The following is an 88,946-nucleotide window of genomic DNA, read 5'->3' as shown; positions in this document are numbered from 1 at the left end:
CCATGCTGGGCAAGCCAACTCAGATGTCACCTATTCGTGCAGCAGACCCTTCGGCGGCAGATTGCAGACCGTATCCGGCGGCTCGGCTACTCCACTGAGCGATTCGATGCGGCCGACCGCGCGATTGTTGGCGCGAACGAGCGGCGTCGTAGTGGCTACGAAGTCGATCGTTACGGCAAGAAGTATTCCTGGGTAGCGTTCTTCGAGATGTATGGGCTTCGCGAAGGATCAGGAAATTTGCCTGACCGTCGCAGCGGCCACCCACGCCCGTCTGACGCCCACATCGATCCGAGCTTTCCTCGTGACACTCCTACATGGAAACCGGAGTACCCCAATACCTTCGATGCTTCGCCAGTGGATTTCGAAGCTTGGCTATCTGCCGGGAAAGTTCCAGAGTACATGGGTCTCCTGCGCCTCACAGAGGTCGACGGCCACGCCGGCGATTGGGTTCTGCTCGACGCAAGCCTGCACGAGGGCGCGGATGATGGACGTGAGCTTCGAGGGTGGGTTACTTCCGTCTTTGCTCCGAGGGAATCGTTGGACACGATACGGAAAGAAGTTGCGGCCGGTCGGGACCTCCGAAGTGACGGATTCCCCAATCCGGGCGCAGACTACTACACCTTCCATGGTGAAGTTCCGTGGTCGACGGCATTTGGGAGTGACGTCAGGACTAAAGATGGTCGTCCAAAACCTTTGAATGACAAAGCGTTTGCCTATTTTGACAATGGCTGGAGAGTAGGCATCTCGGTCGAAAGCGCTTGTCGACAATGGGTATGGGAACCTCACCACAGCCAGATGAACCAAGTAGGCAGTGTCATGTTTCCCGCTCCGCCGATCGCGACAGAGTTACGGCTAAGGGTTGTGGGAGGGTCGTCGGACATGGTTGATGAGTACGGCGATTTGGCCACGATTTATCGCACAGCGCCCGGCCCTGGCTACGGTTGCTCGTTCCTCTATATGCGTGCCGACCTTGTTGATGCCTACGCCGCCCGGAGGAACCTTTATCTCGTCCAGGCCATGGGTGGTGAGCGACTTCTGAATCACCGCATCATGGACCGTGACTTGAGAGCGTCGTTCAGGGACATATTTGCAACGGATGCCTACCGATTCAGCGGAATCGCTGGCTTGGAGTCAGTGCCGACGCGCTAGGAGCCTATTCACATCCCTTGGCCGTAGATCTGCACGGCGTGACGTGTCAAGGGCTGCCTAACGACTTCGCGGTGTGGCGAAAGGCTTCGGTCCACCGTGTTATGCAGGTGCTGAACCGGTAACAGCCGTCGTGCACGGTCAGGTAGTGGCATGTGACCACTGCGCGATCAAGCGTCTGACTACGGATCAGAAGGTTAGGGGTTCGTATCCCATCCGGTGCAAAAGAACTGCAGGACAACAGCTTACTGCTCCTGGCCTGTAGCTGTGGTTGTCTGGATTCCGAGGGCGCCCCTGATGGTCCGCATGACCGCCAGCTCGAGTTCTTCGCGGGCCGCCGGCCGCTCGATTGTGATGTGCGTGACGAGCACGCCGAGGACGAGATGAAGTATGGCCTGCGCGTCTCGATCCGGATCCGGCGATAACACGTAACCGCATCGGCAGCCATGGGCAATGGCTTCTCGCAGGGGCATGACGAGTTCGTCGGACGGCGCGAGCTGGATCGATGCAAGATCTGGGCGTCCGCTAGCGCAGAACCAGTCGATCAGGGCCGTTGTGTACGACTGAATGCGCTCCAGTGGACTCTGCCCAGACATCCGCAGCTACCGGCCTGGCAGCAGCACGGCTTTGACCACATCCCCGCGTTGGGTCGCCGCGATGGCGTCGTTGATCTCGTCGAGGCCGAACGTGGTGATCAAGCGGTCGACGGGTAGCGCACCGCTGCGGTACAGGTCGATGAGCGTCGGGATGAAGCGGCGCGGCACCGCCTGGCCTTCGACGACCCCGCAGAGCGTCTGGCCCTTGCCGACGAGCTTCGCGAGGTCGACCTGGATCGGCGTGCTGAGGCCCTGCAGGCCGACGACGGCGCACACACCGGGCGACGCCAGGCTGGCGATGGCGGCGCGCGCGGATTCGGGCTTGCCTATGCAGTCGACGGCGTAGTCGACGCCAGGCCGGGTGGCGCTTGTGGCGTAGGCGGGGTCGACGGCGTCGGTGGCGCCCAAGGCCACTGCAAGCTCACGTCGCTGCGGTTTGGGGTCCACGGCGATGATCCGTTCGCAGCCCGCGACTTTGGCGGCCATGATGGCCGACAGCCCCACGGAGCCCGCGGCGAACACCGCGATCGACGAACCGGGCTCGGGGCGCAGCGCGTTCAGTACCGTGCCCGCGCCGGTCTGGACGCCGCAGCCCAGGGGTGCGAGTACGTCGAACGGCACGTCCTTCGGCACCCGTACCACGGTGTGAGCGACAGCGAGAGCGTATGTGGCGAAAGAGGATTGGCCACAGAAGCGGGCATGCACCGGCGTGGTCCCGATCCGCATGCCGCCGCTCCCGTCGAGCCGGGCGCCGGTGAGATTGAGCATGTTGGACCGTGAGCAGTACGCCATCCGGTCGCGCTTGCAGTTGGTGCACTCCCCACACCACGCGTAGCTGAGCACGACGTGATCGCCGGGCTGGAGATCCGTCACCTCCGCTCCGACGGCTTCGATGACGCCGGCACCTTCATGGCCCAGGACCATCGGAAGTTGTTGGGGCTGAGCCATTCCCGCGATCACGAGGTCGCTGTGGCAGATGCCGACGGCCTCGATGCGCACGAGAACCTCGTTGGCGCGCGGACTTTCGAGCTCGACCTGGGTGACCTCGAATGGTTGGCCCGGTGCCCGCAGGACAGCGGCGGCGGCCGTGCGCGGCGGTTCGCATGAGACGAACTCGGGATCGCGCGGTCGCCCCGAGGTGTCCATCCGGGTCAGATAGAAGTAGCCGGCGCGGCTCTGCCCCGGCGCTTCCATCGCGCCGATGAGGATGGTGTCGGAGATCTTCCGGAAGTGATCCGCCATGGGCAGGTCGTGGTAGGTCATCGTGGCGGTCGCGCTGCCGCGGTAGTCCTTCAGCCGAAGGCTCGCGCCGCCGAAGATCGGGTTCACGAAGCGGCGACCCGCATCGTCGAAGCAGACGATCGGCGCGACGTCGTCGGCGGCACCGAAGGACTTGCCGGCCCATTTGATGGCCTCCAGCTGCGCTTCGGCGGGGTGGCCCAGACCGAACACGCCGCCCGCCCATTCGCCGAGCACATCGTCGACCCCGACGGCGGACGCGTCGTCGTACAGCGCGTCGAGCTGGTCGAGCGTCGGGGCGACGCCGCGGTCGATCAGATCCTGGAATCGGTCGGTGAGGTTCATCGGCGGCCTTTCTGTGGGGCTGTGGGTTGTGGCCGGGGATCGGGCCGAAGTAGGAACAATAGTGTTCCTGGAACAGGACTGTGTCAAGATTGGGATATGACGACCGTGACGCGCCCTTTCCGCGGTGTGAACGCCGATCAGCGCGTACTCGAACGCCGCAGGCGCCTGATCGCGGCGGGCCTGGACGAGGTCGCGGAGGTCGGCGTCGCCGGATTGCGGATGAACACCGTCTGCCGCCGGGCGCGGCTCAGTCAGCGCTACTTCTACGAACATTTCGCGAACCGTGACGAGCTGCTCGCCGCCCTGTTCGACGACGTGATGCGTGATGTCTTCACGCAGACGGTGGCGGCCGTCGACGCCTGCGGGCCCGACATCGCCGAGCGGGCCGAAGCCGCGCTGGCTGTGTTCTACGACATCATCATCAGCGACGCGCCAAGGGCGCGCTTGTACGCCGAATCGGCCGGCGTCGCAGCCGTCGCCGAGCGCAAGAGGGTCGCGACCGACCAGTACGTCGCTTTCGTGACCGAACAGGTCGCCGCCGTCGTCGGCCCGATGGACGAACGCACGACCGGCCGCCTGGCCATGGCGACCCGGGTGCTCGTCGGCGGGCAGGTGGACGCCGCGGTCGCCCTCGCCGCCGGGGACGTCGTCATTTCCCGCGCGGACTACATCGCGCTGTGCGCGCGGATGCTCAGCGACGCGATCGTGGCTGCGTCGGCGTGACTCCGTAGGTCTCCAGGTACGCCGTACTCATCCGCCGCAGCTCGTCGATGACGGCCTCGTCGCCCGTCGGCGACTGCCGGAAGGCGACGTCCAGGAGCCGGTTGCCGGCTTCGAACGTCAGCAGCACGACCAGGACTGGCGTCTCCGGATGCAGCAGCTCGCGGTCGATGAGGTGCCGCCAGAACTGTTCGGCCCAGGTTTCGTCGGCGGTGCGGGCGGACTCGCCGACGAGTGTCGTGCGTTCGACGAACCACAGCGCGATCAGGCTGCGGTGCTCACGGAAGTAATCGACCATGGTGTCGATCAGGACGTTGATGGCGCCGCGTAGCGTGCGGGCACGGCTGCGCTCGAGCGCGGCCGTCAGGATGTCGTCGATCTCGGCGATATGCCGTTGCACGAGTTCGGCTTCGAGCTGATGACGGTCGGCGAAGTAGTGGTAGACCGACGCTGTCGGGATGCCGGCCAGTTCGCCGACGGCCTTGAGCGTGGCGGCCGCGTAGCCCTGCTCGCTCAGCAGCGTTTCGGCCGCGTCGAGGAGCGCCTGAGTCCGTTCGACGCCGCGGCGTTGGACGGCCGCCGGGCGGGACCGTCCGGCGCTTGAAGGCGGAATAGCGGGCATTGCTCGAGAGCTTAGCCACTTTCATTGACGCGCCTCCGAGTGCTACCTAAACTCGAATCCGAATCGAAATCGGTTTTGACTTCGGAAGTGAGGAACCCATGACCAACGAATACGACGTCGCGGTGATCGGCGGCGGTTTCGCCGGTGTCATCGCGGCACGCGATCTGAGTGTCAAAGGGCACTCGGTGGTGCTGATCGAGGCGCGCGACCGCGTCGGTGGTCGCACCTGGACCGGCTCCGGGCTGGGGCGCCAACTCGAATACGGCGGCACGTACGTGCACTGGACGCAGCCCAACATGTGGCAGGAACTGCAGCGCCACGGTATTCCCTTGCAGATTCCCACGATGCCCACCACCGTGTACTGGATCGCGCAGGGCGCAACGCATTCCGCGTCACCCGAGGAGTACGGCGCGGCTCTCGAGCCGCTGATGAATCAGTTCTTCGCCGATGCCCGCGCGGTGTTCCCGCAGCCGTTCGCGTCCGGCCTCGTCGATACCAGCGCCGTCGAGAAGGAAACCATCGCCGACCGGCTCAACGCACTGAATCTGCCGCCGTACGAGCATGACCTGCTCGATGGTGCGATGGCGGGTCTGGTGACCGCCTACGAGGATCACGGTGTCGCCCAGTTCCTTTCGTGCGTGGCAACCTACTTCGGCAGTTGGGCGGCGTTCTTCGAGACCGCCGGCACCTGGCCTATCGAGGGCGGCACCAAGCGGCTGCTCGACGCCATCATGGCCGAGTCGAAGGCGGAGGTACGGCTCTGTACTCCGGTCGCCGCAGTCGAGGACGACGGCGCAGGCGTCACCGTGACCACTCGGGATGGCGAGCAGATTCGGGCGCGCGCCGTCGTGGTCGCTCTGCCGCTGAACACGTTGGGGGACATCGCCATCAGCCCCGAGGTCCCGGCTGCGTCACGCCGGATGATCGAGGAGAAGAACCCCATCGTGGGTTCAAAGATCTGGGTGCGGGCCAAGGGTGAACTCGAGCCGTTCCAGGCCGTCGCGCCGCTCGGCCAGAACCCCATCAATGCCGCGCGCGTGGAGTACCACGCCGACGGAGACACCTTCATCATGTGTCTGTGCTCCACCGGTGCGGCCATCGATGCCACCGACCCGGCTGCGGTGCAACAGGCGCTGCGGGACTTCATCCCTGACATCGAGGTCGTCGAAACCGCCTGCCACGACTGGGTTACCGACGAATTCTCCAAGGGCGGGTTCATGCTGCACCGTCCCGGACATTTCACGGGCGGTGCCGCGCAGCTGCGCGAGGCGAATGGGCGAATCCACTTCGCCGGCAGTGACATCGCCGGGGTTGAGGCCGGCGCCATCGAAGGGGCCATGGACACCGGTGCGCATGCGGCGCGCGCCATCGACACCGGACTCGCCGACGGCACATACTGACGACAAGAGAACGGCCCGCGGGTGCGAACCCGCGGGCCGTTCTTTGTGGAAAAGCTATGCGACAAGTGCCTTTTCGACAGGCGTGCGCGCGGTGTGGCGGTCCAGAGCGCGGTAGCCGTAGTAGTACACGGTCATCTGAGCCGCCCAGGTGGTCAGCGCCAGGATGTAGAAGATGGTGTGGTGCTGGTCGTCGCCGGGGATGCGGTAGAAGTCGTAGATTCCGGCGATGGTGGCCGCCGCAATCGTCACGGCCGCAACGGCTATCGCGTTACCCTGTGCGTCGATCCGCCACAGCCGCCACGCGAAGTAGAAGAGGAACAGCGTCGTCAGGGCATTCATCACCACGTAGAAGATGGCCCCGGCCACGCCGAGATCTTCGGCGAAGAACGACATCACCAATCCGCCGACGATGGCGAGCCCGAAGACGCCGATGTCGACGGCGATCGACGGCTTGTATCCGTGCGTGACCTTCATCAGGCCGAGCACGAGAATCACGGTGATACCGATCGACCGGGAGAAGGCGTCGAGGAAGAACGCCGCGTGGAACATCGGGCTTGATTCATCGGCGCCGATCAGTCCGTACACCAGGAAGTTGGTGCCCGACGACGCGACGATGATCCACTCCAGGCCCAGCAGGTAGTTCTGGTAGTTCCGAATGAACTTGAAGCCGTAGGTGAATCCGGCGACGATCATGAAGATATCGGCGAGCGCGTACAACGCGGTCTTCAGATCCATGACCAGCCCCTCTAGTGCGCGCCGACGGGAAGCTCGGTCTTCGGGGTGCCGACCCGCTCCAACGCGGAGTAGAACTGCGCCGGTTCGGCCCATTCTTCGGGGGTGAAAACCCCGGCGCGGCTGCCCGATTCGAGCGCCACCACCATGAACGCCGCGCACGCGGTGCCCGTCGCCGCCGCCATGTCGGTGAACAGATACGTGCCGGGGCCGGCGACCGGCGTGCGACGGCTGGCGACCGTGGGGATGCCGCCCTTGAGGCCTGTCACCTCCACCTTCAGTCCGGATTTGTACGGGAACGTGTGACCCGCTGCCGCCTTGGCGAGGAACGTGAGCAGTTCGAGGCGCGTGGACTCGCCGGTGCGCACCAGATCCCACATTCCCGAAAGGCCGTGGCGCCCGCCATTGATGCTGCCCACCCCGCCGGTGAGCAGGGATTCCATGAAGTCGATGGCCTTCTCGACGGGCATCTGGCCCTTCTGTACGGCCAGGCCGACACCCCGGACCAGGCCGTTGTAGGGCGCCGGGTCCAGGCCGCCGAAGCAGCGAATGTTCTTGGCGTCGGGGTATTTCCGCGGCAGCGTCACCGGTTCCGGATGGGCCGTTTCGTGCACGAGCGTCAGGCCGAGCCCGCCGCCCAGGTCCGTCCAGCGGGTCTCCAACCAGGACTGGTGCATGACGGGTCCGCCGTTCTCCCACGTCATGCAGGGACCTGCGGCGACGCGCAGCATGTGGTCGAGTACCGCGCGCCCGATCGAGCCGCGTTCGTCGCCCACCACCCAGTAGACGTCGATGTTCTCGACGGAGTCCAGTTCGGCCGCGGCGTCGGCAGCCAAGACGTTGGTGATACCGGGCGAGGCGCCGCAGCCGATGTACATCGGCACCCCGGCCGCCTTGGCGGCGTCGTCGAGAGTCAGTGCGTGCAAGGTGCTTTCGATGTCGTCGTCGAAATCGAGGTACGGAACTTTGGCGGCCAGGCAGGCTTCCATCACCGGACCGGCGGTGCGGTTGTAGGGACCGGCGCCGAGCACAACGAGGGCGGCGCCTTCGATGGCGGTGCGTAGGCCGTCCTGATCGTAGAGATCCAACCGGGCGGCGGTGGCAAGCCCGGTCGGCAGCTTCTTGATCAGCGGCTCGAGCAGATCGGGACGGATGTCGTAGAGCGCGAGCTCCCAGTCGCCCGCGGCCACGGCGAATCGTTCGATGGCTAGGCGACACATCTCACCGGCCGCGCCGATGAAGACGACCCGTCGTCGGTTGTTGGCCATGATCTTCTCCTCAGAACTCAATATCGAATCGAAATCGAGTCTAGGATTCACGCTGACGCACTGTCAATGCCCGGTGTGACGTGCGTCTTCGGCGATAGGCTGCCGGTCATGTCGCCGAGCGCTGCGTCCGCCGAGAGTCTGGAGCGCCGCCGGCGTGTCCTCACGGTGGCCACCAGGATCGGCTCCGTCGTCGCCACCTTCCTCGGGACGCTGTCGATGTTCGCCGGTGAGGCGGGTGTCTGGATCGGCGCCCTCGCCGTCCTGTGTGCCCCGGTCTACCTCGTGATCCCCCGGTTGTACCGGTTCGGGGAGCTCATCGCGCCGCTGACCTTCATCGCCATCGCGTACTTCCTGACCACTCTCGTGACCGCCTATGTGGGACGGGGGTCCGGCCAGCAGTTGTACTTCCTGGTCGCCGCCTCGCTCGTGGCGCTGGTCCTCGGCATCGAGCACATCGTGGTGGCATCGGTGGTGGCGGCGGTAGGCGCGGGCCTCATCATCACGCTGCAGTACCTCGTGCCGATGGACACCGGGGTGCAACCGCAGTGGGTCACGACCGTCGGATTCCTCATCTCGGTGATCTCGTCATGGGTGCTTGTGGTTGCGACCATCTGGTACGCGATGCGCGAAATAGACCGTGCGGAAACCGCTTTGGCCACCGAATACGAACGGTCCGAGTCGCTGCTGGCCAACATCCTCCCGGCGAAGATCGCACAGCGTTTGAAGGATCCGCACCGCGACGTCGTCGCCGACCGGTACGGCGACGCCTCCGTGTTGTTCGCTGACATCGCCGGATTCACCCAGCGCGCAAGCGATATGACGCCCACCGAGTTGGTCCGGTTTCTCGACAACCTGTACACCGGCCTGGACACCCTGGTGGACCGTCATGGCTTGGAGAAGATCAAGACCAGTGGCGATTCCTACATGATCGTGAGCGGGGTTCCGGAGCCCCGGGCCGACCACCTCGAGGCGCTGGCCGACCTGGCCCTCGACATGGTCGATGCCGTCGCCGAGTTGACGGACCCGGCCGGCCGGCCGGTCCCGCTGCGGATCGGGCTGGCCGCGGGCCCGGTGGTGGCCGGTGTCGTCGGCGCGCGGAAGTTCTTCTACGACGTGTGGGGCGACGCGGTCAACGTCGCGGCGCGCATGGAGACCACCGACGTCGAAGGCCGAATTCAGGTGCCGCAGAACGTCTATAAGCGGCTCAAGGACACATTTACGCTGGAGGAGCGGGGAGCCGTCGAGGTCAAGGGCAAGGGTGTCATGCAGACCTGGTACCTGGTGGGGCGTAGGTCGTCAGGTACGCCGTGAGCATGCGACGTCCCTCGTCGATGGTGGCGTCGTCACCCTTGGGGGAGCGTTGGAACGCCACATCGAAGAGTCGGTCACCTACTTCGAACATCAGGTGAACCACGAACTGCGGCGTCGGTGCGCTGATGAGCTTGTGCTCGATGAGGAAGCGCCACAGCTTGTCTGCCCACGATTCGTCGAACAGCCCACCCAATTCGGTGAGCGTGGCACTGCGGCCGGCGAACCACAGTTGGACGAATGCGGGATTGTCGCGGAAGTAGGCGAGCAGCGGGTCGATCATGGCGTCGACGCCGTCGCGCAATGTCCGCACGTTGCTGTCGTACAACGAAGCGGTGAAGCGCTCGTCGATCTCCGGAATGTGGCGGCGCACCAGCTCGGCCTCCACCTGACCGCGGTCGGCGAAATAGTGGTACAACGATGCGGTCGGGATTCCCGCATGCTCGCCGATCGCCTTGAGAGTAGCTGCGGCGTAACCCTTTTGGGCGAGGAGCGCTTCGGCGGAATCGAGAATCGCCTGCACGCGCTCGATGCCACGGCGCTGCACTGCGGTGCGGGCAGGCGCGCCGCTCGTCGAGGCAGACTCGATCACGAATCGAGATATTACCACCGGCTAGGAGACGGCCTGCTCCAGTTCGTCGAGCGCTTCGCGGGAGTAGACCGCGAGACGCTGCAGGTGCGGCATGGTGTCGCGGCAGCCGACGAATCCGAGGATGACCTTGTCGGTGTAGCCGACCAGGGTGATGTTCAGCCCGTAGCCGTCGCACAGGAAGGAGACGGGGGCGATCAACTCGAGCTGTGCGCCACCGAGGTACAGCGGCTCCTTGGTCAGGACCACGTTGGACACCGTCAGGTTGAACAGCGGCGGAATCTTGGTCAGCGCACCGGTTTTCTGGCCGATGGTCAGCGGCAGCAGTCCCATCAGGGTGTACGAATTCAACGCGTTCGGTGACATCGCGAGCAATTCCTTCTTGCCGCGCGTGGTTCCCGCGTTGATGACCTTGAGTCGCTCGATGGGGTCGGACTCCGTTGTGGCCAAAGGGCACACGAATCCCGCAGCCGCGTTCAGCGTGTCTTCGTCCCGCTCCCAGCCGACCGGCACAGATGCGGTGAGGGTCTCTTCGGGCAGCTCGCCCTGCTCGTCCAGGTAGCGACGCAGGGCCGCGCCGCAGACGGCGAGCGTGACGTCGTTGACGGTCGTGTCGGTGGCCTTGGCGATGCCCTTGAGCCGGGCCAGTTCGAGAACCTCGACGGCCAGCCGGCGCTGCGGGGTCAGCGTGGCGTTGAACGGCGCCCGCGGGGTGCGCAGCGTCGCGCCGACGTGGCTGTTGTCACCGCCGATCATGCCGACCAGATTCTTGACCATCTCGGCCGAGCCGGTGACGCCGTCGGTGGTCCGGTTCCACAGTTCGTATGCGACGGACGCGATCCGGTTGCGGTCGGGCACCTCGGCCTTCGGCCCGGCCTCCGACAGCGGCACGTAGCGGTCGGGTTCGGTGCTCAACCACTTCTTGATCGTGTTGATCGCGCCCATCCCGTCCACGGCACAGTGGTGGGCTTTGAAGTACATGGCGAATCGTCCGCCGGACAGGCCCTCGATGAAGTGCGCTTCCCACAACGGGCGGCGCATGTCGAGCGGGTTGGCGTGCAGCCGCGCCACGAGCTTGCCCAGATCGGTTTCGCTCCCTGGGTACGGCAGCGCCGAGAGCCGGACGTGATAGTCCGGGTCGGGCTGGACGGTGTGCCATTCGGGGAAGATGCCGTCGACGATCTGGCTGTCGAACGGGAACGGCAGGAACGAGAGTCCGCAGAACGCGTCGTACAGCGTGCGGACGTAATCCGGGCCGGCGCCGTCGGGCAATCGGAACGTCAGCAGCGCACCGATGTGCATGGGCGTCCGCTCGGATTCCATCCTGTAGAACATCGTGTCGACAGCGCTCAACAACCGCATGGCAGCACTATGTCAGGCTCGCCAGCTGGAATGCGACGAAATCAACCACCAAGTGGACACCCGATGCGAATTCTTCGTCCTGGTCGAACCGCGCGAGAAAAGGAGCGCACGCAACCACTTCCGGTAGCGCGGAATTCTCGAGTTCGGACTGCCGGGCAGTGATGTCGGCGGGATCGGCGCTGCCGAACGTGGGGCCGGCGGACACCTCGCGCAGCAGCATTCCGATGAGGGTGGCCACCAGGACGCGGGTGAGTCGTACGGCGTGCTCTGGGTCGGCCCCGGCCCGGCGGAGTATCGACAGCACTGCCTCGACGGGCGTGAGGCCGGCTGCCGTCGACATCTGCCGGGTGAGCACGAGACTCGCGGCTTCGGGGTGCGCGAGCGTCACGCGCCGAAACTCGTACGCCAGGGCCCGTAGGTCGGTCCGCAGGTCGCCGGTGGGTGCCGGTGGGCGCAGCTGTCCGAGGAGATGTTCGGCGACGGCGTCGAGCAGATCGTCCTTGTCGGCGACGTGGTGATAGAGGCTCTTCGCGTCGACACCGAGCAGCCGGCTGACCGACCGCATGCTCACCGCGGCGATGCCGTCGTCGTCGATGACGGTCAGCGCCGCCTCGCGAATCGTCGACCGGGTCAGCTGTGCCGAGTCCTTGGGCGGCCGTCCGCGGCGAGGAGTCGGGCTGTCCGCGTTCACAGCGCCATTCTTGCCCAGGCCATTGCAAATTTCCACACCGTGGGATTATTCTCGATTAATCCCACGGTGTGGAATAATTTGCAGCTCGAGGAGACGTCATGTCGCACCGCTTCGCCATCCCTTCCCTTGACGTGTTGCAGGCTCGCGAAAAGCTCGTCCTCGACCACTTCCATGACGAGGTACGTCAGGATTGGGATGACGTGCTGGCCACGTTCCCGCATCCGCACTACGAGATCATCCCCACGCTCACCGTCCATGACGGCGATGCCGACGTGCGCGGGTACTACCACGACACCAGGGTCGCGTTTCCCGATCAGGACCACGAGATCATCGCGCTGCGCCACAGCGCCGATGCGGTGATCGTCGAATTCTGGCTTCTCGGAACGCATCTCGGTCCGCTCGGTGGTATCCCGGCCACGGGTTCGCGGCACCGCACCCGGATGACGGCGTACTTCGTGTTCGACGAGAACGAGAACCTGATCGCCGAACGCATCTACTTCGACACGTTGACGATGCTGAAACAGCTTGTGGGAGGGCTGAATCTGCGGGATCCGCGAAACTGGCCGACGGTCATCCGCGGGCTGAAGGGGTTGTTGGCCATGTCCAGCAGGCCCGATGCCCGGCTCATCGAGACGGCCCCGGCAGACCTGACATGAGGGTCCACCACCTGAACTGCGGCACCATGCACCCGCGTTTCGTCCGCGACGGTCTGGTCTGTCACGTGCTGCTCGTGGAGACGCCCGGCGGTCTCGTGCTCGTCGACTCGGGGTTGGGGCTGCGGGACGCGGAGTCGCCCGCCAGCCGTTTCGGTCCGGCGCGCTTCTATGTCCGCCCGGCGTTCGATCCGCAGGAAGCTGCCGTCAACCAGGTCCGACGTCTTGGGTTCGAGCCCAGCGACGTTCGGCACATCATCGTCACCCACTTCGACGCGGACCACGTGGGTGGCCTTGCCGACTTCCCTTGGGCGCAAGTACATCTCACCGATGCAGAGGCGTTCGGAGCGTTGCATCCGAAGACGGTCCTGGAGAAACAACGCTACCTGCCGGCCGGATATGCGCACGGGCCGGTACTGGTTGAGCATTCGCCTGCGGCCTCCGAGTCGTGGCGCGGTTTTCCCGGCGCAAAAGAGCTGACCGAGATCGCCGATGGCATCGTCCTGATCAGCCTGCCGGGGCATACCCGCGGGCACGCCGCGGTGGCTGTCGACGCGGGCGACCGCTGGATTCTGCACGTCGGCGACAGCTTCTACCACCACGGCCAGCTCGACGGCAGCAATACCGCGCCGCGCGCCCTGCGTCTGATGGAACGCTCAGTCGCCTTCGACTGGAAGAAGGTGCAGGCCAATCATCAACGCCTGAGCGAACTTTGGGCGGCCGGCGAACCTGATCTCTGCCTTGTCAACGCCCATGATCCGCAGCTGCTGCGGCAAGTGGCCACCTAGACTGGTACGGCCGCAGTGGACGCTGTCGGACGAAGGTCGGCCACCAGAACCACGGGCCCAGTAGCCGCACCAGGCACGGCACGATGAACGACCGCACCACCAGGGTGTCGAGCAGCAGGCCGATGCAGACCGTCGACCCCATCTGGCCGATGGTCCGCAGATCACTGGACAGCATGGCCAGCATGGTGAACGCGAACACCAGGCCCGCGGAGGTGACGACGCCGCCGGTACTGCCCAGTGCGCGGATGAGCCCGGTGTTCAGGCCGGCGTGGATTTCTTCCTTGAGCCGGGCGACCAGCAGGAGGTTGTAGTCCGAGCCGACGGCCACCAGCACGATGAACGTCAGCGGCAAGATCAGCCAGTGCAGAGGTAGCCCGATCAGGTGCTGCCAGATCAGCACCGACAGCCCGAACGCGCCGGCGTAGGAGAATGCCACGGTGCCGGGAATCACCAAGGCGGCCACCAGGGATCGGGTGATGATCATCATGATCAGGAAGATCAGCACAAAGGCCGCGATGGCCGCGATCATCAGGTCGTTCCGCGCGTACAGCTGGATGTCCTTGTTGTTGGACCCCGATCCGCCGATGTAGATCGTCGACCCGGCCAGCGACGTCTCCTTCAGCGCGATCTTGATGGCGTCGGGGAACTGTTCGACGTGCTCGATGCCCTCGGGTCCCATCGCGTTGCCCTCGTGGGTGACGATGAAGCGAGCGGCATGGCCGTCGGGCGACATCATCAGCGCCATACCGGTTTTGATGTCGTCGTTGTCGAACGCCTCACGGGGGATGTAGAAGAAGTCGTCACTGCGCGACGCGTCGAAGTCGTTGCCGACGTTGATCATGTCGTCGAAGGTCTGGTCGGTGTTCTTGTTCTGAATGTCGGTGGGACCGTAGTTGTTGACGATCAACGCCAGCAACGCCTGGTTGTCGGCGACCGTCTGCCGCAGCAGCGACACCATCTGTGGCATGAGGCTGTCGATCACCTCGAAGGAGCCGACGGCCTTGCCGATGTCGGCGGCGAGATTGTCGACCTTGTCGATCACGTCGAACAGCGACCGGAACGACCAGCACACCGGAATGTCGAAACAGTGTGGTTCCCAATAGAAATACGCGCGCAGCGGGCGCATGAAATCGTCGAGGTTGGCGACCGCGTCGCGCATGTCGCTTGTGACCTGCTCCATGTCCTCCAGCGTCAGCACCGTGTTGTGCAGCTCGTCGGCGAGTGTCTGCGTCAGGTCGGCCGTCTTCTGCAGCACCTCGATGCTGTGCGCAGTGATCTTCGCCTGCTTCGCGGTGTTCTCGTTGTTGTGCTGGGTGAACGGCAGCTGCTGGCCGTTGCCGCTGCCCTGCGTGGTGAAAAGGTAAGGGATGGAGGCGTGTTCGAGCGCACGGCCCATGGGCCGGGTGATGCTCTGCACCATCGCCACCCCGGGCAGGCGGATCAGGGCCTTGGCCACCCGGTCCAGCGAGATGAAGTCGGCCGAGTTGCGCATGTCGTGGTCGGCCTGGACCATCAGCATCTCGCTGAACAGCTTGCTCTTGGGGAAGTGCCGGTCGGCGGCCTGAAATCCCTGATTGGCCGGGGCGTCTGACGGCTGGTAGGTCCGGTCGTCGTAGCTGACCCGGTAGGTCGGCACGAACACCGCGCCGGCCGACACGACTGCGACGCTGGCGACGAGGATGGGCTTGGGCCAGCGTACGACGGCGGTGCCGATGCGTCGGTAGAGCTTGGCCTTCGCGGCCTGCTTCGGGTCGAAGAGCCCGAACAGGCTGCCGACGCTGAGCAGTGCGGGCCCGATGGTCAGGGCACCGGCGATGGTGATCAGCATGCTGACCGCCACAGCCGGGCCCATGGTGTGGAAGTAGTTCAGCCGGGCGAACGTCAGACACGCGCAGGCCCCGGCAATGGTCAGACCCGAGCCGACGATGACGTGCGAAACACCCCGGTACGCGGTGTAATACGCGTCCTCGCGACTCTCGCCGGCCAGGCGGGCTTCGTGATATCGGCCGATGAGGAAGATGCCGTAGTCGGTGCCGGCACCCAGGGTCAGTGAGATGACCATGTTGGTGGCGAACGACGACAACGGGATGACGCCGTAGTGCCCGAACGCGGAGATGACGCCCTTGACCGACAGCATCAGCAGGATCACCCCGAAGAACGGCACCAGCATGGTGACGACGGAGCGGTAGACCAGCAACAGCATGAAGATGATCAGGAACATCGTCGCGATGGTGATGTTGTTCAGGCTGGAGTTGGCGATGAGGACGGTGTCGGCCGCCAGCGGCGCCGCGCCACTGACGTAAACCTTAAGGCCGGCAGGCGGATTGGAGTTCTTGACGATCTGCCTGACGGCATTGACCGAGTTGTTGGCCTCCATCTGCCCGATGTCGCCGGCGAGGCGCAGCAGGACGTAGGCGGCTTTGCCGTCGAGGCTCTGGGCGCCGGCGGCGGTGATCGGCTTGCCCCAGGTGTCCATGACGTACTGCACGTGCGTGCTGTCGGCGTTGAGCGTGCGGACCAGGCCTGCGTAGTAGTCGCGGTCCTGTTCGGTAAGGCCGCGATCGGCTTCCAGCACCAGCATGGTGAGGCTGGTGGAGGTGGACTCGTGGAATTCCTTACCGATGGTCAGCATCGCCACCTGCGACGGCGCGTAGGTCGGCACCATCGGGCCGGCGAGTTCCTCGGCGACGCGTTCGATCTGCGGCACAAAGGTATTCGTGATCACCGCGAGCAGCGCCCAGAAGACGATGATCGGGATGGCCAGGAAGCGAACGGTTCTGGCGACGAAGGGACGCCTGTGAGCGGGGCGAACGATCGGAGCTGTGCTGGTTTCCGTCATGCGGACTTCACCCGGCAGGCGACGTCGGCGTTGCCGTGGTCGTCGGACTGTTCTTCGCGGACAACGTCATTCACCTTCATCCGGCAGCCGACGGTGCCGCCGTGCACCTGGACCGAGATGCTGCCGGAGACCACGGTGAGGGTGGTGGTCTCGGTGTGCGACCACGGCAGTTCGGTGAGCTCGACTTTGTGCGGGTGCCCGCTGATGTCGACGTACGACAGCAGGCCGCCGGAACCGAGGCTGCCGAACACCTCATAGGTGAGGGTCTTGGGGGTGAACTCCGGTGGCGCCTGCGGCGGGTTGACGGCCAGCACCGGTCCCGGTTCGGAGAATTCGTGGACCTTGACCATGCACAGCACGCCGACGCCGATCGCGATGAGGGCGACCAACGGCATCCAGGCTCGTGTGAGGAATCGTCGGGCGTTGGAGCGCTGGCTCACTCGATCACCTTTCGACGTCAGCGAGTTGTATATCAACTAAATTGAGATTAGTCGGTGTAAACACTATCAGTGAATCGACGCGGGGGGCCTTCCAGCTATTCCGCTCGATAAAAGGCGAGGTGAGGGCGTCCAGCTAATTCCCAGAATTCACCAAGGTGGCGTTTCCGAGCCGCTTTTTCAGCTTGATCACGCGGAAGATCTGGGCGGTGACGTTGATGGACGAGATCATGGCGATGACCCCGAGAAAGGTTCGCTCCGAAGGGGTTGCGCCGTGGAGTTGTTCGAGGCTGCCGAGCACGTAGAAACACCCCAGTGAAAAGATCGTGAGGGGGATTGCGAATGTCATCAAAGTCCGCTGATTGTCGATGACCTGGGTGGCATATTCCAGCTCTTCAGCGGTCATCGGCTGGCGCTTGCGGACTTTTGTGAGCGCCGTCTGCTTGGCCCGGACGTGTTCGGCGATCGGTAACTGTGGTTGTTTCCGGAGGCGCTGGATGTAGAAGAACATCACGGTCGCGGCGAACAACAGGGTCAGCAGGGCGACGTCGGCCAGCTTGCCGAACAGGTGCCAGTCGGTGCCGAGGAAGTTCCAATCCATGTGGGCACTCCTTCGCGGTTCGCAGATGGGCGGGACGTTACCTCAGCTAACTGGCAATGCGCGGTCCGTGTCAACTCGGTTGATATAGGGTCTTGATGCCCGACCGCTCATGACACAGACTGACGGTGATGACGCACGTGCAGACCGTCAGGGGCCCGGTGCCCGTCGATCGACTCGGGGCCACGCTCGTGCATGAGCACGTGTTCATCCTGGGTGACGAGATCCGGCAGAACTTCCCGGATTATCCGTCGCAGTGGGACGAGGACGCCCGCGTCGCCGACGCGATCGACCAACTGCGCCAATGCAAATCACGTGGCATCGACACCATCGTCGACCCGACGGTGATCGGGCTGGGCCGGTACCTGCCCCGGATTCAGCGGGTCAACGAGCAGGTCGACATCAATATCATCGTGGCGACCGGCATCTACACCTACAACGACGTGCCGTTCCAGTTCCTGCACACCGGCCCGGGCCTGCTGTTCGACACCCCGGAGCCGATGGTCGAGCTGTTCGTCAGGGATATTCGGGAGGGCATCGGCGGTACCGGCGTGCGAGCGGCGTTTCTGAAATGCGCCATCGAGCATCAGGGGCTGACGCCGGGAGTCGAGCGGGTGATGCGCGCAGTCGGTCAGGCACACGTGCAGACCGGCGCGCCGATCACCGTGCACACCGACGTGCACAGCCGCTCCGGACTCGTCGCGCAGAAAGTGCTGGGGGAGGAAGGCGTCGACCTCAGCAAGGTGGTGATCGGGCACTCCGGCGACAGCACCGATCTCGATTACCTGTGCGCGCTCGCCGACGCCGGTTCGTACCTCGGCATGGACCGCTTCGGGCTCGACATCCTGTTGCCGTTCGAGCAGCGGGTGGACACCGTAGCGGAGCTCACCAGACGCGGTTACGCCGAGAAGATGATGCTGGCGCATGACAGTTCGTGTTTCATCGACTGGTTCTCGCATGAGGGCAAACTGGCGGCGGTGCCCAACTGGAAGCTGACGCACATCAGCGACGACGTGCTGCCCGCGCTGCGTGAACGCGGCGTCACCGATGAGCAGATCACGACGATGTTGGTAGACAATCCGCGCCGGTATTTTCAATGACGCGTCTGCTACTGATCTCTGATACGCACGTACCAAAACGCGCCCGCGACATGCCCGCCCGGGTCTGGGATGAGGTGGCCCGCGCTGATGTGGTTCTGCACGCAGGCGACTGGGTGGACGTGGCCCTGCTCGACGAACTCGAGCAGCGAGCGACGCGTCTGGTCGCCTGCTGGGGCAACAACGACGGCGCGGACCTGCGGGCCCGGCTGCCTGAGCGGGCCGACGTGACGCTCGAGGGCGTCCGGTTCACTGTCACGCACGAAACCGGAGCGTCGGCGGGACGCGATGCGCGCATGGCCCGGCTGTGCCCCGACACCGACGTACTGGTGTTCGGGCACAGTCACATTCCGTGGGACAGCACCGCGGCCACCGGCCTGCGGCTGCTCAACCCCGGCTCGCCGACCGACCGCCGGCGTCAGCCGTACTGCACCTACATGACCGCGACAGTGGCCGGGGGAGTACTGGCGGATGTGGAGTTGCATCGGCTGTAATGGGCGCATGGAGCAGAAGCCGCCCACAGATGCCATCGCCGCCGCCAACCGCGCACACACTGCGACGCTCCCCTTCGCGGACACCCGGGACTTCGAGGACGCCGACCGTGGCTTCATCGCCGCGATGGAGCCGTGCGTCGTCACTGCGGCCGACGGAAGAGTGGTGTGGGACAACGACTCCTACAACTTCCTGAACGGCGACGCACCGGACAGCGTGCACCCGAGCCTGTGGCGGCAGTCCCAGTTGTGCGCCAAACAGGGCCTCTACGAGGTGGTACCGGGCATCTACCAGGTCCGCGGCCTGGACCTGTCGAACATCAGCTTTATCGAGAGTGACACCGGCATCATCGTCATCGATCCGCTGATCTCGACAGAGACCGCCGCGGCGGCGCTGGCGCTGTACCGCGCGCACCGCGGTGACCGTGCGGTCCGGGCCGTCATCTACACGCACAGCCATGCCGACCACTTCGGCGGTGTGCTGGGCGTGACGTCGCAGGCTGAGGTCGACGCCGGCCACGTCGTGGTCATCGCGCCGGAAGGTTTCACCGAGCACGCGGTGCAGGAAAACGTCTATGCCGGAACGGCAATGGCACGGCGGGCGGGCTACATGTACGGCGCGGCGCTCGACCGCGGTCCGCAGGGGCAGGTCGGCTGCGGCCTGGGGCAGGTCGGGTCGACGGGTGAGGTGGCACTGATCGTGCCGACGCTCGACATCAAGGTGACGGGCGAGACGCACACCATCGACGGCGTCGAGATCGAATTCCAGATGGCGCCCGGCACCGAGGCGCCCGCCGAGATGCATTTCTACTTCCCGCAATTCCGCGCGCTGTGCATGGCCGAGAACGCCACCCACAACCTGCACAACCTGCTGACGCTGCGCGGCGCCCTGGTCCGCGACCCGCACGGCTGGGCGGGCTACCTGACCGAGGCCATCGACACCTTCTCCGGCCGCGCCGACGTCGTCTTCGCATCGCACCACTGGCCGACGTGGGGGCAGGACAACATCGTCGAATACCTGTCGCTGCAACGGGATCTGTACGCCTACCTGCACGACCAGACGCTGCGCCAGCTCAACCAGGGCTACACCGGCATCGAGATCGCCGAAACCTTCCAGATGCCACCGGCTTTGGAGAAAGCCTGGCACACGCACGGGTACTACGGCTCGGTCAGCCACAACGTCAAGGCGGTCTACCAGCGCTACATGGGCTGGTTCGACGGCAACCCGGGGCGGCTCTGGCAGCACCCGCCGGCCGCCGCGGCGCCGCGCTACGTCGCGGCCATGGGCGGCATCGACCGGGTGGTCGAGTTGGCGCAGGGCGCGTTCGACGAGGGCGACTTCCGTTGGGCGGTAACCCTGTTGGACCACGCGATCTTCACCGACGAGCACCACGCCGCGGCCCGTGAGCTGTACGCGGACACCCTGGAGCAGATGGCCTACGGCGCCGAGAACGCCGTGTGGCGCAACTTCTTCCTGTCGGGTGCCACGGAACTTCGGGTCGGGAACTTCGGCACCCCGACGCAGGCCAGTTCACCGACCTTGCTGGCGCAGCTCAGCCCGGAGCAGATGTTCGACACCTTCGCGATCAACATCAACGGCCCGCGGGCGTGGGACCTGAACCTGGCCATCGACGTGACGTTCCAGGACGTCGCCACCAACTACCGGCTGACCCTGCGCAACGGCGTGCTGGTGTACCGCAACGTCGCCGGCGACCCGAGTACCGCACAGGCCACCGTCACGCTGGCGAACAAGTTGCGGCTCTTGGCGTTTGCCGCGGGCGACACCAGCTCGCCGGGTGTCGAGGTGACAGGCGACGCCACTGCGTTGCCCACGCTGCTGGGCGCCATCGACCGGCCCGACCCGGCGTTCAACATCATCACGCCCTAACTGGGCACCCAGTTGCCGTGGAAGCCGGCCGGCACGCGGTGCGGCAGTTTGATGCTCGCGACGTCCTGCAGTGTCTGGGCGTCGAGGATCGCCAGCTCGCTGCGGTCGGTCGGGGCGTCGTAGACGAAGCCCATCAGCACACCGTCGTCCTCGGCGGCGGTCGCCGACGACGGGTGAAAGACGAACTCGCCCAGTTCTTTCCCGGCACCGAAGTGACGGGTTGCGGTGTTGCCGCCGACGAAGTCGTGCTTGAGCAACGTGTCGCTCCCACCGGCACCCTCGCTTATCGTCGGCGCGTAGCCGTAGCGGTGGCGCTTGCCGGTCAGGCGCTCGTCGACGCGCGGGAACTCCTGGGGATGGTCGTCCACGCGGTCCTCGAGGACCTTTCCGGCGGTGAGGTCGATGGTCCACCGGTCCAGCGTCGGCGGGCCCTCGTTGGGGCCGATGTGGTCCGTGTCGAACATCTTCGGGTGCCGCACCACGTCCAGGACGATGGTGTTGTCGTCGGGGGAGTCGTAGGCGTTCATCGGGTGGAAGACGTAGCACGGTTCGACGTCGAACCAGCGCACGTCGGCGTTCCCTCCGTCGCGGGGCATCACGCCGATGCGCGCCGGGTACTTGGGGTTCCACGAGTATGGGAAACGGCGATCCGTCGCGCGGAAACTCGGCTGCCGGGCGGTGACCGGATCGGGAATCTTGACCCGACCGATCAACGCGGACATGAGAAGTCGGGCCGGCAGCCGCAATGCCTTTGGCACCGAGGCCATCTCCGTGGCGATGCCGGCGTCGAAGCTCACCGGCAGGTCGTAGAAGATGACGTGCCGCTCGGTCAGGGAGAAATCATGCATCATCGGGCTGCCGTGGACCTCGACGTCGACAGTGCGCCTGGCTCGGCCATCGGTACCGATCACCGAGTACTGCACGGTGTTGCCACGGGTGAAGCTGTACGAAACCGCATGCAGTTCACCGGTTTCCGGGTCGCGCTTCGGGTGCGCGGTGTAGCCGCCGGTGAGGGTGCCGTCGAAGTCGCAGGCGCCGACGGTGTCGAGTTCCTCGGTGAGTTCGTAGTTGGCGAGGCCGCCCTCGACCAGGGCCAGGGTCTTTCCGGCGTGGCCGAGCACATTGGTGTTCGCGCCGATGCCCGATGGCCCGAAATGTCCTGGGCGGATGGGCTCGCCGAGCGCGGCGGCGGTGACAGGCCCGCGCACCCAGCGGTTGCGGTACCACTCCGCCTTGCCGTCACGGAGGCGGATGCCGTGCACCATGCCGTCGCCGATGAACCAGTGGTAGAGCTCGGGGTCGATCTCGCCGATCGGGTTGGGGCCGTTGCGTAGATAGCGGCCGTCCAGATAGTCCGGGATGGTGCCGGTGACGGTCAGGTCGGTCAGGGTGTACTCGTCGTGCAATGGCGCGAAGGCGCCTTCCAGGTAGCGGTTGGTCATCCCAGAACCTCCATAACAGTGTTATCGGCTGTGGTTACTGGTATAACACTGTTATGAGAAGGGCGCAAGGGTGAGCGACGATATCCGTCGGCAGTTGATCGAGGCCGGTATCGCGATCCTGGAGCGCGACGGCCTCCAGGCGCTGAGCGTGCGCAAGCTCGCTGCCGAGGTCGGCACGTCGACCATGGTGGTGTACACCCACTTCGGTTCGATGACGGGCGTGGTCGACGCCATCGCGGGTGAGGCGTTCGACCGGTTCGCTCAGGCGTTGACGGAGGTGCCCGAGACCGACGATCCGGTGGCCGATTTCTTCTCGATGGGCCGTGCGTATTACGTGTTCGCGATCGCCAAGCCGCAGCGATATCAACTGATGTTCGGCACCGTCGCGCCCGCCGCACTGCTGACTCAGCGCAAGGATCTGACCGTCACCGGACATGCCGGCGGTTCCGACGGGTCCTTCCAGGCGCTGCGCGCTTCCGTCCGTCGGATGATCGACGCGGGACGCATCCGCGACGGCGACGACGCGGCCATCGCCGGGCGTATCTGGAGCGTCATCCACGGTGCCGTAATGCTGGAGATGGCAGGGTTTTTCGGTCATGAAGGGCACGGCGTGGTCGAGATTCTCGGGCCGCTCGTCATCGACGTTCTGGTCGGGATGGGCGACGACCGGGATCGCGCCGTCGCGTCGATGGGGACCATCACTGCGGTGCGGTGACGGTCACCGAACCGGGTTTGCTGGCTTCAATCTTTCGTCGGGGTCAAAATTTGACGAAATCGGCGCGGCGAAGGGGCCGGCCCACAGTAAGGTGACGCGGTGAAATCGGGTACGACCAGCGGCGGGGCTCCGCCTGGCGTGGTGCCAGAGGCGCAGGAACGGAGATTTCCCAGAGGCGAGAACTCGGACGGCGAGCGTGACTTCCGGGCGGCCTTCGACGACCAGGGACGCGCACTCCGCTTGGAACTCTGGCTCGTGATGCTGCTGGGCGTCGGTGCGGTCCTGCTGTTCCACCGGTATTTGCTCAAGGTGCCCCCCGAGCTGCTCGCGTGGGGGCCGCTCCTGATTGTCGCGATCGGGATCCCTGCGGTCCTGCGTTGGCTGAGCGGGTCCAGCAGTCCGGTACGCCGGTGGTCTCAGGCGCTGTTCGTGGTCGCGGCCTACCTCGACATCGCGTGCATGATGGCGGTGCGCACCATCTGCTTGCAGCACGGCATCGACGTGCTGCCGATCATCGTTCCCGTCACCATCCTGATGAGCCTGGTGGTCGTGCAGATCCGGTTCGCCGTCATGGTTCCGGCGATGCTGCTGGGCCTGGCCGGCCTCGCCGTCGCCGAATTGAGCCTCAACACGGTCACCTTCGCGACCCTCTTCCAATTGATGGCGTCCACCGGGATCGTCAGCGTGTCGCTGGCGTCGGCGTACGAATTGGAGAACAACAGCCGCCATGCCTGGCTGCGCCAACGCGAGCTCGACGAGCTCACCCGCCTCGACAGCCTGACCGGCCTTCCCAACCGGCGATATTTCGACGAAACACTGGACGCGGCTGTGGAATCCGCTGCTGTCGGAGAGTCGGTCCTGCTGGCCATTCTCGATCTCGACGAGTTCAAGAGCCTCAATGACCGGTTGGGGCACGCCGCCGGCGACGAGTGCCTGGCAGCGATCGGCGCGCATCTGCGTCAGCAGATCGACACGCGGCATGAGTTCGCGGCTCGCTACGCCGGCGAGGAATTCGCCGTGATGTGGCACGGCACCGCACCGGAGAAGGCGCGCGCCCGTGCAGAACTACTGCGCGAATCGATCGGCACGTTACGCATCATGCGGTCGGATGCCGGCGCGGTGGTCACGGCCTCGGCCGGGTCCGCCGAGATCGTCGTGCCGTCGGACGAGCGACCGCTCACCGCCGAGCGCCGGTCTGGACTGATCCAGACGCTGATCGATCGTGCCGATCGGGCCCTGTACCAGGCGAAAGCAGCGGGACGGAACCGGATTATCAATGACCGCAACATGATTCGCGCCGCAGACCCGCACCGCGCGACACCGTTCACCGCCGACACATCGCCCGGACAACGCACAACCCCTGAACTCCGGACGACGACGTCCACCCTGCGTTTTGTCGACTCGCAGGACGAAGCGGCGTTTCTCGCCCAGTACGAGGCGCAGGGCCGTCGCACCCGGCGGTTCATCATGATCGGCCTGCTTCTGGTGTGCGCCTTCATCTTTGTGTTTCAGGAGTCACTGCTCAAGATCCCGCCAGAGGCATCGACTTTCGGGCGGCTCACGCTCGGACTGGGTATCGCGCCCGCCGCAGTCGTCGCCCTGATAGGCACGAGTTGGATGCGGGTGCGCGTGTGGTCGGCGCCGATCTACGTCGGTGCGGTCGCGGTGATCCTGTCTGCCCAGATGTTCGAGCGGGCGATTCAGACGCCCAAAGGGTTCGATGTCGTCCCGTACCTGATGCCGGTGTCGGTGTTGTTGAGCCTGGCCGTCGTACAGATCGTCTACCGCTTGCTGATGCCGTCGATGGTTGCGCTCACCACCGGCATCATCGTCTGCGAACTGGTCAGTCTGCCCATCACCGGCAATGAGTTCTTGACCATCTGCGCGACCGTCCTCATGGTGTTCGTCTGTTTGCGCTTCGCCTACCTTCTGGAGTTGTCCCGGCGGCTCGATTGGAGTCGCTCGCGGCTTCTCGAAGAACTCAGCAGCACCGATCCGCTGACCCGACTGCCCAACCGTCGGGCCTTCATTGCCGAGCTGCACGGGCGGCTGGGTTCCGTTGTGGCACCGGCGGTGCTGCTGATCGACGTCGACTATTTCAAGCAGTACAACGACCGCCTGGGGCACCCGGCCGGCGACGAATGTCTGTACACCGTGGCCGATCAGCTGCGCGGCGTGACAGGCGAATGCGGCGGCTTCGCGGCCCGCCTGGGCGGCGAGGAATTCGCCGTCATTCTGGCCGGTGATGCCGAGACCACCCACACCGCGGAGAAAGTCCGTGCGGCCGTCACCGGCCGGCGGGACGACGACAGCGACCGCCCCAGTGTCACGGCCTCCGCGGGGCTCGCAGCGTGGCCGGCCGGCGTAACGGTCGATGATCCCGACGCCGCGGCCTCCCAGTTGCTGCGTCGTGCCGACCTGGCGCTGTACGCGGCCAAGCGGCTCGGACGCAATCGCTTGGAAGTCGATGGCGGGAGCCGGCATTCGCCTGTTTAAGCGAATCCGCCGTCGGCCCGCAGGATGGACCCCGTGGTGAAGCTGGACGCGTCGGGCATCAAAAAGAGTGCGGCGCCGACGATTTCGCGAGGCTGACCCGCTCGCTGCAGCGGCAGTGAGCCGAACGCGTTCGACGTGTCCTCGCCCCAGGCCTTGCTGATGTCGGTGAGGAACGGTCCGGCCATCAGAGTGTTGACCCGCACCGTCGGGCCGAACGCTTTCGCGAATCCCTCTGTGAGCGTGTTCAATCCGGCCTTGGCGGCGGCGTACGGCAGCATGTACGCGTCCGGGCGCAGCGAGCCCGACGAGCTGATGTTGATGATCGACCCGCCACCGTCGGCCACCATACGTTCGCCGACCAGCGCCGATAATCTGAACGGCCCCTTGAAGTTCAGGTTCACCACGGCGTCGAACAGCTTCTCCGGCACCGAGCCCAACGACTCGTACAGTGGGGACATCCCGGCGTTGTTCACCAGCACGTCGACCTTGCCGAACTCGTCATAGGCGGCGTCCACCAGGCCGTCCAGCTCGCCCCAGCGGCCGACGTGCACCTGGTGTGCCAGCGCGGCCCGGCCGGTCTCGGCGATGATCTCGGCGGCAGTGGTCTGACACGACTCCAGGTTCCGGCTGGCGATGACGACGTCGGCGCCGCAATGGGCCGCCGCGAACGCCATCTCCCGGCCGAGGCCGCGACTGCCCCCGGTGATCAGGACCACCCGGTCGGTGAGATCGAACAGTTCGTCGGCGTACCCCATGGCGGCTCCTTCGGTGCTGGGGTGGCGTGCTGGTGCCCATGTTGTCATGGCGGTCGCCCCGTGGCGGGGGAGTACGCCCTTGAGCTTGTTTCCCATGAGTTCACACGCCGTTCCACTTATATATATGAGTACTGAAATATCCCATAACTTGTATTGACAACTATGGGGACGTGCCGCACTGTTATTGCCATGCCAAATCAACGGAGCTACGACGTCGTCGTCGTAGGAGCTGGAATCGTCGGCCTTGCGCACGCCTATCACGCCCACTGTCGCGGACTCGCAGTCGCGGTGGTCGATCACGCCGCCGGTGTGGTCGGGGCGTCGGTGCAGAACTTCGGCCACGCGTGCATCACCGCGCAGAACGGTGTCGCGCTGGACTACGCCCGGGCCGGCCGCAGGCACTGGCTGGACCTGTCCCGGCAAGCCGGGTTCTGGTCGAAGGAGGCGGGCACCTACTGTGTGGCCCGGCACGAGGACGAACTGGCCGTCATGCGTGAATTCGCCGACGTCCGGCCCAGTGGTGACGTGCACCTGCTCAACCGTCAGCAGCTGGTCGACCGCGTACCGGTGCGCGATCCCCGCGTCGTCGGGGGCATGTACCTGCCCAATGACCTTCAGGTCGATCCGCGAACCGCGGCGCCGTCCATCGCGCGGTGGCTGGAATCGCAGGGCGTCGACTTCCATTGGCGTACAGCGGCTTCCGGGTTCGAGCCGGGTCTCGTGCATACCTCGCGCGGACCGATACGCACCGAAACCACCTTCATCGCAGTCAACTACGACATCGACCGGCTCTTCCCCGGCCTGGCTGAGCGCGACGGGTTGCTGCGCTGCCGGCTGCACATGATCCGGGCCAGGCTGCCGTTGGCGTTCACGCTGGCGGCACCGCTGTTCACCGGGTGGTCGTTGCTGCGGTACGCGGGTTTCGAGGACCTGCCCAGCGTCGCTGCCGTCGCGCGACGACTGCAGGACGAGCACCCCGACGCGGTGGACATCGACCTGCACCTGATGTTCACGCCGCAGCCCGACGGCTCGCTGCTGATCGGCGACACCCACATCCGGGACGTCGCGGCCGCGCCGTTCCAGTCCGAGCAGGGCTTCGACATCCTGCTCGACCAAACCCGAAAACTGTTCGGAGTCAACGATATCGACGTCAGCGAACGTTGGCAGGGCGTCTACTGCTCGGCCCCGGCGCAGGAGTTCCTCATCGAGGAGCCGGTGGACCGCACCCACGTCGTGACGGTCACCACCGGGATCGGCATGACCACCGGCCTGGGCCTGGCGGCCGCCGCCGTCGAGCGGGCGCTGGCGTCGCCCGTAACTGTCTGAGACACACCAAAACCCAACCACCACAACGGAAAAGGACGCAAAAGTGGAAAGCCAATCAGCACCTGGAATCAGCCTGGTCGTGTTCGACATGGCCGGCACGACGGTCGAGGACACCGGCCTGGTGCAGCAATCCTTCCTGGCCGCCGACGAGCACGCCGGCCTGTCGAAGACCGATGCGGACCGCGCAGAGATGCTGCGCTACGTCGCCGACACCATGGGACAGTCGAAGATCGTCGTGTTCCGCCACCTGAGCCGCGGCAACGAAGAGCAGGCACAAGCGGCCAACAAAGAGTTCGAGCGCTGCTACGCCCAGTTGGTGGCAGACGGCAAGTGCAGCCCCATTCCGCAGGCCGAACATGTCATTACATCTTTCCGGTCGCGCGGTATCAAGGTCGCGCTGACCACGGGCTTCGCCCGGGAAACCCAGCAGGCCATCGTCGAGGCGCTGGGTTGGCAGGACCTCGCCGACGCGGTGCTCTGCCCCGCGCCCGGCGTCCGCGGACGGCCGTACCCCGACATGGCGCTCGCAGCCCTCATGCAGACCGAGACCGATGCAGTGCAGTCGGTGGTGGTCGTCGGTGACACCTCGTCGGACGTCATCACCGGACTGCGCGCCGGAGCGCGCGCTTCGGTCGGCGTGCTGACCGGCGCGCACAACGCTGAGCAGCTATCCGCTGCCGGCGCCACCCACATCCTGGACAGCGTGGCGCAGCTGCCCGGTTTGGTGGCAACCCTGGGCTGATCCGACGACGCACTCCGCGGTGGTCGGATGCCGCACCCTCGGCCCCGACCACCCCCGCTCTTTCACTCTAACCCTTCGCGCTCTCGCACCAAAACCCTTGCCTCGCTGACGATCTCGATGGCGTTTCCACGCCTCCGATCGGCCCCTCTTCTTTCCGCGCTCCCTCTACCCCGCACCCAGTGGAAGTGAACAGCCATGTCGCACACCCTGCTGTCCAAGTCGCGCACCACCAATCCGAACTACGAACGCTGGCGTATCCGCATCTTCGCCATCACCTGGATCGCTTATGCCGGTTTCTATTTCACCCGTCAGACGTTCTCCGTCGCCAAGCTCGGCATTCTCGAAGACCCCGTCCTGCACCTTCACCTGACCAAGAGCGTCATGGCCAATCTCGACGCCGCGTACCTCGCCGCCTACGCCGTCGGCCAATTCGTCTGGGGCCAGGTCTCCGACCGGTTCGGCCCACGGGTGGTCGTGCTCGGCGGCCTGGCCATCTCGGCGATCGCGACCCTGTTCATGGGCCTGCTGCCGGCAGTGGTCTTCCTGCTGCCATTGATGATCGTGCAAGGCCTGGCTCAGTCGACGGGCTGGTCGGGCACGTTGAGCAACATGTCGCAGTTCTTCTCGGTCGGGGAACGTGGCCACGTCCTGGGGCTGTGGAGCACCAATTACGCCGTCGGCGGCCTCGTCGCCGCGCCGGTGGTCGGATGGTTCGCCTACGACGTGTTCGGCAGTTGGCGCGCAGCGTTCTTCAGCGGTGCGGCCATTGTCGCCGTTGTGTTCGTGCTGTTCTTCATCTTCCAGCGCAACAGCCCCGCGGACGTCGGCCTACCGCCGATCGAGGAGTACCGGGCGGCGCAGGACTCCGTTGAGGGAGTCGAGCTCGACGCCACCGCAGAGGACGAGGCCATCGCCGAACCCAGTTCGTCGTGGCGCGAGTCCCTGGCCGTGGTACTGAAGGATCAGATGGTGAGAACCCTTGGGGCAGCGTATTTTCTGCTCAAGCCGGCCCGCTACGCCATCCTGTTGTGGGGTCCGGTGATCGTCGCCGAACAGCTGCACGACAGTGACAAGTTCACCGCGGTGACCGTCCCGGTGGCGTTCGGCATCGCCGGTGTCATCGCCCCGATCCTGCTGGGCCGCATCTCGGACAAGGTGTTCAAGGCGCGCCGGGTGCCGGCGAGCGTGATCAGCCTGGCCGTGCTGGTCGTGGTGCTCATGCTGTTCGGGCCGCTGACCGCGACGGGCAATGTGTGGGTCATGGTCGGCGTCCTGGCCCTGATCGGCCTGACCGTCTACGGCGCTGATGCCATGATCTCGTGCATCGCGGCCGTCGACTTCGGTACGTCCAAGCACGCGGGCACGGCGACAGGGATCATCAACGGTTGCGGCTCGGTCGGTGCCATCCTCGGTGGTCTGCTGCCGGGTTACCTGGGTACCTCAGCACTGTTCTACGGCTTCGCCGGGGCCGCGTTCATCGCCATGCTGCTGTTGATTCCCTACTGGAATCGGATGCCCGCGGCCGACTAGCGCCCGTCAGGCGCGGACGTCGATGGTGCGGGCGTTGACGATGCTGAAGGCCACCACGTCGGGCCGGTATCGGTCGTCGGAATATTCGAAGGCCACCCCGAACTGGTCGCGTGAGGTACGACGCTCACGCAACAGGGGACTGCCCCGCTCGATGTGCATGTTCTCGGCGTCGACCTCGTCCGCGGCGACGGCGTCCAGCACGTGTTCCATGGCGTCCCACTGCACCCCACGGTCGGTCAGGTAGTCGGTGATGGAGCCGGAGTCGGTGTCGAATTCGAACAGCAGCGAACCCACCGCGTCGGTGAAACTGCTCCGCTCGATCATCGCCGGCTCGCCGTCGAGCAGTCGCACGCGCAGCACTTCGACGACGAAGTCGTCGGTGGTCAGGCTCAGTGCGGTGGCCGCGGTTTCGCCGGCGCGTCTGCGTGAGACCTCCAGGGTCCGGCTCCCCGCCTTTCGGCCGTTGCGTTCGGCCCACTGGGTGAACGGCGTGAACGTGTCCAGTGTCTGGCGGACGTCGTGGCTGCGGACGGTGGCGGGCTTGCCCCGCGAAATGCGGATCAGGCCTTCGTTTTTCAGCGTCGCGAGGGCCTGGCGGACGGGCCCTCGCGACACGTCGAACTCCGCGCACAATGCGCTCTCGGCGGGCAGTGACTCACCGATCTGGTACTCGTGTCGCGTGATCCGCTGCCGCAGCACCGCCGCGACGTGCTCATGACGCGACCGGGAGCCGACCATCGGTGTACCGCCTCTCGGTGTCTTGTCATGACAACTTAGCTGCATAGTATTGCCCGTCAGCGCACAACCGCTGTGGAGGAAACCGCCCATGCAACTGCTTCTGATCCGTCACGCCCTGCCGCTGCGCAGCGAGCCCGGCGAGGGCGCCGACCCCGATCTGTCCGAGGAGGGCATCGCGCAGGCCATGCGGCTGCCCGACGCGCTCAAGCGGTACCCGATCACCCGGCTGCTCAGCAGCCCGCAGAAGCGCGCCATCCAGACCGGTCAGCCGGTGGCCGACGCGCTCGGACTGCCCATCGAGGTCGACGACCGGCTCGCCGAGTACGACCGCGACATGGCGCAGTACATCCCGATCGAGCAGATCGCGGCCGAACACCCCGAGGAGATGGCCCGGCTGATGTCGGGTCATCTCCCCAGCAGTGTCGATGAAGAGGCGTTCCTGGCCCGAATCACCGAAGCCGTCATGGACATCGCGAGCGAGGCCGAGGCCGACGACACCGTTGTGATCTTCAGTCACGGCGGTGTCATCAACGGCCTGCTGCACGACATCCTGCCGACCGAGCGCATCCTGTCGTTCCAGGTCGACTACACGGGAATCACCCGGCTGCTGGCCTCGCGCAGCGGCCGCCTGGCCGTGGCCGGCGTCAACAGCGTCGAACACGTGTGGGACCTGCTGCCGCGAAATCAGCGGTGGTAAACAGTTCGGGTGGCAGGGCGAGCGAAGCGACGGGGGAAGATGTGACGGGCCTTGACGGTTTGGACCTGACCGCCCTCGACGCGCACCTGCGGGATATCGGGGTGGCCCGCACCGGTGAGCTGCGCGCTGAGCTGATCGCCGGCGGCCGGTCGAATCTGACGTTCCTGGTGTTCGACGACGCCGCCAAATGGGTGCTGCGCCGGCCGCCGCTGCACGGCCTGACACCGTCGGCGCATGACATGGCCCGTGAGTACAAAGTCGTTGCGGCGCTTGAAGTTACGAATGTCCCGGTGGCACATCCGGTGACGATGCGGAACGACGACTCGGTGCTGGGTGCGCCGTTCCAGATGGTCGAATTCGTGCCCGGACGAGTGGTGCGGTACTCGGCCGAGCTCGACGCGCTGGGGGATCAGCAGGCCATCGACGCCTGTGTGGACGCGCTGATCAAAGTGCTCGCCGACCTGCACGCCGTGGACCCGGAAGCCGTGGGGCTCGGGGACTTCGGGAAGGCCAACGGGTACCTGGAACGACAGGTGCGGCGCTGGGGCTCGCAGTGGGATCTGGTGCGGCTGCAGGACGATTTGCGTGACGCTGATGTGCGTCGGCTGCATGCCGCGCTGACCGAGAAGCTGCCGCCGCAGAGCCGCAGTGCCATCGTGCACGGCGACTACCGCATCGACAACACCATGCTCGACGCCGTCGACCCCACCAAGGTGAGGGCGGTCCTGGACTGGGAGATGTCGACGCTCGGTGACCCGCTGTCCGACGCCGCGCTGATGTGTGTCTATCGGCACCCGATGTTCTCCATGGTGCATTCCGACGCGGCGTGGTCGTCGGAGAAGATTCCGTCGATGGACCAGCTGGCCGAGAAATACTCCGTCGCGGCCGGGCAGCCTTTGGACCACTGGGAGTTCTATCTCGCGCTGGCGTACTTCAAGCTGGCGATCATCGCCGCCGGCATCGACTTCCGCGCCCGGATGGGCTCCGTTGCAGCCGGCGGCGACGATTCTGTCGGTGAGGCCGTCGCGCCGCTCATCGCCGCCGGATTGGCTGTTCTTTCCTAGCGCGAGCGTGCGTGTCTGCACGCAACACGCCGTGGTCTTCGTGCAAAAACGTCACGCTCGTGGCTGACGAGCGTGACGTTCTTGTACACCGGGGGCGGCGTGTTGACGTACAAACACGGCCGCTCGCGGTGATTTAAAGTCCGGCCTTCAGGTTCTTCTTCGCGGCCAACCGCAGTTGCAGGATCCGGGTGGTGGCGACCGCGAAGGTCAGCAGGCCGCCGGCGATGGCCGCGAGCAGGATGGTCACGCCCAGCTGCACCTGGTGCAGCTTCCAGCCGAGCAGGACGATGTCGACCGGGGTGTCGTTCTGGATGACGAACACCAGCAGCAGGATCAGGATCAGGAAACCGAGGATCAGTGCAGTCCACAGCGCTGCGGTGCGGGTGAACTTGACTGCCGATTCGGGCGTCGTGGGTTTCTTGACGGGGGCCGAATCAGACTTGGGGGCCTTGGGTGCCGGCGGTTCGGCGTGAGTGGGAGCGGCCTTGGGCTCCGGCCCGGTCGGCCCAGGGGTAGACGCGTGATCGCTACTCATACGCACCATCTTGACGGTTCTCCGGGCAGGATGCCGGGAACTGCGACACCAATTTTCGAATAACGCTAGGGTCGGCCTGAGTGCTCGACGCCGAAAGGACGTTCGGATGGCGCGAATTCTGGCCACTGTGGCCTTGCTGCTTGCTGCCGTGTTGACGGGTTGTGGCAGCGCCAATCCTCTGGGCGGGGGCAGCATCTCGGGTGACCTCAAGTCCATCGTGGTGGGGTCTGCCGATTTCCCCGAATCGAAGATCATCGCCGAGATCTACGCGCAGGCATTGGCGGCCAACGGCTTTACCGTCGGCCGCCAATTCGGCATCGGGAGCCGCGAGACGTACGTCCCTGCCGTCAAGGATCATTCGATCGACCTGATCCCCGAATACACCGGTAACCTGCTGCAGTACTTCGACCCGAAGACCAAAGCCACCGCCGCCGATGACGTCGAATTGGCGCTCGCCCGAGTGCTTCCCGGCGATCTGTCGATCCTGACGCCTTCGCCGGCCGAAGACACCGACACGGTGGCGGTGTCGGCGGAGACCGCCAAGAAGTGGAATCTGAAGACCATCGGCGACCTGGCCCAGCATTCGGCCCAGGTGAAATTCGGTGCGCCGTCGGAGTTTCTGCAGCGGACCGAGGGGCTGCCCGGGCTGAAGGCCAAGTACGGCCTCGACATCGCGCCGTCCAACTTCATCGCGATCAGCGACGGTGGGGGACCGGCCACGGTCCGGGCTCTGGTCGACGGAACCGTCACCGCGGCAGATATTTTCAGCACGTCCCCGGCCATCGTGCAGAACAACCTGGTGGTGCTCGAGGATCCGAAGCACAACTTCCTTGCCGCCAACGTGGTGCCGCTGGTGGCGTCGCAGAAGAAGTCCGATCTGCTCAAGACCGTGCTGGACTCCGTCAGCGCGAAACTCACCACGAAGGCGCTGATCGACATGAACACCGCGGTGTCCGGCAACAGCGGCGTCGACGCCGATCAGGCCGCGAGAAAATGGGTGCAGGACAACGGGTTCGACAAGCCGGTGAGCCGATGATCTCTTTCGACAAGGTCACCAAGAGCTACGGCGGCGTGGTCGCCGTCGATGAGTTGACCCTCGAGATCGCGGAGGGCACGTTGTCGGTGTTCGTCGGCCCGTCGGGCTGCGGCAAGACCACCTCGATGCGGATGATCAACCGGATGATCGACCCGACGTCGGGCACCTTGACCGTCGACGGTGCCAACGTCGCCACCGTCGACCCGGTGAAACTGCGGCTCGGTATCGGGTACGTGCTGCAATCAGCCGGGCTCATGCCGCATCTGAAAGTGGTCGACAATGTCGCCACCGTTCCGGTCCTCAAGGGTGAATCCCGCCGTAGCGCAAGGAAAAAGGCGTTGGGCGTGTTGGAGCGCGTCGGGCTCGACGTCAAGCTTGCCGACCGCTACCCGGCCCAGTTGTCGGGTGGGCAGCAGCAGAGGGTCGGCGTGGCCCGTGCCCTGGCGGCGGACCCGCCCATTCTGCTGATGGACGAGCCGTTCAGCGCGGTCGACCCCGTGGTCCGCGAAGACCTGCAGGCCGAAATCCTGCGGCTGCAAAGCGATCTGCGCAAGACCATCGTGTTCGTCACGCACGATATCGATGAAGCCGTCAAGTTGGGCGACCGCGTCGCGGTGTTCGGACCCGGTGGCACCTTGCAGCAGTACGACGCGCCGAGGCGGTTGCTGTCCAACCCGGCCAACGCATTCGTCGCGGGGTTCGTCGGCGCTGATCGTGGCTACCGCGGGCTGCAATTCCGCGACGCAACCGGACTTCAGCTCCGCGACATCCGCACCGTCGCCGAGCCAGCGGTCGACGCACTGGAACTCGGCGCGGGCCAATGGGCCCTGGTGGTCAACGCCGACGGCACCCCCTACGCCTGGATCAACGCTCACGGAGTGGGTCTGCATCGCCACGGAAAGTCCTTGTACGACAGCACCATTGCCGGCGGTTCGCTGTTCCGGCCAGACGGCACCCTGCGGCTGGCGCTGGACTCGGCGCTGTCGTCACCGTCCGGGCTGGGCGTGGCGGTCGACGAACGGGGCCACGTGGTCGGCGGTGTGGGCCTCGACGATGTGCTGGCAATCATCAAGAGCGGCAAGGGCGAACAGTGCGATACCTGCTGACCCACCTGGAAGGCGCGTGGCTGCTCACGCAGATTCACCTACGGCTGTCCCTTCTGCCGCTGCTCATCGGGGTGCTGATCGCCGTGCCGCTGGGCGCTTATGTGCGGCAGCGTCCGCGGCTGCGCCGGATCAGTACCATCACGGCCAGCGTCGTCTTCACCATTCCGTCGCTGGCACTGTTCGTGGTGCTGCCGTTGATCATCCCGACGCGGATTCTCGACGAGGCCAACGTCCTGGTCGCTCTGACCTTGTACACCGTGGCGCTGCTGATGCGGACGGTGCCCGAAGCGCTGGACGCGGTGCCCGCGGCCACCCGCGAGGCGGCCACCGCCATGGGCTATCGGCCGCGCACCCGGTTCTTGAGAGTAGAACTGCCGCTGGCGATTCCGGTCCTCACGGCAGGGATGCGGGTGGTTGCCGTCACCAACATCTCGATGGTGTCGGTGGGTTCGGTGATCGGCATCGGCGGGCTGGGCACCTGGTTCACCGAGGGATATCAGGCTGACAAGAGCGACCAGATCATCGCCGGCATCATCGCCATCTTCGTGCTGGCGGTGGCCGTCGACCTGATCATCCTGAGCCTCGGCCGGCTGGCCACCCCGTGGACCCGGGCGAAGGCAGCGGCATGAACTTCCTGCACCAGGCCCTCGCCTACATCTTCACCGCGGCCAACTGGACCGGTCCGGCCGGACTCGGCATGCGCATGCTGGAACATCTCGAGTACACCGGCATCGCGGTGTTGTGCAGCGCGCTGGTCGCCGTTCCCGTGGGCATGTACGTCGGGCACACCGGCCGCGGCACGGCGCTGGTGGTCGGTGGCGTCAACGCCCTGCGCGCCCTGCCCACGCTCGGCGTCCTGCTGCTGGGGGTCCTGCTGTGGGGACTGGGCCTGCTGCCCCCGACCGTCGCTCTGATGCTGCTGGGCATTCCGCCGCTGCTGGCGGGGACGTACGCCGGCATCGCCAACGTCGACCCGGTGGTCGTCGATGCCGCTCGCGCCATGGGCATGACCGAGCGTCAGGTCCTGCTGCGTGTCGAGGTGCCGAACGCGATGCCGCTGATCGTCGGCGGGCTGCGGACCGCCACCCTGCAGGTGGTCGCCACCGCAACCGTCGCGGCGTACGCCAGTCTGGGCGGCCTCGGCCGGTTCCTGATCGACGGCATCAAGGTGCGCCAGTTCTATCTCGCCCTGGTCGGCGCCCTGCTGGTGGCGGCCCTCGCCCTCGCGCTGGACGCCGCCTTGGCGCTGGCTGTGCGGGCATCGCGGCCCGGCCCGGCCGGAGTTGCAATCGTGACTGCGAAGCCGGGCCTTCGTCGCCTACGGTAGACGGGTGAGCGCACCGCAGTCTGATGCCAGCCCCGATGCTGCAGAACCCGCCTGGCCGGCGATTCTGACCTGGCGCGCGCAGGACGTATCACGTATGGAATCGGTGCGGGTCCAGTTGTCCGGCAACCGGATCAAGGCGTACGGCCGGATCGTGGCCGCTGCCACCGACATTCACCCCGCGTTCAGCGCGTCCTACGACCTGGTCACCGACGAGAGCGGGGCGACCAAACGCCTGTCGCTCACCGTCACCCTCGCGCAGCGCGAACGGCAACTCTCCATCGCCCGCGATGAAGAGAACATGTGGATGGTCCAGGACCACCAGAATCAGACCCGTCGGGCCGCCTACAACGGAGCGCTGGACGTCGACGTGGTCTTCAGCCCGTTCTTCAACGCACTGCCCATCCGTCGTACCGGGCTGTACCACCGGACCGCCTCGGTGTCCCTGCCCGTCGTCTATGTGCGCGTGCCGGATCTGACGGTCGAACCCGTGACCATCGGCTACGTCAGTGCCGGCCCGGGCAATCCCATCAAGCTGGACTCACCCGTCGCCGACACCGCCATCACCGTCGACGACGACGGCTTCATCCTCGACTATCCCGGACTGGCAGAGCGGATCTGATCACCCCGCCCGCGCGCCCCTCCGCGGCCAGCTCTTCGCGCCAGCCGTCGGCACCGATGGTCGTCGTGATGATCTGCGGTCGGTGGAAGCTGTCGTAACGGACCCGCGCCGCATGGCCGCTCTCCACCAGCTCGGCCACCGATTGCGCCTCGACCAGCGATGAGCGCGCCTGGCTCAGCAGCTCCATGGCCCGGTCCAGCATGACCGTCAGCTCAGTGGCATTGGCCTCGCACATGGCCCGGACCAGGTCGGGTGCGGTGGCCGCGACTCGCGTGCCGTCGCGGAACGACCCCGCCGCCAGGGCGAAGGCCAGGGGGACTTCGCCGGCTGTCGCGGCCAGGGCCTCCGCCAGCAGGTGCGGCAGGTGCGAGATGGCGGCAGCCGCGGCGTCGTGTTCGTCGGAGCGGGCCGGCACGATCACGGCCCGGCAGTCCAGCGCCAGGTGCATCACCTGGGCCCACACGTGCGGGTCGACGTGGTCGTCCACGCTCAGCACCCACGGCGCCCCGGCGAACAGGTCGGCGGTGCCGGCCGTCCAGCCGGAGTGTGCGGTGCCGGCCATGGGGTGCCCGCCGACGAAGTTCTTCAGTAGGCCGTACTGCTGAACCTGTTGCAGCACATTGCCTTTGACGCTGACGACGTCGGTCAGCGGGCAGTCCGGGGCGGTGTCGCGGACGCGCTCCAGCATGATGGGGAGTGCGGGTACCGGCACTGCCAGGACGATGAGCGCATCGCTCGAGGCGGCGCGTTTGAGGGCGGCGGTGAGGTCCTCGGTCGCGTCGAAACCGTCGGCCGTCGCGCACCTGACCGCATCGATCGAGCGGTTGTATCCGAAGACCTCGCGGCCCATGGCCTGCCCGGCCCGCATCAGCGAACCGCCGATGAGTCCCAGACCGAGCACGCACACCGGAGTTGTCACCTTCCAAGGTTTGCACATGGGCTGTGCGGGGTACATATGGGACCGCTGGTCAAGTGGCACAGTGCGGACTAGCGTTATCCGCATGGGAGTACAGCGCGCGCAGGCACAGCAGCAGGTTGCCGATCTCCCCGACGGGTTCGGTGTCGCAGTCGTCCGGGAAGACGGCGCATGGCGTTGCGTCCCGCTGAAACGCGCGGCGCTGGTGGACCTGACCGCCGCCGAGACCGAACTTCGTGAACTCCGTTCCGCCGGAGCGGTTTTCGGCCTGTTGAACGTCGATGACGAGTTCTTCGTCATTGTCCGCCCGGCCCCCTCCGGGGCCCGGTTGCTGCTCTCGGATGCCACCGCGGCTCTGGACTACGACATCGCGGCCGACGTGCTGGAGAAGCTCGACGCCGACCTGAGCCTGGAAGAGCTCGAAGAGGACGACCCGTTCGAGGAGGGCGACCTCGGGCTGTTGGCCGACCTGGGCCTGCCCGAGGCGGTGCTCGGCGTGATCCTCGCCGACGACGAGTACGCCGACGAACAACTCAGCCGCATCGCCCAGGAGATGGGCTTCAACGACGAACTCGTGGCGGTACTGGACAAGCTGGGGCGTTGAGTTCCGCTGACGAACAGCTGATCCGGCTGGCGCTGGAGGCTGCCCAACTCGCCGGGACCGACGACGTCCCGATCGGTGCGGTGGTCTTTTCCGCCGACGGGGTCGAGCTGGCCCGGGCGGCCAACGCCCGCGAATCCTTGGGCGACCCGACGGCGCACGCGGAAATCCTGGCGCTGCGGGCTGCCGCGGCGGTGCATGGCGACGGCTGGCGGCTCGAAGGCGCGACCCTGGCGGTCACCGTCGAGCCGTGCACCATGTGCGCCGGCGCGCTGGTGATGTCCCGCGTGGCGCGCGTGGTGTTCGGGGCCTGGGAACCCAAGACCGGAGCCGTCGGCTCGCTGTGGGACGTGGTCCGCGACCGGCGGCTGACGCACCGGCCCGAGGTCCGCGGAGGGGTGCTGGAGGCCGAGTGCGCGGCGCTCATGGAGGGGTTCTTCGCCCGGCAGCGCTGATTCCGTTGCTGTCGCATCAGCGAGTTCCGGCCGAAAAGTACGTGAGTTCAGTCGAAGGGGCGATCAACCTGTTGTGATTGAACTGAGGGACCTCTCGCGGCGGGAAAAGGTACCTCGTTTCAGTCAAAGCGGCTTCGAGCGCCCAGTGAGTGAAGCCACGGACTTTCTCGCCCGAGGCCCGTGCGAGTAGTCCCAAAGACGCCCAAGTAGAGCTCAGGTCTCGGACGCAAGGCTGGTTTCGGCGTCACGCGACCAGCGATTAGGGACTAGGGCCCGGGTTCGGTAAGCTGCCACACGGTGGCGTGTCCGAGCGGCCTAAGGAGCACGCCTCGAAAGCGTGTGTGGGGTAACCCCCCACCGAGGGTTCAAATCCCTCCGCCACCGCCATAGAGCCCCTCACCTGTCACCGCAGGTGAGGGGCTTTTTGTAGCAGTTGATATTGCGTTGGCGCAGGGAAAGTCCGAGTAGCCGGCTGCGTCGACGCACAGTCGACGCGCTGCACGCTTGCCGCACTGGAAACGCAAAGGCCAGGCACCCGTGCGGGTGCCTGGCCGTTGTGACAAGGACTAGCGGCCGAAGGTGAAGGCCGATCCGCTGTTGAAGTTGGAGCCACCGACCGGGGTCGCGACGCCTGCGCCGGAGTTGGTGCCGGCCTGGACGCCATCGGGGCCGATCTCGCCGGAGGTGCCGGTGTTGAAGCCGCTGCCGCCGACCGGGGTGTTGACGGCCGCGCCGCCGCCGGTACCGCCGCCGAACGTCGGGATGAAGTCGGCCGGGGCAGGCGCGGCGAACTCGTTGGAGGCGCCGGCGTTGAAGCCGCTGCCACCGAACGGGGTGTTCACGCCCGCGCCGCCGCCGGCGTTGGCACCGCCGCCGAACGTCGGGATGAAGTCAACCGGATTGGGCACGTTGAAGTCGGTGGCCGCGCCGGTGTTGAAGCTGCTGCCGCCGAGCGGGGTGTTGATGGCCGCGCCGGTGTTGGAATCGAAGCCCGCGCCGCCGAAGCCGGCCTCAGTGCCGCTGGCCGTGTTGAACTCGCCGCCGCCCAGCGGGGTGTTGACGCCCGCGCCGCCGCCGGCGTTGCTCGACGCGTCGAAGGGGTGCCAGAACGGGTTCTCGACGTTGAAGCCGCCGCCGCCACCGGCGTTGCCGCTGCCGACCGGGGTAGCGACTGCAGCGCCGGTTTCACCGGAAACCTCGTCGTCAGCCCATGCAGGGGCGGCGACGGCGAGCGGGACCAGCGCGAGGGCTGATGCCGCAGCAAATCCGACCAGACGTCCTGAGTTGCGCATTAGTGATACTCCAATCGTGGTTCTCTCGCGTATGGCCGGTGGACCTTACTCGGTCGTACTCGGTTCCTCCGACCACTACCCTGGTATCGCCGGCCACGGCGCATCCGTTACAGCAGTGAATCAGCTGGTTAACACATAGCTATTTGCTATTGGTCTCGATATGGTCACCGACCCTGTGAATGTGCTGGCAGTTTCGGGCCACGTTGTAGTTGCTGGCGGCTGAGCCGCTACCCATCGCTGAGAACTGCCGGCCCGTACCAATGGCACAGCAGCAGGGCCATCTCGACGTCCAGACGGTCGTCGCCCAGCGGTCGTCCACGGCGTTCCAAGGCCCGCCCGACGCGGTACTTGACGGTGTTGAAATGCACCACCAGCTCGTCGGCCGCCGCGGTGTAGCTACCGCCGTGCCGTAGGAAAACCTGCAACGTCTCCCGCAGTCGGGCATCGCCATCGCCGGCCCCGGCCAGCGGCCCGAGGACCGCGTGCACGAATTCACGTGCGTTCTGCTGATTCTCGCCCATCAGTGCGGCCGCGGCGAAGCCGGGTGCGTCGGCTGCGATGACGTCCGTGAGATCGGCCGTCACCGCGACGTTGTGCGCGCGCAGCGCCTGCCGGTGCGACTGCCGGAAGCCGTCGACGCTGGGTAGCGGCGTCCCCACCGCGACGGCCGGAGAACCCGGATGCGCATCGGTGAACTGCCGGACCCGCTCTGTGGCGCCGGCCGCGGTGGCGCTGGACAGCGGCAGCCAGCCCCAGCCGGTGCGCTGGTCGGCCGCCGTGAAGAGTGGACTGCCTTGCGTGCCGATATGCTCGGCCAACGACCGCAGGAACTGTTCGAGCTTGGCCAGCGCGTCGTCATGTCCGGTGACCTGCCCGCTGCCCGCAGGCCACCACAGCACCACAGCCAGATGGTGGCGGCGCATCGGGTAGCGGATCGCGGCGGTGACCGCCTCGGGGTCGGAGTCGTTGCCGGACAACACCTCTCGCACTCGCAGTATTCGGGTGCTGTTGCGGTTGGCCAGCCAGCGGTCGCGTTCATCCTCGTAGACCGCGACGACCTCCTGGGAGATCCAGTCGATGTAGCGGAACGTCACCGACGTGATGCGCTGCAGTATGGCCAGGCTGAGCTCGGGCGCCATGCCGGTGGCATTGATCTCTTCGGTAGCCGCGTCGAGCGCCACCGCGTGGCCGATGCGGTACGCCCGGGTGAGCGCGTTCATAGGGACGCCGCGTTGCGCCAGTCGGCGGGCGTACTCGAGCGCGGCAGTCGGCGCTTCGATGTTGTCGAGAGATATGTCGTAGCGCAGTGCATGGAAGACGGTCTCGACGTTGCCGCCGACGCTGGCGCCGAGCAGTTCGATGATCTCCGGGTCGCCGCGAAGTTCGGCAATATCGCTGGCCAGGCGATGTTGTACGGAGCGGGCGATCTCAGTCTGGCGGGCGATGAGGCCGGCCATGACGATGGTGTTGGCTTCGGTGACCGCCGCATCCATGTGGCCGACTCTAGGTTGCGCTTTTGTTCGGAGCGTACAAATCGCTGGATAAAGTTGATCGGCGCACGACGGAGTGGTGCACACCACAAACTCCTAGCTTTATGACATGAACCTCGCCACCCTGCCTGACCGCCGCGCCGCCTCGGCGCCACACGCACCGGCCGTCGCCGACGACGACACCGATCTCGACAACGCCGCATTCCTCGACGCCGTCCAGCGCGCCGCCGGGGCGCTGTATCAGCGCGGTGTCCGTGCCGGCGACGTCGTCGGCATCATGCTCCCGAACCGGGCGGCGTTCGTCGTCGCACTGTTCGCCACCTGGCGGCTCGGCGCCGTCGCGACGCCCATCAGCCCGACGCTGGTGCCCGCCGAAGTCGCGTATCAGGTGGCCGATGCCGGCGCCGTCGTGCTCGTGGTCGACCGTGACGTAGATAGCGCGGTCTCCGTCCTCCACGTCGACGACATGGGCGGCGAGCCCCGCACCGAGGCGCCGGTGGTGACGGGCGACGACGACCTGGCCCTGCTGATCTACACCAGCGGCACGACCGGTCGGCCCAAGGGCGTCATGCTCGCCAACGCGAACCTGAATGCCATGTGCGCCATGGTGATCGAAGGCTTCGAGCTGTCCGAGTCCGACCACAGCATGCTCATCCTGCCGCTGTTCCACGTCAACGGCATCGTGGTCAGCGTGCTGTCGCCGCTGCTCGCCGGCGGCCGGGCCACGATCGCCGGCCGGTTCAATCCCGCGACCTTCTTCGAGCGCCTGGAATCCAGCCGCGCCACCTACTTCTCCGCGGTGCCGACGATCTACACCATGCTGCTGGGCCTGCCGGCCGAGGTGCAACCCGACACGTCCGCGGTGCGGTTCGCCGTGTGTGGCGCCGCCCCGGCCAGCGTCGCGTTGCTGGAGGGCTTCGAAAAGCGTTACGGCATCGGACTTGTCGAGGGCTACGGGCTCTCCGAAGGATCGTGCGCGAGCACGGGCAACCCGCTGAACGGGCCGCGCAAGGTCGGCACTGTCGGAATTCCGTTGCCGGGGCAGGAGATTCGCATCGTCGACCTCGCCGGTGTCGAAGTCCCGCAGGGTGAGCTCGGCGAGGTGGTGATCAAAGGCCCCAACGTGATGCGCGGCTACCTGAACCGTCCCGAAGAGACCGAGAAGACCTTGAAGGACGGCTGGCTGCACACCGGTGACGTCGGCCGGTTCGACGAGGACGGCTACCTGGTCCTGGTCGACCGCGCCAAAGACATGATCATCCGCGGTGGCGAGAACATCTACCCCAAGGAGATCGAGACCGTCGTGCACCAGCTGGCCGGCGTCGCCGAGGCCGCCGTCGTAGGACGTGCCAGCGGACTCTACGGCGAAGAGCCGGTGCTGTTCGTCTCCGCGCATCCGGGCGCCGAACTCGACGTGGACCAGATCGCGGCGCACCTGAAGGCGTCGCTGTCCAAATACAAACTGCCCGTGGACATCACCGTGCTGGAGACGCTGCCGAAGAACCCCGTCGGGAAGATCGACAAGCCGTCCCTGCGCAAAACCCTCACCACCACTGATCCGCGAATCTAGCCTGACACCAGCAAAGGAGCTCACATCATGGGATTCATCAAACCGACCCTGCCGAAGGTCGACCTGGAAGAGTTTCTCCGGATGCCGCTGCAGGAGCGGCTGCGGATCATGTGCCTGAAATGGGTGGACGAAGGGTACGGCGCCCCGCGCATGATCCACGTCCTGTACATCCTCAAACTCACGTTCTTTTACGCCCTGGGTGGCGTCGCGATCGCCACCTCGACGTCGCACCTGCCGGCGTTCTGGCACGTGTCGCAATGGTGGGACCAGCCGATCGTGTACCAGAAGGTGATCCTGTGGACCGTCCTGCTGGAACTCATCGGGTTCGCGGGCTCCTGGGGGCCACTGGCCGGCAAGACCAAGCCGATGACGGGCGGATTCCGATTCTGGGCCAAGCCCAACACCATCCGGCTGCGGCCGTGGAAGGCGGTGCCCTTCACCAATGGTGACCGGCGCACCTGGTTCGACATCATCGTGTACCTGGCCCTGATGGCCACCGTGCTGGTCGCGCTGGTGCTGCCCGGTGTGCACAGCGATTCACTGTCGAAGGCGTTGCCGGACAACACCTCCGGTCTGGTGAACCCGGCCCTGTTCGTCGCGCCGATCATCCTGTTCGTGGTGATCGGACTGCGGGACAAGACCATCTTCCTGGCCGGCCGCGGTGAGCAGTACCTGCCCGCGCTGATCTTCTTCGCCACCTTGCCGTTCGTCAACATGATCATCGCCGGCAAGCTGCTGATCGGCACGGTATGGATTTGGGCCGGTGTCTCGAAGTTCGGCCTGCACTTCACCAACGTCATCCCGCCGATGGTGAGCAACAGCCCCGCCATCCCGTTCAAGTGGCTCAAGCGGGCCCATTACCGCAACTTCCCGGAGGACCTGCGTCCGTCGCACCTGGCCACCTTCATGGCGCACGGCCCGGGCAGCATCGTGGAAATCGCTGCGCCGCTGGCACTTCTGTTCTCACCCTGGCCGTGGCTGTCGATCGTGGCGGCCGTGATCATGGTCAGCTTCCACCTGTTCATCATCTCGACGTTCCCGCTCGCGGTGCCGGTGGAATGGAACGTGCTGTTCGCCTACGTCACCATCTTCCTGTTCCTCGGCTTCCCGAATCAGGACGGGTACGCGGTGTGGGACATGACCCCGGGCTGGCTGGCCATCGTGCTCGCCGCGGCGCTGTCGTTCTTCCCGATCCTCGGCAACCTGCGTCCCGACCTGGTGTCGTTCCTGCCGGCCATGCGTCAGTACGCCGGCAACTGGGCCTCGGCGGTGTGGACCTTCACCCCCGGCGCCGAGCAGAAGCTCAACCGCGTCACCCGGTCGTCGCCCAACTCTGCCGACCAGTACGTCGCCTTCGGCTGGGACCCGATCACCGCCGAGGTGTTCACCCAGCAGGTCACCGCGTGGCGGGCCATGCACAGCCAGGGCCGCGGCCTGTACTCGGTGCTGCTGAAGTCCCTGCCCGACATCGACACCCGAGTCGTCCGCGAAGAGGAGATGGCCTGCAATACCATCATCGGGTTCAACTTCGGCGACGGTCACCTGCACAATGAAGACCTGATCCGGGCCATCCAGTCAGAGGCGCAGTTCGAGCCGGGCGAGTTCGTCATCGCCTGGGTGGAATCGCAGCCGATCCACAAGATGACGCAGGAGTACAAGGTGATCGACGCGGCGCTGGGTGTCATCGAACGTGGCACCTGGAATGTGAAGGACCTGGTTGACGAGCAGCCGTGGCTGCCCAATGGCCCGATCCCGCTCAACGTCACGTGGCAGCGCGCCGGAGTCCACCAGTGAGCAATGCGGTTGTGGTCGGCGCCGGGCCCAACGGGCTCGCCGCCGCCATCACCTTGGCCGCCAAGGGAATCGACGTCACGGTGCTGGAGGCCGCCGACCGGATCGGCGGCGGCGTCCGCTCCAGCGAATACGTCCTCCCCGGCCTGGTGTTCGACGATTGCGCCGCTATCCACGTGATGCCTGCCGGTTCCAAGTTCATCAAGAACCTCGGCCTGGATCGCTATGGCCTGCAGTGGAAGTGGACCGAGATCGACTGCGTCCACCCGCTCGATGACGGCACCGCCGGGGCGCTCTACCGCTCGGTCGAGACCACGGCCGCGGGCCTCGGGGTCGACCGAGCGCGCTGGCAGATGCTGTTCGGCGGACCGTCGCGGCAGTTCGACAAACTGTCCGAGGACATCATGGGACCGCTGCTGCGGGTGCCGCGGCACCCGTTGGGACTGGCCAGATTCGGGGCGCCGACGGTGTTGCCCGCCGCGCTGCTGGCCCGCATCTTCCGCACCCCGCAGGCCCGCGCCCTCTTCGGAGGCGTTGCCGCGCATACCTTTCAGCCGCTGCAGCACCCGCTCACGTCGGCCATCGGGCTGGGCATCATCACCGCCGGCCACGCCAACGGCTGGCCGGTCGCCGCAGGGGGATCGCAAGCTATCACCAATGCATTCGAGGCAGTGCTGACCGAACTGGGCGGCAAGATCGAGACGGGCGTGCGGATCACCGCCGCGTCGCAGTTGCCGCCCGCCGACATCACCATCTTCGACCTGTCGCCCACCGCTATCGCCGGGATCCTGGGGGACCGGCTGCCCACACGCGTCCGGCGTGCTTTCGATCGGTTCCGCTACGGCCCAGGCGCTTTCAAGGTCGACTTCGCGGTGGAAGGCGATGTGCCATGGACGAACGCGGACGCCCGCCAGGCCGGCACCGTCCACCTGGGTGGTGATTTCGCCGAGATCGCCACCACCGAGCAGGATATCCACGCGGGCCGGATGCCGGAGCGCCCCTTCGTGCTGGCGTTCCAGCAGTACCTGGCCGACCCGGGGCGGTCGGTCGGTACCGTGAACCCCGTTTCCGCCTATGCCCACGTGCCCAACGGCTACAGCGGCGACGCCACCGAGGCGATCATCACGCAGATGGAGCGGTTCGCTCCCGGTTTCCGCGAGCGCATCGTCGGACAGGCTGTGCGTTCGACCACCGAGATGTCCGTGTACAACACCAATTACGTCGGCGGTGACATCAACACCGGTGCCAAGGACATCCGGCAGCTGGCCTTCGGTCCGCGAACCACGTTGTCGCCGTACACCATCGGTGTTCCGGGAATGTACATCTGCTCGGCGGCCACCCCGCCGGGGCCGGGTGGGCACGGCATGTGCGGGGCGAACGCGGCAGCCGTCGCCCTGGCTCGGTTGGGGCGCTAGTTACACGTTCACCGCGATGGTGTGCATCTCCCAGATGAGCAACTCGGCGCCGTCGTCGGCCGCGGTGATGCATTGTCCGCCAGTTGCGTTGAGCCGCACCGCATCACCGGTGTACAGCGGGCCGGACCCTTCGAACTCGGCCTTTCCGCGGGTGACGAACACGTGGCCATACGGCGCGTCCGGGACCTGCACCGCGCGGCCGGCGTCCAACCGCGCGACGTGCAACGTGGCATAGCTGTTGCCGAAGGTGATGGCGGCGGTGTCGCGGTACTTACGCATGCCGGATGCCATGGGGATCAACGTATTTCCGGCGAGCTCGGCGGAGATGTCGGCTTCCTGATAGCTGGGTGCGCCGCCGAGTTCTTCGGGCGGGATCCACATCTGGACGACGCGCAAGGACTGCCGGTCCCGGCGGCCGGCGCCGTTGCGCTCGGAGTGTCGCAGGCCGGTGCCCGCACTCATTCGCTGGGCCAGCCCCGGGTAGATGACACTCTCGTTGCCCAGCGAATCCTTGTGCACCAGTGAGCCTTCGAGCACCCAGGTGATGATCTCCATGTCGCGGTGGTCGTGTGCGTCGAAGCCCTCACCCGGGGTGACGGTGTCCTCGTTGTTGATCATCAGCAGGCCGTGGGCGTTGGCCGCCAGGTCGAAGTTGCCGGTCGCCGGAAACGACTGCCAGGATTCCAGCCATTCGTTGCGCCAGTGCCAGCGTTCGTCAGCGCGGATGACGCGAACGGGTGTAGCCGTCGTCTGGTTCACCGCTCAATTCTGGCAGGGTGCACCATGGGAGCATGATCCGTTCGCTACAGCGGGTGTCGACTGCCGTGCTGCTGACTGCTGCGCTGCTCGTGAGCGGAGGTTGTCTCGGCCGCCAGTCGGCGGCGGGCGCCCCGGAAGGTGCGATACCCGTCGGACAGTCGAGTCACTCTGTGCAGGCAGGTGGCGTGACCCGCACCTTCCACCTCTACCGGCCCGACGGGCTCAGCGGCCCGGCGCCACTGGTGGTCATGCTGCATGGCGGCTACGGCGACGGGGCCCAGGCCGAACGCGCCTACAACTGGGACACTCAAGCCGACGGCGGTCACTTCCTCGTCGCCTATCCCGACGGCATGGATCGCGCATGGAACGCCGGAACCTGCTGTGGCGTACCGAAGAACCGCGACGTCGACGACGTCGGGTTCATCACGGCGATGGTCGGTGCCATCGAAGCGCAGACCTCCGTCGATCCGTCACGCGTCTATGTCACCGGCATGTCCAACGGCGCCATGATGGCCTTGCGTCTCGCGTGCCAGACGGACCTGTTCGGCGCCATCGCCCCGGTCGCCGGGACGCTCCTGACCGACTGTGCTCGAGCTGCCCCGACTTCGATCCTGCAGATCCACGGCACCGCGGACGACCGCGTACCCTACGACGGCGGGCCAGGAAAGGCCAGGACATTCACGGGCGCACCGAATGTCGACGGACCGTCGGTGCCGACCGTGAATGCGACCTGGCGTGGCATCGACGCCTGCGCGGCCCCGGTGACCTCCATCTCGGGCGCCGTGACGACACAGACCGCGCAGTGCCCGGGCGGGCGCACCGTCGAACTGATCAGCGTCGCGGATGCGGGCCATCAGTGGCCCGGAGGCGTTCCGAGCCCGCTGGCACAACGGCTGGGTGACCTGCCCCCGCCGTCGACCGCGCTGAACGCCACCCACACCATCTGGGAGTTCTTCGCCGGGCACCATCGCTGACACCTTGGATGTCGATCGGTGTGGTGTACCTACTGGTCCTCGCCCGCGGTCTGCGCGTCCCGCCGCCTGAGCTGTCGCTGGCTGAGTAGGCGTCCGCCAGACTTCGGCAGTCACAGGTTCAAGCCGGTCAGCCACGTGTCGATGCGCTCCGCGACCTTCTCCCACCCGGGTTCGAGCATCATGTCGTGCCCCATGCCCGGGAAGAACTCGGCTTTGGTGTGGTAGGCCCTGGCAGTCGCGCGGACGGTGTGTGCCGTGCAGCAGGCGTCCTCTTCGGCCCCGAGCACCAGCACCGGGTCGTCCACCCGATTCAGGTAGGGACGGCTGGACATCACCCAATCCAGTTCTGCACGAACGCTTTCCGGGCTGAACTGGGCGGTCCACCGGTCGACGTCCGCGGCCGGCGTATGCGACGTGAAGTAGGTCTGCCGGGCCCACCGTGGATCGTGGATCACGTCGCGGTCCTCGCCGGCCAGGGTGCCCATCGTGAGGGCCCAGGGATGACGGCGGATCATCCGCAGGAAAGTTCCCGACGAGTGTCGCGGTGGCACCGAGGCCAGCAGCACCACAGCCGGGGCGCGGTGGGTGTCGAGGTACTTCTCGACGACGAACCCGCCGCTGGAATGTCCGATCAGCACCGGCGCCGTCGGCAGGCTGTTCGCTGCGGCCGCCACGTCGTCGATGTAGTCCTTGATCGAATAGTCCTGGAACGGCTTGTAGACCCCGCTGCCGCCGTGTCCGCTGAGGCTGACGGCGACGGCCCGATAACCGCGGGAGGCGAAGTAGTCGAGGAAGTTCTCGCGCCAGCACCACGCCGCATGTGCTTCCCCATGGACGAACAGCAGTGGGGTGGGATGCGGCGGGGTCGTCTGGCCGACGTCGATGAGTTCCTGCGTGGGTGATTCGTGGCCGACCGGAAGGTCGGGTTCGGTGGCGGTGATGAACATCGGGACCTCCTAGTTCTACAAAGAGGATCCGGCATCAGCCCGGCCAGTACATCGGCTAATTGGCGTATTTGGTTGGCACTACAGGGATATGGCGAGAAGTACGCGTACCAGCTCGGCCTGCCGGTGGGTGCCCGTCTTGTCGAAGATGTGCTGAACGTGAGTGCGGACGGTGCCCGGGGACAGGCACATGGTCTCGGCGATCGGCTTGATCCCGTCGCCCTGCATGAGCCTGATGGCTACCGCTGCTTCGGCCGTCGTCAGCCCGTACAGGCGGCGCAGCAACTCGCCGTCCGGTTGTGGGTGGTGTTCGGGATCGAGGATCAGAACCAGGGCCCGTGAATCGGCGAGGGGCGCCGTCACATGCCGGAACGGCAGGACATGGATGACGTACGGGCGTCGGCCGGATGGCCGTGGGCACAGCAGCGATGTGGTGCCCCGCACCACCTGACCTGTCTGCCCGAGCGCGGCGTTGATGCCGTGCCGCAGCCCCCCGGCTGCGGGCGGATGGGCGAACTCGAAGGATCCGTCGCGGATGGTGAGGCCGTCGTGGCGGCGGATGATGTTCTCCGCCGCGGCGTTGAGGTAACGCACCGCCAAGGCGCTGTCCACCACGGCCATCCCGATGCGGGTCACGTTGTCCATTGCCGACGAGATGTTACGAATCTGGTGGGTGGCCTCGCTGAGGTCGTGCTGGATGCGCAGCGCGCGCTGAAAATGGGGGACCAGCGCCTCGGCCAGTTGGACTCGCTCAGCGGTGTCGAATGGTTCGGAGTACTTCTCGGTGGCGATCAGCCAGGTGGCGGGCGTGGGACCGTCGGTCAAGCGGACGAACAGCCCGTCGTTGAGGTGGTGCGGCCGCATCCAGTCCATGCGGAACTCCGCCTTCGGTTGCAGCTCGGCGAGTTCCTGACAGCTGTGGACGTACCCGACCGGTCCGGCCTCGACTGCCTCGAGGAGGTAGTCGATGTGGCGGTAGTACTCCGCGTATTCGGCCAGGGCGTCGGGCGGGATGGTGGTGCTCTGGGGAGCCCGGCTCACGCTGTCTGCCACCACCAGGGCCGAGCCGCCGGTTGCGCCGAACATGGTGTGGAGTTCGGCCATCGTCGCGGTCCAATGTTCAGGCTGGACCGCTGAGTCGTAGATCGACGAAACTACGCGCGAAAAATCCTCGACCGTGACCACGGCCGGTACTCCCCGACGACTGTTGCGCTCACGTCTGAGGCCTTTCGCGACGTGACTGACCTGCGGCTGCGCCGCAAGTGCCTGCCGAAATCGTAATTCAAGACCAATGGTATGTAAAGTGTTTGCTTGACGCTCGCCGGGAGTGGAATCAGCGGCGTCGAACGTGCGGACAGATCGCGATTCGAGGGGGATCGCGATCTGTGCGCACCGCGGTGTCGGAGCTGGGCCGGAGGATCACTCGCCCGCAGACATGATTCTCCGTTGGCCGAAGTGCTAGGGAAAACCCCTATATGCCTGGTTCGCCGAGTGTCATATCTTTCGTTCATGCGTGCGGCGCAACCGTGCTACCTGGTCGAGTGGTACCACTCGAATTTCTTCGGCCCGATGCTTGCAGAGGCGGCCGCGACGCTCGATGCGGCGGCAGAATCACTGTCGACTGACGGGGCCGCCGTCCGCGTGGCCAGCGTCATTGCGGTACCCCATGACGAGGTGGCGTTCGGCGTTTTGTGGCCGACTCTGCTGACATCGTCACCCGAACATGCAACCAGGCCGGGTTTCCCGCGCAGCGCCTCAGCGCCGCGGCCGATGTCGAGTTTCCGGACTGACGGACAGCTGCAAGAGTCACGTTCGAGATGCTTGGTACGTCGCCCGCCCCGGTTCGTGACGACGTCCTGATCGCGAATCAGGCTGCGGCCGAGCTGGACTCGTTCTTGGCAGTACCCTTCGGCCCGGTCTCGGATCCGCCCTTCGGGTCCGACTTCACCTTCGGGCTGTCGGCGTCCGGGGCCGGCGCGTTCTTCTTTTTCCTGGGCTTGGTGACCTTCACCGGTGGGGTGTCGGGATCGTCCTTCGGCGTCGTGGACTTGGCCGGTGGCGTGTCCTGATCCGCTTGCGGCGTCGGTGATTTCACCTTCGGCTCGTCGGACCCGGTCGGCTTCTGGTCGGGGTCGGACGGCGTGTCCGGCTTGTCCGCCACTTTCTGGCCGACCGTCTGATCGACCTTCAGGTCGGTCTTGTCGTCGGCTTTCTGGTCAGTCTGAGAAGTCGCCGTCGGCTTGTCGTCGACTGTCGCCGCGACCGGCGCCAAAGCCGTCTGCTTCTTGGCGGAAGCATCCAGTGGCGTGACAGTGGGGGTGACTGCCGACGTGGCCGCCAGTGGAGGCAGGTGCAGGTCGGTGACGAAGTTGTTGGCGCCTTCCTGTAGAGCGCCGGGTATCGCGTTCAGCGTCTCGACGATCTTCGACAGCGGCGTGAACAACGAGAACGGCGTCTTCTTGGCCGGATTCAGGTTTTCCCGGTCGGTGTAGCCCATGTCGACCAGCACCCGCAGCAGCGGCTCGACGGCGTCCAGCAGCGGTTTGACCAACGGCGTCAGTCCGATGGCGCCGGCGGCGATGCGCAGCGGCACCAGCAGTGGCAGATCGGGAGTCTTGATGAACACGTAGGTGTCGTGACCGCCTGCGCTGTTGGTCACCGGGGTGACGATGGCGGACGTGGTGCCGGGGATGTACGTGTCGTAGTACGCGTCCGGGTGCGCGAACATGACGCCGAGCGCGCTGTTGGCCAGCGAGAGTGGGTTGAAGTACGCCGGGAAATCGGCGTACGGGTCGTACTCGCGGGTGTAGTACGTGCTGTCGTACTTCGATGGCGCCGCCGGGCCCATGTTGTTGACGATGAACGGCACACTCATGCCGGGGAACCGTTCGAAGATGCCGCCGTTACCGGCGAAGGGCGAACCGATCATCACGAACGACAGCTGCGACGCGGCGGGGCCGGTGTTGTTGGCCAGCAGCCGTCGCTTGGCGAATTCGGCGCCCAACGAGCCCTCCGAATAGCCCGCGACGATCAACTGCTCACCGGGCCGGGCCAGGATGGCGTTGTACACCTTGGGCCCCGAGATGGCGGTGCTCGCCGACAGCTGGATCGACGCCGGGTAGTTGATGGGCAGGTACGTGTAGCCCGGCGGCTTGACGGTGCCGTTGAGCTTGGCAGGGATGTTGGCCGACGTCGGGTCGCCGCGTCCGCCGATACCGATCACGGTGTTCATCAGGTCGACGACGAAACCCGACGTGACGTTGGTGGCCGGGCTCATGAGCAGTGCACAGCACAGCGCGATCAGCAGGAAGACGCGCGGCACACCGCGAACGGATGGACTGGTGGTCGGCCATACCTGGACTGACATCGACGCTCCCCCGACTAGGCGTGAACCGGACGGTACTCCCGCGACCAGGCCTTTAGACGGGAATTTGCAACTTCCCCGGAACGCAGAACGGGTGGTGTTCCGGCTTCCGGAGCACCACCCGTGTCTGTGCGGACCTGCTAGGGGCAGGTCACCTCGATCTCGAAGGGCTTCTTGGCCGGTTCCATCGGGTTGGCCATGTCGACACCGGTCGCGGTGCCGCTGATCTTGTAGGTCTTGCCGTCCTTGGTGGCCTTCGCTTCGCCGCCGGGCACACCGTCGGTGTAGCCCAGGGTGATGCCGCCGACGCTGCCCAGACCGACGGTCTTGACGACCGGCGGGTCGGCGTCGGTCAGGGTGACGCCAAGGCCGCCCGAGGCGTTGCCGATGGCGATGACCACGTTGCCGGCTGCCGTGGTGCAGCCGATCTGGCCCTGGACGTCCTGGGCCTTGCCGTCGATGCTGACCTTCGCAGTGCCGGAGCCTGCACTGGAGTTACCAGCAGCCGACGACGCCGAGGCCGAGGCGGTGGCCGACGAGTCGCCCGACTTCTTCTCATCCTTGGAACAGCCGGTCAGGCCGGCGGCCAGAACCGCGGCGCCAGCGACCGCGACAACCAAACCACGTTTCATAACTTGTGCTCCTCTGTAGTGCGAACCGTCCACGATCGGCGGGTCATCCAGTGCATTATGGGGTTCGCCAACCGGCCATTCATGGTATTCACAGAAAATCTCCATAACGGTCCTGACCTGTTTGTTTCCGCGTTGTTAGCCGGCATTCGGGTGCTGGGCCGGGAATTGATTGAATACAGCGGTGAATTCGCAGTTCTTCGAGGTCACCGCACAGATGCCGGGGCGGCGTGGCCGGGCCGGGGTGATCCACACCCCGCACGGTGACATCCAGACCCCGGCGTTCATTGCCGTCGGCACCGCCGCCACGGTCAAGGGCGTCCTGCCGGAGACCATGAAAGAACTTGGCGCACAGGCACTTCTGGCCAACGCCTACCATCTGTACCTGCAGCCCGGTCCGGATGTGGTGGACGAGGCGGGTGGCCTCGGCGCCTTCATGAACTGGCCCGGGCCGACATTCACCGACAGTGGTGGCTTCCAGGTGATGTCGCTCGGCGTGGGCTTCAAGAAGGTGCTGGCCATGGACACGGCCCGTTTGCAGGCCGACGACATCATCGCCGAAGGCAAAGAACGTCTTGCGCATGTCGACGAGGATGGAGTGACATTCCGGTCGCACCTCAACGGCGACAAACACCGCTTCACGCCCGAGGTGTCGATCGGTATCCAGCACCAGCTGGGAGCGGACATCATCTTCGCGTTCGACGAGCTGACCACGCTGGTGAACACCCGCGCCTACCAGGAACGTTCGGTGGAACGCACCCACCGGTGGGCGGTGCGCTGCCTGGCCGAACATCGTCGCCTGAGCATCGAACGTGCCGGCAAACCGGCTCAGGCGCTGTTCGGGGTGGTGCAGGGGGCGCAGTACGAGGATCTGCGCCGGCAGGCGACCAAGGGCCTCGTCGGGATCGTCGACGACGACGGGCATGGCTTCGACGGGTACGGCATCGGTGGCGCGCTGGAGAAACAGAATCTGGCGACCATCGTCGGCTGGGTCACCGACGAACTGCCCGACGACAAGCCCCGGCACCTGTTGGGCATCAGCGAGCCCGACGACCTGTTCGCCGCGATCGAGGCCGGTGCCGACACCTTCGATTGCGTGTCGCCGTCACGGGTCGCCCGCAATGCCGCGATGTACTCGGCGACGGGCCGCTTCAACGTCACCAACGCGCGGTTCAAACGCGACTTCAATCCCATTGATGCCGAATGTGATTGCTACACCTGCGCGAACTACACGCGGGCGTACCTGCACCACCTGTTCAAGGCCAAGGAGATTCTGGCGTCGACGCTGGGCACCATCCACAACGAACGGTTCATCATCCGGCTCGTCGACCAGATTCGCGCCGCCATCATCGCCGGTGAATTCGACGAGCTGAGGGACCACGTGTTGGGGCGCTACTACCGCGGTTAGTCCGAGAGTACGTCGGTGAGGATGGCTTGTGCTGTCCGGCAGAGTATTTCGGCGGCTTCGTCTTTGCTGATCCTGGCCACGTCAACCAGCCACACGAACGACTCGATGCCCGTCGCCGCGCGGATTGTGATGGCGAGGCGGTGGACGTCGAGGTCGGGGTGGCTGTCGCGGAGGGGGAGCAAGGCGTCCTCGATCCACGGGATTGCATGACCTCGGCGCAATTCCGGCAGTTCGGCGTTGTCGGGCTCGAGTGAGAGTCGCAGTGATGCGCGTAGTTCGGGCTCCCACTCGATGGTGATCCGCAGGCATTCGCGCATCACGAGTTCCAGTCGTTGGTGGGGGTCGTCCGGTGCTGGATCGGGAAGCAGGGAGGTCGCGTCGAGTTCCGGGTGCACCGCGGCCAACAGGGACCGCTGGTTCGGGAAGTATCGATACGCGGTGGTGCGGGAAATGTCGGCGGCGTGGGCAGCGTCCTCGATGGTGGGCAGCAGACCGTGCGCGAGCAGATCGCGAGTCGCGGCCACCAGTGCTGCGCGGGTGCGGGATTTCTGGCTGCGCCGGCCCGTCGACTCATATGGTACTGAGATGCCCATCATGGCATAATAGTCCCATATAGTAATCGAGGGGCTGAACATGACTGTTCCGGAACGGGTTTCGTCATGAGAATTGCTATCAGCGGTGCCGGCGTCGCCGGTCCGACACTGGCCTACTGGTTGTGCCGCGGTGGTCACGAAGTGACGGTGATCGAGAGGTCGCCACAGCTGCGCACCGGCGGTTATGTCATCGACTTCTGGGGTCTGGGATACGACATCGCTGAACGCATGGCCTTGTGCCCGCACCTCGACGTCGCTGGATACCAGGTTGAGGAGGTTCGGTTCGTCGACCACGACGGGCGCCGGGTCGGTGGATTCCCGACTGCGGGCTTCCGGCGGGCGCTCGGCGGCAGGTTCACGAGTGTGCCGCGCGGAGACCTGGCAGCCATGATCCATGGCGCCATCGACAGCGAGGTCGAGACGATCTTCGGCGACACCATCACCGCGGTCAGCCAAGATGATTCGCGCGTGCAGATCGAACTCCAGCGCGGTGGGGCGCGCGAATTCGATCTGCTTGTCGGCGCAGACGGCTTGCACTCACAGGTGCGCCGCTTGGTTTTCGGACCTGATTCGAAGTACGAGCACGAGCTCGGTTTTCGGGTGGCGGCCTTCGAGGCGCGGGGATATCAACCCAGGGATGAACTCGTCTACATGTCGCACGGGCTGCCCGGGCGGATGTTGAGTCGGTTCACGATGCACGATGACCGTGTGATGCTGCTGCTGGTGTTCACCATTGATCAGGTGCGGGGAACAGAGCCGGCCGGAACCGATGAGGTGAAGACTCTCTTGCATGACGTGTTCGACGATGCCGGTTGGGAGAGTCGTCAGATCTTGATGGCACTCGACGGCGCCGACGACGTCTATTACGACCGGGTCTGTCAGATTCGCATGGCCGAGTGGTCCGTGGGACGGATCATGCTGATCGGCGACGCGGCCGCCGCGGTATCGCTGTTGGCCGGGGAGGGCACCGGACTGGCGATGCTCGAGGCCTACGTGCTGGCCGGCGAGTTGGGCCGCGCGGGCGGGGATTTCACTGCCGCATTTGGTCGCTACCAACGGTCGCTGCGTCCGTTCATCGCGGGTAAACAACGAGCTGCGGAGCGATTTGCGTCGTCGTTCGCGCCGAGGAGCGCGCCGGGTGTCTGGGCGCGCAACCAGATGAGCCGACTGCTCGGGATCCGTGGTATCGGTGACTGGATGATTCACCGCCAATTGCACGACGACTTCAGCCTGCCGGACTACGCCTCAAGCTAGCCACCTGCGACGATCCCACTCTGTGCACAATTGCTTGTATGACTGGTGCACCTGGAGTGATCGACCCACAAACGCTGCTTCTGGGGTTGATGGATCCGGGCAACCGGGCTGATCCGTACCCGCTGTACGAGCGATTCCTGGACGCCGGGCCGCTGGCGCTGCCCGATGCCAATCTGGTCGTGTTCCCGGGCTTTGCCGACTGCGACGAGGTGTTGCGGCATCCGGCGTCGGCCAACGACCGGTTGAAGTCGACCGTCACGCAGAAGCAGATCGCCGCCGGGCAGCGGCCCGCAAGGCCTTTCGGTGAACCGGGCTTCCTGTTCCTCGATCCGCCGGACCACACCCGGCTGCGTGGACTGGCGCAGAAGGCGTTCGCGCCCAAGGTGATCAAGGCACTCGAGGCCGACATCGTGACCATGGTCGACGGGCTCCTGGAAGGCGTGACGGGCACCATGGATGTGGTGGCCGACCTGGCCTACCCGCTGCCGGTCGCGGTGATCTGCCGGCTGCTCGGCGTACCGATGGCCGACGAGCCGCTGTTCAGCCGGGCCTCGGCGCTGCTGGCACACGGGCTCGATCCTTTCGTGGCTGTGAACGATGAGACGGCCGAGGACAACAGCGATCTGATGGAGGCCGGCCTCTGGCTGCGCGGGTATCTGCGGGACCTCATCGAGCAGCGGCGTAGCTCGCCGGGGGAGGACCTTATCTCCGCGCTCATCGCCGCCGAGGAGGACGGCGACCAGCTGACCTCCGAAGAGATCGTGGCGACCTGCAACCTGCTGCTGATCGCCGGGCACGAAACGACGGTGAACCTGATCGCCAACGGGGCGCTGGCCATGCTGCGGCACCCGCGGTACTGGGCGGAGTTGGCGGCGGACCCGGCGCGGGCGTCGACCATCGTCGAGGAGACGCTGCGCTTCGACCCGCCCGTGCAGCTCACCAGCCGCGTCGCCGTCCAGGACATCCAGATCGGTGACGTGGCGGTACCGAAGGGCGACATCATGATGCTGCTTCTGGCTGCCGCGCAACGGGATCCGCGCATGTACGACCGGCCCGGCGAATTCGACCCGGACCGCGGCGCCATCAAGCACCTGGCCTTCGGCAAGGGGCCGCACTTCTGCCTCGGCGCACCGTTGGCCCGGTTGGAGGCGTCGGTTGCCCTGTCGGCACTCGCGGCCCGATTCCCGAACGCGCAGTTGGCCGGGGAGCCCGTCTACAAGCCCAATCTGACCTTGCGTGGCCTGGCCACCCTGCCGGTTACCGTCTGAGCCAAGTTACTCTCGCGCGTATGCCTTCAGTTCTTGTCACCGGTGCCGGCCGCGGCATCGGACTGGCCATCACCGAGCACCTGGCCGCGACCGGGTGGGACGTCATCGCCGGGGTGCGCACCGAAGCCGACGCGGCCGCGGTCGTGGCACGGGCCCCGCAGCGGATCTCTGCGGTGATCCTTGACGTCACCTCTGAAGCCGATGTCGCGGCGCTGGCGGCGGCCCTGCCCGACCGGCTGGATGCCGTCGTGAACAATGCGGGCATCGTGGTTGCCGGTCCGGTCGAGACGCTGACGCCCGCGGATTGGCGGAAGCAGTTGGACGTCAACGTGGTTGGCCAGTTCGCCGTGACCGCGGCGCTGCTGCCCAAATTGCGGGAGTCCCGTGGCCGCGTGGTCTTCATCTCGAGCGTCAACGGGCAGCTGTCCTCGCCGATGCTGGGTGCTTACGCGGCGTCGAAGTTCGCGCTGGAAGCCGGCGCTGAAGCGCTGCGAATCGAGTTGCGGCCCTGGGGTGTTCCGGTGGTGGTCGTGGAGCCCGCGCAGACCGACACGGACATGTGGCGCAAGGCCGACGACCTGGTCGTCGAGTTGGAGGCCGGTGTGTCTCCCGCTCAGCACGCGCTATATGACCGGCACATCGCGGGCATGAAGAAGATGATTCCGCTGTCGCAGAAGATGGCGGTCAATCCGGCGAAAGTCGTTGCGGTGGTGGAGGAAGCGCTCACCGCACGGCGTCCCAAGGCGCGGTACGTCGTCGGGTTGGGCCCCAAGCTACAGGCTGCATTTCTGACGAACCTGCCGGCTCCGATGCGAGACTTCATTCTGGCCAAGGTCTTCGGAGTGCCGCGGCGGGTGTAGGTCACCTTGCCTGGCTAGGGCCGGAAAATCCACGGCTTGCGCGGCAGTCTGGCCGGATCGAACTCGGCCAGAATCCCATCGAGTGTGGTGGCGGTGTAGCCCAGCGACGCCGCGATCTGCGCCACCGCGGATTCCGCCCCGATTTCCGAAACCGTGACCGCACCATCGCGTTTGGCCAGCCGCTTCCCGTCGGCGTTGAGCACCAGCGGGACGTGCGCGTAAACGGGCTGCGAATAGCCCAGCAGCGCAGCCAGATACGCCTGCCGCGGAGATGAGGGCAGCAGGTCGTCGCCGCGGACCACCTGGTCGACGCCCTGGGCGGCGTCGTCCACCACGACGGCCAGGTTGTAGGCCGGCACGTTGTCGCCCCGGCGCAGCACGAAGTCGTCGACGACGCCCGTGTACGGTCCGTGCAGCAGATCGGTGACGGTGTATTCGGTTGTGTCCGAACGCAATCGGATGGCCGGCGGTCGACCTGCCGCGCGGCGCTGGGCGCGCTCGTCGGCGCTGAGGTTCCGGCAGGTGCCCGGGTACGCACCCTCCGGCGCATGCGGGGCCCGCGGCGCCTGCAGGATGTCCTTTCTGCTGCAAAAACATTCGAATGTCAGGCCGCGTTCGGTGAGGTCATCGACGACGGCGAGATACCGGCCCTCATGCGAGGCCTGGTATTCGGGCGGTTCGTCCCACGTCAGCCCGACGGCCGCCAGGTGGTCCAGTTGCCGCTGCGCCACATCGGGGAACGTGCGGTCGTCCAGGTCTTCGACACGAACGAGGAAGCGCCGGCCCGTGGACCGCGCGAACAACCACGCCAGTATTGCGGTGCGCACGTTGCCGATGTGCAGATCGGCGGACGGGCTCGGTGCGAACCGGCCGGCGGGGGAATGGGACACGACCGCAATGTAACGCGCCGGGCGATGAGATTGCCCGTCCGCGTCGGTCTAGTTGAGTATGGAAACCGTGGACCTACCCGTGCAGCCACCGATAGACCCGATGTTGGCCAAGGCCGCCGTGAAAGTGCCGGACGAGGCAGGGCTTTGGTCCTACGAGCCCAAATGGGACGGATTCCGGGCCCTGGTGTTCAGGGACGGCGACGAGGTGGTGCTGCAGTCGCGCAACGGTAAAGAGTTGGGCCGGTACTTTCCGGAACTGCTCGCGGCGCTGCGGGACGAGATCGCACCGCGCTGCGTGCTCGACGGCGAGGTGGTGGTGCCGCGCGAGATCAACGGGCGGATCCGGCTGGATTGGGAGTCGCTGAGCCAGCGCATCCATCCCGCGGCCAGCCGGGTGCAGATGCTGGCGGAACAGACCCCGGCGCACTTCATCGGGTTCGACGCGCTGGCCGACGGCGACCGCAGCCTGCTGGCCGAGCCGTTCCGGGTCCGCCGCGCCGTACTGCAGGACCTGGTGAAGGAAAAGCAGTGGTGCCACGTCACCCGGACCACCGAAGACCCCGAAATGGGCGCGCACTGGCTGACGACCTTCGAGGGCGCGGGGCTCGACGGCGTGATCGCCAAACGCCTCGACGGCGCCTACCTGCCGGGCAAGCGCGAGATGGTCAAGGTCAAGCACGCCCGCGATGCGGACTGCGTGGCCATCGGCTATCGCATCCACAAGAGCGGTGAGGGTATCGGGTCGATTCTCCTGGGCCTCTACACCGACGAAGGCAATCTCCACATGGTCGGTGGCGCAGCGTCATTCACCGTCAAGGACCGCATCGCGTTGCTGGCCGAATTGGAGCCACTGCGCACCGGTGACGCTCAGGACGGTGAACCGAGCCGGTGGAACTCGGCGGCCGACAAGACCTGGATTCCGATCCGTCCGGAGCGGGTATGTGAGGTGGCATACGACCAGATGGAGGGAAATACAGACCAGGCGAGCGCAGCGACGGGAAAGGGCCGAGCCGGCAGGCGATTCCGGCACACGGTGAAGTTCCGGCGCTGGCGCCCGGACCGGGATCCGGAGAGCTGCACCTTCGAGCAGCTCGATGTGCCGCTGAACTATGACTTGTACGACGTCCTGGAGAAGAACTGATGGCAAGTGCCGCAGAAGAACTCGACGTCGACGGCGTCGCGGTCCGGTTCACCAACCCCGACAAGGTGTACTTTCCGCAGCTGGGCAGCAAGGGCACCAAACGCACGATGGTCGACTACTACCTGTCAGTCGCCGACCGCATGGTGACCTTGCTGCGGGACCGGCCGACCCACCTGCAACGCTTCCCCGACGGCATCGAGGGTGAGGAGATCTACCAAAAGCGCGTTCCCGTAAAGCATCCCGACTATCTGAAGACCTGCACGGTGACGTTCCCGTCGGGGCGTACCGCCGACGCGCTCAAGGTGACGCACCCGTCGGCCATCATCTGGGCCGCGCAGATGGGCACTATCACGCTGCATCCGTGGCAGGTGCGCTGCCCGGACGTCGAGCACCCCGACGAGCTGCGCATCGACCTGGATCCGCAGCCGGGCACCGGTTTCGCGGAGGCGCGGGAGATTGCGACGGGCGTATTGAAACCGATTCTCGACGAACTCGGCCTGACCGGCTACCCCAAGACCTCCGGCGGTCGGGGTGTGCACGTGTTCGTCCGGATCAAACCGGAGTGGGACTTCATCGCGGTGCGTCGCGCCGGCATCGCGCTGGCGCGGGAAGTGGAACGGCGCGCACCCGACGCGGTGACGACGTCGTGGTGGAAGGAAGAACGCGGCCGGCGGTTGTTCATCGACTACAACCAGAACGCGCGCGACCGGACCTTCGCCTCGGCGTACTCGGTGCGCAAGACGCCGATCGCCACGGTGTCGACACCACTGTCCTGGGCCGAGCTCGCCGACGCCGATCCCGACGACTACACCATGGCCACCGTGCCGAATCTGCTTGCGCAGCGCGATGATCCGTGGGCCGGCATCGACGACGTCGCACACTCCCTGGAGCCGCTGCTCGAGATGGTGCAGGCCGACGAGGACCGCGGGCTCGGGGATCTGCCGTATCCACCGAACTATCCGAAGATGCCGGGTGAGCCGAAGCGGGTGCAACCGAGCAAGGACCGCGATTTGAAGGGGCAGCACGCCGACGACTAGGTAGATTGCTGCCCATGACTGGAAGCTGGGGCACCGTTTTGACCGGGCTCGTTCCGCTCGGGCTGGTGGTCGCCCTGTCGCCGATCACCGTCATCCCTGCGGTGTTGGTCCTGCAGGCGTCGCGGCCCCGGCCCACGGGCCTGGCGTTCCTCGCCGGCTGGACGGTCGGCCTCGCCGCGGTGATCGCGGTGTGCGTTCAGTTGTCGCATTCGCTGAGCGGCGCGCACCACGGCCACAAGGAGCCACCGGAGTGGGCGTCGTGGCTGCGGGTGGTGCTGGGTGCCGCGCTCATCGTCTTCGGCATCTATCGCTGGTTCACCCGGCACAGCAGCACCGATTCGCCCGGCTGGATGAAGAAGGTTGCGACCGTCACCCCGGCGCGTGCGGCAGTGATGGGCACGGCGCTCGTGCTGGTGCGCCCGGACGTCATCTTGATCTGCGTGCCGGCAGGGTTGGCGATCGGGACCGCAGGGCTCGGGCTCGAGGGTGACTGGCTGGCCGCGGCGTTCTTCGTCATCGTCGCGGCGTCGACGGTGGCGATTCCGACGCTGGCCTACGCGGCTGCCGGTGCCCGGTTGGACGACACGATGAGGCGGCTCAAGGATTGGATGGAGACGAACAACGCCGCGTTGATGGCCGTGATCATGGTCGTCATCGGCGCGATGGTGCTCCATAACGGCGCGCGTGCGCTCGGCTGGCTGTGAGCCGGCACGCCGCCGTACGAATGCCCAGGTCAGAAGCCTGAGCATCCGTCGACAGTGTGGAGAAAGATTTGTGGGCTGGTGCGAAGCGTTCCGCACCAGCCCACTGAGCTTTGGGGGCTCAGTTAGATCGCGGTGACTCCGGTCGCAGCGGGGCCCTTGCTGCCCTGACCGACCTCGAACTCCACGCGCTGGCCCTCGTCGAGGGTGCGGAATCCGTTGCTACGGATCTCCGAGTAGTGGACGAACAGATCCTTGCTGCCGTCGTCCGGAGTGATGAAGCCGAAGCCCTTCTCACTGTTGAACCATTTCACAGTTCCCTGTGGCATATACCAACTTCTCTCATGTAGAGCAGGACGTTAGGAAGAAAACGTCCGCCCGGCATCGTAGCTCAGTGGGTTACCTGTCTGCACCCTGAACTGCACATATCGATGCCAGGTGTGAACCGGCACACCGCTGGGTACAGCCACTGCAGGAGTGCGCCGGCCTCCCACCGCATGCCGGCCCCGGCCCGGAAGTGACGGACATGCGACTGGTTGCGGCCGTGCTCGCTGTCATTTCTGTCCTTCTTGCAGCGGCTTGTTCGCCTGCCCAGCGCGTCGATCTGGGCCGGGACGCGGGCTATCTGATTGCTGCCATCTCGGGCGAACCCGACCAGCTCGACCCGCAGAAGACCAGCGCGTACTTCTCGTTCGAAGTGCTGGAGAACGTCTTCGACACCCTGGTGGAACCTGACGCCGCGCTCACCATGCGGCCGGCGCTGGCTCAATCGTGGGACGTCGCGCCCGATCAGCTGACCTGGACGTTCCATTTGCGGCCCGGGGTGACGTTCCACGACGGCAGCCCGCTCACCGCGTCCGACGTCGTCTACTCGTACCGGCGCATCATCGACGGCAAGCTGGCCAATGCCGACAAGTTCAGCGCCGTCACCGGCGTCACCGCCACCGACGACCACACGGTCCGGATCACCGTCGCGCACCCCACGCCGAACCTGCTGACCAATCTCGGCGGGTTCAAGGGCATGGCCATCGTGCAGCGCCGCAACGTCGAGGACGGGCAGATCGCGAGCCACCCGATCGGCACCGGGCCGTTCGCCTTCGTGAACCAGCGCAGCGGCGATGCAATCACGCTGCGCGCAAATCCGCGGTACTGGGCCGGTGCCCCGCGGATTCCGGGCGTGACGTTCCGCTTCATCAGCGAACCGTCGACGGCGCTGTCGGCGCTGCAGGCCGGCGAAATCGACTGGACCGACACGGTGCCCCCGCAGCGGGTGGCGGGGCTGCGGGGCGACGATTCGATCCACCTCGCGGTGACGCCGAGCAACGACTACTGGTACCTGGCCCTCAACCAGGCCCGGCCGCAGTGGCAGGACGTGCGGGTGCGGCAGGCCATCGCGTACGCCATCGACCGGGCCTCCATCGTGCAGGCGACCAGTTACGGCGCGGCGCAGGCCAATCAACTCGCCATTCCGCAGGGCAACCCGTGGTACACGCCGTATGACCGGTACCGCTACGACATCGGCGAGGCCGGTCGACTGCTGGCGCAGGCCGGTGCCGCCCCGGCCGCCATGGATCTGCTGGTCACCAGTGAGTACCCGCAGACCGTCACGGCCGCCCAGGTGATCGCCGACAACCTTGCGCCGTTGGGTATCCGGGTCACCATCCGGACCGTCGACTTCGCCACCTGGCTCGACGAACAGCACAACGGACACTTCGACATGTTGATGATGGGCTGGCTCGGCAACATCGATCCCGACGATTTCTACTACGCGCAGCACCACACCGGCGGAGCCAGTAACGCCCAGAAGTTCTCCGACCCGCGCGTCGACGCGCTGCTGGACGCCGGCCGCACGGAGACGGATCAGCAAGTGCGACACCAGGATTACGCGCAGGCCGCGACGCTCATCGCCGATCAGGTCAGCTATCTCTACCTGTACAACCCCGCGGTGGTGCAGGCGTGGTCGCCGAAGCTCACGGGGTATGAGGCGCGGCGCGACAAGGCAATTCGGTTCCGGGACGCGGTGCTCGGCGGTGGCCGGCCATGATCATCCTGCGGTTCCTGGCCCGCCGGCTCGTCTACTCACTGGTGGTCCTGGTGGGCGTACTCATCGTGGTGTTCGCCCTGGCCCATCTGGTCCCCGGTGACCCGGTGCGCATCGCCTTGGGGACGCGGTACACGCCCGAGGCGTACGACGCCCTGCGCCACGCAAGTGGTCTGGATCGGCCACTGCCCGCCCAATTCGTCAGCTACCTCGGCCATGCCGCGACGGGCAATCTCGGTGTCAGCTTCCGCAGTGGCGACCCCGTGGCGCAGGTGCTGGCCGAACGGTTGCCGGCCACCGTCTCGCTGGCCGTCGTCGGGATCGTGCTGGCTTTGGTGATCGCCCTACCCGCCGGGATCTACGCCGCCACGCACGAGGGCCGGATCAGTGACGTGATCGTCCGGGTGACAAGCCAATTCGGAGTATCCGTCCCGGACTTCTGGCTGGGCATCCTGCTCATCTCGCTGTTCTCCACGACATTGGGCTGGTTGCCGACATCGGGCTACCGGCCGCTGTTCGACGATCCGGCGGGCTGGCTGCGCCACGTGATCCTGCCGGGCGTCACCGTGGGCCTGGTGGCCGCGGCGATCATGACGCGCTACGTGCGCTCAGCGGTGCTGGAGGTGTCCGCGATGGGTTATGTGAGAACCGCGCGCTCGAAAGGCCTACCGCCGCGGGTCATCACGCTGCGGCACGTCGTCCGCAATGCCCTGGTGCCGATCCTCACCATCACCGGTATCCAGCTGGCGACCATCCTCGGCGGCGTCATCGTCGTCGAAGTGGTGTTCGCCTGGCCGGGGTTGGGGCGGTTGGTCTACCTGTCGGTGGCCGCGCGCGACTATCCCGTCATCCAGGGCGCGGTGCTGCTGATCGCGGTCCTGTTCCTGGCGGTCAATCTGGTGGTTGATGTGCTGTATGCCCTTGTCGATCCACGGATTCGGCTGTCATGAAACTGCCCAGCAATCCCGTCACGGTGCTCAGCGCCGCCGTTGTGGTCGTGGCCGTCGTCGTCGCTGTCGGCGCCACCTGGCTGGTGCCGTATGGCATCAACGACGTGGACGTACCGCAGGCATTGCGACCGCCGAGCGGCGCGCACTGGTTCGGCACCGACGAACTGGGACGCGATGTGCTGTCCCGGGTACTGGCGGGGCTGCAGGCGTCGATGACGGTCGCTGTCGTCAGCGTGGCGTGCGCGGCGGTGGTCGGCATCGCGCTGGGTCTCGGTGCCGGGTACCGCGGCGGCTGGGTGGACACCGTGGTGATGCGGGTCGTCGACGTGATGTTCGCGTTCCCGGTGCTGCTGCTGGCCATGGCGATCGTCGCGGTGCTCGGGCCGGGCCTGGCCACCACCATTGCCGCGATCAGCGTCGTCTACGTGCCGATCTTCGCGCGGGTGGCGCGGGCCAGCACGCTGGCGGTGCGGGAGGAGCCTTACGTCGCGGTGTCGCGCACCATGGGCACCGGCACGGGCTACATCCTGGTCCGGCACGTCCTGCCCAATATCACCGGACCGCTCATCGTCCAGACGTCACTGTCGCTGGCGTTCGCCATCCTGTCCGAGGCCGCGCTGTCCTTCCTGGGCCTCGGCATCCAGCCGCCGCAGCCCTCCCTGGGCCGCATGATCTTCGACTCGCAGGGCTTCGTCACGCTGGCCTGGTGGATGGCGGTGTTCCCCGGCGCGGCGATCGTCGTCATCGTGCTGGCCTGCAACCTGCTGGGTGACGGGTTGCGTGACGTCCTGGATCCCAAGCAGCGCAACATGATCGAGGCGCGGAGGCGCTCGTGATCCTGGCCGTCGATGAGCTACGTGTGCGGATCGGGCGCAGCGAGATCGTGCGCGGTGTCTCGCTGGAGGTCGAGCGCGAGCAGACGCTCGGCATCGTCGGCGAATCGGGTTCCGGGAAGACGACGACGGTGCTGGCCGCCACCGGACTGCTCGACGCGCCCGGCGCGGTCGTCACCGGATCGAGTGTCCTTGCCGGACAACAGGAACTCGTCGGTGCCCCGGCGCGGACGTTGCGCCGCGTGCACGGCGGACGGATCGGCTTCGTCTTCCAGGATCCGGGGACGTCACTGAACCCGCTCCTGACGGTGGAACGACAGATCACCGAATCGCTTGCGACGCACAAGAATCTGACCCGTCGACAGGCCCGGGCACGAGCCCTGCAGCTGTTGGATGCGGTGGGGCTGCCGGACCCGGGGCAGCGGCTGCGCAGCTATCCGCATCAACTCTCCGGCGGGCAGCGCCAGCGGGTGATGATCGCGATCGCCTTGGCCTGCGATCCGGAACTGCTCATCGCCGACGAGCCGACGACGGCGCTGGACGTCACCACCCAGGCGCAGATCATCGCCCTGGTGCGGGAGTTGCAGCGCGAGTTCGGCACCGCGGTGGTCTGGATCAGTCACGACCTCGGGGTCATCGGTGAGGTCGCCGACACGGTCACGGTGCTGCGCGGCGGGGAGACCGTCGAGCAGGCGCCCGTCGACACGATCTTCGAGGCCCCGAGCCAGTCCTACACCGGCGAATTACTCGATGCCAGAACGGTTTTGGGGCACCCGCTGCGCGACGTCCCCGACACCGAGCCGCTGCTCGACGTCTCGGGGCTGGACGTCCGGTTCCCCGTCACCACACCGACGGGCCGGCTGGTCGTCCATGCGGTGAAGGACGTGTCGTTCCGCATCCGGCGGGGGACGACGCTCGGTCTGGTGGGGGAGTCGGGGTCGGGGAAGTCGACCGTGGCCGCTGCGCTGACCGGTCTGGTCAAACCCGACGGTGGCCGGGCTCTGCTGGGCGGCACCGATGTCTTGGCGGTCGGGCGCCGCGATCGCAAGGCCGTGCGTCGCCGCATCGGCCTGGTGTTCCAGGACTCGTTTTCATCGCTGAATCCCCGTATCCCGGTGGGTGTTTCGATCGCCGAGCCGTTGCCGCGCGCCAAGGACCGGCAGGCGCGGGTGGCCCAACTGCTCGATTCTGTCGAGCTGCCGTCGACCTACGCTCAGCGCTATCCCCACGAACTGTCCGGCGGTGAGCGGCAGCGCGTCAACATCGCCCGCGCGCTGGCACTGCAGCCCGAGCTGCTGATCCTCGACGAGGCCACGGCGTCGCTCGACGTGTCGGTGCAGGCCACGGTGCTGGATCTGCTGGCGCGGCTGCAGCAGGAGCGTGGCCTGACTTACCTGTTCATCGGCCACGACCTCGCGGTGATCGAGCGGGTGAGTCACGACGTCCTGGTGCTGCGCGGTGGTGAAGCGGTGGAATACCGCTCTGCCGCAGAGCTGTTCGCGCACCCGGAGCATGAGTACACCCGGGCGTTGCTCGCTGCGGTGCCTCCGGCGCGTCCGGGCGTGCGACGATGACTTGATGCGTGCGGTGATCTTCGAGCAGTTCGGCGGGCCGGTGGACGTCCGGTCGGTCCCGGACCCGACGCCGTCGCCCGGCGGTGTGGTGGTGCAGGTGCACGCGACGGGGTTGTGCCGCAGCGACTGGCACGCCTGGGCCGGCCACGACGACGGCGTCGCACTCCCGCACGTGCCCGGCCATGAACTGGTCGGCGAAGTGGTCGCGGTCGGTGCCGACGTCCGGCGCTGGCGGGTCGGTGACCGGGTCACCACGCCATTCGTGTGCGGGTGTGGCACCTGTGAGTGGTGCACTACCGGGCAGGCCCAGGTGTGCCCCGATCAGACTCAGCCGGGTTTCACCCATTGGGGCTCGTTCGGCGAATATGTGGCCCTGCACGCCGCGGACACGAATCTTGTTGCGGTATCGGAAGATATCGACGACGCCGCGGCAGCGGCGCTGGGGTGCCGGTTCGCCACCGCCTACCGCGCACTACGGGCCCGCGCCGACGTCAAGCCCGGCGAGTGGGTCACGGTGATCGGCGTCGGGGGCGTGGGCCTCAGTGCCGTCCAGGTGGCGGCTGCCGCCGGCGCCAACGTCATTGCCGTCGACCGCACGCCGGCCGCCCTGGAGCTGGCGCGGACCCTCGGTGCCACCGAGACCGTCCTCGCCAACGGCGGTGGCGTGCCTGCCACGGTGCATGACCTGACCGGCGGTGGCAGTCACGTCGCGGTCGACGCGGTGGGTACGGCGGGGACGTGTGCCGACGCCATCCACAGCTTGCGACGGCAGGGGCGCCACGTTCAGGTCGGACTGTTGCCCAACGTCGACGGGCATCCGCAGGTGCCCATGGACCGGGTAATCGCTTGGGAATTGGATGTTTTGGGCTCGCACGGCATGGCCAGCGCGGACTACCCCGAGATGCTCGACCTGGTCGCCGCAGGCAGTCTGCGCCCACAGGCACTGGTCGAGCGGGTGGTGGGGCTGGCCGAAGGCGCGCGCCTGCTGCCCGAGTTCGGCGCCGCGAGCCCCGTCGGCGTCACCCTGATCGACCCGCGGCAGCCCTGACGATCAGGGGACCGGAACGCCTTCCCTGAGGAAGTACACGCCCGCGATGGTGCCGTCCGGGTGAATCTTCACCCGGAACTGGCCGGGCATGCGGTCCATCTGCAGCGGGACGTTGACGACGGTGAGGTCGCCGCGGGGCGTGTCCTCGGGACCGCCGTGGGACTGGAATGCCCCGAACGTGCGCTGGTAACCGTCCCACACCTGCTGTAATGCCTTGGGGGACAACCGCTTCTGCAGTTCCGGGTCGAACCTGGCGGTGACGGCGGCGTAGTTGCCCGCCGCGATGTCGTCGATGGCCGTCAGTGCCACCTGATCGGGGGCGTCGGCGGCCGTCGCGATCGGAGCCGCGCCGAGTGTGATCCCGGCGCCGATCCCGAGTGCCGTGAAGGCCGCCGCAAGTCGCGTTGTGTGCATGTTCTGTTCTCCCCGCCGCATGAGCATCAGCGTATGCGTTCGGGCGCCGTTTGCCATTGACGAGACCCCGGGTACCGCCTAGTTTTGACTACACACGTTGTCAACGGTGACAAGGAGTTGAGCACGATGTCTCTGCCGATCCCGGCGCGCCATCCCGACCGGCCGCAACCTGTGCCCGCGGCGATCAGTTCGTTCGCCGCGATGCTGGCCATCGGGAAACCCGATGCGGCGGGGTGGCAGCGCCTGGGCGAGCGCCTCAATGTCGGTGACGAACCCATGGATTCATTGGTCGCCTGGATGTCGGAGGCGGGGATGAAGCAGGTGCGCCCGCTGTTCGACAGGGCGTTGGCCGGCGGCATCGCCGGCGTGCCGGAGGCGCCGGAGCCCCTGCGCCGGTTCTTCGAATCGGTCGAGGCCACGCCTGCCTGGGTCGACCCCGAAGCACTGCGGGTCGGGCAGCGCGCATTGCGCCGTGGCGGCGCCGACGGCATGTACATCGCCCGGGACGTGGCACTGCTGGGCGGCTACCAGTTCTCCGGCTTCAACCAGACGCTGCTGCGGACCGGAGCCCTGGAAAAGGGCTCCAACCAGCGGTTTGCCGAGACCCTGCAGTGGGCTCTCGATGTCATCGACGACGGTGGGCTGGAGAAGTTCGGTTCCGGGTACCGGTCCACGATCCATGTCCGCTTCGTGCACGCGATGGTGCGCAAACATGTGCAGGCGCTGCCGGACTGGCGCGCCGAGCAGTGGGGCCTGCCGGTCAATCAGACCGACATGGCAGCCACGCTGGTCGGCGCGCTGATCGCTCCGGTTCTCGGTGGCCTGGCCATGGGCATCATGACCACGCCCGCCGAACTGAGCGCCATCGCGCACCTCACGCGGTACGTGGGCTGGCTGATGGGCGTGCAGGACGAATGGCTGCCGCGGTCCTTCCGGGACAGCGTCCGCATCCTCTATCACACGTCCACTGCGCTGGCCGTCGCCGACGAGACCACCAGACAGCTGTCGGTACCGATGGCACGTGACCCGCTGAGCTGGCATTACCGCGGTGCCGCAGGCATCCGCCGGCGGCTGGCGTGGGCGCAGCACCTGTCGGTCACGACGGCCTTCCTGGGGCCGCGGGTGATGCGCACGCTGGGGCTGCCGGCCTACATGCCGCCGTGGTACCCGGCGCTGGCGCATCCCCGTCAACGGCGTCCGCAGCATCGCCGCGCTGGTGCTGCCGGGCGGTTCGGACCGCGCGGCCGAGCGTGGTTTGCGAGAGCAGAAGGCCCTGCTGCGCACCATGATCGGCGGGGATCAGGCGACCATCGGGGCGTCCGCATCCCACTTGCGTGGAGTGGCTTGAGCGCTAGCGCAGTGTGGCGACGGTGGCGACGCGCGCGGGATTGAGCGGAGCCGGATTGCGCCAGGCGTGGCTGCCGGCCATCAACGCGACGGTCAATGCCTCCAGGAGGCCGACCACGACGACAGGCCACAGGGCGCCGGCCAGAATGCTGGTGATGATCGGGCGGTCAGGTGGTTGCTCGCTGCAGCTCATCCGGCGCCCGAGCAGATACGTCACCAGAGTCACCACAGCCCAAGCTGCTATGTACGCCTCCACGTAGAGGTGGACCACTGGGCTTCTCCCTTTGACCGGGTAACCGCCGCGTGAACAGCTGTGACCGAAGGCTCATTGTATGTCTGGTATGACGTCAATCTAGCTCGCGTTTTGGCCCCCGCCAAGGGCTTGGGCCGGCAGCAAAACCGCATTACGGAACGCCGAGGAGCGGTGGCAAATCACCATAGCGGGATGTACCCGGTTAGTGCCGGTATCCAGCAACTTTGACGAGAGCGTCGATATTTTTGGTCAGAACACGCGCGTCAGGACGTCAAAACGGCCTTGCCGGTGTGCTGCTGGCCCGCGCGGTCGATCCAGAAAAGCTCCACGACGTCGCCGGGGTAGTGGCGGTCCAGCACGCTGGTGAGGGCGCCCGCCGAGCTCACGGTGACGGCGTCGATGCTCACCAGCACGTCGCCCGGGACCATTCCGGCGATGTGTGCGGGCCCTCCGCTGATCACGTCGCGGATCAGCACACCGGGCAGTTGCGAGTGCTCATCGGTGCCGCCAACACCGACACCGAGCAGCGTCGGCTGCCCGATGTGAATGCTGTTCGACGATGCCCCGGCCCGAATCTGCGCTGCGGTGGCCATGGCCTCGTTGATCGGGATCGCAAAGCCCTCGCCGCCCGGGCCCATGCGGTAGTTCAGCGTGGCCGCGGTCGTCATCCCGACCACCCGGCCGTCGGCGGACACCAGGGGGCCGCCCGAATCACCGGCCCGGACCGGGGCGGCGAACTGGATGAGTCCTGTCACCTGCTCGGAACTGCCCGTCAACTCGTCTTTGGCGGTGATGGTGCGGTTCAGCCCGATGACGTGGCCGGCTTCGTGCGTCAGTGAACTGCCGCTGCCGTCGGCGTTGCCCAGCGCCACGACCTCGTCACCGACGGCCAGCAGCGAGGAGTCACCGATCGGCGCGACCGGCAGGTCCGCTGCGCCGCGCAACTGCAGCACCGCGATGTCGCGGTGCCGGTCGTAGCCGACCAGGTCCGCGCGGTACGGCCGCCCGCCGATGGTCGCGGTCACCTTGTCGGCGCCCTGGACGACGTGGAAGTTGGTCAGCAGGGCGCCATTGGCGTCGAGCACGAAGCCGGTGCCGGCTCCGATGGCGTGCTGGTAGTTGATGACGGTGTCGACGCGTGCGGTCGAGGGTTCGACGGCTTCGGCGGCCGCCGGGTCTGCGTGAGCGGCCTGGGGCACGGAGATGCTGAGGCTGGCGACCGCGAGCATCGCGGCGCCGAGCCGACCGCAGAAGCGGGACCCGCCCATGTGCTGTCCTCCGGACTGCGAGGTGATGGCCCTGTGACCGGGCCCTTAGGCTCCGCGCCCGAACAACCCGGAACCCTTGCCGGAGCGGCGGTTGCGCAGCTTACCGGCGGGGGCGTCGTCAGTGGCCTTTTCTTCAGCCTCGTCCTCGTTGGTGTCGGCGGTCTCTTCGCCGGACGTCTTGGCAGCTTCATCGGACTCGGCGTCGTCGGCGTTACCGGCGTCGTCGGTTTCCGCAGCCTCGGTGGCCGCTTCGTCGGCCTCGGTGGCGGTCTCTTCGTCGGCTTCGTCGCCCGCCTCGGCGGTGACGGCCGGGACCTCATCGCCGGCGTCTTTGCCCTTGCCACGGCCGCGGCGCGTGCCGTCCTTGACCTTGAGCGGCGCCGGGGGCGGCGGGGGCAGCTCGGCGACGAAGGCCAGGTAGAACGCCAGGGCGGCGAGCAGGGCCAGGCCGGCCGCGCCGCCGTAGATGCCGAACAGCCAGGTGCCGGCCTGATCCAGGGTCAGCCAGATCTCGCTGATCGCGGCGCCGACGATCAGGACGCCCGCGACGATGTGCAGGACGATGGACCAGGTGCGCAGAGACAGCGCCAACTCCGGGGTGCCGTACTCGGGCAATGCGGTGCGCTGGCGGGTGAACAGCACCGGCAGTGCCGACAACGCGATCACCAGACCGCAGACGATGCGCATCGCCGTGCCGAGGGTGTGCGACCAGTCGCCGGTCAGCTCGTTCCAGCGGGGCAGCGCGAAGAAGAAGAACAGCAGCCCGGCGAGGACGAGGAACGACGCGTGCCAAAGGATCGCTACCGGCCGCCGCATGCTGCTCCTTGAGAGTTTTTTCGCTGTGATGTGGGGCCGGGGTGCGACCGGCTGATCAGCTGGTCGCACCCCGGACCGAGTGCGGAGGATAGGGGATTTGAACCCCTGAGGGCTGTTAACCCAACCCGCGTTCCAGGCGAGCGCCATAGGCCACTAGGCGAATCCTCCGTCGACAAGGGTACCCGACCCGGATCCGACGCCCTACCGGCGTCTCATTAGGCGGGTACTACACTCAGTGCCGGACCCCGCGCGGCGTCCATCCTGTGAACTCCCCCAGGGCCGGAAGGCAGCAAGGGTCAACGGGCTCTGGCGGGTGCGCGGGGTCCCCTATGTTTTCGCGATCTGATGCGAAAGGCGCGCCGTGTCGTTTCTGTCCCTCGGCCGTGACGAATTGCAGGCTCAGCATGATCTGCAGCAGCGCAATTACGCCGAACTGCAGGCCCGCAACCTGACGCTCGACCTCACCCGTGGCAAGCCGTCGCCGCAGCAGCTCGACCTGTCGAACGCCATGCTGGACCTGCCCGGGGATACACCGGGTTCCTACCTGGACGCCAACGGCACCGACACCCGTAACTACGGCGGCCTGCACGGCCTGCCCGAGCTGCGGGCGATCTTCGGTGAGCTGCTCGGCCTGCCCGTGCAGAACCTGATCGCCGGCAACAACGCCAGCCTGGAACTGATGCACGACGTCATCGTGTTCTCGCTCCTGCACGGCGGCGTCGACTCGCAGCGGCCCTGGGTTCAGGAACCCGTCGTGAAGTTCCTGTGCCCGTCGCCCGGATACGACCGTCACTTCGCGATCACCGAGAGCTTCGGCATCGAGATGATCCCGGTGCCCATGCTCGAGGACGGCCCCGATGTCGACCTCATCGAGGAGCTCGTCGCTGCCGACCCGGCCATCAAGGGCATGTGGTGCGTCCCCGTCTTCGGTAACCCGACCGGCGTCACCTACTCGTGGGAGGCCACCCGGCGCCTGGTCCAGATGCAAACGGCGGCAACCGATTTCCGGCTGTTCTGGGACAACGCGTACGCCGTGCACACGCTGACGCACGAATCTGTGCCGAACATCGACATCGTGGGGCTGGCGGCCACCGCGGGCAATCCGCACCGGCCGTATGTGTTCGCCTCGACGTCGAAGATCACGTTCGCCGGGGCCGGCGTCAGCTTCTTCGGCGGCTCACTCGGCAACATCGCCTGGTACCTGCAGCACGCCGAGAAGAAGACCATCGGCCCGGACAAGGTCAACCAGCTGCGGCACGTCCGGTTCTTCGGCGACGCCGACGGCGTGCGGCTGCACATGCAGCGGCACCAGGCGTTGATGGCGCCCAAGTTCGCGGCGGTCGCCGAGATTCTCGACGAGCGGCTCAGCGAGTCCAAGATCGCGTCGTGGACCGACCCCAAGGGCGGCTACTTCGTCAGTCTCGACGTCTGGCCGGGCACCGCCAAGCGCACGGTGGCCCTGGCCAAGGACGCCGGTATCGCGGTGACCGCGGCCGGTGCGTCGTTCCCGTACAAGAAGGACCCGGACGACAAGAACATCCGGATCGCGCCGACCTTCCCGTCGCTGCCCGACCTCCGGGTCGCCATCGACGGGCTGGCGACGTGCGCGCTGCTGGCCGCGACCGAGGTGCTGCTCAAGGCCTGAGGTCCCGCCTGCGCTATGCGTTGACTCTGAACTGAGGGCGCATGTGTGCGAGTGGGGTGCGCCGTGGCGTCAGAGTCAACGGGCACCAGAGCACGAGTCGGACCCGCTCGGTAGCCTTCTCCCGTGGCTCTCTACCGCAAGTACCGACCGGCAAGTTTCGCTGAGGTAGTCGGGCAGGAGCATGTCACCGAGCCGCTGTGCAACGCGCTGGAATCGGGCCGGATCAACCACGCCTACCTGTTCTCCGGCCCGCGCGGTTGCGGCAAGACGTCGTCGGCACGCATCCTGGCCCGCTCGCTGAACTGTGAGCAGGGCCCGACGGCCAACCCGTGCGGCGAGTGCCATTCGTGTGTGGCGCTGGCGCCCAACGGGCCGGGCAACATCGACGTCGTCGAGCTCGACGCGGCCAGCCACGGTGGTGTCGACGACACCCGTGAACTCCGGGACCGGGCGTTCTACGCGCCGGCGCAGTCGCGCTACCGCATCTTCATCATCGACGAAGCGCACATGGTGACCAACGCCGGTTTCAACGCGCTGCTCAAGATCGTCGAGGAGCCGCCGGAGCACCTGATCTTCGTGTTCGCCACCACCGAGCCCGAGAAGGTGCTGCCGACCATCCGGTCGCGCACGCACCACTACCCATTCCGGCTGCTGCCGCCCAAGACCATGCGCGGCCTGCTGGAGAAGATCTGCGCGCAAGAAGACGTGCAGGTCGACGACGCGGTGTACCCCTTGGTCATCCGGGCCGGCGGCGGCTCGCCGCGTGACACGTTGTCGGTGCTCGACCAGCTGCTGGCCGGGGCGGAGCAGAACCGCGTCGTCTATCAGCGGGCGCTGTCGCTGCTGGGTGCCACCGACATGGCGCTCATCGACCGGGCCGTCGACTCCTTGGCCGCCGGTGACGGTGCGGCGCTCTTCGGGGCGGTCGAATCGGTGATCGACGCCGGGCACGACCCGCGGCGGTTCGGCACCGACCTGCTGGAGCGCTTCCGGGATCTGATTGTGCTGCAAATAGTTCCGGACGCCGCGGCCCGTGGGGTGGTCGACGCCCCGGAGGACGTCATGGAGCGCATGCGGGATCAGGCCGCCCAGATCGGCACCGCGACACTGACCCGTTACGCCGAGGTGATGCACGCCGGGCTGGGGGAGATGCGCGGCGCGACGGCGCCCCGGCTGCTGCTCGAAGTGGTGTGCGCCCGGCTGCTGCTGCCGTCGGCCAGTGACACCGAAGCCGCGCTGCTGCAACGCATCGAGCGCATCGAGACCCGGATGAACGTCTCGATCCCGGCCTCCGAGGGTGCGGTGGCTGCGGCACCGCGTCCCGCTCAGGCAGCGGCCCCGGCGGCACCGCCGGCCCCGGCCGCCGAGTCGTTCGCGGACGCCCCGCCTGCTCCGTCGTCGTCCTCCGCTGCCGCGGGCAACCGCACGTTCACGCGGAGAAGCCAAGCACCGCAGTCGGTTTCGGCGCCCGAGCCGGAACCGGCTCCGGTGCCGCCGGTCCCGCCCGCGCCCCGGCCGGCTCCCGAACCCGCACCGGTTCAACGTGAAACATCGCCTGAACCGGTCGCCCCGCCGGCTCCGGAACCGGCAGCGCCGGCACCCGTGCAGCCGGCCGCGGCGACGCCCGGCGAACCCGACGCGGCCGCCGTGCGCGCCATGTGGACGACGGTGCGCGAGAAGGTCCGGGCCCGTAGTCGCTCACTGGAAGCCATGCTGATGGAGGCGACGGTCCGCGGCATCGAGGCCGACACCCTGGTGCTGGCCCACCCGGCGCCGCCGCTGGCGAGGCGCCTGTCCGAGCAGCACAACGCGGACGTCATCCGCGAGGCGCTCAAGGATGCGCTCGGGGTGAACTGGCGGGTGCGGTGCGACGCCGGTGCGGGGCCCGCTGGTGCCGCGCCTTCGGGTGCCGCGCCGGCCGCCGCGGCGCCGCGAGCTGCCGCGCCGACACCGGAACAGCAGGCCGCGGTGGAGCGCGCCGAAGAAGAGGACATGCTGGCCGACGCCGCCAATGACCGCGGCACCGACGTGCCACGGCGCGACCCCGAAGAGGTGGCGCTGGAACTGCTCAAGACCGAGCTCGGTGCCCGGCCCATCGGGGAGTAGTCAGGGCGTCCACCACGGCCGCAGCGGCAGCCCGCCGTCGGCGCCGTGCTCGTCGAGCTTGACGGCCAGAACCTGGTGCAGCTGAACCACATTGGTCTCGAAGCCCACGCGGGAACCGGCCATGTACATGCCCCACACCTTGGCTGTGGCCACGCCGACCTCGGCGACCGCGTCGTCCCAGTTGCGGACCAGGTTGGCGCACCAGTCGCGCAGCGTCAGGGCGTAGTGGTGGCGCAGGTTCTCCTCGTGCAGCACCTCCAGTCCGGTGTCCTGGGCGGTGGCGATTATCCGTCCCGAGCCGGTCAGTTCCCCGTCGGGGAAGACGTAGCGGTCGATGAATCCGCCGATGTGCCCCGGCCGGTTGTGCGGCCGGGTGATGCAGTGGTTGAGCAGCAGCCCGCCGGTCCGGAGCCGGTCCCGCAGGAACCGGAAGTACGCCGGGTAGTTGGCGACGCCGATGTGCTCGGTCAGGCCGATCGAGGAGACCGCGTCGAAGCCGTCCTCCCGCACGTCGCGGTAGTCACCGTGCACGACGCGGGCGAGGTCGGCCAGGCCCTCATCGGCGATGGCGCGCTGTGCCCAGCCGGCCTGCTCCGCCGACAGCGTCACGCCGGTGGCCCGGACACCGTGCCGGGCGGCGTACCGGACCATGCCACCCCAGCCGCAGCCGACGTCGAGTAGCCGATCGCCGGGCTGCAACCGCAGCTTGTCGAACACCAGCCGGTACTTGTTCTCCTGGGCCTCCTCGAGCGTGGCATCGGGCCGGGGATAGCAGGCGCAGGTGTAGGTCATCGACGGGCCGAGCGCCAGTTCGTAGAAGGCGTTCGACACGTCGTAGTGGTGGTGGATGGCCTCGGCGTCCCGGATTCGGCTGTGCCGCAGCCCTTCTGCCATCCGCCGCCATTTCGGCAGGGCCTCCTGCGGCGGTGGGGCGATGGGCAGCAGATGCTCGAACCCGATGGACCGCACGATGTTCGCCAGTACCCGGATCGGCGGACGCTTGAACTCCACCTTGTCGGCGAGCGCCTTGAGCAGCTCGTACGGGTCGCCCGGATGCACCCCGAGCGCCGCGAGATCGCCTGCGACGTAGGCGCGCGCGAGGCCCAGGTCGCCCGGCGCGGTCGCCAGGTAGGTGGTGCCGCGCGGAGTGAGCAGGCTCAGCCCCAGTTCGGCGTCTTCGGGGCCGGCCGAACTCCCGTCGTACGCCTCGAATTTCAGCGGCAGCCGACCACTCGAGAAGCTCTCCAGGACCTCCGCCAGGGTGAGCTTGCCGTCGGTGGTACCGCGGTCGTCAGTTGTCGTCATTGCCGTTGCACCGCTTTCGCATAGAGACCTAGTAGCCGCGATTCGGGGTCGTAAACGTCTTTGACCTTCTGGTATTCGTCGCCGCCGTACCGCCGGGCGAAATCCTCGGGCGAGTAGAACGACTCGGAGTACAGCGATTTGTGGCCGTCCATCTCGCCGACCTTGTCCTCGATCCGCCGGTTGGTCTCGCCGGCCACCCGGCCGGCCGGGACCGACGACCAGAACCCGAGGTTGACGTAGCTGCGGTGGGGCTCGATCGGATACAGCGGCCACCGGTCGTCGCCGCGTAACCGTAAGGGGCACAACCAGATCGGAGTGATGGGCACCTGCGCCAGGAACCACTCGAGAAATTCGGCGACGCGCTCCACCGGCACTTCGACGTCCTGCACCACCCGCTCGCGCAGCGGCCGGTCCGGGGCCAGGACGCTGCGGCGCTCTATCCGGTCGGCGATGTGGAACCGCTGGTCCAAGCCGACGAGCTTCCAGTAGACGCTGCTGCGGCGGTACCGGCGGGGCCACAACCGGCGCACGAGCGGGCGCTGCGCGCCGAACGCCTCGGAACACCAGAACCAGTCGGTGTCCCAGCGCCAGAGATAGTCCTGGATGGTCAGCCGGTCGTGTCGCTCGCCGGCGTCGTGCTGGATGGACCGGTAGAAGATGTCCTGGCCGGTGTAGTCGCTGACCGGGCCGCCGGTCCCGGTCTTCATACCCAGACACAGATAGCTCTCGTCCGGTCCGAACACGACGCCGTCGAGGTAGTCGACCGGGACGCCGGCATATCCGTCGAAGTAGCCGCCGGTGTCGAGGATGCGCTGCAGGGCGTCCACCAGGTCGGCCACGCGGTGGAAGCGCACGTGGCGCAGCTTCACGAACGGCCGCACCGGCTCCAGCTCGATGCGCAGCCGCACCGAATAGCCCAGCGTGCCATACGAATTGGGGAAGGCGTAGAAGAGGGCGGTGTGCCGGTCGCGGCGTGCGGTGACCAGCTCGCCGGCGCCGGTGAGGATGTCCATCTCCAGCACCGACTCATGCGGCAGGCCGTTGCGGAAGGACGTCGACTCGATGCCCAGCCCGGTGACCGCACCGCCGAGGGTGATGGTCTTGAGCTGCGGCACGACCAACGGCGCCAGGCCGAATGGCAGGGTCGCCGCCACCAGCGTCTCGTAAGTGCACATGCCCTGGACGTCCGCGGTGCGGGTCTCGGTGTCGACGGCGAGCACACCGTCGAGGCCGGAGACGTCCAGCCCCTTGGTCTTGGTGCGCGTACGCGCCCGGAAGAGGTTCGATGTCGGCTTCGCCAACCGCACTGTCGCACCCTGGGGAATGGCCCGGTAGCTGGCCAGGAGCCGCTGAACGGCCGCCTCGTGGGCGGCCGTCGCATCGGTCGTGACAGCTGTCACACATATACGCTAAACCGAGACCGCGGTCCTCGCGACCGCAAGAGAAGCCATATGAACAGGAGTTTTACCTGATGGGACAGGTCAGTGCGTCCAGCACCGTGTTGATTCTCGCCGAGCCGGAGAAGGTACTGACGGCGGTCGCCGACTACCAGACGGTGCGCCCCAAGATCCTCTCGTCGAACTACAGCGGCTACCAGGTGCTCGAAGGCGGACAAGGCGCCGGCACCGTCGCGACCTGGAAGCTGCAGGCCACCAAGAAGCGCTCGCGTGAGGTCAAGGCCACTGTCGACGTCGCCGGCAAGAGCGTCATCGAGAAGGACGCCAACTCGTCGATGGTGACCACCTGGACCGTCGCTCCGGCGGGCACCGGTTCGACCGTCACCGTCAAGACCGCGTGGCAGGGCGCCGGCGGTATCGGCGGCTTCTTCGAGAAGACCTTCGCCCCGCTCGGCCTGCGCAAGATCCAGGACGAGGTGTTGGGAAACCTGAAGAAGGTTGTCGAGGGTTAGTCCGCTTCGGCGCGCCTGATGGCCAGATGGTCGCCCGACCTTCCGTCGGGCGACTAGGCTGGCGCGCAAACCCGATCATCGAAATCACCCGCGGCCGAGCCGCGAATCAGACCTGAGGGGATTGTCATGCAACCCGGTGGCCAGCCCGATATGTCCGCGTTGCTCGCTCAGGCGCAGCAGATGCAGCAGCAGCTCATGGCTGCGCAGGAGTCCCTGGCCGCTTCGTCGGTGGTGGGCCAGGCCGGTGGTGGCCTGGTCAAGGTCACCATGAAGGGCAGCGGTGAGATCACCGGGCTGACCATCGACCCGAAGGTCGTCGACCCTGATGACATCGAGACGCTGCAGGACCTCATCGTGGGTGCCCTGGGCGACGCCTCCGAGCAGGTGACGCTGATGGCGCAACGGAGCCTCGGCCCGCTGGCCGGTGGCATGCAGGGCCTGGATCTGCCCGGGTTCTGATGTGTTTGAAGGACCCGTACAGGATTTGATCGACGAGCTCGGCAAGCTGCCGGGTATCGGGCCGAAGAGCGCCCAGCGCATCGCGTTCCACCTCTTGTCGGTGGAGCCACCGGACATCGACCGGCTGACCGCGGTGCTGAACCGGGTGCGCGACGGCGTCAAGTTCTGTGCGGTGTGCGGCAACGTTTCCGATGACGACCGGTGCCGGATCTGCAGCGACCCGCGCCGCGACGGCTCGCTGGTGTGCGTCGTCGAGGAACCCAAAGATGTTCAGGCGGTGGAGCGCACCCGCGAGTTCCGCGGGCGCTACCACGTCCTGGGCGGGGCGCTGGATCCGTTGTCCGGGGTCGGGCCGGAACAGTTGCGGATTCGTGAATTGCTCAACAGGATCGGTCAGCGCGTCGACGGTGTGGACATCGTCGAGGTGATCATCGCGACCGACCCCAACACCGAGGGCGAGGCGACCGCCACGTACCTGGTGCGCATGCTGCGGGACATTCCGGGGCTGACGGTGACGCGCATCGCGTCGGGCCTGCCGATGGGCGGCGACCTGGAATTCGCCGATGAGCTGACGCTGGGCCGGGCGCTGGCCGGCCGCCGCGCGATGGTTTGATTCGCGGCTCGGCCGCAGTGGCCTGATTCGCGGCTCGGCCGCAGTGGCCTGATTCGCGGCTCGGCCGCAGTGGTTTGCCGCTTTGTCGGGTTTCACTCTCGTTACACCGAAACTGCACTCCGTCAGGTAGCTACCAACACTTTCCTACCGAAATACCATTTCGGTTCGTTTGGCTAACGAGTACATTTGGTGTGCGGGGTAGGTGTCCTGCAACGTCGGTGCTGTGATTGGTATCCGGCAAATAATCTTGCCAAAGTTGTTACGGCCTTGGGGATTTCGCGTCGATTGCGCGACGGCGGCGCGCCGCGGGCTCGTTGGCAAACACGTGTACGGGAACATGGCGAAGGGATGTAGCATTCGCGCACGGGGCAACCGGGGGATCGGAAGACCCAATTATCTTGAGCGTCAATTCTTTTGGGGAGCACCATGAGCACCAACCCGTTCGACGACGACAATGGCACCTTTTTCGTGTTGATCAACGACGAAGAGCAGCACAGTCTGTGGCCGACGTTCGCGGACATTCCCCAAGGTTGGCGAGTGGTGCACGGTGAGGCAGACCGCGCGTCATGCCTGGAGTACATCGAGCGGGAATGGACCGACATCCGCCCCAAGAGCCTGCGTGACCGACTGGCGGTAGGGCAGCGGCTCTGATCGTTCGCTAGCTCGGGGTAGTTCGGCATTTCAGGGTTTGGGATGGATCTCGGCGATTCGTCGTTGCTGGTCACGCGCGGGCAGTTGGATATCTGGCTCGCGCAGGAAACGGGTCAATCGGCCGCGGAGTGGCAGCTCGGTATCTTCGTAAAAATTGACGGTCCAGTCGATTTCGGGATTTTCGAGCAGGCGATCCGCCGGGTGGTCGGCGAGGCCGAGCCGGTGCGGGCGACCTTCGCCGAGTTCGACGGTCAGGTGCGCCAACGGTTGCTCGATGTCGCCGACATCGAGGTGGACTTCGTCGACCTGACCCACGCCGACCAACCGATGGCCGAGGCGCGCGAGACAGCCGCGGCGCTCCAGCGCACGCCCATGCCGCTCGACGGCCCACTGCTGCGCTTTGCGTACTTCCAGGCCCGGGCCGACGAGTCCTATTTCTTCGCGTGCTGTCACCACATCGTCGCCGACGGCATCGGACTGGCGCTGGTCCTTCAGCGCATCGCTGCCGTCTATTCGGAAGCTGTTGCGGGCGTGGCGATTCAGCCGTCCTACTTCAGTTCACTGCAGGACCTGCTCGACTGCGAAGCGGCCTATGAAGCCTCTGCGGAGCATGCGGAGGACGAGGCCTACTGGACGGCGAACCTGCCGGCGGAGCCCGCGCGCGAGCAGGTGTCCGATGATGCGGTGAGCACCGAGGCCGGCTCGTCGGAGCCGATCGAGCTGGACCCCGCGTTGCTCGCTCAGGTGGAACGACTGTGTGAGGCTTGGGATGTGCGCCGGTCGACGGTGCTCATCGCCGCCTGCGCGCTGGTCCTGCGGGGCCGCTCGGCAGCGGGGCGTGAGGTGGTGCTCGACCTGCCGGTGACCCGGCGCGTGCTGCAGGTGTCGAAGACGTTGCCCGGCATGGTCGCCGGCGTCGTGCCGTTGGTGCTGCAGGTTTCCCCTGATGCGACGGTCACCGACTTCTGTGCGCACGTGCACACCCGCACCCGAGAAGCGGTGCGCCATCAGCGATTTCCGGTGCAGGCCCTGGAGCGCAAGATCCACGGCGCGGGCGCGGACCGGATCGTGGTGGACTTTCTGCCGTCGGGTTTCACCGTGCCGCTGGGCGAGGCCACGGCGGCAGCGCAGCTGATCTCCGGTCTCGGCCGGGGCTCCGGGCTGGCGTTCTCGGGTACGGGTGACGAGCTGTCGGTCACGACATTCGGTACCCGGCAGCTCGACGTCGTGGAATTGGCGGACCAGCTGAACCGGGTGCTGACCGCGATGACAGCTGATCCGGCTCAGCGCCTGTCGTCGCTGCCGCTGCTCGATGTGCCGGCCCAGGACCGACTGGCCGAACTCGGGAACTGGGCGGCGCTGGCCACCGAAGCTGCTCCAGCGGTATCGATCCCGGCGTTGTTCGCCCATCAGGTGCGTCGGGTGCCGGACGCAGTGGCGCTCAGCGGCGACGGTCGGGCCCTGACCTACCGGGAACTGGACCAGGCGTCGAACCGCATGGCGCAGCTGCTGGCCGAGCGCGGCGCGGGCCCGGGCCGGCGCGTGGCCGTGATGCTGCCACGGTCTGCCGAGGCCATCGTGACCATCCTGGGCGTGCTCAAGACGGGCGCGGCGTACCTGCCGATCGACCCGGCACTGCCGGCGTCCCGAATCGCTTTCATGCTGGGCGATTCCGCGCCGTTCGCGGCCGTCACCACCACGGCGCTGGCCGACCGGTTCGACGGGTTCGACGGTGTGGTCATCGATGTGCGCGAGCCTGTCGCCGGGCCCGACGACTGGCCGGCCGCGGCCGGCCCGGAGCCCGACGATGTCGCCTATGTCATCTACACCTCGGGTACCACCGGGACGCCGAAAGGCGTTGCGATTGCCCATCAGAACCTGACGCAGCTGATCGCGTCGCAGGACGCCGGCCTGCCGTCCGAGCAGGCCTGGTCGCATTGGCATTCCTATGCCTTCGACTTCTCGGTGTGGGAGATCTTCTCCGCGCTGTTGCGGGGCGGCCGCCTGGTGGTGGTACCCGAGTCGGTGTCTGCTGATCCGGCCGAGTTCCATGACTTCCTGATCGCCGAAAAAGTCACCGTCCTCACCCAGACCCCTTCTGCCATCGGGATGTTGGACATGTCGGGCCTGGAGTCGTGCGCGCTGGTGATGGGCGGCGAGGCGTGCCCGGCCGAGGTGGTCGACAAGTGGGCTTCCCGCGGACGCGAGGAGCAAAACGGCACTGCGCCGGTGATGGTCAACGCCTACGGACCGACCGAGACCACGATCTACGCGGCGATCAGTGCTCCGCTGACGGCCGGCGGCGCGGCGGCACCGATCGGATCGCCACCGAGCGGCGCGGCGTTGTTCGTGCTCGACGGCTGGATGCAGCCGGTACAGCCCGGCGTGGTCGGCGAACTGTACGTGGCCGGTGCCGGCGTCGGCGTCGGCTACCTGCACCGGACCGGACTGACCGGATCCCGTTTTGTGCCATGCCCGTTCGGCAAGCCCGGCGAGCGCATGTACCGCACCGGCGACCTGGTGTACTGGGGCGCCGATGGACAGCTGCGGTACGTCGGCCGGGCCGACGCCCAGGTCAAGATTCGCGGCTACCGCATCGAATTGGGCGAAGTCCAAACAGCTTTGGCCGCGCTCGACGGCGTCGTGCAGGCGGCGGTCATCGTGCGGGAGGATCGTCCCGGTGACAAGCGCCTGGTCGGCTATGTCACCGGCACCGTCGATCCGGTGGCGGCGCGGGCCGCCCTCGCGGATCGCCTGCCGCCGTACCTGGTTCCGGCCGCGGTGGTGGCTCTGGCCGAACTGCCGCTGACCACCAGCGGCAAGCTCGACACCCGCAGCCTGCCCGCCCCGGAGTACACCGGCGACGACTACCGCGCGCCGGACAGTCCCGTCGAAGAGATCCTGGCTGCCATCTACGCCGAGATCCTCGGCCTGGAGCCGGCAGCCGTCAGCATCGACGACTCGTTCTTCGAACTCGGCGGCGACAGCATTCTCGCGATGCAGGTGGCGGCGCGGGCCCGGGCCGCCGGTCTGGCGTGCCGCCCGCGCGACGTGTTCGTCGAGCAGACGGTGGCGCGCCTGGCGCAGACCGTGACCGTGACCGACGACGCCGACGCTGTCGTCGACGCGGGCATCGGACCGGTGCAGACCACGCCCATCATGCGGTGGCTCGCCGGTATCGATGGCCCGGTCGATCAGTTCAACCAGACCCTGGTGGTGCAGGCGCCGCAGGGGGCCACCGAGGCCGACGCGGTGATGTTGTTGCAGGCCTTGATGAATCGGCACGCGATGCTGCGGCTGCGCGTCGGTGCCGACGGGTCATTGGTAGTGGCGGAGGCCGGTGCGGTCGACGCCCGCCAGTGCGTCGTCGGCGTCGATGAGCTGTCAGAGGCCGCGGTGGCCGCGGCGCGGGGGCGGCTGGACCCGGGCGCCGGGGTGATGGTGAGTGGTCTGTGGGTCGCCGCACGCGAGCAGCTGGTCCTGATGGTCCACCATCTCGCAGTCGACGGGGTGTCGTGGCGAATTCTGTTGGAAGACATCAATATTGCCTGGGCCCAGCACCGCGCCGGCCAACCCGTGGAGTTGGCGACGGCCGGTACGTCGTTCCAGCGGTGGGCCACGCTGCTCACCGAGTACGCGCACCATCCCGACGTGCTGGCGCAGGAGGCCGCCTGGCGGCAGGTGGCGTCGGTACCGGCTGCCGTGCCGGCGGCGGACCCCGCCGTGGACACCTACGCCACGGCGGGCCGATTGACGGTGAGGCTGGACGCCGACCACACCCGCGCGCTGCTCGGCGAAGTACCGGCGGCCTTTCATGCTGGGGTGCAAGACATCCTGCTCATCGGGTTCGCGCTCGCCGCCGCGGAATTCCTGGGTACGGTGGCGCCTGTCGGCATCGACGTCGAAAGCCACGGGCGCGACGAAGACATCGCCGACGACGTCGACCTCTCGCGGGCCGTCGGCTGGTTCACCGCCAAATACCCGGTGGCGCTGACGACGGGTGCGTTGTCCTGGGCGCAGATCAGCGCGGGCGACGAGTCGCTCGGTGCCGTCGTCAAGGCGGCGAAGGAACAGCTGCGCGCACAGCCCGCGGGCCTGACCTACGGCCTACTGCGGTACCTGAATGACGACATCGACCTGGACGGCGCGGAGCCGAGTCTCGGGTTCAACTACCTTGGCCGCCTGGGCTTTCCGCAGATCGCCGGCGTCGAAGAGCTGTGGCGGCTGGGCCGCGAAGAGCTGTCGCTGGCCGGTGCCGCGGCCCCGCTGCCGCTGTTCCACACCGTCGAACTCAACGCCGGCACCATCGACACCGACGCCGGACCGCAACTGCAAGCCGACTGGACCTGGGCGACTTCGGTTCTCGACGACGCCCAGCTGAACCGGTTGAGCCGGTTGTGGTTCGAGGCGCTGGCCGGCATCTGCGCACACGTCCGGGCCGGTGGCGGCGGCCTGACGCCGTCGGACATCGCGCCGGCGCGCCTGGGACAGCAGCAGATCGACCAGTTGCACCAGCAATACCGCGTCGCCGACATCCTGCCGCTGACGCCGTTGCAGCAGGGACTGTTGTTCCACAGCAGCACCGCGCATGAGCGCGCCGACGTCGCGGCCGAAATGTACTCGGTGCAGCTGGATTTCACGCTGACCGGCGCGCTGGACCCGCAGCGGCTCCGCGATGCCGTGCAACGCACCGTCAACCGGCACCCGCACCTGGCGGCCACATTCTGTCAGCAGTTCGACGAACCGGTGCAGGTGATCCTGGCCGAACCGGAAATCGCCTGGCGATTCGTCGATTTCGGAGCGACGGGTGTGCTCGACGAAGACGAGATTCAGCGGCTGTGTGCCGCCGAACGCATCGCGGTCGGTGACCTCGCCGGTGAGCCGCCGTTCCGGGCCCTGCTGATCCGCATCGCCGAGGACCGCCACCGGTTCGTCCTGACCAATCACCACATCGTGCTCGACGGCTGGTCGCTGCCGATCCTGTTGCGGGAAATCTTCGCCGGCTATGCCGGGCACCGGTTGCCGCCCGCGGCGTCGTACCGGAAGTTCATCACCTGGCTCGCCGACCGCGATCTCGATGCGGCGCGCGCGGCGTGGGGTGAGGTGCTCGCCGGTTTCGAGACGCCGACCCTGGTGGGTCCGCAGGACCGGCTCCAGGACGGGCTGGGGCGCGGACAGCGCGGCTTTGCGTCATTCCAGGTTTCAGCGGAGGCCACGCGCGCCCTCGGGGAGCTGGCGCGCTCCTGCCAGACCACCGTCAGCACCGTGCTGCAAGGCGCGTGGGCCGTGCTGCTGACGTCCCTGACCGGCAGGCACGACGTGGCGTTCGGTACCGCGCGGTCGCGGCTCGGCCAGCTCGACGTGGGCGACACCGAATCGATGGTGGGCCTGCTGATCAACACCGTGCCGGTGCGCGCCAACCTCACCGCGGGCACCACGGTCACCGGCCTGCTCGACCAGCTGCAGACCGCGCACAACGACACCCTCGACCACCAGCACCTGGCGCTGGGCGAGATACACCGTGTCGCCGGCCACGACCAGCTGTTCGACACGCTCTTCGTGTACGAGAACTATCCGGTCGAAGCCGGCATGTCTGTCGGGGTCGACGACCTCGCCATCGCCGAGTTCGCGAACCGCGAGTTCAACCACTACCCGCTGACCGTCGAGGCGTTCCCGGGCGATGAGCTCGGACTGCACATCGAATACGACACCGAGGTGTTCACCGAGGCCGGTATCGATGCGCTGATCGGCAGGCTCAGCCGGCTGTTGGTGGCGATGACCGCGGACCCGGCGCGGAAGCTGTTGTCCCTCAACCTCCTTGACGAGACCGAGCAGGATGAGCTGCGACGCTGGTCCGGTGCCGGGGTGCGGGCGCCGATCGGGCTCGGGCCCGAACTGTTGGCGGCGGCCGTCGCGGTCGATCCGGATGCCGTCGCCGTCATCGACGGCGCCCGCAGCCTGACGTATCGCGAGCTCGACGAAACCTCGAATCGATTGGCGCGCCTGCTGATCGCCGGCGGTGTCGGTCCCGAACGCGCCGTGGGTGTCGCGATGGACCGATGCGCCGAACTGGTGGTGGCGTGGTGGGCGGTGCTCAAGGCCGGCGGCGTGTACGTGCCGGTGGACCGCACGCACCCCGTCGAACGCATTGCCACGGTGCTGGATTCGGTTGCCGCCACGTGCGTGCTCACCCGGGACACCGACCAGATCGGTGGCGCGGGCTCCCGTCCGGTACTCCGGGCGGATGCCGACCTGTCGGGTTACGGCGCCGAACCGATCACCGACGCCGAGCGCTCGGCGCCGCTGACGGTCGACAACACCGCTTACGTCATCTTCACCTCGGGCTCGACGGGCGAGCCCAAGGGCGTGGCCGTCAGCCACGCCGGACTGCTGGGTGCCGCTGCGGCACAACACGACTCGTACAACCTGGCTGCCGACGCGCGCGTGCTGATGGTCGCCGCCCCGACCTTCGACGCGTCGCTGTTCGAGATGCTCATGGCGACCGGCGCGGCGGCCGCGTTGGTGGCGGCGCAGCGGGACGTGTATGCCGGCGAGGCGCTCGTCGACCTGATGCAACACCACGGGGTCAGCGCGACGCTGCTGACCCCGACGGTGGTGGCGTCACTGGACCGGGCGCGGCTCGACGGACTGACCACACTGATCACCGGCGGTGAGGCCTGCCCCGAGGAACTGGTGCAGGCCTGGGCGCCCGGCCGTCGCATGTTCAACGCGTACGGGCCCAGCGAATCCACCATCTGGGCCACCGGCACCCCGCTGACGCCGGGCCGTCCGGTGAACATCGGGACGCCCATCGCGGGCACCCGGACCCTGGTGCTCGACGCGCAGCTCAACCCCGTACCGCCCGGTGTGACGGGCGAGCTGTACCTGGCCGGTCCCGCCATCGCGCTCGGCTATGTGGGCCGGCCGACGCTGAGCGCCGAGCGATTCGTCGCCAATCCGCATGGTGGGCACGATGATTCCGGCAGCCGCATGTACCGGACCGGCGACCTGGCGCGCTGGAACGCCGACGGCACGCTGGACTATCTGGGCCGGGCCGACACCCAGATCAAGCTGCGCGGCCAGCGCATCGAACTGGGTGAGATCGAGAGCGCGCTGCTGGCCTGCCCCCAGGTCAGCCAGGCGGCCGCCACCGTGCACCACGGCACCGGCGGTGCTCAACTGGTCGGCTACATCACGTTCGAACACGCCACCGACGGCACCCGCGACACCGAGCATGACGCGGAGATCGTCGGGGAGTGGCAGGACATCTACGACGAGCTGTACGCCGCCGCCGACGCGGAAGGTGAAGCGCCCGAGTTCGGTTCGGACTTCCGGGGCTGGAACAGCAGCTACACCGGCGAGCCGATTCCGCTGGCCGACATGGAACAGTGGCGGGGCGGCCCGCACGGACCCGCCACGGGGAGC

Annotated in this window: 77 protein-coding genes, 3 tRNA genes, 1 other RNA gene and 1 pseudogene; 50 read left to right on the top strand and 32 right to left on the bottom strand. The window is 66.7% G+C overall.

Going from position 1 to position 88,946, the window contains the following annotated elements; translation table 11 throughout:
* Together EB75_RS28775 and EB75_RS29280 are read left to right on the top strand one after the other, a co-directional pair.
* The coding region (locus tag EB75_RS28775) for a hypothetical protein (protein ID WP_217267690.1) at positions 1-1,149 on the top strand (1,149 nt) is incomplete at its 5' end.
* 103 nt (positions 1,150-1,252) lie between these two features.
* Positions 1,253-1,370, top strand: a tRNA-Arg gene (locus tag EB75_RS29280).
* 378 nt (positions 1,371-1,748) lie between these two features.
* Here EB75_RS29280 and EB75_RS28450 read toward each other — a convergent pair.
* Complete coding sequence (locus EB75_RS28450) at positions 1,749-3,326, bottom strand: alcohol dehydrogenase catalytic domain-containing protein (protein ID WP_168176030.1); 1,578 nt, start codon at positions 3,324-3,326, stop codon at positions 1,749-1,751.
* Positions 3,327-3,422: 96 nt separating this feature from the next.
* Between EB75_RS28450 and EB75_RS11645 the strand changes: the two genes are divergently transcribed.
* Positions 3,423-4,049, top strand: coding sequence for a TetR/AcrR family transcriptional regulator (locus EB75_RS11645; protein ID WP_073695553.1), 627 nt, complete (start codon positions 3,423-3,425; stop codon positions 4,047-4,049).
* On the opposite strand, the gene EB75_RS11640 is transcribed toward EB75_RS11645, so the two are convergent.
* Positions 4,018-4,668 (bottom strand): TetR/AcrR family transcriptional regulator, encoded by a 651-nt coding sequence (locus EB75_RS11640; protein ID WP_073695552.1) that lies wholly within the window; start codon positions 4,666-4,668, stop codon positions 4,018-4,020. The genes EB75_RS11645 and EB75_RS11640 overlap by 32 nt on opposite strands.
* 98 nt (positions 4,669-4,766) lie before the next feature.
* On the opposite strand from EB75_RS11640, the gene EB75_RS11635 reads away from it, so the two are divergent.
* Positions 4,767-6,068, top strand: coding sequence for a flavin monoamine oxidase family protein (locus tag EB75_RS11635; protein ID WP_073695551.1), 1,302 nt, complete (start codon positions 4,767-4,769; stop codon positions 6,066-6,068).
* A 54-nt stretch (positions 6,069-6,122) separates the two neighbouring features.
* Here EB75_RS11635 and EB75_RS11630 read toward each other — a convergent pair whose 3' ends face one another.
* Together EB75_RS11630 and EB75_RS11625 are read right to left on the bottom strand one after the other, a co-directional pair.
* Positions 6,123-6,803: a transporter gene (locus EB75_RS11630; protein ID WP_073695550.1), complete on the bottom strand. Its 681-nt coding sequence runs from the start codon at positions 6,801-6,803 to the stop codon at positions 6,123-6,125.
* A gap of 11 nt (positions 6,804-6,814) precedes the next feature.
* On the bottom strand, positions 6,815-8,068 hold the full coding sequence (locus EB75_RS11625) for a saccharopine dehydrogenase family protein (protein WP_073695549.1): 1,254 nt from the start codon (positions 8,066-8,068) through the stop codon (positions 6,815-6,817).
* 108 nt (positions 8,069-8,176) lie between these two features.
* On the opposite strand from EB75_RS11625, the gene EB75_RS11620 reads away from it, so the two are divergent.
* A complete protein-coding gene (locus EB75_RS11620; RefSeq protein WP_142239559.1) occupies positions 8,177-9,379 on the top strand; it encodes an adenylate/guanylate cyclase domain-containing protein in 1,203 nt (400 codons plus the stop codon).
* On the opposite strand, the gene EB75_RS11615 is transcribed toward EB75_RS11620, so the two are convergent.
* Genes EB75_RS11615 through EB75_RS11605 form a run of 3 tightly spaced genes read right to left on the bottom strand, consistent with a single transcriptional unit; the run spans position 9,330 to position 12,018 of the window.
* A complete protein-coding gene (locus EB75_RS11615) occupies positions 9,330-9,968 on the bottom strand; it encodes a TetR/AcrR family transcriptional regulator (RefSeq protein WP_073695547.1) in 639 nt (212 codons plus the stop codon). The two genes, EB75_RS11620 and EB75_RS11615, sit on opposite strands and share 50 nt — an antisense overlap.
* Positions 9,969-9,989: 21 nt before the next feature.
* The gene (locus tag EB75_RS11610) at positions 9,990-11,327 is read right to left on the bottom strand and encodes a WS/DGAT/MGAT family O-acyltransferase (RefSeq protein WP_073695546.1); all 1,338 of its coding nucleotides are present in this window, start codon (positions 11,325-11,327) and stop codon (positions 9,990-9,992) included.
* Positions 11,328-11,334: 7 nt separating this feature from the next.
* Complete coding sequence (locus EB75_RS11605) at positions 11,335-12,018, bottom strand: TetR/AcrR family transcriptional regulator (RefSeq protein ID WP_286150155.1); 684 nt, start codon at positions 12,016-12,018, stop codon at positions 11,335-11,337.
* Positions 12,019-12,116: 98 nt separating this feature from the next.
* On the opposite strand from EB75_RS11605, the gene EB75_RS11600 reads away from it, so the two are divergent.
* Both EB75_RS11600 and EB75_RS11595 read left to right on the top strand, forming a co-directional pair.
* On the top strand, positions 12,117-12,674 hold the full coding sequence (locus EB75_RS11600; RefSeq protein WP_073695544.1) for an ester cyclase: 558 nt from the start codon (positions 12,117-12,119) through the stop codon (positions 12,672-12,674).
* A complete protein-coding gene (locus EB75_RS11595; RefSeq protein WP_073695543.1) occupies positions 12,671-13,459 on the top strand; it encodes an MBL fold metallo-hydrolase in 789 nt (262 codons plus the stop codon). The genes EB75_RS11600 and EB75_RS11595 overlap by 4 nt, the downstream gene beginning before the upstream one ends.
* On the opposite strand, the gene EB75_RS11590 is transcribed toward EB75_RS11595, so the two are convergent.
* From EB75_RS11590 to EB75_RS11580, 3 genes are all read right to left on the bottom strand, one after another.
* Positions 13,416-16,298 carry an MMPL/RND family transporter gene (locus EB75_RS11590; protein WP_073695542.1) on the bottom strand — a complete coding sequence of 961 codons (2,883 nt, stop codon included), beginning with the start codon at positions 16,296-16,298 and terminating at the stop codon, positions 13,416-13,418. The genes EB75_RS11595 and EB75_RS11590 overlap by 44 nt on opposite strands.
* Positions 16,295-16,693, bottom strand: coding sequence for an MmpS family transport accessory protein (locus EB75_RS11585; protein ID WP_073695541.1), 399 nt, complete (start codon positions 16,691-16,693; stop codon positions 16,295-16,297). Before EB75_RS11585 ends, EB75_RS11590 begins: the two co-directional genes overlap by 4 nt.
* A gap of 178 nt (positions 16,694-16,871) precedes the next feature.
* Positions 16,872-17,336: a hypothetical protein gene (locus EB75_RS11580; protein WP_073695540.1), complete on the bottom strand. Its 465-nt coding sequence runs from the start codon at positions 17,334-17,336 to the stop codon at positions 16,872-16,874.
* A gap of 128 nt (positions 17,337-17,464) precedes the next feature.
* On the opposite strand from EB75_RS11580, the gene EB75_RS11575 reads away from it, so the two are divergent.
* From EB75_RS11575 to EB75_RS11565, 3 genes are read left to right on the top strand one after another with little or no spacing between them, the layout of a single operon-like run.
* Complete coding sequence (locus EB75_RS11575; protein WP_073695539.1) at positions 17,465-18,433, top strand: phosphotriesterase family protein; 969 nt, start codon at positions 17,465-17,467, stop codon at positions 18,431-18,433.
* A complete protein-coding gene (locus tag EB75_RS11570) occupies positions 18,430-18,924 on the top strand; it encodes a metallophosphoesterase family protein (RefSeq protein ID WP_073695538.1) in 495 nt (164 codons plus the stop codon). Before EB75_RS11575 ends, EB75_RS11570 begins: the two co-directional genes overlap by 4 nt.
* Before the next feature lie 7 nt (positions 18,925-18,931).
* On the top strand, positions 18,932-20,809 hold the full coding sequence (locus EB75_RS11565) for an alkyl/aryl-sulfatase (RefSeq protein ID WP_073695537.1): 1,878 nt from the start codon (positions 18,932-18,934) through the stop codon (positions 20,807-20,809).
* Here EB75_RS11565 and EB75_RS11560 read toward each other — a convergent pair.
* Positions 20,806-22,251 (bottom strand): carotenoid oxygenase family protein, encoded by a 1,446-nt coding sequence (locus EB75_RS11560; protein WP_073695536.1) that lies wholly within the window; start codon positions 22,249-22,251, stop codon positions 20,806-20,808. The genes EB75_RS11565 and EB75_RS11560 overlap by 4 nt on opposite strands.
* 70 nt (positions 22,252-22,321) lie before the next feature.
* Between EB75_RS11560 and EB75_RS11555 the strand changes: the two genes are divergently transcribed.
* On the top strand, positions 22,322-22,966 hold the full coding sequence (locus tag EB75_RS11555; RefSeq protein ID WP_073695535.1) for a TetR/AcrR family transcriptional regulator: 645 nt from the start codon (positions 22,322-22,324) through the stop codon (positions 22,964-22,966).
* A gap of 99 nt (positions 22,967-23,065) precedes the next feature.
* On the top strand, positions 23,066-25,462 hold the full coding sequence (locus EB75_RS11550; protein ID WP_142239557.1) for a GGDEF domain-containing protein: 2,397 nt from the start codon (positions 23,066-23,068) through the stop codon (positions 25,460-25,462).
* Here the strand turns inward: EB75_RS11550 and EB75_RS11545 are convergent.
* Positions 25,459-26,217 carry an SDR family NAD(P)-dependent oxidoreductase gene (locus EB75_RS11545; RefSeq protein ID WP_073695533.1) on the bottom strand — a complete coding sequence of 253 codons (759 nt, stop codon included), beginning with the start codon at positions 26,215-26,217 and terminating at the stop codon, positions 25,459-25,461. The genes EB75_RS11550 and EB75_RS11545 overlap by 4 nt on opposite strands.
* A gap of 189 nt (positions 26,218-26,406) precedes the next feature.
* Here EB75_RS11545 and EB75_RS11540 point away from each other — a divergent pair, with 189 nt between their 5' ends.
* The 3 genes from EB75_RS11540 to EB75_RS11530 all read left to right on the top strand — a co-directional run bounded on the left by EB75_RS11540 (position 26,407) and on the right by EB75_RS11530 (position 29,815).
* Positions 26,407-27,543, top strand: coding sequence for a TIGR03364 family FAD-dependent oxidoreductase (locus tag EB75_RS11540; protein ID WP_073695532.1), 1,137 nt, complete (start codon positions 26,407-26,409; stop codon positions 27,541-27,543).
* A gap of 88 nt (positions 27,544-27,631) precedes the next feature.
* Complete coding sequence (locus tag EB75_RS11535; RefSeq protein ID WP_073695531.1) at positions 27,632-28,285, top strand: phosphonatase-like hydrolase; 654 nt, start codon at positions 27,632-27,634, stop codon at positions 28,283-28,285.
* 195 nt (positions 28,286-28,480) lie between these two features.
* On the top strand, positions 28,481-29,815 hold the full coding sequence (locus EB75_RS11530; protein WP_073695530.1) for an MFS transporter: 1,335 nt from the start codon (positions 28,481-28,483) through the stop codon (positions 29,813-29,815).
* A gap of 6 nt (positions 29,816-29,821) precedes the next feature.
* Here the strand turns inward: EB75_RS11530 and EB75_RS11525 are convergent, their stop codons facing one another.
* On the bottom strand, positions 29,822-30,553 hold the full coding sequence (locus EB75_RS11525; protein ID WP_073695529.1) for a GntR family transcriptional regulator: 732 nt from the start codon (positions 30,551-30,553) through the stop codon (positions 29,822-29,824).
* Positions 30,554-30,641: 88 nt separating this feature from the next.
* Here EB75_RS11525 and EB75_RS11520 point away from each other — a divergent pair, with 88 nt between their 5' ends.
* Positions 30,642-31,250: a histidine phosphatase family protein gene (locus tag EB75_RS11520; RefSeq protein ID WP_073695528.1), complete on the top strand. Its 609-nt coding sequence runs from the start codon at positions 30,642-30,644 to the stop codon at positions 31,248-31,250.
* Positions 31,251-31,291: 41 nt separating this feature from the next.
* Positions 31,292-32,314, top strand: a complete 1,023-nt coding sequence (locus tag EB75_RS11515) for a phosphotransferase family protein (protein WP_073695527.1) — start codon at positions 31,292-31,294, stop codon at positions 32,312-32,314.
* Positions 32,315-32,447: 133 nt separating this feature from the next.
* On the opposite strand, the gene EB75_RS11510 is transcribed toward EB75_RS11515, so the two are convergent.
* Positions 32,448-32,849, bottom strand: coding sequence for a lipopolysaccharide assembly protein LapA domain-containing protein (locus EB75_RS11510; protein WP_073695559.1), 402 nt, complete (start codon positions 32,847-32,849; stop codon positions 32,448-32,450).
* A gap of 106 nt (positions 32,850-32,955) precedes the next feature.
* On the opposite strand from EB75_RS11510, the gene EB75_RS11505 reads away from it, so the two are divergent.
* Genes EB75_RS11505 through EB75_RS11485 form a run of 5 tightly spaced genes read left to right on the top strand, consistent with a single transcriptional unit; the run spans position 32,956 to position 36,937 of the window.
* On the top strand, positions 32,956-33,885 hold the full coding sequence (locus EB75_RS11505) for an ABC transporter substrate-binding protein (protein WP_083612169.1): 930 nt from the start codon (positions 32,956-32,958) through the stop codon (positions 33,883-33,885).
* On the top strand, positions 33,882-34,991 hold the full coding sequence (locus EB75_RS11500) for an ABC transporter ATP-binding protein (protein ID WP_073695526.1): 1,110 nt from the start codon (positions 33,882-33,884) through the stop codon (positions 34,989-34,991). Before EB75_RS11505 ends, EB75_RS11500 begins: the two co-directional genes overlap by 4 nt.
* Positions 34,976-35,620 carry an ABC transporter permease gene (locus tag EB75_RS11495; RefSeq protein WP_073695525.1) on the top strand — a complete coding sequence of 215 codons (645 nt, stop codon included), beginning with the start codon at positions 34,976-34,978 and terminating at the stop codon, positions 35,618-35,620. The genes EB75_RS11500 and EB75_RS11495 overlap by 16 nt, the downstream gene beginning before the upstream one ends.
* Entirely contained in the window at positions 35,617-36,318 is a 702-nt protein-coding gene (locus tag EB75_RS11490) for an ABC transporter permease (RefSeq protein WP_073695557.1), read from the top strand. Before EB75_RS11495 ends, EB75_RS11490 begins: the two co-directional genes overlap by 4 nt.
* 4 nt (positions 36,319-36,322) lie before the next feature.
* Positions 36,323-36,937: a putative glycolipid-binding domain-containing protein gene (locus EB75_RS11485; RefSeq protein ID WP_073695524.1), complete on the top strand. Its 615-nt coding sequence runs from the start codon at positions 36,323-36,325 to the stop codon at positions 36,935-36,937.
* Here EB75_RS11485 and EB75_RS11480 read toward each other — a convergent pair.
* Positions 36,900-37,844, bottom strand: a complete 945-nt coding sequence (locus tag EB75_RS11480) for a prephenate dehydrogenase (protein WP_217267692.1) — start codon at positions 37,842-37,844, stop codon at positions 36,900-36,902. The two genes, EB75_RS11485 and EB75_RS11480, sit on opposite strands and share 38 nt — an antisense overlap.
* A 94-nt stretch (positions 37,845-37,938) precedes the next feature.
* On the opposite strand from EB75_RS11480, the gene EB75_RS11475 reads away from it, so the two are divergent.
* The 3 genes from EB75_RS11475 to EB75_RS11465 all read left to right on the top strand — a co-directional run bounded on the left by EB75_RS11475 (position 37,939) and on the right by EB75_RS11465 (position 39,296).
* Positions 37,939-38,457: a tRNA adenosine deaminase-associated protein gene (locus EB75_RS11475; RefSeq protein WP_064857896.1), complete on the top strand. Its 519-nt coding sequence runs from the start codon at positions 37,939-37,941 to the stop codon at positions 38,455-38,457.
* Positions 38,454-38,909 carry a nucleoside deaminase gene (locus tag EB75_RS11470; protein WP_073695522.1) on the top strand — a complete coding sequence of 152 codons (456 nt, stop codon included), beginning with the start codon at positions 38,454-38,456 and terminating at the stop codon, positions 38,907-38,909. Before EB75_RS11475 ends, EB75_RS11470 begins: the two co-directional genes overlap by 4 nt.
* Positions 38,910-39,205: 296 nt before the next feature.
* A tRNA-Ser gene (locus EB75_RS11465) sits at positions 39,206-39,296 on the top strand.
* Between the two features lie 179 nt (positions 39,297-39,475).
* On the opposite strand, the gene EB75_RS11460 is transcribed toward EB75_RS11465, so the two are convergent.
* The gene (locus EB75_RS11460; RefSeq protein WP_073695521.1) at positions 39,476-40,201 is read right to left on the bottom strand and encodes a hypothetical protein; all 726 of its coding nucleotides are present in this window, start codon (positions 40,199-40,201) and stop codon (positions 39,476-39,478) included.
* 227 nt (positions 40,202-40,428) lie between these two features.
* Positions 40,429-41,694 (bottom strand): PucR family transcriptional regulator, encoded by a 1,266-nt coding sequence (locus EB75_RS11455; RefSeq protein WP_073695520.1) that lies wholly within the window; start codon positions 41,692-41,694, stop codon positions 40,429-40,431.
* Positions 41,695-41,800: 106 nt separating this feature from the next.
* On the opposite strand from EB75_RS11455, the gene EB75_RS11450 reads away from it, so the two are divergent.
* From EB75_RS11450 to EB75_RS11440, 3 genes are read left to right on the top strand one after another with little or no spacing between them, the layout of a single operon-like run.
* Positions 41,801-43,261 (top strand): class I adenylate-forming enzyme family protein, encoded by a 1,461-nt coding sequence (locus EB75_RS11450; protein WP_073695519.1) that lies wholly within the window; start codon positions 41,801-41,803, stop codon positions 43,259-43,261.
* A 27-nt stretch (positions 43,262-43,288) separates the two neighbouring features.
* Complete coding sequence (locus tag EB75_RS11445) at positions 43,289-45,055, top strand: DUF3556 domain-containing protein (RefSeq protein WP_073695518.1); 1,767 nt, start codon at positions 43,289-43,291, stop codon at positions 45,053-45,055.
* On the top strand, positions 45,052-46,467 hold the full coding sequence (locus EB75_RS11440) for a phytoene desaturase family protein (protein WP_073695517.1): 1,416 nt from the start codon (positions 45,052-45,054) through the stop codon (positions 46,465-46,467). Before EB75_RS11445 ends, EB75_RS11440 begins: the two co-directional genes overlap by 4 nt.
* On the opposite strand, the gene EB75_RS11435 is transcribed toward EB75_RS11440, so the two are convergent.
* On the bottom strand, positions 46,468-47,226 hold the full coding sequence (locus tag EB75_RS11435; RefSeq protein ID WP_142239555.1) for a pirin family protein: 759 nt from the start codon (positions 47,224-47,226) through the stop codon (positions 46,468-46,470).
* 32 nt (positions 47,227-47,258) lie between these two features.
* Here EB75_RS11435 and EB75_RS11430 point away from each other — a divergent pair, with 32 nt between their 5' ends.
* On the top strand, positions 47,259-48,200 hold the full coding sequence (locus EB75_RS11430; protein ID WP_073695516.1) for an extracellular catalytic domain type 1 short-chain-length polyhydroxyalkanoate depolymerase: 942 nt from the start codon (positions 47,259-47,261) through the stop codon (positions 48,198-48,200).
* A gap of 110 nt (positions 48,201-48,310) precedes the next feature.
* Here the strand turns inward: EB75_RS11430 and EB75_RS11425 are convergent, their stop codons facing one another.
* From EB75_RS11425 to EB75_RS11405, 4 genes are all read right to left on the bottom strand, one after another.
* Complete coding sequence (locus tag EB75_RS11425) at positions 48,311-49,147, bottom strand: alpha/beta hydrolase (RefSeq protein WP_073695515.1); 837 nt, start codon at positions 49,145-49,147, stop codon at positions 48,311-48,313.
* 78 nt (positions 49,148-49,225) lie between these two features.
* Positions 49,226-50,248: a helix-turn-helix transcriptional regulator gene (locus tag EB75_RS11420; protein ID WP_142239554.1), complete on the bottom strand. Its 1,023-nt coding sequence runs from the start codon at positions 50,246-50,248 to the stop codon at positions 49,226-49,228.
* A gap of 763 nt (positions 50,249-51,011) precedes the next feature.
* Positions 51,012-52,511, bottom strand: a complete 1,500-nt coding sequence (locus tag EB75_RS11410) for a PE-PPE domain-containing protein (protein WP_083612167.1) — start codon at positions 52,509-52,511, stop codon at positions 51,012-51,014.
* A gap of 137 nt (positions 52,512-52,648) precedes the next feature.
* Positions 52,649-53,140, bottom strand: a complete 492-nt coding sequence (locus tag EB75_RS11405; RefSeq protein WP_073695511.1) for a lipoprotein LpqH — start codon at positions 53,138-53,140, stop codon at positions 52,649-52,651.
* A 214-nt stretch (positions 53,141-53,354) separates the two neighbouring features.
* Here EB75_RS11405 and tgt point away from each other — a divergent pair, with 214 nt between their 5' ends.
* Positions 53,355-54,545 (top strand): tRNA guanosine(34) transglycosylase Tgt, encoded by a 1,191-nt coding sequence (gene tgt, locus EB75_RS11400; RefSeq protein ID WP_502689362.1) that lies wholly within the window; start codon positions 53,355-53,357, stop codon positions 54,543-54,545.
* On the opposite strand, the gene EB75_RS11395 is transcribed toward tgt, so the two are convergent.
* On the bottom strand, positions 54,542-55,138 hold the full coding sequence (locus EB75_RS11395; protein WP_142239553.1) for a TetR/AcrR family transcriptional regulator: 597 nt from the start codon (positions 55,136-55,138) through the stop codon (positions 54,542-54,544). The genes tgt and EB75_RS11395 overlap by 4 nt on opposite strands.
* A 66-nt stretch (positions 55,139-55,204) precedes the next feature.
* On the opposite strand from EB75_RS11395, the gene EB75_RS11390 reads away from it, so the two are divergent.
* From EB75_RS11390 to EB75_RS11380, 3 genes are read left to right on the top strand one after another with little or no spacing between them, the layout of a single operon-like run.
* The gene (locus EB75_RS11390; RefSeq protein ID WP_073695508.1) at positions 55,205-56,392 is read left to right on the top strand and encodes an FAD-binding domain; all 1,188 of its coding nucleotides are present in this window, start codon (positions 55,205-55,207) and stop codon (positions 56,390-56,392) included.
* 38 nt (positions 56,393-56,430) lie between these two features.
* Positions 56,431-57,660 (top strand): cytochrome P450, encoded by a 1,230-nt coding sequence (locus EB75_RS11385; protein ID WP_073695507.1) that lies wholly within the window; start codon positions 56,431-56,433, stop codon positions 57,658-57,660.
* A 20-nt stretch (positions 57,661-57,680) separates the two neighbouring features.
* Positions 57,681-58,520, top strand: coding sequence for an SDR family NAD(P)-dependent oxidoreductase (locus EB75_RS11380; protein ID WP_073695506.1), 840 nt, complete (start codon positions 57,681-57,683; stop codon positions 58,518-58,520).
* Positions 58,521-58,534: 14 nt separating this feature from the next.
* Here the strand turns inward: EB75_RS11380 and gluQRS are convergent, their stop codons facing one another.
* Positions 58,535-59,410: a tRNA glutamyl-Q(34) synthetase GluQRS gene (gene gluQRS, locus EB75_RS11375; protein ID WP_073695505.1), complete on the bottom strand. Its 876-nt coding sequence runs from the start codon at positions 59,408-59,410 to the stop codon at positions 58,535-58,537.
* Positions 59,411-59,468: 58 nt separating this feature from the next.
* On the opposite strand from gluQRS, the gene EB75_RS11370 reads away from it, so the two are divergent.
* Genes EB75_RS11370 through EB75_RS11360 form a run of 3 tightly spaced genes read left to right on the top strand, consistent with a single transcriptional unit; the run spans position 59,469 to position 62,292 of the window.
* Positions 59,469-60,551, top strand: coding sequence for an ATP-dependent DNA ligase (locus EB75_RS11370; protein WP_073695504.1), 1,083 nt, complete (start codon positions 59,469-59,471; stop codon positions 60,549-60,551).
* Positions 60,551-61,588, top strand: a complete 1,038-nt coding sequence (gene ligD, locus EB75_RS11365; protein ID WP_073695503.1) for a non-homologous end-joining DNA ligase — start codon at positions 60,551-60,553, stop codon at positions 61,586-61,588. Before EB75_RS11370 ends, ligD begins: the two co-directional genes overlap by 1 nt.
* A 14-nt stretch (positions 61,589-61,602) precedes the next feature.
* On the top strand, positions 61,603-62,292 hold the full coding sequence (locus tag EB75_RS11360; RefSeq protein ID WP_073695502.1) for a GAP family protein: 690 nt from the start codon (positions 61,603-61,605) through the stop codon (positions 62,290-62,292).
* A 122-nt stretch (positions 62,293-62,414) separates the two neighbouring features.
* Here the strand turns inward: EB75_RS11360 and cspE are convergent, their stop codons facing one another.
* Positions 62,415-62,618: a transcription antiterminator/RNA stability regulator CspE gene (gene cspE, locus EB75_RS11355; protein ID WP_073695501.1), complete on the bottom strand. Its 204-nt coding sequence runs from the start codon at positions 62,616-62,618 to the stop codon at positions 62,415-62,417.
* A gap of 197 nt (positions 62,619-62,815) precedes the next feature.
* Here cspE and EB75_RS11350 point away from each other — a divergent pair, with 197 nt between their 5' ends.
* The 5 genes from EB75_RS11350 to EB75_RS11330 are packed head-to-tail and all read left to right on the top strand — an operon-like array spanning position 62,816 to position 68,735.
* Positions 62,816-64,333, top strand: coding sequence for an ABC transporter substrate-binding protein (locus EB75_RS11350; RefSeq protein ID WP_073695500.1), 1,518 nt, complete (start codon positions 62,816-62,818; stop codon positions 64,331-64,333).
* Positions 64,330-65,280, top strand: a complete 951-nt coding sequence (locus EB75_RS11345) for an ABC transporter permease (protein ID WP_073695499.1) — start codon at positions 64,330-64,332, stop codon at positions 65,278-65,280. The genes EB75_RS11350 and EB75_RS11345 overlap by 4 nt, the downstream gene beginning before the upstream one ends.
* Positions 65,277-66,116, top strand: a complete 840-nt coding sequence (locus EB75_RS11340) for an ABC transporter permease (protein WP_073695498.1) — start codon at positions 65,277-65,279, stop codon at positions 66,114-66,116. Before EB75_RS11345 ends, EB75_RS11340 begins: the two co-directional genes overlap by 4 nt.
* Entirely contained in the window at positions 66,113-67,687 is a 1,575-nt protein-coding gene (locus tag EB75_RS11335; protein ID WP_073695497.1) for a dipeptide ABC transporter ATP-binding protein, read from the top strand. The genes EB75_RS11340 and EB75_RS11335 overlap by 4 nt, the downstream gene beginning before the upstream one ends.
* A 4-nt stretch (positions 67,688-67,691) precedes the next feature.
* Complete coding sequence (locus tag EB75_RS11330) at positions 67,692-68,735, top strand: zinc-binding dehydrogenase (RefSeq protein WP_073695496.1); 1,044 nt, start codon at positions 67,692-67,694, stop codon at positions 68,733-68,735.
* 3 nt (positions 68,736-68,738) lie between these two features.
* Here the strand turns inward: EB75_RS11330 and EB75_RS11325 are convergent, their stop codons facing one another.
* Positions 68,739-69,170 (bottom strand): DUF3887 domain-containing protein, encoded by a 432-nt coding sequence (locus EB75_RS11325; RefSeq protein WP_168176029.1) that lies wholly within the window; start codon positions 69,168-69,170, stop codon positions 68,739-68,741.
* A gap of 105 nt (positions 69,171-69,275) precedes the next feature.
* On the opposite strand from EB75_RS11325, the pseudogene EB75_RS11320 reads away from it, so the two are divergent.
* Positions 69,276-70,497: pseudogene (locus EB75_RS11320) on the top strand (oxygenase MpaB family protein).
* A gap of 3 nt (positions 70,498-70,500) precedes the next feature.
* Here EB75_RS11320 and EB75_RS11315 read toward each other — a convergent pair.
* From EB75_RS11315 to EB75_RS11300, 4 genes are all read right to left on the bottom strand, one after another.
* Positions 70,501-70,722 carry a hypothetical protein gene (locus tag EB75_RS11315; protein WP_142239551.1) on the bottom strand — a complete coding sequence of 74 codons (222 nt, stop codon included), beginning with the start codon at positions 70,720-70,722 and terminating at the stop codon, positions 70,501-70,503.
* Between the two features lie 290 nt (positions 70,723-71,012).
* Positions 71,013-72,017, bottom strand: a complete 1,005-nt coding sequence (locus EB75_RS11310; protein WP_073695493.1) for a S1C family serine protease — start codon at positions 72,015-72,017, stop codon at positions 71,013-71,015.
* Positions 72,018-72,062: 45 nt separating this feature from the next.
* The gene (gene lucA, locus EB75_RS11305; protein WP_073695492.1) at positions 72,063-72,833 is read right to left on the bottom strand and encodes a lipid uptake coordinator LucA; all 771 of its coding nucleotides are present in this window, start codon (positions 72,831-72,833) and stop codon (positions 72,063-72,065) included.
* A gap of 82 nt (positions 72,834-72,915) precedes the next feature.
* A tRNA-Ser gene (locus tag EB75_RS11300) sits at positions 72,916-73,001 on the bottom strand.
* Positions 73,002-73,069: 68 nt separating this feature from the next.
* On the opposite strand from EB75_RS11300, the gene ffs reads away from it, so the two are divergent.
* The 3 genes from ffs (at position 73,070) to EB75_RS11285 (ending at position 76,584) form a co-directional block, all read left to right on the top strand.
* An RNA gene (gene ffs, locus EB75_RS11295) (signal recognition particle sRNA small type) lies at positions 73,070-73,166 on the top strand.
* A 28-nt stretch (positions 73,167-73,194) separates the two neighbouring features.
* Positions 73,195-74,478 (top strand): aspartate aminotransferase type Ic, encoded by a 1,284-nt coding sequence (locus EB75_RS11290; RefSeq protein ID WP_073695491.1) that lies wholly within the window; start codon positions 73,195-73,197, stop codon positions 74,476-74,478.
* A gap of 123 nt (positions 74,479-74,601) precedes the next feature.
* A complete protein-coding gene (locus EB75_RS11285; RefSeq protein ID WP_073695490.1) occupies positions 74,602-76,584 on the top strand; it encodes a DNA polymerase III subunits gamma/tau in 1,983 nt (660 codons plus the stop codon).
* Here the strand turns inward: EB75_RS11285 and EB75_RS11280 are convergent, their stop codons facing one another.
* Complete coding sequence (locus EB75_RS11280; protein ID WP_073695489.1) at positions 76,585-77,889, bottom strand: class I SAM-dependent methyltransferase; 1,305 nt, start codon at positions 77,887-77,889, stop codon at positions 76,585-76,587. It lies immediately after the preceding gene.
* Positions 77,886-79,289: an FAD-binding oxidoreductase gene (locus EB75_RS11275; protein ID WP_073695488.1), complete on the bottom strand. Its 1,404-nt coding sequence runs from the start codon at positions 79,287-79,289 to the stop codon at positions 77,886-77,888. Before EB75_RS11275 ends, EB75_RS11280 begins: the two co-directional genes overlap by 4 nt.
* A gap of 71 nt (positions 79,290-79,360) precedes the next feature.
* Between EB75_RS11275 and EB75_RS11270 the strand changes: the two genes are divergently transcribed.
* The 5 genes from EB75_RS11270 to EB75_RS11250 form a co-directional block, all read left to right on the top strand.
* Positions 79,361-79,798 (top strand): SRPBCC family protein, encoded by a 438-nt coding sequence (locus EB75_RS11270; protein ID WP_073695487.1) that lies wholly within the window; start codon positions 79,361-79,363, stop codon positions 79,796-79,798.
* A gap of 126 nt (positions 79,799-79,924) precedes the next feature.
* Positions 79,925-80,257 (top strand): YbaB/EbfC family nucleoid-associated protein, encoded by a 333-nt coding sequence (locus EB75_RS11265; RefSeq protein WP_073695486.1) that lies wholly within the window; start codon positions 79,925-79,927, stop codon positions 80,255-80,257.
* A 1-nt stretch (position 80,258) separates the two neighbouring features.
* Positions 80,259-80,870: a recombination mediator RecR gene (recR, locus tag EB75_RS11260; protein WP_029105128.1), complete on the top strand. Its 612-nt coding sequence runs from the start codon at positions 80,259-80,261 to the stop codon at positions 80,868-80,870.
* Positions 80,871-81,296: 426 nt separating this feature from the next.
* The gene (locus EB75_RS11255; RefSeq protein WP_073695485.1) at positions 81,297-81,521 is read left to right on the top strand and encodes an MbtH family protein; all 225 of its coding nucleotides are present in this window, start codon (positions 81,297-81,299) and stop codon (positions 81,519-81,521) included.
* 42 nt (positions 81,522-81,563) lie between these two features.
* Positions 81,564-88,946, top strand: a 7,383-nt coding sequence (locus tag EB75_RS11250) for a non-ribosomal peptide synthetase (RefSeq protein WP_142239550.1), incomplete at its 3' end; no start/stop codon positions are given.

The sequence above is a fragment of the Mycobacterium sp. ST-F2 genome, assembly GCF_001905655.1.
In the GTDB taxonomy this organism is placed as follows: domain Bacteria; phylum Actinomycetota; class Actinomycetes; order Mycobacteriales; family Mycobacteriaceae; genus Mycobacterium.
The sequence above is the reverse complement of the archived record's forward strand: the minus strand, read 5'-3'. Positions and strand labels throughout refer to the sequence as shown.

Bases quoted from the DNA above. Each gene is read 5' to 3' on its own strand.
- EB75_RS28450 (WP_168176030.1), bottom strand. From the start codon at position 3,326: ATGAACCTCACCGACCGATTCCAGGATCTGATCGACCGCGGCGTCGCC.
- EB75_RS11645 (WP_073695553.1), top strand. From the start codon at position 3,423: ATGACGACCGTGACGCGCCCTTTCCGCGGTGTGAACGCCGATCAGCGC.
- EB75_RS11640 (WP_073695552.1), bottom strand. From the start codon at position 4,668: ATGCCCGCTATTCCGCCTTCAAGCGCCGGACGGTCCCGCCCGGCGGCC.
- EB75_RS11635 (WP_073695551.1), top strand. From the start codon at position 4,767: ATGACCAACGAATACGACGTCGCGGTGATCGGCGGCGGTTTCGCCGGT.
- EB75_RS11630 (WP_073695550.1), bottom strand. From the start codon at position 6,803: ATGGATCTGAAGACCGCGTTGTACGCGCTCGCCGATATCTTCATGATC.
- EB75_RS11625 (WP_073695549.1), bottom strand. From the start codon at position 8,068: ATGGCCAACAACCGACGACGGGTCGTCTTCATCGGCGCGGCCGGTGAG.
- EB75_RS11620 (WP_142239559.1), top strand. From the start codon at position 8,177: ATGTCGCCGAGCGCTGCGTCCGCCGAGAGTCTGGAGCGCCGCCGGCGT.
- EB75_RS11610 (WP_073695546.1), bottom strand. From the start codon at position 11,327: ATGCGGTTGTTGAGCGCTGTCGACACGATGTTCTACAGGATGGAATCC.
- EB75_RS11600 (WP_073695544.1), top strand. From the start codon at position 12,117: ATGTCGCACCGCTTCGCCATCCCTTCCCTTGACGTGTTGCAGGCTCGC.
- EB75_RS11595 (WP_073695543.1), top strand. From the start codon at position 12,671: ATGAGGGTCCACCACCTGAACTGCGGCACCATGCACCCGCGTTTCGTC.
- EB75_RS11590 (WP_073695542.1), bottom strand. From the start codon at position 16,298: ATGACGGAAACCAGCACAGCTCCGATCGTTCGCCCCGCTCACAGGCGT.
- EB75_RS11585 (WP_073695541.1), bottom strand. From the start codon at position 16,693: ATGCCGTTGGTCGCCCTCATCGCGATCGGCGTCGGCGTGCTGTGCATG.
- EB75_RS11580 (WP_073695540.1), bottom strand. From the start codon at position 17,336: ATGGATTGGAACTTCCTCGGCACCGACTGGCACCTGTTCGGCAAGCTG.
- EB75_RS11575 (WP_073695539.1), top strand. From the start codon at position 17,465: ATGACGCACGTGCAGACCGTCAGGGGCCCGGTGCCCGTCGATCGACTC.
- EB75_RS11570 (WP_073695538.1), top strand. From the start codon at position 18,430: ATGACGCGTCTGCTACTGATCTCTGATACGCACGTACCAAAACGCGCC.
- EB75_RS11565 (WP_073695537.1), top strand. From the start codon at position 18,932: ATGGAGCAGAAGCCGCCCACAGATGCCATCGCCGCCGCCAACCGCGCA.
- EB75_RS11560 (WP_073695536.1), bottom strand. From the start codon at position 22,251: ATGACCAACCGCTACCTGGAAGGCGCCTTCGCGCCATTGCACGACGAG.
- EB75_RS11545 (WP_073695533.1), bottom strand. From the start codon at position 26,217: ATGGGGTACGCCGACGAACTGTTCGATCTCACCGACCGGGTGGTCCTG.
- EB75_RS11540 (WP_073695532.1), top strand. From the start codon at position 26,407: ATGCCAAATCAACGGAGCTACGACGTCGTCGTCGTAGGAGCTGGAATC.
- EB75_RS11535 (WP_073695531.1), top strand. From the start codon at position 27,632: ATGGCCGGCACGACGGTCGAGGACACCGGCCTGGTGCAGCAATCCTTC.
- EB75_RS11530 (WP_073695530.1), top strand. From the start codon at position 28,481: ATGTCGCACACCCTGCTGTCCAAGTCGCGCACCACCAATCCGAACTAC.
- EB75_RS11525 (WP_073695529.1), bottom strand. From the start codon at position 30,553: ATGGTCGGCTCCCGGTCGCGTCATGAGCACGTCGCGGCGGTGCTGCGG.
- EB75_RS11520 (WP_073695528.1), top strand. From the start codon at position 30,642: ATGCAACTGCTTCTGATCCGTCACGCCCTGCCGCTGCGCAGCGAGCCC.
- EB75_RS11510 (WP_073695559.1), bottom strand. From the start codon at position 32,849: ATGAGTAGCGATCACGCGTCTACCCCTGGGCCGACCGGGCCGGAGCCC.
- EB75_RS11505 (WP_083612169.1), top strand. From the start codon at position 32,956: ATGGCGCGAATTCTGGCCACTGTGGCCTTGCTGCTTGCTGCCGTGTTG.
- EB75_RS11500 (WP_073695526.1), top strand. From the start codon at position 33,882: ATGATCTCTTTCGACAAGGTCACCAAGAGCTACGGCGGCGTGGTCGCC.
- EB75_RS11490 (WP_073695557.1), top strand. From the start codon at position 35,617: ATGAACTTCCTGCACCAGGCCCTCGCCTACATCTTCACCGCGGCCAAC.
- EB75_RS11475 (WP_064857896.1), top strand. From the start codon at position 37,939: ATGGGAGTACAGCGCGCGCAGGCACAGCAGCAGGTTGCCGATCTCCCC.
- EB75_RS11460 (WP_073695521.1), bottom strand. From the start codon at position 40,201: ATGCGCAACTCAGGACGTCTGGTCGGATTTGCTGCGGCATCAGCCCTC.
- EB75_RS11455 (WP_073695520.1), bottom strand. From the start codon at position 41,694: ATGGATGCGGCGGTCACCGAAGCCAACACCATCGTCATGGCCGGCCTC.
- EB75_RS11450 (WP_073695519.1), top strand. From the start codon at position 41,801: ATGAACCTCGCCACCCTGCCTGACCGCCGCGCCGCCTCGGCGCCACAC.
- EB75_RS11445 (WP_073695518.1), top strand. From the start codon at position 43,289: ATGGGATTCATCAAACCGACCCTGCCGAAGGTCGACCTGGAAGAGTTT.
- EB75_RS11430 (WP_073695516.1), top strand. From the start codon at position 47,259: ATGATCCGTTCGCTACAGCGGGTGTCGACTGCCGTGCTGCTGACTGCT.
- EB75_RS11425 (WP_073695515.1), bottom strand. From the start codon at position 49,147: ATGTTCATCACCGCCACCGAACCCGACCTTCCGGTCGGCCACGAATCA.
- EB75_RS11420 (WP_142239554.1), bottom strand. From the start codon at position 50,248: ATGGCCGAACTCCACACCATGTTCGGCGCAACCGGCGGCTCGGCCCTG.
- EB75_RS11410 (WP_083612167.1), bottom strand. From the start codon at position 52,511: ATGTCAGTCCAGGTATGGCCGACCACCAGTCCATCCGTTCGCGGTGTG.
- EB75_RS11405 (WP_073695511.1), bottom strand. From the start codon at position 53,140: ATGAAACGTGGTTTGGTTGTCGCGGTCGCTGGCGCCGCGGTTCTGGCC.
- tgt (WP_502689362.1), top strand. From the start codon at position 53,355: ATGCCGGGGCGGCGTGGCCGGGCCGGGGTGATCCACACCCCGCACGGT.
- EB75_RS11395 (WP_142239553.1), bottom strand. From the start codon at position 55,138: ATGGGCATCTCAGTACCATATGAGTCGACGGGCCGGCGCAGCCAGAAA.
- EB75_RS11390 (WP_073695508.1), top strand. From the start codon at position 55,205: ATGAGAATTGCTATCAGCGGTGCCGGCGTCGCCGGTCCGACACTGGCC.
- EB75_RS11385 (WP_073695507.1), top strand. From the start codon at position 56,431: ATGACTGGTGCACCTGGAGTGATCGACCCACAAACGCTGCTTCTGGGG.
- EB75_RS11380 (WP_073695506.1), top strand. From the start codon at position 57,681: ATGCCTTCAGTTCTTGTCACCGGTGCCGGCCGCGGCATCGGACTGGCC.
- EB75_RS11370 (WP_073695504.1), top strand. From the start codon at position 59,469: ATGGAAACCGTGGACCTACCCGTGCAGCCACCGATAGACCCGATGTTG.
- ligD (WP_073695503.1), top strand. From the start codon at position 60,551: ATGGCAAGTGCCGCAGAAGAACTCGACGTCGACGGCGTCGCGGTCCGG.
- EB75_RS11360 (WP_073695502.1), top strand. From the start codon at position 61,603: ATGACTGGAAGCTGGGGCACCGTTTTGACCGGGCTCGTTCCGCTCGGG.
- cspE (WP_073695501.1), bottom strand. From the start codon at position 62,618: ATGCCACAGGGAACTGTGAAATGGTTCAACAGTGAGAAGGGCTTCGGC.
- EB75_RS11350 (WP_073695500.1), top strand. From the start codon at position 62,816: ATGCGACTGGTTGCGGCCGTGCTCGCTGTCATTTCTGTCCTTCTTGCA.
- EB75_RS11345 (WP_073695499.1), top strand. From the start codon at position 64,330: ATGATCATCCTGCGGTTCCTGGCCCGCCGGCTCGTCTACTCACTGGTG.
- EB75_RS11340 (WP_073695498.1), top strand. From the start codon at position 65,277: ATGAAACTGCCCAGCAATCCCGTCACGGTGCTCAGCGCCGCCGTTGTG.
- EB75_RS11330 (WP_073695496.1), top strand. From the start codon at position 67,692: ATGCGTGCGGTGATCTTCGAGCAGTTCGGCGGGCCGGTGGACGTCCGG.
- EB75_RS11325 (WP_168176029.1), bottom strand. From the start codon at position 69,170: ATGCGGCGGGGAGAACAGAACATGCACACAACGCGACTTGCGGCGGCC.
- EB75_RS11310 (WP_073695493.1), bottom strand. From the start codon at position 72,017: ATGGGCGGGTCCCGCTTCTGCGGTCGGCTCGGCGCCGCGATGCTCGCG.
- lucA (WP_073695492.1), bottom strand. From the start codon at position 72,833: ATGCGGCGGCCGGTAGCGATCCTTTGGCACGCGTCGTTCCTCGTCCTC.
- EB75_RS11280 (WP_073695489.1), bottom strand. From the start codon at position 77,889: ATGACGACAACTGACGACCGCGGTACCACCGACGGCAAGCTCACCCTG.
- EB75_RS11270 (WP_073695487.1), top strand. From the start codon at position 79,361: ATGGGACAGGTCAGTGCGTCCAGCACCGTGTTGATTCTCGCCGAGCCG.
- EB75_RS11265 (WP_073695486.1), top strand. From the start codon at position 79,925: ATGCAACCCGGTGGCCAGCCCGATATGTCCGCGTTGCTCGCTCAGGCG.
- EB75_RS11255 (WP_073695485.1), top strand. From the start codon at position 81,297: ATGAGCACCAACCCGTTCGACGACGACAATGGCACCTTTTTCGTGTTG.